At 54.4% G+C, this 115343-nt stretch carries 93 protein-coding genes and 14 pseudogenes (1 of these 107 running past the window's edge); 44 read left to right on the top strand and 63 right to left on the bottom strand.

Annotated features, from left to right (window positions below; all coding sequences use genetic code 11):
* Nucleotides 1–246, top strand: partial view of a reverse transcriptase/maturase family protein gene (locus tag JMJ04_RS44390; RefSeq protein WP_201374034.1) — the 3' portion only. 1644 nt of this gene lie to the left of the window's left edge; the window shows 246 of its 1890 coding nt (coding positions 1645–1890); its start codon lies beyond the left edge, outside the window; it ends in the stop codon at nucleotides 244–246.
* A 21-nt stretch (nucleotides 247–267) separates the two neighbouring features.
* Nucleotides 268–873 (top strand): annotated as a pseudogene (locus tag JMJ04_RS49370) (reverse transcriptase N-terminal domain-containing protein); the annotation flags it as partial.
* Between the two features lie 265 nt (nucleotides 874–1138).
* Here JMJ04_RS49370 and JMJ04_RS49365 read toward each other — a convergent pair.
* Together JMJ04_RS49365 and JMJ04_RS44380 are read right to left on the bottom strand one after the other, a co-directional pair.
* Nucleotides 1139–1540 (bottom strand): recombinase zinc beta ribbon domain-containing protein, encoded by a 402-nt coding sequence (locus tag JMJ04_RS49365; RefSeq protein ID WP_420799605.1) that lies wholly within the window; start codon nucleotides 1538–1540, stop codon nucleotides 1139–1141.
* Nucleotides 1541–1668: 128 nt separating this feature from the next.
* Nucleotides 1669–2517 (bottom strand): annotated as a pseudogene (locus JMJ04_RS44380) (recombinase family protein); the annotation flags it as partial.
* Nucleotides 2518–2871: 354 nt separating this feature from the next.
* Between JMJ04_RS44380 and JMJ04_RS44375 the strand changes: the two are divergent.
* Nucleotides 2872–3852, top strand: a complete 981-nt coding sequence (locus JMJ04_RS44375; RefSeq protein WP_268887445.1) for a group II intron reverse transcriptase — start codon at nucleotides 2872–2874, stop codon at nucleotides 3850–3852.
* Nucleotides 3853–4107: 255 nt separating this feature from the next.
* Here JMJ04_RS44375 and JMJ04_RS44370 read toward each other — a convergent pair whose 3' ends face one another.
* Nucleotides 4108–4824 (bottom strand): IS6 family transposase, encoded by a 717-nt coding sequence (locus JMJ04_RS44370; protein ID WP_201376767.1) that lies wholly within the window; start codon nucleotides 4822–4824, stop codon nucleotides 4108–4110.
* 923 nt (nucleotides 4825–5747) lie between these two features.
* Between JMJ04_RS44370 and JMJ04_RS44365 the strand changes: the two genes are divergently transcribed.
* Nucleotides 5748–6458, top strand: a complete 711-nt coding sequence (locus JMJ04_RS44365) for an IS6 family transposase (RefSeq protein WP_201376766.1) — start codon at nucleotides 5748–5750, stop codon at nucleotides 6456–6458.
* A 265-nt stretch (nucleotides 6459–6723) separates the two neighbouring features.
* The gene (locus JMJ04_RS44360; protein WP_201376765.1) at nucleotides 6724–7047 is read left to right on the top strand and encodes a hypothetical protein; all 324 of its coding nucleotides are present in this window, start codon (nucleotides 6724–6726) and stop codon (nucleotides 7045–7047) included.
* A gap of 454 nt (nucleotides 7048–7501) precedes the next feature.
* Here JMJ04_RS44360 and JMJ04_RS44355 read toward each other — a convergent pair whose 3' ends face one another.
* From JMJ04_RS44355 to JMJ04_RS44325, 7 genes are all read right to left on the bottom strand, one after another.
* Nucleotides 7502–7900 carry a response regulator gene (locus tag JMJ04_RS44355; RefSeq protein ID WP_201376764.1) on the bottom strand — a complete coding sequence of 133 codons (399 nt, stop codon included), beginning with the start codon at nucleotides 7898–7900 and terminating at the stop codon, nucleotides 7502–7504.
* Nucleotides 7901–7909: 9 nt separating this feature from the next.
* Nucleotides 7910–10840 (bottom strand): PAS domain S-box protein, encoded by a 2931-nt coding sequence (locus tag JMJ04_RS44350; RefSeq protein WP_201376867.1) that lies wholly within the window; start codon nucleotides 10838–10840, stop codon nucleotides 7910–7912.
* 255 nt (nucleotides 10841–11095) lie between these two features.
* On the bottom strand, nucleotides 11096–11254 hold the full coding sequence (locus JMJ04_RS44345) for a hypothetical protein (RefSeq protein ID WP_201376763.1): 159 nt from the start codon (nucleotides 11252–11254) through the stop codon (nucleotides 11096–11098).
* Nucleotides 11255–11518: 264 nt separating this feature from the next.
* Nucleotides 11519–11761 (bottom strand): DUF417 family protein, encoded by a 243-nt coding sequence (locus JMJ04_RS44340; RefSeq protein WP_201376762.1) that lies wholly within the window; start codon nucleotides 11759–11761, stop codon nucleotides 11519–11521.
* Between the two features lie 61 nt (nucleotides 11762–11822).
* Nucleotides 11823–12218 (bottom strand): response regulator, encoded by a 396-nt coding sequence (locus JMJ04_RS44335; protein WP_201376761.1) that lies wholly within the window; start codon nucleotides 12216–12218, stop codon nucleotides 11823–11825.
* 9 nt (nucleotides 12219–12227) lie between these two features.
* Nucleotides 12228–14501: a PAS domain-containing sensor histidine kinase gene (locus JMJ04_RS44330; protein WP_420799604.1), complete on the bottom strand. Its 2274-nt coding sequence runs from the start codon at nucleotides 14499–14501 to the stop codon at nucleotides 12228–12230.
* 524 nt (nucleotides 14502–15025) lie between these two features.
* Nucleotides 15026–15214 (bottom strand): zinc-binding dehydrogenase, encoded by a 189-nt coding sequence (locus tag JMJ04_RS44325; RefSeq protein WP_268887451.1) that lies wholly within the window; start codon nucleotides 15212–15214, stop codon nucleotides 15026–15028.
* Between the two features lie 105 nt (nucleotides 15215–15319).
* Here JMJ04_RS44325 and pdxR (JMJ04_RS44320) point away from each other — a divergent pair, with 105 nt between their 5' ends.
* Nucleotides 15320–16816: a MocR-like pyridoxine biosynthesis transcription factor PdxR gene (pdxR, locus tag JMJ04_RS44320; RefSeq protein ID WP_201376759.1), complete on the top strand. Its 1497-nt coding sequence runs from the start codon at nucleotides 15320–15322 to the stop codon at nucleotides 16814–16816.
* Between the two features lie 14 nt (nucleotides 16817–16830).
* Here pdxR (JMJ04_RS44320) and JMJ04_RS47765 read toward each other — a convergent pair.
* A pseudogene (locus JMJ04_RS47765) lies at nucleotides 16831–17166 on the bottom strand (DDE-type integrase/transposase/recombinase); the annotation flags it as partial.
* Nucleotides 17167–17848: 682 nt separating this feature from the next.
* On the opposite strand from JMJ04_RS47765, the gene JMJ04_RS44315 reads away from it, so the two are divergent.
* From JMJ04_RS44315 to JMJ04_RS44285, 7 genes are all read left to right on the top strand, one after another.
* Nucleotides 17849–20110 (top strand): FUSC family protein, encoded by a 2262-nt coding sequence (locus JMJ04_RS44315; RefSeq protein WP_201376758.1) that lies wholly within the window; start codon nucleotides 17849–17851, stop codon nucleotides 20108–20110.
* 103 nt (nucleotides 20111–20213) lie between these two features.
* The gene (locus tag JMJ04_RS44310) at nucleotides 20214–20417 is read left to right on the top strand and encodes a hypothetical protein (RefSeq protein ID WP_201376757.1); all 204 of its coding nucleotides are present in this window, start codon (nucleotides 20214–20216) and stop codon (nucleotides 20415–20417) included.
* Nucleotides 20402–20794, top strand: a complete 393-nt coding sequence (locus JMJ04_RS44305; protein ID WP_201376756.1) for a 2-deoxy-5-keto-D-gluconate 6-phosphate aldolase domain-containing protein — start codon at nucleotides 20402–20404, stop codon at nucleotides 20792–20794. The genes JMJ04_RS44310 and JMJ04_RS44305 overlap by 16 nt, the downstream gene beginning before the upstream one ends.
* A 126-nt stretch (nucleotides 20795–20920) precedes the next feature.
* The gene (locus tag JMJ04_RS44300) at nucleotides 20921–21319 is read left to right on the top strand and encodes a RidA family protein (protein WP_201376755.1); all 399 of its coding nucleotides are present in this window, start codon (nucleotides 20921–20923) and stop codon (nucleotides 21317–21319) included.
* Nucleotides 21316–21453 (top strand): RidA family protein, encoded by a 138-nt coding sequence (locus tag JMJ04_RS44295; protein WP_201376754.1) that lies wholly within the window; start codon nucleotides 21316–21318, stop codon nucleotides 21451–21453. Before JMJ04_RS44300 ends, JMJ04_RS44295 begins: the two co-directional genes overlap by 4 nt.
* Nucleotides 21454–21474: 21 nt before the next feature.
* Nucleotides 21475–21801, top strand: coding sequence for a rhodanese-like domain-containing protein (locus JMJ04_RS44290; RefSeq protein ID WP_201376753.1), 327 nt, complete (start codon nucleotides 21475–21477; stop codon nucleotides 21799–21801).
* Nucleotides 21802–22542: 741 nt separating this feature from the next.
* The gene (locus tag JMJ04_RS44285) at nucleotides 22543–23490 is read left to right on the top strand and encodes an NADP-dependent oxidoreductase (protein WP_201376752.1); all 948 of its coding nucleotides are present in this window, start codon (nucleotides 22543–22545) and stop codon (nucleotides 23488–23490) included.
* A gap of 52 nt (nucleotides 23491–23542) precedes the next feature.
* On the opposite strand, the gene JMJ04_RS47760 is transcribed toward JMJ04_RS44285, so the two are convergent.
* Nucleotides 23543–23851, bottom strand: coding sequence for a hypothetical protein (locus JMJ04_RS47760; protein WP_236039152.1), 309 nt, complete (start codon nucleotides 23849–23851; stop codon nucleotides 23543–23545).
* A gap of 101 nt (nucleotides 23852–23952) precedes the next feature.
* Between JMJ04_RS47760 and JMJ04_RS44275 the strand changes: the two are divergent.
* Nucleotides 23953–24663 (top strand): annotated as a pseudogene (locus JMJ04_RS44275) (IS6 family transposase).
* An 839-nt stretch (nucleotides 24664–25502) separates the two neighbouring features.
* Here JMJ04_RS44275 and JMJ04_RS44265 read toward each other — a convergent pair.
* Entirely contained in the window at nucleotides 25503–26441 is a 939-nt protein-coding gene (locus JMJ04_RS44265) for a zinc-binding dehydrogenase (protein ID WP_201376749.1), read from the bottom strand.
* A 280-nt stretch (nucleotides 26442–26721) separates the two neighbouring features.
* Here JMJ04_RS44265 and JMJ04_RS44260 point away from each other — a divergent pair, with 280 nt between their 5' ends.
* Both JMJ04_RS44260 and JMJ04_RS44255 read left to right on the top strand, forming a co-directional pair.
* Complete coding sequence (locus JMJ04_RS44260; protein ID WP_201376748.1) at nucleotides 26722–27636, top strand: LysR family transcriptional regulator; 915 nt, start codon at nucleotides 26722–26724, stop codon at nucleotides 27634–27636.
* 207 nt (nucleotides 27637–27843) lie between these two features.
* Entirely contained in the window at nucleotides 27844–28662 is an 819-nt protein-coding gene (locus JMJ04_RS44255; protein ID WP_201376747.1) for an IS6 family transposase, read from the top strand.
* 65 nt (nucleotides 28663–28727) lie between these two features.
* Here the strand turns inward: JMJ04_RS44255 and JMJ04_RS44250 are convergent.
* From JMJ04_RS44250 to JMJ04_RS49355, 5 genes and pseudogenes are all read right to left on the bottom strand, one after another.
* Nucleotides 28728–29057: pseudogene (locus tag JMJ04_RS44250) on the bottom strand (ISL3 family transposase); the annotation flags it as partial.
* Nucleotides 29058–29172: 115 nt separating this feature from the next.
* A complete protein-coding gene (locus tag JMJ04_RS49360) occupies nucleotides 29173–29499 on the bottom strand; it encodes a tetratricopeptide repeat protein (RefSeq protein WP_420799599.1) in 327 nt (108 codons plus the stop codon).
* On the bottom strand, nucleotides 29481–31337 hold the full coding sequence (locus JMJ04_RS44240) for a glycoside hydrolase family 15 protein (protein WP_201376745.1): 1857 nt from the start codon (nucleotides 31335–31337) through the stop codon (nucleotides 29481–29483). Before JMJ04_RS44240 ends, JMJ04_RS49360 begins: the two co-directional genes overlap by 19 nt.
* A gap of 162 nt (nucleotides 31338–31499) precedes the next feature.
* Nucleotides 31500–32217, bottom strand: a pseudogene (locus tag JMJ04_RS44235) (IS6 family transposase).
* Nucleotides 32111–32440 carry a hypothetical protein gene (locus JMJ04_RS49355; protein ID WP_420799602.1) on the bottom strand — a complete coding sequence of 110 codons (330 nt, stop codon included), beginning with the start codon at nucleotides 32438–32440 and terminating at the stop codon, nucleotides 32111–32113. The pseudogene JMJ04_RS44235 and the gene JMJ04_RS49355 overlap by 107 nt, the downstream one beginning before the upstream one ends.
* Between JMJ04_RS49355 and JMJ04_RS47755 the strand changes: the two genes are divergently transcribed.
* Entirely contained in the window at nucleotides 32381–32557 is a 177-nt protein-coding gene (locus JMJ04_RS47755) for a hypothetical protein (RefSeq protein ID WP_236039150.1), read from the top strand. The genes JMJ04_RS49355 and JMJ04_RS47755 overlap by 60 nt on opposite strands.
* Nucleotides 32558–32723: 166 nt before the next feature.
* Here the strand turns inward: JMJ04_RS47755 and JMJ04_RS44225 are convergent, their stop codons facing one another.
* Nucleotides 32724–33980 (bottom strand): MFS transporter, encoded by a 1257-nt coding sequence (locus JMJ04_RS44225; RefSeq protein ID WP_201376743.1) that lies wholly within the window; start codon nucleotides 33978–33980, stop codon nucleotides 32724–32726.
* A 275-nt stretch (nucleotides 33981–34255) separates the two neighbouring features.
* Between JMJ04_RS44225 and JMJ04_RS44215 the strand changes: the two are divergent.
* A pseudogene (locus tag JMJ04_RS44215) lies at nucleotides 34256–35799 on the top strand (DNA-3-methyladenine glycosylase 2 family protein).
* Nucleotides 35800–36085: 286 nt separating this feature from the next.
* Here JMJ04_RS44215 and JMJ04_RS44210 read toward each other — a convergent pair.
* Nucleotides 36086–36801 (bottom strand): annotated as a pseudogene (locus tag JMJ04_RS44210) (IS6 family transposase).
* A 255-nt stretch (nucleotides 36802–37056) separates the two neighbouring features.
* On the opposite strand from JMJ04_RS44210, the gene JMJ04_RS44205 reads away from it, so the two are divergent.
* The 3 genes from JMJ04_RS44205 to JMJ04_RS44195 all read left to right on the top strand — a co-directional run bounded on the left by JMJ04_RS44205 (nucleotide 37057) and on the right by JMJ04_RS44195 (nucleotide 39094).
* Nucleotides 37057–37422, top strand: coding sequence for an antibiotic biosynthesis monooxygenase family protein (locus tag JMJ04_RS44205; protein ID WP_201376741.1), 366 nt, complete (start codon nucleotides 37057–37059; stop codon nucleotides 37420–37422).
* Nucleotides 37423–37482: 60 nt separating this feature from the next.
* Nucleotides 37483–38451, top strand: coding sequence for an NADP-dependent oxidoreductase (locus JMJ04_RS44200; protein WP_201376740.1), 969 nt, complete (start codon nucleotides 37483–37485; stop codon nucleotides 38449–38451).
* 232 nt (nucleotides 38452–38683) lie between these two features.
* Entirely contained in the window at nucleotides 38684–39094 is a 411-nt protein-coding gene (locus tag JMJ04_RS44195; protein ID WP_201376739.1) for a phosphatase PAP2 family protein, read from the top strand.
* Between the two features lie 450 nt (nucleotides 39095–39544).
* Here the strand turns inward: JMJ04_RS44195 and JMJ04_RS44190 are convergent, their stop codons facing one another.
* The gene (locus JMJ04_RS44190; RefSeq protein WP_201376738.1) at nucleotides 39545–40174 is read right to left on the bottom strand and encodes a TetR/AcrR family transcriptional regulator; all 630 of its coding nucleotides are present in this window, start codon (nucleotides 40172–40174) and stop codon (nucleotides 39545–39547) included.
* Between the two features lie 187 nt (nucleotides 40175–40361).
* Between JMJ04_RS44190 and JMJ04_RS44185 the strand changes: the two genes are divergently transcribed.
* The 3 genes from JMJ04_RS44185 (at nucleotide 40362) to JMJ04_RS44175 (ending at nucleotide 42834) form a co-directional block, all read left to right on the top strand.
* Nucleotides 40362–41279 (top strand): SDR family oxidoreductase, encoded by a 918-nt coding sequence (locus JMJ04_RS44185; protein ID WP_201376737.1) that lies wholly within the window; start codon nucleotides 40362–40364, stop codon nucleotides 41277–41279.
* Between the two features lie 125 nt (nucleotides 41280–41404).
* Nucleotides 41405–42301 (top strand): oxidoreductase, encoded by an 897-nt coding sequence (locus JMJ04_RS44180; RefSeq protein ID WP_201376736.1) that lies wholly within the window; start codon nucleotides 41405–41407, stop codon nucleotides 42299–42301.
* Nucleotides 42302–42408: 107 nt separating this feature from the next.
* The gene (locus JMJ04_RS44175) at nucleotides 42409–42834 is read left to right on the top strand and encodes a nitroreductase family deazaflavin-dependent oxidoreductase (protein ID WP_201376735.1); all 426 of its coding nucleotides are present in this window, start codon (nucleotides 42409–42411) and stop codon (nucleotides 42832–42834) included.
* Nucleotides 42835–42944: 110 nt separating this feature from the next.
* Here the strand turns inward: JMJ04_RS44175 and JMJ04_RS44170 are convergent, their stop codons facing one another.
* Entirely contained in the window at nucleotides 42945–43826 is an 882-nt protein-coding gene (locus JMJ04_RS44170; protein ID WP_201376734.1) for an IS110 family transposase, read from the bottom strand.
* A 1163-nt stretch (nucleotides 43827–44989) separates the two neighbouring features.
* Here JMJ04_RS44170 and JMJ04_RS44165 point away from each other — a divergent pair.
* Both JMJ04_RS44165 and JMJ04_RS47745 read left to right on the top strand, forming a co-directional pair.
* Nucleotides 44990–45697 (top strand): annotated as a pseudogene (locus JMJ04_RS44165) (reverse transcriptase N-terminal domain-containing protein); the annotation flags it as partial.
* A 358-nt stretch (nucleotides 45698–46055) separates the two neighbouring features.
* Nucleotides 46056–47198, top strand: a pseudogene (locus tag JMJ04_RS47745) (recombinase family protein); the annotation flags it as partial.
* 498 nt (nucleotides 47199–47696) lie between these two features.
* On the opposite strand, the pseudogene JMJ04_RS49350 reads toward JMJ04_RS47745, so the two are convergent.
* Nucleotides 47697–48347: pseudogene (locus JMJ04_RS49350) on the bottom strand (reverse transcriptase/maturase family protein); the annotation flags it as partial.
* Nucleotides 48348–49630: 1283 nt separating this feature from the next.
* On the opposite strand from JMJ04_RS49350, the pseudogene JMJ04_RS44150 reads away from it, so the two are divergent.
* The 3 genes and pseudogenes from JMJ04_RS44150 to JMJ04_RS44140 all read left to right on the top strand — a co-directional run bounded on the left by JMJ04_RS44150 (nucleotide 49631) and on the right by JMJ04_RS44140 (nucleotide 53530).
* Nucleotides 49631–52179: pseudogene (locus tag JMJ04_RS44150) on the top strand (PAS domain-containing sensor histidine kinase).
* A gap of 145 nt (nucleotides 52180–52324) precedes the next feature.
* A complete protein-coding gene (locus JMJ04_RS44145; RefSeq protein ID WP_201376731.1) occupies nucleotides 52325–52549 on the top strand; it encodes a hypothetical protein in 225 nt (74 codons plus the stop codon).
* Nucleotides 52550–53215: 666 nt separating this feature from the next.
* Nucleotides 53216–53530 (top strand): RNA recognition motif domain-containing protein, encoded by a 315-nt coding sequence (locus JMJ04_RS44140; protein ID WP_007917856.1) that lies wholly within the window; start codon nucleotides 53216–53218, stop codon nucleotides 53528–53530.
* Nucleotides 53531–54945: 1415 nt separating this feature from the next.
* Here JMJ04_RS44140 and JMJ04_RS44135 read toward each other — a convergent pair.
* A complete protein-coding gene (locus tag JMJ04_RS44135; RefSeq protein ID WP_201376730.1) occupies nucleotides 54946–55203 on the bottom strand; it encodes a hypothetical protein in 258 nt (85 codons plus the stop codon).
* A 366-nt stretch (nucleotides 55204–55569) separates the two neighbouring features.
* Here JMJ04_RS44135 and JMJ04_RS44130 point away from each other — a divergent pair.
* Nucleotides 55570–55692 (top strand): annotated as a pseudogene (locus tag JMJ04_RS44130) (transposase); the annotation flags it as partial.
* A 77-nt stretch (nucleotides 55693–55769) separates the two neighbouring features.
* Here the strand turns inward: JMJ04_RS44130 and JMJ04_RS44125 are convergent.
* The gene (locus JMJ04_RS44125) at nucleotides 55770–56894 is read right to left on the bottom strand and encodes a transposase (protein ID WP_201376728.1); all 1125 of its coding nucleotides are present in this window, start codon (nucleotides 56892–56894) and stop codon (nucleotides 55770–55772) included.
* Nucleotides 56895–57298: 404 nt separating this feature from the next.
* Entirely contained in the window at nucleotides 57299–58246 is a 948-nt protein-coding gene (locus tag JMJ04_RS44120; RefSeq protein WP_201376727.1) for an LLM class F420-dependent oxidoreductase, read from the bottom strand.
* A 197-nt stretch (nucleotides 58247–58443) separates the two neighbouring features.
* Here JMJ04_RS44120 and JMJ04_RS44115 point away from each other — a divergent pair, with 197 nt between their 5' ends.
* The gene (locus tag JMJ04_RS44115) at nucleotides 58444–59292 is read left to right on the top strand and encodes a helix-turn-helix transcriptional regulator (protein WP_201376726.1); all 849 of its coding nucleotides are present in this window, start codon (nucleotides 58444–58446) and stop codon (nucleotides 59290–59292) included.
* Between the two features lie 209 nt (nucleotides 59293–59501).
* Here JMJ04_RS44115 and JMJ04_RS44110 read toward each other — a convergent pair whose 3' ends face one another.
* The 3 genes from JMJ04_RS44110 to JMJ04_RS44100 form a co-directional block, all read right to left on the bottom strand.
* The gene (locus tag JMJ04_RS44110) at nucleotides 59502–60083 is read right to left on the bottom strand and encodes a hypothetical protein (protein WP_201376725.1); all 582 of its coding nucleotides are present in this window, start codon (nucleotides 60081–60083) and stop codon (nucleotides 59502–59504) included.
* A 199-nt stretch (nucleotides 60084–60282) separates the two neighbouring features.
* A complete protein-coding gene (locus JMJ04_RS44105; protein WP_201376724.1) occupies nucleotides 60283–61281 on the bottom strand; it encodes a methyltransferase in 999 nt (332 codons plus the stop codon).
* Nucleotides 61282–61456: 175 nt separating this feature from the next.
* Nucleotides 61457–62278: a helix-turn-helix domain-containing protein gene (locus JMJ04_RS44100; protein WP_201376723.1), complete on the bottom strand. Its 822-nt coding sequence runs from the start codon at nucleotides 62276–62278 to the stop codon at nucleotides 61457–61459.
* A 791-nt stretch (nucleotides 62279–63069) separates the two neighbouring features.
* On the opposite strand from JMJ04_RS44100, the gene JMJ04_RS44095 reads away from it, so the two are divergent.
* Nucleotides 63070–63372, top strand: a complete 303-nt coding sequence (locus tag JMJ04_RS44095; protein WP_201376722.1) for an MFS transporter — start codon at nucleotides 63070–63072, stop codon at nucleotides 63370–63372.
* 110 nt (nucleotides 63373–63482) lie between these two features.
* Here JMJ04_RS44095 and JMJ04_RS44090 read toward each other — a convergent pair.
* The 4 genes and pseudogenes from JMJ04_RS44090 to JMJ04_RS44075 form a co-directional block, all read right to left on the bottom strand.
* Nucleotides 63483–63803: pseudogene (locus JMJ04_RS44090) on the bottom strand (DDE-type integrase/transposase/recombinase); the annotation flags it as partial.
* Nucleotides 63804–64062: 259 nt separating this feature from the next.
* Nucleotides 64063–64809, bottom strand: a complete 747-nt coding sequence (locus tag JMJ04_RS44085; RefSeq protein ID WP_201376721.1) for a tetratricopeptide repeat protein — start codon at nucleotides 64807–64809, stop codon at nucleotides 64063–64065.
* A complete protein-coding gene (locus JMJ04_RS44080) occupies nucleotides 64803–65843 on the bottom strand; it encodes a serine/threonine protein kinase (RefSeq protein ID WP_201376720.1) in 1041 nt (346 codons plus the stop codon). The genes JMJ04_RS44085 and JMJ04_RS44080 overlap by 7 nt, the downstream gene beginning before the upstream one ends.
* A gap of 332 nt (nucleotides 65844–66175) precedes the next feature.
* Entirely contained in the window at nucleotides 66176–66835 is a 660-nt protein-coding gene (locus JMJ04_RS44075) for a hypothetical protein (protein ID WP_201376719.1), read from the bottom strand.
* 234 nt (nucleotides 66836–67069) lie between these two features.
* On the opposite strand from JMJ04_RS44075, the gene JMJ04_RS44070 reads away from it, so the two are divergent.
* Nucleotides 67070–68314 (top strand): coiled-coil domain-containing protein, encoded by a 1245-nt coding sequence (locus tag JMJ04_RS44070; RefSeq protein ID WP_201376718.1) that lies wholly within the window; start codon nucleotides 67070–67072, stop codon nucleotides 68312–68314.
* 37 nt (nucleotides 68315–68351) lie between these two features.
* On the opposite strand, the gene JMJ04_RS44065 is transcribed toward JMJ04_RS44070, so the two are convergent.
* A complete protein-coding gene (locus JMJ04_RS44065; RefSeq protein WP_201376717.1) occupies nucleotides 68352–68750 on the bottom strand; it encodes an ankyrin repeat domain-containing protein in 399 nt (132 codons plus the stop codon).
* A gap of 57 nt (nucleotides 68751–68807) precedes the next feature.
* The gene (locus JMJ04_RS44060) at nucleotides 68808–69686 is read right to left on the bottom strand and encodes an AraC family transcriptional regulator (RefSeq protein WP_201376716.1); all 879 of its coding nucleotides are present in this window, start codon (nucleotides 69684–69686) and stop codon (nucleotides 68808–68810) included.
* Nucleotides 69687–70372: 686 nt separating this feature from the next.
* Here JMJ04_RS44060 and leuA point away from each other — a divergent pair.
* The gene (leuA, locus tag JMJ04_RS44055) at nucleotides 70373–72055 is read left to right on the top strand and encodes a 2-isopropylmalate synthase (protein WP_420799601.1); all 1683 of its coding nucleotides are present in this window, start codon (nucleotides 70373–70375) and stop codon (nucleotides 72053–72055) included.
* A gap of 16 nt (nucleotides 72056–72071) precedes the next feature.
* On the opposite strand, the gene JMJ04_RS44050 is transcribed toward leuA, so the two are convergent.
* The 6 genes from JMJ04_RS44050 to JMJ04_RS44025 all read right to left on the bottom strand — a co-directional run bounded on the left by JMJ04_RS44050 (nucleotide 72072) and on the right by JMJ04_RS44025 (nucleotide 79242).
* Nucleotides 72072–72806 carry an HAD family hydrolase gene (locus JMJ04_RS44050; protein ID WP_201376714.1) on the bottom strand — a complete coding sequence of 245 codons (735 nt, stop codon included), beginning with the start codon at nucleotides 72804–72806 and terminating at the stop codon, nucleotides 72072–72074.
* Between the two features lie 209 nt (nucleotides 72807–73015).
* Nucleotides 73016–74716 carry a DEAD/DEAH box helicase gene (locus JMJ04_RS44045; RefSeq protein ID WP_201376713.1) on the bottom strand — a complete coding sequence of 567 codons (1701 nt, stop codon included), beginning with the start codon at nucleotides 74714–74716 and terminating at the stop codon, nucleotides 73016–73018.
* A 474-nt stretch (nucleotides 74717–75190) separates the two neighbouring features.
* Nucleotides 75191–75937, bottom strand: coding sequence for a (Fe-S)-binding protein (locus tag JMJ04_RS44040; protein ID WP_201376712.1), 747 nt, complete (start codon nucleotides 75935–75937; stop codon nucleotides 75191–75193).
* Nucleotides 75938–75960: 23 nt separating this feature from the next.
* Entirely contained in the window at nucleotides 75961–77550 is a 1590-nt protein-coding gene (locus tag JMJ04_RS44035) for a lactate utilization protein B (RefSeq protein WP_201376711.1), read from the bottom strand.
* Nucleotides 77551–77604: 54 nt separating this feature from the next.
* Nucleotides 77605–78177: a LutC/YkgG family protein gene (locus JMJ04_RS44030; protein ID WP_201376710.1), complete on the bottom strand. Its 573-nt coding sequence runs from the start codon at nucleotides 78175–78177 to the stop codon at nucleotides 77605–77607.
* A gap of 30 nt (nucleotides 78178–78207) precedes the next feature.
* Nucleotides 78208–79242 (bottom strand): Gfo/Idh/MocA family protein, encoded by a 1035-nt coding sequence (locus JMJ04_RS44025; protein ID WP_201376709.1) that lies wholly within the window; start codon nucleotides 79240–79242, stop codon nucleotides 78208–78210.
* A 155-nt stretch (nucleotides 79243–79397) separates the two neighbouring features.
* Here JMJ04_RS44025 and JMJ04_RS44020 point away from each other — a divergent pair, with 155 nt between their 5' ends.
* On the top strand, nucleotides 79398–80042 hold the full coding sequence (locus JMJ04_RS44020) for a ThuA domain-containing protein (protein ID WP_201376708.1): 645 nt from the start codon (nucleotides 79398–79400) through the stop codon (nucleotides 80040–80042).
* Nucleotides 80043–80185: 143 nt separating this feature from the next.
* Nucleotides 80186–80833: a TetR/AcrR family transcriptional regulator gene (locus tag JMJ04_RS44015; protein ID WP_201376707.1), complete on the top strand. Its 648-nt coding sequence runs from the start codon at nucleotides 80186–80188 to the stop codon at nucleotides 80831–80833.
* Here JMJ04_RS44015 and JMJ04_RS44010 read toward each other — a convergent pair.
* Nucleotides 80742–81818, bottom strand: coding sequence for a zinc-dependent alcohol dehydrogenase (locus tag JMJ04_RS44010; RefSeq protein ID WP_201376706.1), 1077 nt, complete (start codon nucleotides 81816–81818; stop codon nucleotides 80742–80744). The genes JMJ04_RS44015 and JMJ04_RS44010 overlap by 92 nt on opposite strands.
* Nucleotides 81819–82111: 293 nt before the next feature.
* Here JMJ04_RS44010 and JMJ04_RS44005 point away from each other — a divergent pair, with 293 nt between their 5' ends.
* Nucleotides 82112–82936, top strand: coding sequence for a 3-keto-alpha-glucoside-1,2-lyase-like domain-containing protein (locus JMJ04_RS44005; protein ID WP_201376705.1), 825 nt, complete (start codon nucleotides 82112–82114; stop codon nucleotides 82934–82936).
* A gap of 152 nt (nucleotides 82937–83088) precedes the next feature.
* Entirely contained in the window at nucleotides 83089–83556 is a 468-nt protein-coding gene (locus tag JMJ04_RS44000) for a CBS domain-containing protein (protein ID WP_201376704.1), read from the top strand.
* A gap of 173 nt (nucleotides 83557–83729) precedes the next feature.
* On the opposite strand, the gene JMJ04_RS43995 is transcribed toward JMJ04_RS44000, so the two are convergent.
* The 16 genes from JMJ04_RS43995 to JMJ04_RS43920 all read right to left on the bottom strand — a co-directional run bounded on the left by JMJ04_RS43995 (nucleotide 83730) and on the right by JMJ04_RS43920 (nucleotide 99124).
* On the bottom strand, nucleotides 83730–84977 hold the full coding sequence (locus JMJ04_RS43995; RefSeq protein ID WP_201376703.1) for an NAD(P)/FAD-dependent oxidoreductase: 1248 nt from the start codon (nucleotides 84975–84977) through the stop codon (nucleotides 83730–83732).
* Between the two features lie 124 nt (nucleotides 84978–85101).
* On the bottom strand, nucleotides 85102–85701 hold the full coding sequence (locus JMJ04_RS43990; protein ID WP_201376702.1) for a metal-dependent hydrolase: 600 nt from the start codon (nucleotides 85699–85701) through the stop codon (nucleotides 85102–85104).
* 169 nt (nucleotides 85702–85870) lie between these two features.
* A complete protein-coding gene (locus tag JMJ04_RS43985; RefSeq protein ID WP_201376701.1) occupies nucleotides 85871–86491 on the bottom strand; it encodes a TetR/AcrR family transcriptional regulator in 621 nt (206 codons plus the stop codon).
* A gap of 146 nt (nucleotides 86492–86637) precedes the next feature.
* On the bottom strand, nucleotides 86638–87702 hold the full coding sequence (locus tag JMJ04_RS43980) for an alpha/beta hydrolase family protein (RefSeq protein WP_201376700.1): 1065 nt from the start codon (nucleotides 87700–87702) through the stop codon (nucleotides 86638–86640).
* Between the two features lie 36 nt (nucleotides 87703–87738).
* The gene (locus tag JMJ04_RS43975; protein ID WP_201376699.1) at nucleotides 87739–88461 is read right to left on the bottom strand and encodes an ABC transporter ATP-binding protein; all 723 of its coding nucleotides are present in this window, start codon (nucleotides 88459–88461) and stop codon (nucleotides 87739–87741) included.
* Between the two features lie 4 nt (nucleotides 88462–88465).
* Nucleotides 88466–89197 carry an ABC transporter ATP-binding protein gene (locus tag JMJ04_RS43970; protein WP_201376698.1) on the bottom strand — a complete coding sequence of 244 codons (732 nt, stop codon included), beginning with the start codon at nucleotides 89195–89197 and terminating at the stop codon, nucleotides 88466–88468.
* Entirely contained in the window at nucleotides 89194–90255 is a 1062-nt protein-coding gene (locus tag JMJ04_RS43965; protein WP_201376697.1) for a branched-chain amino acid ABC transporter permease, read from the bottom strand. Before JMJ04_RS43965 ends, JMJ04_RS43970 begins: the two co-directional genes overlap by 4 nt.
* Entirely contained in the window at nucleotides 90252–91130 is an 879-nt protein-coding gene (locus JMJ04_RS43960) for a branched-chain amino acid ABC transporter permease (protein WP_201376696.1), read from the bottom strand. The genes JMJ04_RS43965 and JMJ04_RS43960 overlap by 4 nt, the downstream gene beginning before the upstream one ends.
* 172 nt (nucleotides 91131–91302) lie before the next feature.
* On the bottom strand, nucleotides 91303–92553 hold the full coding sequence (locus JMJ04_RS43955; protein ID WP_201376695.1) for an amino acid ABC transporter substrate-binding protein: 1251 nt from the start codon (nucleotides 92551–92553) through the stop codon (nucleotides 91303–91305).
* 183 nt (nucleotides 92554–92736) lie between these two features.
* Nucleotides 92737–94044, bottom strand: coding sequence for a dihydrolipoamide acetyltransferase family protein (locus tag JMJ04_RS43950; protein WP_201376694.1), 1308 nt, complete (start codon nucleotides 94042–94044; stop codon nucleotides 92737–92739).
* Between the two features lie 83 nt (nucleotides 94045–94127).
* Complete coding sequence (locus JMJ04_RS43945; RefSeq protein WP_201376693.1) at nucleotides 94128–95426, bottom strand: M24 family metallopeptidase; 1299 nt, start codon at nucleotides 95424–95426, stop codon at nucleotides 94128–94130.
* 24 nt (nucleotides 95427–95450) lie between these two features.
* Nucleotides 95451–96458 (bottom strand): alpha-ketoacid dehydrogenase subunit beta, encoded by a 1008-nt coding sequence (locus tag JMJ04_RS43940; RefSeq protein ID WP_201376866.1) that lies wholly within the window; start codon nucleotides 96456–96458, stop codon nucleotides 95451–95453.
* The gene (locus JMJ04_RS43935) at nucleotides 96451–97464 is read right to left on the bottom strand and encodes a thiamine pyrophosphate-dependent dehydrogenase E1 component subunit alpha (RefSeq protein ID WP_201376692.1); all 1014 of its coding nucleotides are present in this window, start codon (nucleotides 97462–97464) and stop codon (nucleotides 96451–96453) included. Before JMJ04_RS43935 ends, JMJ04_RS43940 begins: the two co-directional genes overlap by 8 nt.
* 18 nt (nucleotides 97465–97482) lie before the next feature.
* A complete protein-coding gene (locus JMJ04_RS43930) occupies nucleotides 97483–97749 on the bottom strand; it encodes an NAD-binding protein (protein ID WP_201376691.1) in 267 nt (88 codons plus the stop codon).
* A complete protein-coding gene (locus JMJ04_RS43925; protein WP_201376690.1) occupies nucleotides 97662–98363 on the bottom strand; it encodes an NAD(P)-dependent oxidoreductase in 702 nt (233 codons plus the stop codon). Before JMJ04_RS43925 ends, JMJ04_RS43930 begins: the two co-directional genes overlap by 88 nt.
* Nucleotides 98364–98416: 53 nt before the next feature.
* Complete coding sequence (locus JMJ04_RS43920; RefSeq protein ID WP_201376689.1) at nucleotides 98417–99124, bottom strand: FadR/GntR family transcriptional regulator; 708 nt, start codon at nucleotides 99122–99124, stop codon at nucleotides 98417–98419.
* A gap of 280 nt (nucleotides 99125–99404) precedes the next feature.
* Here JMJ04_RS43920 and JMJ04_RS43915 point away from each other — a divergent pair, with 280 nt between their 5' ends.
* The 4 genes from JMJ04_RS43915 (at nucleotide 99405) to JMJ04_RS43900 (ending at nucleotide 107618) form a co-directional block, all read left to right on the top strand.
* Nucleotides 99405–101780 (top strand): xanthine dehydrogenase family protein molybdopterin-binding subunit, encoded by a 2376-nt coding sequence (locus JMJ04_RS43915; RefSeq protein ID WP_201376688.1) that lies wholly within the window; start codon nucleotides 99405–99407, stop codon nucleotides 101778–101780.
* Between the two features lie 446 nt (nucleotides 101781–102226).
* On the top strand, nucleotides 102227–103477 hold the full coding sequence (locus JMJ04_RS43910; RefSeq protein WP_201376687.1) for an MFS transporter: 1251 nt from the start codon (nucleotides 102227–102229) through the stop codon (nucleotides 103475–103477).
* A 572-nt stretch (nucleotides 103478–104049) separates the two neighbouring features.
* On the top strand, nucleotides 104050–105843 hold the full coding sequence (locus JMJ04_RS43905) for an ABC transporter ATP-binding protein (protein WP_201376686.1): 1794 nt from the start codon (nucleotides 104050–104052) through the stop codon (nucleotides 105841–105843).
* Nucleotides 105840–107618: an ABC transporter ATP-binding protein gene (locus JMJ04_RS43900; RefSeq protein ID WP_201376685.1), complete on the top strand. Its 1779-nt coding sequence runs from the start codon at nucleotides 105840–105842 to the stop codon at nucleotides 107616–107618. Before JMJ04_RS43905 ends, JMJ04_RS43900 begins: the two co-directional genes overlap by 4 nt.
* A 70-nt stretch (nucleotides 107619–107688) precedes the next feature.
* On the opposite strand, the gene infA is transcribed toward JMJ04_RS43900, so the two are convergent.
* From infA to JMJ04_RS43875, 5 genes are all read right to left on the bottom strand, one after another.
* Nucleotides 107689–107928: a translation initiation factor IF-1 gene (gene infA, locus JMJ04_RS43895; RefSeq protein WP_201376684.1), complete on the bottom strand. Its 240-nt coding sequence runs from the start codon at nucleotides 107926–107928 to the stop codon at nucleotides 107689–107691.
* Between the two features lie 21 nt (nucleotides 107929–107949).
* Nucleotides 107950–108369, bottom strand: coding sequence for a pentapeptide repeat-containing protein (locus tag JMJ04_RS43890; protein WP_236039148.1), 420 nt, complete (start codon nucleotides 108367–108369; stop codon nucleotides 107950–107952).
* Between the two features lie 569 nt (nucleotides 108370–108938).
* Nucleotides 108939–109379 (bottom strand): GNAT family N-acetyltransferase, encoded by a 441-nt coding sequence (locus JMJ04_RS43885; protein WP_201376683.1) that lies wholly within the window; start codon nucleotides 109377–109379, stop codon nucleotides 108939–108941.
* Between the two features lie 79 nt (nucleotides 109380–109458).
* Nucleotides 109459–109983, bottom strand: coding sequence for a DinB family protein (locus tag JMJ04_RS43880; protein WP_201376682.1), 525 nt, complete (start codon nucleotides 109981–109983; stop codon nucleotides 109459–109461).
* 200 nt (nucleotides 109984–110183) lie between these two features.
* Nucleotides 110184–111263 (bottom strand): SIS domain-containing protein, encoded by a 1080-nt coding sequence (locus JMJ04_RS43875; RefSeq protein ID WP_201376681.1) that lies wholly within the window; start codon nucleotides 111261–111263, stop codon nucleotides 110184–110186.
* A 145-nt stretch (nucleotides 111264–111408) separates the two neighbouring features.
* On the opposite strand from JMJ04_RS43875, the gene pdxR (JMJ04_RS43870) reads away from it, so the two are divergent.
* Nucleotides 111409–112896 carry a MocR-like pyridoxine biosynthesis transcription factor PdxR gene (gene pdxR / locus JMJ04_RS43870; RefSeq protein WP_201376680.1) on the top strand — a complete coding sequence of 496 codons (1488 nt, stop codon included), beginning with the start codon at nucleotides 111409–111411 and terminating at the stop codon, nucleotides 112894–112896.
* A 255-nt stretch (nucleotides 112897–113151) separates the two neighbouring features.
* Nucleotides 113152–115191: a prolyl oligopeptidase family serine peptidase gene (locus JMJ04_RS43865; protein ID WP_201376679.1), complete on the top strand. Its 2040-nt coding sequence runs from the start codon at nucleotides 113152–113154 to the stop codon at nucleotides 115189–115191.
* Nucleotides 115192–115343: the final 152 nt, after the last annotated feature.

The raw sequence follows: 115343 nt of genomic DNA, 5'->3' as shown, positions 1-115343 counted from the left end.
GGACAGATAGAAGTTCACCATGTCAGGAAATTGGGGAACCTCAAAGGAAAGGTCTCGTGGGAACGCCAGATGATTCAGCGTCACCGAAAAACCATGATACTCTGCGCTGAGTGTCATGACGAGCTACACGCAGGAACGTTGAGCGAGAAGAAAAAGCGAAGGGAAAACGGGAGAGCCGTCTACCCTGAAAGGGGTATGGGCGGTTCGGAGGGGAGTTCAGTGAGACCTGATGTAGCAATACATTAAGGCGCACGGTGCTTACCATACAAGGCAACTCAGGCCGGAAAATGGGGCAAGGTAAAAGCCCTGCAACGTTTGTTAACCCACTCGTTCAGCGGCAAAGCGCTTGCTGTCAGACGAGTGACGGAAAACCAAGGCAAGAGCACTCCTGGAGTAGATAAAGACATCTGGAATACTCCAGAAAAGAAGGCAAAAGCCATACAATCGCTCAAGCAACGAGGCTATCATCCTCAACCGCTGAAGCGGGTGTATATTCCAAAAAGCAACAACCAACAAAGACCCCTCTCCATTCCGTGTATGACGGATAGGGCTATGCAAGTACTTTACTTGTTGGCACTCAGCCCAATCGCCGAAACAACAGGAGATCGGAATTCGTACGGTTTCCGACCAGAGAGATCCACAGCCGATGCCATTGAACAGTGCTTTAACGTACTGAGTCACAATTACTCGGCACAGTGGGTGCTCGAAGGGGACATTAAGGCGTGCTTTGACGGAATCAGCCATGCATGGTTAGAAGCTCACATCCTGATGGAGAAGAGCATCCTCCACAAGTGGCTGAAGGCAGGCTACATCGATAAGCAGGTTTTCCACCGAACCGAAGAAGGTACCCCTCAGGGAGGTCCAATCACGCCTCCCACAATGTTGCAAAATTGAGGTTTCGTTGTGGAGAGGCGGATGGGGTGAGGGCGGTGGCGGGTTGACGCGAAACACCACACGAACCTGCTCCTGATCCACCTCTACCCGCTTGACCAGAGCCCGAATGATGTCTCGACGTGTCTGCCAGTCCGCCTCTTGCAAACCGTCCTTCACCCGCGCTGCAAAGGCATCGAGATGGCTCAAGATCAAGGTCAGTTCCCGTTGCAGTCCCTCATCGTCTTTCATCTGCTGCACGTGCTCCTCAAGCTGTGCGCAATCGCTCTCGCATTCGAGTCACTCGGGGTTCAAACTCCTCTTTGTCAATTACCCCTTCCGCATAGCTATCAATCAAGCGAGCAATCCCTCGGTGTACACGCCCCATCTGCGTCTCCATCTCAGAGCGCTCATGAGGTGCTTGCGTGTGCTGGCACAAGCGCCGTCGATACTCCTGCTCCAGCCGCTCTGGATGCTCAAGGAGACGGCAGACTTCTTGCCAGACCGCTTCATCCACCAGATCCGTTCGCACTTGTTTGTTCCAGCAGAGCCGCTCACCCCCAAATCGATAGGCATCTGAACCGATGCATCGATAATAGGCGTACTCACGAGGATGGTGTTTGCGCGCACTTGGACTGATGGGCTTGCCAGAAGTCGCGCATACCCACAACAGCCACAGACGATCAAGCCTTGCAAAAGATAACGAGCACCACGCTCAGACACACGCGCTCGCTTGCGATTTTCCTGCAATTGGTCGGCGACGGCATCAAACAAGGCTGCATCTACCAAAGGAGGAACGGGAATGTGGAACCATTGATCTGAAGGAACATCATGCACCGAATAGGCCTTCTTGGGCTGCAAGCTTCGTCCTCGTTGGGCTCGCAGACGCGGGCGAAGCGGCTCGACGGCCGTTTTCCCAAACGCAGCCTCACCTTTGTACGCCGGATTTTTGAGGATGCCCCAAATGGTCGCCCGATCCCAGATGGTTTTGCCTGTTCGGGTCCGCTCCTTGGCCGCATTCAATCTCCGCTGGACTTCCCCAATGCTGCAGCGATCTCGGCCCACCCACTGGAAGATGAGGCGGACCACGCGTGCTTCTTCCAACACGATCTCAAATCGTGCTTCACCTGCTCCATCCCAGACACTGACATAGCGGTAGCCGTAAGGAGCGCACGAGAGCACACTCACTCGACCCATCTGAGCGGCATGTCGTTTCCCTCGCCGACTGCGCTCTAAAATCTTGGCTCGTTCATATTCAGCAATCATGCCTTGAACCTGAAGCAAGAGCTGATCTTCAGGCGTTTGTCCCACTTCTCGATTGAGGAAGACGACATCCACTCCTGCCCGCAGAAACTCCTCGAGTAAGAGCACCTGATGCGCGTAGTTGCGGGCCAGACGATCGGGGCAGAGCACATACAATCGATCGATGCCGCCAGCGGCTGCGATATCACGAAGGCGCTCGAGAGCGGGGCGGATGAGGGTGGCCCCACTGTAGCCGTTGTCGACAAATTCTAACTCCGGCAAGAGCACGCACCCTTGGGCCGCAATCGCCGCCCGCAGGGCTGCCAACTGGCTTTCAATCGTTCTGGCTTCACTTTGTTGCTCGGAAGAGACGCGAGCATACAAACCGACCTGCACGATGGTCATTGAGCGCTCCTTTCTCTCTGAGAAGGTGGGAATGGTGGGACAGGGCCAAGATGCCGCTGCACAGCAGGGATGAGATGGGCATACGCTTGCTGAAGACACTCCTGTTCGAGGCGGCTGGGTTCAAACATGACATGAACCTCCAGGGTCTTCCGCTTCTTGCTCGAGGGGCGAGTGGGCTTGGGTGGTGGCTCCATCACACGTTACAGCATCCTGCGGGAAAGCACCTTCGCCAGACATCTGACACCGTAATGGGGCTCCTTTGAACCCATCACCGTAGGCAGCACGAAGGCGCTGGCGCGGGATTTCCTCCTGATATTCGAACTCTACCACTTTTTTTGCAACATTGTAGGAGGCGTGATTTCACCCGTGCTGGCAAATCTAGCCCTTGATGGACTAGAAAGCAAGCTACGAGCACTCCATCCAGGAGATCGCCAAAGCCGAAAGGCGAAGGTGAACCTGATACGGTTTGCGGATGACTTTGTGATCACAGGGAGTTCAAAGGAACTGCTAGAGCACGAAGTCAAACCTCTCGTGGAGCAATTCCTGAGGGAACGAGGGCTGAGACTCTCTGAGGAGAAAACCCTCGTGACGCCTATTGAAGACGGCTTCGACTTTCTCGGACAACATGTGCGGAAGTATCATGGCAAGTTGATTATCAAGCCAGCAAAGAAGAACGTGAAAGCGTTCTTGGAAAAAGTCCGGAAGGTCGTGAAAAACCACCAGGGAACCACAGCAGGACAGTTAATCCTGTTGCTCAATCCCCTCATTCGAGGGTGGGCAAGGTATCACCAGCACGTGGTTAGTAAGGAAATCTTTCAAGATGTGGACAATGCCATCTTTGAGATAGTATGGCAATGGGCCAGGAAAAGATACAACAACAAACCGCGACGATGGATCAAGGAGAAATATTTCCATGATCATGAAGAGCGGCATTGGGTCTTTTCGGGCATGGTGATTGGGCGAGGCGGCATGTGGGAAACGGTTCGATTGTTCCGAGCTGCCCAAACGCCCATCAAGCGGCATGTAAAAATCCAGGGAGAGGCGAATCCCTTCGATCCCGCATGGGAGGTGTATTTCGAGAAGCGTTTCGGCGTGAAAATGGAAAGCACCCTCAGGGGAAAGAGGCAATTACTTACGCTCTGGAAAAACCAGAAAGGGCTTTGTCCTCGCTGTCACCAAAGGATCACCAGACTGACAGGGTGGCACAACCACCACCAGATCTGGCGATCAAAAGGAGGCGGGGATCAGCTCGAAAATCGGGTGCTGCTCCACCCAACGTGTCATCAACAACTCCATAGCCAAGGAAATACCGAGGTGAAGCCGTGTCCTGAGTAGGGCATTTGAAAGGCTTGAGCTGCTTGAGGGGAAACTCTCACGAGCAGTTCTGAGGGGAGGGGACGATGGCAACATCGTCTCCTTACCCGACCAACAGAAAAGGGTTGTTTCGGCAGCACCTCGCTGGTGCCCTACTTCATGTGGATGCGGGGAAAGAGCGTAAGCTCCTACCTATGCATACGGAACGAAAAATAGTGCTGAGAGAAGAGGGGAAAGATATGGAGGCCAGTGAAATACTGGGGAGAGGAATGATCGTTATGCGATCAGTTTTCCTGTGGTTATCTTATTCCACGCCAGGAATCTGCCCTGTAAAATGGCACGATATTCCCTGGCACACAAGCGGTGCCTGTGCGGCTGGAAATGTCCAGTGATGGGTCCAAAAACAGAAAGAAAGCGTTGGGCCTGTCGCGCTGATTTGTAGCGTCGCATGTTCTTCTCTTGTAGCCGCGTGGGTTGGTGGGAATTTTCCGCTCGATGGTTCAAGCCTTTGTGCTGCCGATGCTGTACGCTAGGCAAGCTCTCGCGTTTCGCGGCTGCATAACTCTTCAGCTTATCAGTGAGAATGACGCGTGGAACGTATTGGAGTCCTTTCAGGAGTTTGCAGGAAAATCTCCTGGCAGCTTTTTTGTTTCGCCGGCTTTGCACAAGAATATCGAGCACATTGCCATCCTGATCTACTGCTCCCCACAGATAGTGCCTTTCTCCGCGGATCGTGAGGAAAACCTCATCCATGTACCACTTGTCGCCGCCGCGAGGACGGCTGCGACGCAATTCATTGGCATAGGATTGACCAAATATAAGACACCATTTCCGGACTGTTTCATAGGTCACGACGATTCCGCGCTGCGCTAGAAGCTCTTCTACATCGCGAAAACTCAGCGAAAAACGAAAATACAACCAGACAGCGTGACTAATGATTTCAGGGAGGAAGCGGTAGCCTTTGTAATGGGGAGCAGATGTGAGTGTATTCATGCAACGAAGTATGTCAGATATTCTGCTTTTCGTCAGCACAAAAAAGAGGGATCACTCAATCAGCAAGCTATCCCTCTTTCTTCTGTTGATGCATCCTATCACCTCTTTTCTTGCAGGTCTTCCTTTCCTCCCATGAGTGAGAACGTCCTGAGGGTTGTTCCGCCTCTGCGTCCTTCTGCCAGAGAATTGTAAGAGTCTTTTGACGTGTCACTCACGGAAGGGACCCGCTTCTTTCTTCCTCCCTTTCCTCCTCCTGTCCATTTATAGTATACCATATGTTGACAGAACTTGCTTTAAATATGCATAAAAATCAGTATTTATACATGAACGCTCTCTTTGTCGAAGACACCAGAAGGTATTGTCAAGATATCATGTGCCGAAGTGTAAATACCAGGATTAAACGGCTGATGCCCACTTCGGGGGCTTACCGCTCGTCTGCCTGGGCCAACATTGGTAAACGGTGATATAGCCCTTTCCAGAAGCGTCTTTCATTACCAAGAGTGAGTGTTGATTGTTAAATAAAATTTCGTTTTTTCGGACTCATAATTTTTTCGTCGGTATGCTGTCGATCCTCTTTGCAAGCTGATTGACAGCATATGATAACCGATGGCTCCTGCGTAAGAACCATTTTATGGTCTTTCTGACAATAATGGACTTTTTAAAAGAGCCATTCATAGCTATAATAAGGGGGCCATTTACGAGCAAGCGAGGTCTTCAAAACGTTTCAATAAGAAGAACAGACAGGAGCGTATGTCTACAACCCCCAAAAATGCTGATCTTTCATGGAGAACAAAAAAAGCAGAATTTAGTTTCAACTCAACTTCTTCGCTATAAATACAGATTATATGAATAGAACGGCTGTGTTGCAAAGAGAAAGCTGATCTGGTAGAGTGGACCTAAAGAAGGACCGAAGAGGACCTCTCATGAGAGAACAACATCTCTTCAAATGGCGCCACTTCGAAACAGCGATCATTCTGTTGTGCGTGCGCTGGTATTTAAGGTACGCTTTAAGCTACCGCGATCTGGAAGAGATGATGCGCGAGCGGGGTCTGCAGGTGGATCATACCACCATCTATCGCTGGGTCCAGCGCTACGCTCCCGAGTTGGAGAAGCGCTGCCGTCCTCATCTGAAGACCACGAGCGATTCTTGGCGCGTTGACGAGACGTATGTGAACGTCAAGGGCGTCTGGATGTACTTGTATCGCGCGGTGGACTCCCAGGGGAATACGCTCGAGTTTCATCTGAGCACTACTCGTGATACGCAAGCCGCCCAGCGCTTTTTGGGGAAGGCTTTGAATGCTTCCCACACAAGCATCCCCCGCGTGATCACGGTAGACAAAAACGCTGCCTACCCGAAAGCACTCAATGAACTGAATGCAGCAAGGGCTGTTCCGGCTTCGTGTGAACTCCGGCAGAGCAAATATCTCAATAATCTGGTCGAACAGGATCATCGGTTCATCAAACGCCTAGTCAAGCCAGGCATGGGCTTCTTTTCGTTCGAGACCGCGTGGCGAACGCTACAGGGATACGAGGTGATGCACACGATGAGAAAAGGACAAGTGCAAAAGGTGGACAAAGGAGATAGCCTCAGTCAAGCAGCGTTCATCGCAAGGCTGTTTGGGGCAGTGGCCTAAACTCAGCAAGATGGAAATACCTTTGCGTGCTTCTCTCGCTCTCATTTCTTGCAACACAACCCCTTTTGGTGATTGCCTTTCTCCCTGTGAACACACGATGTGCAGAAGAGGATGGTGTCCAGGGACACAACAGGATGCGAGCGTGGACGTGGGTGAGGATGTGTTTTCTGGAAGAGCCTACGATAGAAGATGGATGGGGCACGTCCCAGACAAGAAAAGACACGTCTGAGACGGCTTGCGAAGCGAGTGTGAAGCGTAGGGGCGTATGTTTATACCACTCAAACGCGAGGTGGCAGCAGAGAACGTCCCCAGAGAAGCCAGGAATCGCCTGGAGCTGGTGACGAAGCAAGGAGCTGAGATGACCCCAAAGCACCAGGAAATCATAGATGCGACCTTGCAGGCGATCCAGGCGCGCGAGCGGCAGTACTATCGTGTGCTCAGTCCTCCTCCTGAGGAGCCGTTCCGCACGCGGGGCGTTGAAGAACTGCGTGCGAGTTTGCTGGGCCAGAAATTGTGTTGGATTGCGGAGTATGTCGAAGGCTACCCCGCAGCGGTTCAACCAGAGCGACGAGAGCAGGAGTGGGGATGACGCACGGTTGAGATCATTGGGGGCATGCGCAGGGAGGTCTACCAGGTGGCATCCATCGTCTATGGTTCAGCGCTGGATGGAAAAACCTGGGCTTTTTCAAAGGGATGCTGAGTTTGCACTGGAGTGATGCTGAGTTTGCATTGGAGTGAAGTTGAGTTTGTACTGGAGTGTGCGGTGCATTTTGGAGGAAGCAAGCGAAAGGTGATATTTCTTGTGTCCTCCAGAAGAACGTCGCGAACTCATCAATAAGCCCTTTGCATCTACCAAACCATTGAGAGGGGGTATTGTCACTACAATAGGAAGTGTACAGGTGCTCAAAGGGGGATGCAGAAAACCAGAACAAAATGAATGCATCAAGTATGTTGTTCTGGTTTTCTGCATCCCTAGAGACTGTCATACTCATACCAGGAGAGCATGACAGTCTCTGGACCATATTTTAGAAAACCATTTCTCCTTATGGTGCAAGCAGTTCTGCGATCAGTTGTAACAGTGCCTCCAGGTCAAAGGGTTTCTGTAGTGTTCTGAGGTGATCCAGGGCACCGTTTCCTTGTGGCAAATCAGCACTCATCAGGAGGATGGGGCACTGCTTCCCCCTTTCTCGGCGACGCAGGTGGTCAGCGAGTTCCAGCCCATTCATCCCAGGGAGATGGTAGTCGAACAGAAACAATGCAGGCGTGATGGTTGAGAGCATATTCAGCGCGCTCTCGCCACTTGACGCAAGATAGCCTTGATAGGTCGTCTCATCCTGGAACGTTTCCAGCAGCAGGTTCCCAAGAACGGGATCATCTTCGACAATGAGAATACTCTTGACAATGCCACCCTCGCTGCATCCTTTTTGTTGGGAAGTCTCCATGTGCGTTCCTCATGTTCTTTGGTGGGGAAGCGTCACCTGAAAGGTCGATCCTTTTCCTGGTTCGCTTTCGACGGTGATCGTTCCCCCATGGTGTTTCACAATCTCCGCGACAATGTATAACCCCATGCCCAGGCCGGGGATTGCTTTCTGCTTGGGATCAGTGACGCGATAGAAGCGGTCAAAAATCTTGTCGCGCTGCTCGCGTGGGATGCCCAGGCCATGATCGCGTATTCGGATCGTGATCGTCTCTTCGGAAGCGGAGAGATCCACCTCGACGGTCTCTGCGCCGGGAGCATACTTGATAGCATTGCTGAGCAGGTTGGTGAAGACCTGTCCCAGCCGGTCTTGATCCCCAAGCAGGATGGCTTGCACGGTACCCCGCACCAGGATGGTATGGCTCGGGTTGGTTTGCTGCATGGTGTCGACGATCTCCCGCAGCAAGGCATCGAGATCCACCGATTCCTGCCGATACTCGAGCCTGCCCGCCTGGATTTTGGAGACATCCAGCAAGTCTTCCACCAGCCGGGTGAGTTTGTTGATCTGGGTTTGCATGCTGGAAAGCGCCGAAGCCTGGAGGCCTTGCTTCGTCAGTTGCCGGTGCAGCAAGGTAGTGTGCAGTTTCAGAGCCGTAAGTGGGTTCCTCAGTTCATGGCTGGCCATGCTGATAAAGTCATCTTTGCGTTGTTCGAGTTCCTTGCGGGCCGAGTTATCCAGCACAAAGGCGATCGCCTGGCGTGGCTGATGCTGTAAGAGGACCGCGCCCACAACCACTGGAAGGCGACTGCCGTCTTTACACACGTATTCTTTCTCATAGGGCGTCAGCGACTGCTGGGCATCAAGTTCCTGATGAGCCTCGAAGGTCCGATCCAGATACTCTGACGGCGTCATCTGCATCCAGTTCATGTTCCCGGCGCGCAGGTCTTCGCGGGTATAACCGGTCATGCGCAGATAGGTGTCGTTGGCATCCACGATCTGCTCACCTTCGATGATATTGATCCCGATAATGTTGGAGTTCATCAGGGCATTCGCGCGCTCCTGGCTTTGACGCAGGGCCTCCTCGATGCGTTTCTGGTCATCAATATCAGTGCTGGTGCCGAACCACTTGATGATCTGACCCGCTTCATCGCGGACTGGGAGCGCACGGGTTAAATACCAGCGGTACTCTCCAGTCCGTCCATCCTTAAGACGATATTCGTTCTCGTAGATTTCCCCTATTCTGAGTAATTGGTGCCGGATCGCCAGTGTCCGCTCAATGTCCTCTGGATGCACGAACTGACGCCATATATCGTCTCCTTCGAGGGTAAGATTGGCCTGCGTTACGTCGCGATAACGCTGATTCGTGTAGTCTAGACGGCCGTCGGGCCACATGGTCCACACCAGTTGCGGCACCATTTCGGCGAGCGTGCGAAAGTTCTGCTCACTGGTTTTGAGCTGCTGCTCAGCCTGTTTCTGCTCCTCGATGTCAGTGCAGGTGCCAAACCATTTGAGGATCTGACCGGTTGCATCGCGCACCGGCAGCGCGCGGGCTAAAAACCAGCGATACTCTCCAGTTCGCCCATCTCTGATACGACATTCGTTCTCAAAGAGTTCACCGGTGGCAAGGGATTGCTGCCGAAGCGCAAGCGTGTGCTCGGCATCTTCGGGATGCAGGAATTGACGCCATCCATAGTCCCGTATCTGCTCGAAATCGGCCTGCGTCAGGTCACAGTAGCGCTGATTACAGTAGTCAACACGGCCATCGGGCTGCGTTGTCCACACCAGTTGCGGCAGTGTTTCAGCCAGCACTCGCCAGTTCTGCTCACTGGCTTTGATTCTCTGTTCAGCCTGTTTCTGCTCGTCAATGTCGGTAGCAGTCCCAAACCATTTCAGGATCGTGCCCTGATCATCCCTGTGTGGCGCTCCTCTAACAAGGAACCAGCGATACTCCCCGGTCGTGCCATGGCGCAGGCGCTGTTCCGCTTCATAGGGCCTGCCGGTCTGGACGGCACACTGCCACCTCTCCAGGACACGTTGTTGGTCAAGGGGGTGGATGGCCTGGAGCCAACCATCCCCTTGAGCTTGTTCAGAAGTCATATTGGTAGAGCCACACCAGCGTTGGTTACAGTATTCACACGAGCCATCGGGGCGCATGATCCAGACGAATTGGGGGATGGTATCGATCAGGACACGGAGTCCTTCTTCGGCTCGTTTGCGCGCGGTGATATCCAGCCCGGTATAGATGAGGTACTCGACCTGTCTGTCAGCATTCAGATGCGGGGTCATCGTCACCGCAAGATCCAGATACCACCCCTCTTGTGGGCGTATCCTGGTCTCAAAGTGCACGATTTCTCTCCGACTGGCTTGTTCAATCGCTGCGCGTAATTGCTGCTGGACAGGTGGAGCATACGACCACCAGGGAGTGTCGGTGAACGGTTTCCCGATCACTTCCTCTCGCCGGAGGTGTGCGTCCTCTAAGGGGCGCTGACTGATGGCCAGGACCATCCCATCAGGGGTCAAGATCACGAGCCGGTCAGAGATAGTCTCCAGGACATCAGCGTAGAGCTGTTCGCTGAGGGGAACCATCTCCTGGCGTCGCGTTGATGTTCTCACTTCGTGGAACTGCAAGGTGAGTCCCCCCATGGTCGGAGCGAGCTGCACGTGCAGCCTGGTCAGGGTTATGGGAGACCAATACTCCACTTCGGTCGGCTCTCGGGTCTGCCTGGTCTTGAGCACTGCCTGATAGAGTGAGGGGCTCACGAGTTGTGGAGCACTGCGCCAGAAGGGGTTCCCCAGGAATTGCTCTCGTGATGCGCCGAGCATGGTCTGCGCGCTGGCATTGGCATACACAATCGTTGTGGCGTCATCGACGACAAACAACGCATCAGGAAGCGTCTCAAGCGTACTGAGGAGCGTGTCACGCGATGTGAGCAGGCCTGACTCGCTGCTTTGTGGGTTGAACATCATACTGTCTCTCTCCCTTTCATATGGCCCATGTCTCGGTGAAGAGGTTTTTCGCCTCTGACATCGAGCTGTATTGTTGTATGGTGGTTGTCGACCTACCTTCTCTTTGTGGGCAGAATTATCGAGTACAAGGGATCATCGAGCAGGGCCGTGCGAGTCCCTCATGTGCCTGCTCGGTAGAGGCTTTGTATTCTGGAGGGGTCACCTGCATCCAATTGATCTTTCGTTGATAGAGATCTTCCCGGGGATAACCGGTCATGCGTAAAAAGGCATAGTGGCCTCCACAATCACATCGTCTTCGCCAATGGTGATCCCGATACTCGTTGCGTTTATCAGTGTGCGCACCCGTTCCTGGCTCTGGCGCAGGGCCTCTTCAGTCTGTTCGGTCCACTTTAAACATCGATGTCTGTACATGTGAAATCCAATGCGGAATCGTCCCCTGCGCATCTTTGCAGGGAATCCTTCGAGCGTGGCGCACACTGCCAAACAGCTTGCCAGGCAGTTCGTGCTTGCTTGCCCCAAGCATGGTGGCGGCTCTTGTATTAACCTACTGGATCATGGCTCTCTGATCTAGAAAGATCGGCGCATCAGGAGGCGTATCCAGCGGAGCAATGAGTTTCAGGGAGAGCGCAGACGAATTGCCCGAGGGTACATCCTCATCTATAAAGCGTTAGGTAGTCAACTGCTCTCATTATTGTGTGCTTGTTTGGCTGCATCCATCGCTATGATGCTCATGGTGGCAGCAGCCAGCAAGACATCCTTTAAGAGAAACTCACCATACAGGGTGAACACGGGAAATCCGGTCACTGCTGGCGCAATCACAAAAATGGTCAGTGTTCCAGTACACAAGACCAGGCAAAGCAGGCCGACGTAACGCAGCCATACACCTGCAATGAGGGGAATGGCGGCAAGGATCACCATCCCTTACCAGAAAGGGATGATATGATCACCATCTCTTTCTGCTAAAAAACTCTTGTCCTTCTCATGCAAGAAGATGTGCGATCAATTGCAGCAGCGTCTCCAGATCAAAGGGTTTTTGCAGCGTTCTGAGATGATCCAGGGCGCCGTTTTCTTGTGGCAAATCGGCACTCATCAGGAGGATGGGTGTGTGCTCACCTCCTTCTCTCCGCTGCAACTGGTCGGCGAGTTCCAGCCCATTCATCCCAGGGAGATGATAGTCTAGGAGAAACAAATCAGGCGTGATCGTTTGCAGCATAATCAGCGCCATCTCGCCGCTCGGAGCAAGATGCCCTTGATAGATTGCCTCCTCCTGGAGCACTTCCAGCAGGAGATTGCCAAGGATGGGATCATCTTCGACAATGAGAATACTCTTGACAACTATAACATCACTACATGCTTGTGGCTGGGACGTATACATGTGCGCTCCTTATGTTCTTTTCAGGGGAAGCGTCACCTGAAAAGTCGATCCTTTTCCCATTTCGCTCTCCATCGTGATGGATCCTCCATGGTATTTCACAATCTCCGCGACAATATACAAGCCCATTCCGAGGCCTGGAAAGGCGCGCTGATGTGGAGCAACCGCCCGATAGAAGCGCTCAAAGATTTTCTCGCGCTGCTCTTGTGGAATGCCGATACCCTGATCATGCACGCTGAGCGTCACGGCCTTTTCGGATGTCTTGATATCCACCTCTATTGTGTTGGCTCCTGGGGAATATTTGATCGCGTTGCTGATCAGGTTCAGCAACATTTGCTCGAGCCGGTCCTTATCCCCGACCAGAAGCGGGGGGGACGCGGCACGATGCACGACGATGGTATGGGTCGTCTGCATCTGCTGCACGATCTCAACGACCTCCTGGAGCACGTCGTCCAGATTCACCGTTTCTTGGGCATACTCCAGGGTGCCAGCCTGAATTTTGGAGAGGTCGAGCAACTCTCCGACCAATCGGGTAACCATGTTGAGTTGTGCCTCCATCCGGGAAAGAACGGGATCCGCGTTGTCGATGCCTTGCTTTCCCAGTTGCTTTCGTAATAGTTGCGTTTGCAGCTTCAAGGACGTGAGCGGTGTCTTGAGTTCATGGCTGACCATCCCTAGAAAGTGATCTTTGCGCTGCTCCAGCTCCTTGCGGGCTGAGTTGTCCAGCACAAAGCCGATGCCCTGGAGCACCTCCCCATGAAAGGCCACTCCTCCCATGAGCACGTCCAGGCGGCTACCATCCTTACACACGAGTTCGGCTTCAAAGGGCGTGGTATCTTGCTGCACGACCAGTTCCTGGTGCGCTTGCTGGAACAGCGAGGGCTTCGAGGTTGGCAGGGTGAAACTGCCCCAGTTGATACACCGCCGGCACAGCTCGTCCCGGTTATAGCCCGTCATCCTCAGGAAGGTGTTGTTCCCTTCCACCACCACGTCGCCTTCGGCGAAAAAGATCCCGATCACGCTGGAATTCATGAGATGGTTCACGCGTTCCTGGCTCTGGTGCAAGGCGTCCTCGGTTTGTTTCTGCCTCTGAATATCGGTGCAGGTGTCAACCCATTGGACGACCTGCCTCTCCTCGTTCCGCAGCGGCACACCCCGTGATAAAAACCAGCGATAGGCGCCCGGCTGTCTCTCCCTGAGACGATATTCAAACTCATAGGGTTCCCCTGTCTCTAATGCCTGGCGCTGAAGAGCCAGGACCCGTTCTCGATCCTCAGGATGCACAAACTGAAGTGAGGCTGCTTCATCAGACGTGATGTCTGTTCGGGGGGCTGTGTGCCACATGCCCTGGATGCACAGCCGGTCAGTGGGAGGCAGGTGCTGGAACCATTCATCCTCTGGGGGTTGCTCGGCCATCTCGTGGGCGTAGTCGTGCGAGCGTCGATTACAGTAGGCGATGGAACCATCAGGCCGCCTGATCCAGACAAATTGGGGCACGGTATCGAGCACAGTACGAAGTTCCACTTCCACGTGCTTGTACCGGGTAATATCGAATCCCGTACAGATCAGATACTCGACCTGCTGATTCGCCGCACATTGGGGCGTCAGCGTCAACGCAAGGTCGATATACCTTTCTGGGTGTGGGTATATGCGGGCTTCAAAACGTACCGTCTCTCCCTGTCTGGCCTGTTCGATCGCCGCACCTAATTGCCTTTGGGCATGCGGGACAGACGACCACCAGGGAACAGCGGTGAGCGGTTTGCCAATCACCTCCTCGAGCTGGACCTGTGCGTCCGTCAAGGGACGCTGACTGATCTCCAGGATCAGTCCCTCCGGTGTCAACATCGCGACCCGCTCAGCACTGTGCTCCAGGAGATCCCGATACCGCTGTTCACTTTGGCGAAGGGCGTCCTGGCACTGCGTTGGTTCTGTGTTTTCCTGGAACAAGACCGCGAGGCCCACTCCGGTGGGCGAGATCTGTGCATGAAACCAGGTCTGGGTCACCGGGGAACGATAGTCCACGTCGGTCAGTTTCCGCGTCTGTCTGGCCTTGAGCACCGCCTGGTAGAGCGTTGTGCTCACCAGGTGAGGAGCGAGGCACCAGAAGCTGTTTCCAACAAGCGCCTCTTGTGTGGTGCCGAGCATGGTCTGCGCGCTGGCATTGGCATACACAATCGTTGTGGCGTCATCGACGACAAACAACGCATCAGGAAGCGTCTCAAGCGTGCTGAGGAGCGTGTCACGCGATGTGGGCAGGCTTGACTCGCTGCTTTGTGGATTGAACATCATACTGTCTCTCTCCCTTTCACGTCTCCCCATCCCTGGTGGCAACGATGTTTTCCCGCTTTGAACCTCAAGAAATATTATGCAATGGAGATGATCCCTCTTCTGTCACATCGGTTGGAACAAGCTATGAAAAAGTGTGTGTATGCAATACGTGCGTTTCCCGGAGAGGCCAGGAGCAATGAGCATCTGCCCCGGGCCCTTTCAGGGGCGGCTTTTATGGCTATCCGTTGCAGCGCTTATTTACAACGGAGGAGGAGATAGGATGGCGTAATGCTTCTTGGCTGAGGATCTCTTCCTGAGTCATTCTCCCCAGGTGACAACCGCGGGTATTGTCAACGTACATTTTTCTCTTGATGAGCTTTCACCACTGAACCTTCATGTGAGGTCTTTCAGAGGGCTTTCTTCCGAGAAGATTTTGGGCCGGCGCCCACTTCTCTCCAGAATTTCTGGCGATAAACTCAATAATTGCCCTTGCGTTGACAATACCTCCTCATGGTTTTTTAGGACTTGACCATAGAGGGTCTTCATCCTGGTACATTGAGCACGATTTTTCCTTGATGGTGCCGCGTCTCCAGTCGCTCATGAGCCTGCATGGCCATGGCGAGGGGAAACACCTGATCAAGGTGAACCGTCAACTGACCATGGTCCAATGATGGTCTCCTTTCTGCAATGCAGCGTTCGTGCTTTTGTCTTTTACTAACACCAAGAAGTATACTCTGATAAAGGATCTGTTCAAAGGGCCATTTTCAGGTAGAAGAAAGAGGCCATTTAAGAAAGATGTTGATTCATACAGGGGCTTTAAGGAGAGCAGATACAGTATGTCTAAAAGAGCACTACCTGGCAAAAGGCTAGAAATCTCTCTTGACCAGAACGCGTCAATTTCGTTGTACAAACAGCTTTACGAGCGATTGCGCTCGGAGATTCTCACAGGACAATTAGAGGCCGGTACGCGCCTGCCTTCGACGCGCGTGCTTTCGAGTGAACTGGGGGTATCACGCAACACCACCGCTCTTGCCTACGAGATGTTGCTACTGGAAGGATATATCGAGAGCAGGGTGGGAGATGGTACGCGGGTCGCCCATCTGCAATCAGAGCAGTCGTTTAGAGGAGATCAGCACACAACGGATAGCTCAGAAACGCCTCAAGCAGTGCTTGCCCGGCGCGGCCAATTGCTCATCAAGGAGTCTTCTTCAGAAGAATTCTTTACCGACCGGGCCAACCAAAGCACAAGCGCGTTCCGCTCCGGCCAGCCAGATGTGGCAGCCTTTCCGTACGAGGTCTGGGCCAGATTGGTCGCAAAACATACGCGCCACTCACTGCAAGCCGTCTCATGCTACCAGGACGCGCAAGGCTACGCCCCGCTGCGCGAGGCTATCGCCGCGCACATCGGTATTACACGCGGCGTCCACTGCTCGCCTGAACAGATCATCCTCACCGCTGGAGCACAGGGAGCACTCGACCTGGTCGCGCGCGCCTTGCTTGATCCTGGTGATCTGGCCTGGGTCGAAGATCCTGGGTATGAAGGAGCACGTGGAGCACTGCTGGTCGCCGGGGCAAAACTGGTCCCCGTGCCAGTAGATCGGGAGGGGATCGATGTTGAAAGCGGACGACAGCTTTGCCCAAAGGCACAGCTGGCTATCGTTACCCCTTCGCATCAGTTCCCGACAGGAGTCACCATGAGTCTCAGCCGACGGCTCGCGCTGTTAGAATGGGCGAGAGAGACCCAAGCCTGGATCATCGAGGATGATTATGATAGTGAGTATCGCTTTAGTGGACGACCGCTGGAGGCGCTGCAAGGGCTGGATAACGCCAGACGCGTGATCTATATTGGAACCTTTAGCAAAGTGCTCTTTCCCTCATTGCGCCTGGGTTATCTGGTCATCCCCACCGAGCTGCTCAAGGGCTTGATCGCAACGCGCCGCATTATCGATAGGCACCTCCCACTCCTCGAGCAATTGGCCCTGGCCGACTTTATTGCTGAGGGTCATTTTGCGCGACACTTGCGAAAAATGCGTGGGCTGTACAGAGAACGTCGGAATGCTCTCATAGAGGCACTTACACAGGAATTCGGCGAGATGTTAGATATCATCGTACCAGAAGCAGGCATGCACTTGGTCGCTTGGCTCCCTGAAGGGATGAGCGCCCAGAGAGTCGTCCAGCAAGCTTCAGCGCATGGCCTGCACCTTCTGCCTCTTTCACAACCCAGCCAGCGCCCCTTTCAACGTGACGGTCTTCTTTTTGGTTTTGCGAGCGCTTCCCCAGAAGAACTGCGCGCGGGGGTAAAAACACTAGCGCTGGCACTAGGAAAAATGTGACCTGAACGGTTCTATCAGAACTGAGCGCATAAAAGCCCACAGAAAGGGATGAAAGCCATTCGCATCAGGAGTTGCAGGGAAGCAAGTTGTTCTGTGAACAACCGTCGTTGCTCCCGAAGAGGCAGTGTTTCTCCCGTAGTGTGACGTGGGCGAAAGTAGTTACGCAATTCATCAAAAGCGCGGCAAAAACGCGCCGCTGATGCGAAAATCCCAAAGCCACGCATCAGATAGTACCGTTGTCTCACTCCTCAATGGTCTTGCTCCAACCAATTGTTGAGATATTTATTGGTCCGATGCAGTACGTCGCTGCCAAGGATCCTACGTATTGCTCGTGGGTAGGAAGTATGCCCAAATGGCCCCTTTCGTCTACCTGAAAATGGCTCTTTTGATAAGCCCATCATTGGAGTATGCTTTTCGTGTCAGGAAAAGAAAGTTTTTTCAAGAAGCAGATAAAGGAGATGTCCAGAGGGAAGCGAGCATGAATGGTCGAGTTGCAAAAAAATTGGGCTGAGAAAATGGTGCAGGTAATATGGCTCTCCCCAATGTGCTGAGCTTTACATTTTTTTGCAACACGACCGGCAAAACTGCGCAATCTGACTGTTCCTACGCTGATTATATGGGGAGCGAGCGATAATCTGTTTCCCGTGACGTGGTCACACTGGTTGGCAAACACTATCCCCGGCACAAAGCTCCGGGCGGATGTGCCCCATGCTCGGCTCTATATGCTCGCAGAACATGCCGCCGAGTTTAACGCGGAGCTACGAATACTCTGGCAAAGGTAGGTCATTTGCGTTTCTGGATGATTGCTTTTAGGCGCTTCAAAGAAGCATGAGCACCTGAGCATCGTTCTCTCTGTGATATTGGCTGGTGGCTTTCAGACAGGATCACTCTGATGAGATGTCTGAAAACCATGAGCAGGCATGTGTTTCGCGCCGATTTTCTCGCGTTTGCTTCAAAATCCGCGCAGAAGTGACCTTATATACTCATTGAATCATGGCCTTTGTCATCAATTGGTACTTGGAGCATTTTTTTATGCAAGAATATCGTTCTCATAAGCGTCGGAATACGTCATCTCTACAAGCATCCCGCCAATCCTGGTTTGAGGCTTTCACGTTATCCTGGCGTGCTGCCTTGCGTATGAATATGCCGCAAGCAATGGTTTTGAAGGCGCTCCGTGGAACTGCAGGGATCGCGCTTCCATTGGCTATGGGATTGGCTACAGGTCATATGGTGGAGGGTGCAACGGTTGCTGGCGGAACCGCGCTCTGGACGGTCATGAATATGACGAACCCTAATCATGCACGGCTCCGCGTCTTATTTTTGAGCTGTGTGAGTATGGGGGTTGGAGCTTTTATCGGTTCCGTCATCGGCACGCTCCCGATCTTGCCGATCGTGGTCGTGGGTGCCGTGGCGTTTGTAGCAGGCCTCTTAGTGGTAGCCAGTCTACCTGTCGCCATGATTGGCATGCAATCGTTGGTCGCCATCCTGTTCCTTCAGTCCTTTGCGCGTGATCCTCTGCACGCGTTCTTCCAGACGGCACTTGTCTTCACAGGAGCTTTACTTGCATTTCTGCTCGAAATGCTCCTCTCACCCTGGCGTCGTACTGGTGCTGAGCGAAAGATGTTGTCTCTGTTCTTTAAGCGCCTGGCAGAGATGGCCGGAGCGACCGATGACAATCTGGAGATGCATAACAAGATGGTACGTGCAGCGTTGGTCCAGTCCCAGGCGATCCTGCTCGATCGTGATGACCACCGCCCACGAGGAAGAGCACTTTTCGCACTCTATGGCGAGGCCGAACGGATGCGCCTGTTGCTCATTGTCTTGCATCGACTGAGACAGGAGTTACGAGAAACACCCTCCGAGTCAAAGGAAGGCATCGCCGCCCTGGAACAACTTTTGCAGGAGCTTTCAAGGAAGCTACAGAGCGTCTCCCAGCACCTTATCCTCGGACCCGGCGCTTTGCGGAGGGAAGAGGAAGCAGGGCAATTACGGTCAAACGAGAACATCGAAATGATTTTCTCCCAGGCGCAACAATGGCAGGCCACTTCGTCTGAGACGCAAGCACTCTTTCAAAACATCCTTGCCTATGTTCAGCGTGTGATCCGTCTCTTGTATAGAATCGAGTGTTTAACACAGACATGGCGCTACCCTGATCCCGTAGTTCTTGCGGAATATACCCTCCACCACCATTCAGCATGGGCCGAATTCTACAATGTGCAAGCCATCCTCAGAGCAAATTTCACGTTTCGTTCAACCGCGTTTCGCCATGCGATTCGCCTGGGGGTGACGCTGGCGCTCACAACCGCTCTCTATCATCTTCCAGGATGGCCTATCGGGGGGGGGTACTGGATATCGTTCACGGCCTTTGCTATTCTCAAGCCAGACTTTAATACAACGCTCACGCGGAGTGTGTCTCGTCTGGTGGGAACCTTGGGTGGGGTGATCCTCGCAACGGTGTTGCTCGTGACATTGAAACCGACACCAGAGATGCTTGTCCTCATTGTCGCTATTGCAGCCTATATCACCCTTGCTTCATTTTTTGTCAATTATGCACTCTATTCCGCCTGGATAACGATTGCGGCAGTGTGCTTATTTGCCCTGGTGACTCCGCATCCACTGACAAATGTCTTCGACCGTACTATCAATACGCTGATAGGCGGAGCGTTGGCGTTCGGCATGTTTTTGATCTGGCCGACTTGGGAGCATATGCAGCTCTCTCCCAATATGGTGGCGCGTGTGGAGACACTGCGAAAGCACTTTCTTGCTGTCATGGAGGCGTATATTCAGCCTGATACTTCTCATATCGAGCGCGTTGTTTCTCGCCATCGAGAAGCGAGGCTTGCTTATTCGAACGTCGAAGCCTCGCTAGAGCGCATCACACATGAGCCCTCAGCGCTTCATTTCAATACAGTTCGGGCGCAGGGGCTGCTGGAAGCGCTCAACTCGATCTCATTGAATATTCTGGCCCTTGAAGGCTATCAATTGAATGACGTTGTTCTGCCCTCTGCCATGCAAGATCAACTGAGGTTTTTTGTGAAAGAGGTAGACACAACATTACAACGCCTCTCCCAGACGCTTGCGACTGCCCAACCAGAAACCATCTCGTGCGCTGGCTTAGATGCGGCGCTGCATGCTCTGACCGAGAGTGAAACGTCGGCGCGATCGTCGCAGGAACCTTCGGCAGCCGAGCAATCTTTCCTGGTGAAGGAAGCAGAACAAATTGTTCGCACTATCGATATCATCAGCCAACTCTTGCCTACTGACGACCTGGAACGTGAGGCGGTGACAGCCTGATTTTAGCTACGACAGCAAAGAGCGACGGCAGCGACGTCTATGCCGTACTGCGTCGCTCTTTCCCGATGTATCGTTTCGCTCTGAACGAAAGGAGCCCACACATATGCTCACAGGATATACAAAGCAGCTCTCCATTTTGCCGTTTGATCATCGCAATTCATATATCAGCGGTTTGTTTGGCTGGAAAGAGCCGCTCAGCGTCGAGCAAGCGTTGAGAGTAGCTGAGAGTAAACAAATTATCTACGAGGGCTTTATAAAGGTACTTATGACACGCAGCTTCGGCTCCGTTTCATGGTCCAGGCCATAGAGGAATTGCGGCAGGCGGGCGTGGAACCGGATGTCTGGAAAATTGAAGGGTTGGATCAACGCATCGACTGTGAGCGGATAGTCGAAGTGGCGCACCGCAATGGCGGGCAGAACGTTGGCCTCATCGTGTTGGGGCGCGGAGCAAGCCAGGAGCGTATGACGCATTGGCTCCAGGCGGCCGCCAGCGTGCCGGGATTTATCGGCTTTGCCGTTGGCCGCACCAGTTGGTGGAACGCCGTCGTTGCCTTTGAGGCAAAGCGTCTCTCCCTGGACGAAGCTACAACGCAAATCGCGCAGAACTTTGAGACCTGGAGCCGGATCTTTCAAGAAGGTCGTCAGATCAGCGTGGCAGCTGATAGTAGCCAGGGAGACCATTAGTTTTTCACTCGGGATGACTCGTATGCTGATATTGTTTGAGGAAAGGTATTCTTCAAAAAACATCTTTTCTCACCTTTTCTCGCATGCATTCTCACATTGAGATGGAGATAACCAAGGAGACGAAGAATGAACACAATCCACAATATAGGGGTGGCGGCACAGATTGGTCGCTACAGTGATGGGGTAGAGGTTTCAGGCAAGGTTCGCTGGCTGCATACATCTGGAACGCCTGGCATCAGGCCTGATGGAACTGTGCCAGAGACGATTAAGGAGCAGGCCGACCAGGCCTGGAAGAATATTCTGGCCATCCTGGAATCTGCTGGCATGGGGGTATCTGATATCGTGAAGGTCAACCAATATCTGATTCACGCGGAGGATAAATCGGCCTATATTCAAGTTCGAGGCCGTTACCTGGGTGAGGTTTGTCCAGCAGGCATGTTTTCTGTGGTTACCGAATTGATTCGCCCGGAAATTCTCGTTGAACTCGAGGTCATTGCGGCAAAAACTGAAGGAGATTCATTATGAATAAAATACATAATACAGGAGTAGCAATCAAGGTTGCTCAGGTCGGTGATGGTCCAGCGGCCATGTCGTTGATTGTGTCAGGATTTATTCGTCCAGATTTTCTCGTCGAGGCTGAGGTACAGGCAGCGAAGTAAAACGGAATGGAGGAGAAACCATTGAGAATCATTGACCATCAAGAGTTGAAACAGAAAGTGGACCACCATGAATCCTTTCGCTTGGTGATGGCTCTGAGTGAGTGGCAGTACCAGACAAAGCACATTCCTGGCTCCCTCTACTTCGCCACCATCCAGGATGCGCTGACCGAGCTTCACAAAGAAGACGAGATTGTTGTCTACTGTTCCGACCGAACCTGCGTTGCCAGTGCAGCCTTCGGCAAGTTGCTTGAATACCAGGGCTATGCTCATGTGTTGCATTTTGCAGGTGGGCTGGCCGAGTGGGAGCAAGCAGGCTACCCCTTAGAAGGCCAGGATGTCAGGGCGTGATGGTGGAACGACCAGCGGTTTGTGAATACGTACCGGGCACCTTATCAGGAAAAAGCACATATAAAGCCTGAAAAGAAGGCCTGACGTGGAAGGCATGTCATTTGCGTAGTCAGCAGCGCCGCCATGATAGTGAACGCTATGCATCCCAGAACTGTCACAGGGCTATCCATACCGGGAAGCCCACAGGACAGAAGATCAGGACATAAATCACTGGCGAGCCGGATGATGCTAACGTATCAAATCCGGTTCTGAGGGAGGCCGAGGGAAAAGGATTGGGCCACAATACCTTGCCAGCGGCCTACCCTATCTCGTTGCGCATCCCGTGGGATGAGTCATTTCATCGCCAATCATTCTCCTGTTCAGTTTGCGCCGATGATTCATAATGCGAGGGAAAGTATGACGTTTTTACATGGATCGATTGCTGTTTGCACGGAGGTATCTGCCAGAAAAGGTGGAAGAGATGCATCGGATATAGCTCTGTATGTGTGGCGGTGCTTTGCTCGTTTTGCTGGCCTGGAACATAACAGCGCAGGCGGTTTCTGCCGCAAGCATGCATCTGAACAGACCGCAGGTAGCTTGTAAAGTTGTTCTCGTCTATGAATGGCCTCCCCAAGCTCGCGATCACGATCGGGACCTCTTCTGAGGGTGGGAAGAGTACACATGATACGGTCGAGGTGTTTGCGAGCGGATGTGAGGGTTCTTCAAGTTCACAAAAATCCAAGAGGAAAAAAGGAGAGAGAAATGAAAGCCATTGGCATTGTTTCTGAAAAGATTGGTGGTCCCGAGCTTTTGGAAGTGGTAGAGGTTGCGAAACCCGTACCTGCTGCTGGGGAAGTGCTCTTGCGGGTGAAAGCTGCGGCTTTAACACCGGATGAACTCACATGGTCGGAAACATGGTATATCCATGGGGATAGCGCCCAGCCACGACCACGCCCTATTATCCCCGGCCACGAGGTCTCGGGGATTGTTGAAGCAGTTGGTGGGGGAGTGACAGCGTTTCAAGTAGGCGATGAAGTCTATGGGCTTCCCCGCCCTGATCGTGATGGCGCCTGGGCTGAATATGCCATTGTCACTCCCAATCAGATTGCCCTACGACCCCGATCAGTCAGTCATGAAGAGTGTGCGGCTCTCTCCCTCTCGGCGCTCACCGCCTGGCAGGCACTCTTCAAGAAGGGGAACCTGCAAGCGGGACAGCGTATTCTCATCCACGGTGCCGCTGGTGGTGTGGGGAACTATGCCGTTCAGCTTGCTCATCTCAAAGGCGCATACGTGATCGCCGTGGCTTCTGGACAGCACCGCGAGACCCTGCTCTCTCTTGGTGCCGATGAAGTGATCGATTACACCACCACCAACTTTGCTGAAGTGGTGAGTGATATCGACTTTATCTTCGATGTAGTCGGAGCCTCGGTGATTGAAGCAAGCATCAAACTGCTCAGACCAGAGGGTACATATGTAGGAATTGCTGGTACCTCCAATCTGGTGAGTAAATATGCCGAGCAGTACCAGAAGAAGGGGGTCTGGTTCATCGTTGAAGCCAACGCCGATGATCTTACACAGCTTGCTCGCTTCACCGATGAAGGGCACCTGAAACCACTGATCGAGAAAGTGTATCCTCTAGAACAGGCTCGTCAAGCCTACGAGCGCCTCTCAGAAGGTCATCTGCGCGGAAAACTAGTTCTGAGTGTCTAGAACAGATGCAAGCTCTGTTTGGGAATTTGTGCAAAAGTTGGCTCTTGCCCAGTTAGAGAGCCTCGATCAGAATGACTATTCTTCCTGGGCAACGTCGCCCGGGTGTGCCAGGCGCCCCAGGGGTAGCGGCCACCTGCTGCTGCTTGTACTCCTCATCGAGGACACCCACCAGGCACGTGTCTTCCACCGGGCCGGGCTCGACAAATCTCACCCTTATTTTGATGAGCTTAATTTTTTTTTGCAACACTACTGGATTGGTTAGCGCGCCCCTATTGCCAGCGAAAACGTAGATGCGACCTCCCTCGACAGGTATGGAGGTCAGGCGGGTGCGAGGTTCGCCACTTTTTGCCCAGGTTGGCACGGAACTCTTCGATAATCTGACGATCCTAGTCGTTCAGGTTGTGTTGCAAAAAAGGAAGCTGATCTGGTACAGTCAAGGAAAACGAGCGAAAGAGACACGTTATGGCAGAGCAGCATCCATTCAAGTGGCGTCATTTTCAGTCCGACATCATTCTTTTGTGCGTCAGGTGGTACGTACGCTATGCTTTGAGTTACCGCGATCTGGAAGAGATGATGCTCGAACGTGGTTTGCACGTGGACCATACCACGATCTATCGCTGGGTTCAACACTATGCCCCCGAACTTGAACGGCGGTGCCGTCCCTATTTGAAGTCCACGTCGGACTCCTGGCGGGTCGATGAAACCTACGTCAAGGTCAAAAAAGAGTGGGTGTATTTGTATCGAGCAGTTGATTCACATGGGAAGACGCTCGATTTCTTCTTGAGCTCGACGAGAGATGCGCAAGCAGCCAAGCAATTCTTGCTCAAAACGCTCACCGCTTCGCATTGCAGTGAGCCACGAGTCATCAACGTCGACAAAAATGCCGCCTACCCCAAAGCATTCGCAGAATTGAAAGAGACAGGACATATCCCTGAAAGCTGTGAGCTCCGACAAGTGAAGTACCTCAATAATCTCGTTGAACAAGACCACCGGTTTATCAAACGACTGACGAAGCCTGGCATGGGCTTCTTCTCCTTCGAGACCGCTTGGTGAACCTTACAAGGCTTCGAGGTGATGAACCTGATACGCAAAGGACAACTGCGGGGCGTGGCAAAAGGGGATGTGAGAGGGCAGGTCGCACTGGTCGCCAAACTCTTTGGAGTGGTTGCTTAAACTGAACAAGGAGCGTTGCTCCATAACCTCATCTTGTCTTCTTGAAATTTCTTGCAACACAACCTCTGGGAGCGGATTACTTCGAGAAGCGGGACACGACTCGGCTGACTCGACGTTCCGTTCAGCAGCTTGAGCAGTTGGGATATACCGTGACACTCGTTCCCAAAGAGGTTGCCTAACATTTCTCCGCCCAACTCAGTTCTTCATTTTCTGAGGAAAGAGTGGGAGGGTCTCAATGGCAAGCTCGGCGTCTATCACTCGCACGCCCACAGCCACTCCTATCTCTTCATGCTCATCCCTTCCCAGGAGAAACACTCTCCGCAGTCCTATCCCCCTACGGATAGCGGCAAGGTATCCATCTTGCCGAATGTATTGCCGCCTTCGCCGGCGCACAGGAACGCTTCCCCTGACCACACACCATCTGCTTCTGCTTTCCGACCCATCTCTGGTTCATCTGGCTTCGCAATGCCTTCTTCAGCCGTACTGACGCATAGTTGTCCCTGGTAAATGCCGTACCAAGTGAGCAAATCTGGCCCTCAAATGTGAGAAATTGCCCTCAATCTTGAGCACCGGTACACACGTTTCCTGGAAAACCGCTCTTTATCTGGCTTCTTTCACTGCTATCTTGTAATTTGGAGAGAGGCTCAGGAGAGATGCTGTTGGCGCATTGATTTTCCAAGCTCAAATGGAAATGGCTTGACGGCGCGGCGTGTAGAAGCAAACACTTGGCCATGCGCCAACAGCATCTCTCCTGGACCTCTCGTCTTCGAGCATGTTCCAGAGGAAGAGATACTCTCAGCATTGAGACTCATGCAAGATTCCGGCAGCTTCAGTACTCTCTACGCCAGATGCAGAACAGCTTTGCCAGTGAATTGTCTTTGCAGCAAGCGTTGCGCGACCTCACCAATGTCGTGCCAGGAAGCCTCCACCTCGATGGGCGTCCGCAATTGCTGCTCGGCTACCAGTTGTGCGAGCCAGGCCAAGTCACGAGATGCAGCACGACGATCTAATTCTGCAAACATCACCAGCTTGTAGAGGGTAATTCCCCCAGCAACTATGAAATTTCTGACATCAATGGTGACTTCTGGAGATGCCGACCAGCCCAGCGTGACGCAGGTTGCCCCTGGTGCCAGCAGAGAGAGTGCGCTCTTCAGTGCTTTCCCACCGAGCGACTCGATAATCAAGTGGTACGGGCCATAGGCACGCGCTGGCTCAAGATCGTCCCCCACGATCACCTCATCGGCTCCCGCCTCTCGTACTACCGCCTCGAGGCGAGCATTTCGAGCCGTACCGACGACAGAGGCACCGCTGAGCCTTGCGAGCTGATGCGTGAAGAGTCCCACCCCACCTGTGGAACCGGTAATCAACACGCGCTTGTGCAGGAGCAGCCCTCCTTTCTCAAGCACCCGCAGCGCGGTGAGTCCAGCCGTAGGTAAGGTGGCCGCCTGAGCAAACGTCACGCTGGCGGGAATTTCGGCCAGTCTGTTCGTCGGAACCGCCACCTGCTCAGCCCATGCGCCTGCATTAACCAGGCCTACCACCCGGCTCCCGACCTTCGGCCCTGTCCCATTGGCAGCTTGCTTGATGACGGTTCCGGCCAGATCCCAACCGGGTCGCCTGCCCGCTTCGACCAGGATGATCGCATCTCCTCGATTCAAAGAAAAGGCCTCAACCTGAACAAGCGCTTCCGACGGGCCAGGCTGGGGCGCTTCGACCTCTTTGATGGCAAACCGTCCTGGAACATCAGGATCAACGACTATCGCACGTATTGAACTCATGTATCTCATCCCTTTCTCTGATAGCAATTTGGGAAATTCCCCCATTAGACTTAGGGTTGGGGAATCTGTAAATCCCAACATTCAAAATTCCACACGACGTGCCATAGAACTCCTGTTGTATCCTACGTTGATGCTTGTGGTTCGATGGCATCCTCCATCTCTGGTGGTGGATTGCTGCTTGCAAGGGTAAGTATAGTAGCCGCGCGCTTGACAGGGAAGAAGAAAAAAGTTACCCTGGTTATCATGGTATGAACCTGTGGTTTATACGAAGGGAAATCGTATGGAAAATGACGTATTACATACGTTCATAGAAGTCATAGATGCAGGGAGCTTTTCAAAGGCTGCCGAGAAATTATATCTCTCCTCAACGGCGCTCATGAAACAAATGAATGTCTTAGAAGCGCAGATTGGTGTGCAACTTTTAATCCGAACACATCATGGTATACGAGCCACCGATGCTGGAAGATCCTTTTATCATGATGCAAAGTTTCTGCTGCAATATTCAGAAAAAGCCATTGCACGAGCACAGCAAGCCGCCAAGACAAATCCGCACTGTATACGGATTGGAACGTCACTGCTAAACCCATGTACCATCCTTGTCGATGTATGGAACACCATCAGCGATGCCTATCCCCAGTTCAAAATGAAGATGGTTCCCTTTGATGATGATGTTGAATCCTGGCCCACGGCCTATCGAACAATTGGGAAGGATTTTGATGTCATGGTCGGGGCATATGAGAGAGCGAATGAGTCTGACTCTTTTCAGGCTCTCAAGTTGGGGGAGTATCGCTTTTGTGTCGCAGTCTCAAGGGAACATCCATTAGCCAGGAAGGAAAGGCTTTCTGTGACCGATCTCTATGGAGAGCGGTTAGTCATGATACAATCAGGCACCAGCCCGCTCATTGACGCAATACGGGGATATTTAGGAACGGAACACCAGGAAATCCAGATTACGGACGGACTCCATCAGTATGATATTGATGTATTCAACCGCTGTGAAGCAGGCTGTGCCGTTCTGCTGACGTTAGACGGATGGAAAGATGTCCACCCCTCTCTGGTCACTCTTTCTGTCGATTGGGAGTACACGATTCCATATGGGATGCTTTATCCCCGCAAACCATCAAACAGTGTGCTGCATTTTGTGAGAGCGATACAAGAAACAGCATTTTCAAACCACCTCACAAACCACAGGTGAATCGCAATACTACTCGTCAACCCTACAGTGCTACCCGCTTTCCGAGAACTCACGCAAGCCTTTCTTTTTCTCCCTCCAATTTACAAAATTCCGGTAAAAGAAGTCAGGTGGAGGGATGCGTCAGAACTGAGAACAGGACTCTAAGCGAAGTTCCACTAGCGTGTGATAGACTGATCAGCACAGAAACATTGTGAGGAGGCGTGCCCAATGAACTGCCCGTCCTGCCTGTCTGTAACGACAAGAGAACAAAACAGGAAAACCCCACTTGGCTACCGGATATTCCGTTGCCGAGGGTGCCACCATATCTTCAATGCGCGCACCAACACGCCTTTCAACTATTTGGAATATCCAACCGATCTCGTTCTGCTTGTCATTCTCTGGCGGCTGCGCTATACACTGAGTCTGCGGGATCTCGCTGAGATGTTTCTCGAGCGCGGTTGGGTCTTCACTCATGAGGCGATCCGAGACTGGGAAGCTCGTTTTGCTCCCTTGCTTGCAGAACACTTGCGTACCAGGCGGCGGGGACAAATAGGGACATCATGGTACGTAGATGAAACGTACATCAAAGTGCGAGGAAAGTGGTGGTATCTCTATCGCGCTCTCGATCGTGATGGGAATGTGGTCGGTTCACGCCTGAGTGAGAAACGCGATATGGAGGCAGCAAAGCAGTTCTTCCGCCAAGCTCTCGCAACGGTTGGTCACGCCCCGGAGCGGGTAACGACCGATGGACATGACTCCTATCCACGTGCGATTCGTGAGATGCTCGGCAGCGAGGTCATGCATCGCTGGAATGCCTACTTGAATAACCACCTGGAACAAGATCATCGTGGAATCAAACAGCGCTATTACCCAATGCGCGGATTTGGGAACTTCACATCAGCCTCTCGCTTCTGCAGGGCATTTGATGAGGTACGCCAGTTCTTTCGGTTTCGGACCACGAGAAAGCAACATGTTTCCCTCGCTGACCAACGTCATCTCTTCTGCCAACGATTAGATGCCTTGAAAACCATGTTGCTGGTCGCCTAAACAGATTCAGGTTGAAGATGAAGCTCGCCTTGTGATCTTCTGTGTTCTCAGTTCTGACACATCCAAGTGATCTGCTGGCAGAGTCGGATTGTCATTCGTGCCCAGGGTTCCACAAAGGCCGGGAGGCGCTCGGTAAAGACCTTTTGCTCACAGAGCGGATTGCGGCAGTAGAATTTCCGAACTGTGAGACAAAGTTGGACGCAGCGGCCTCCACAAGAAGCATCACGCAAGCTTCGGCGATAATGGCACTTTATGGACGAGGACACTTCACAACAGAGCGGGCAGCACGATGTAGGATGCGTTGAGGTCACCGAGATGATTAAGCTGATCTCGGTGATCTGGATGTGATCAAGCAGCATGCCTTCTGGCAGGGAAAGCAATGAAGTCTCTTCCATGACAACCTCACATTCAGCGATGGAACACCCTTCTAGTAGGTTCTTCTGGAAAGGACTATATCATTACGTATCAAATTTTCGTTCTCAACAAGCAAGCACTATGCCCCAAATCCGGTCAAGAGGCGCAAGCGTCCAGGGCTTCCGTGAGACGCCCCAGAGCAGGAAGAGTCTCACTCTTGATCAGCCAAGCTTCAGCATTGTTTGAATCAAGCTCTAATGCCCGGTCTATCGACGCGAGTGCCTCTGTAGGCTGCCCCAGTATTTGTAGCGCTAACGCTTTGTATCTCCAGCGATCGTGTACTGCATTGGATGTTCTATCAAGGAGAAGCGCTTGATCCAGCATCTTCACTGCTTCTTCGTATCGTCCGCTCTGAAGCAAGGAGATTCCTTTGTTTCCCAAAGCGATGGGTAGTGTTGCATTGTCTACTCTCGCCAATACCATCCTTTTCGCGTATTCAACGTCTCGTCCAGCGCATAGCAGGCTGTAATCAGTGCCAGATGAGAAAAAGCCTGTGGGAAGTTTCCCACGGCATTTATGCCGGAACTGATTTCTTCAGCATACAACCCCACATGATTGCTCATTGATAACAGCTTTTCCAGGCGCATGCGCGCCTCCTCCAATTTATTTATACGCACCAGGTTTTCTATCATCCAAAAGCAACAAGCGGTGAATGCTCCTTCAGGACTCCGCCCCAGGCCATCATCTGCTGCAGTTTTCTGATCATAACGCCGTACGGTTGTTGTTCCGACTGTAAGCTCTTCCTTAATGCGCTCTATTGTCGCCACAACTCGTGGCTCATGTGGCCCTGTAAAGTGTTTTAAGAGCAGTAACAGAGCGCTTGCGTCCACTGCATCGCTGCCATAGTACTGCGTGAAACAGTTTCTCTGCTCATTCCAGCCCTCTTGCATAATCTGTTCATAGCTTTCTGCTCTGATTTGTTCCCAGGTGGAGAGTGGTGCGGGCCACCCCCAGTCTCTTGCTATACGCAAAGCACGGTCAAACGCAACCCAACACATCAGGCGTGAATGCAGAAATGGTTTTTCTCCTCCTCTTACTTCCCAGATACCGTTGTCCGGTTCTTTCCAGTGCTTGCTGAGCCACTTCAGCAAGCGGCAGAGGTTTTGCCACAGGTTGTAGGAGATCGCATCATAGTTATTGTAAATATAAATGGCATCCATCAACTCACCGTAGATGTCCAGTTGTTTTTGCGTGTAGGCTCCATTGCCAATGCGCACTGGGCGGCTGCCTCGATACCCTGCAAGATGATCGAGCGTTGATTCCTTCAAATCCTGCTCTCCAGTAATGCCATACATCGGTTGCGGCGTTCCATTCTCCTTCAACTCATGGCAGCGTTCGTTTAGCCAACCAGTGAAAGCCTCCCCCTCTTCTGTAAAGCCCAGTTTTAGCAAGCTGTCAAGCGTAAACGCTGCGTCTCGTAGCCAGGTATAGCGGTAATCCCAGTTGCGACTTCCACCAAGTGTTTCAGGCAAACTGGTGGTCGGAGAGGCAACAATCGCACCAGTTGGTGCATAGGTAAGCAGCTTCAGCACCAGCGCCGAACGCTGTACCATTTCGCGCCAGCGTCCCTGGTAGGTGCAGTTCGAAAGCCAGCGATACCAGTAGTGTAGCGTTTCGTACAACAGGTCCTGGTATGCTGCTTCCGTGAGTGGACCAGGCAAATACTCCAGTTCGCGGTCGCTAATGAGTTGAAAATGAGCGGATTCTCCTCTTTGCAATGTGAAGGTGGCTGTTACTCCTCCTTTCTCGTCCCTCTCGAGAGGAACTGGTGAGGTCAAATAGAGGTCGAACTCGTGGCTGTGAAAAATCGCTCCCCCTGCAACTAATTCAACGTGATGTGGGTCTCTTGCATAGTTAAATGCGGGTCGGCAGGTCAATTTGATTGGCAACGTGCCGACTGCACCGGCAATAGAACGTACAAGATTATGTCGATACTGGTCTGCATGCTTCTTTTTGATAGGCATGAAGTCTGTCAGTTCCCCTCCGCCGTAATCGCTAATAAAGCGTGTCAGTACGACGTTCGTTTCCGGCAGGTAAATTTGGAGGTACTTAGTATTTGCATAATCAGACGTGAGACGGAACATCCCCCCCTTATCAGCATCCAGAATCGCTCCGAAAATGCTTGGCGAGTCAAAGCGCGGCAGGCAGTACCAGTCTATAGTTCCATCAATACCAACCAGTGCGACGGTATGCAGGTTGCCAATAATAGCATGATCTTCAATCGGTAGGTAATCTCCCTCAAGATTTGAAGCATATTTCATGGCTATATTCCTTTCTCGATCCTTTTATACGGGGGAGGTTACAGGACAGGCGATGCTCTCTGCTAACGATATTGTCAACTTATTAGCTGGGATAAAACATATTGATGAGCTATAACAAAGTGAGACGTTGAAAGGGGAGGAGAGGTGGGGATGTCTCTGTGGTTATGCGACGAGTTTCACCCCGGTCACCTCATTGCATTCCTGGAATCGGTCCCGTAACATGGGGCGATATTCTCCGGCACGCAAATAGTGGCGTCGCAGCTGGAAATGCCCAGCAATAGGGCTGAAGGTGGAGAGGAAGCGTTGGGCCGGTGCAGGCTGATGTGAACCGCCTCATCTTCTTTTCACGCAGTCGTGTGGGTTGATGCGAGGTCTCCGCTCGATTGTTCAGCCCTTTGTGCTGACGGTGCTCCACCCCAGGCAGGATTTCGCGTTTCGCCGCCCCATAACTCTTCAGCTTATCAGTGATGATGACTCGCGGAACATATTGGAGCCCTTTGAGCAGCTTGCGAAAAAATCTTTTCGCCGCTTTCTTATCGCGGTGGCTCTGGACCAGAATGTCGAGCACGTTGCCATCCTGATCCACGGCTCGCCATAAATAGTGTCTCTTTCTGCGGATTGTGAGAAATACCTCATCCATCTGCCACTTCTCGCCACAACGAGGACGGCGACGCCGCAATTCATTGGCATACGTTTGGCCGAATGTGAGGCACCACTGCCGAACTGTTTCATAGGTCACGACGATCCCACGCTGTGCCAGAAGTTCCTCAACATCACGGAAACTGAGCGAGAAGCGAAAATACAGCCAAACTGCGTGGCTGATAATGACGGGCGGGAAACGAAAACCTTTGTAATTGGGAGAAATACGGTTTGTTTTCATAAAGGCATTCTAACATAGTGTTCAGCTCTATCGCCAAGTTGACAATACCCTCTCGCAAGCGTTTCGTCGCCCTTCGTCTCTTCCCACAAACGGTATCTAGCTCGGTAAAATGTTTCTGGCAGGTGAAGCATCTGAAGCGTCTTTTGTACAAGATCAATTCGACTTGATGGTCTCGCAGAGCCACATCGCGCTTCTTTCTCGCTCGCGTATCGTGGATCTTCACGCACGTTTTTTGGCAATGTGGGCAGATTGCCTGGGCGGTGGTGGCGATTACCTCGACTCGAATGGTCCCATTCTCCTGCCATTCTTGCTTGAGAACATGCATTTCTGGCAGATCTAACGGCACGACTATTCCCTCTCCTCTGAGGGCTTCTTTTGTGGTATGCTGCTGCGTTAGCAAGACTTGTTTCCCTTGAAGTCGCTGTTTATGGGATCAGCATATCAAAACCCAAAAACGGTACTTTCAGCTTTGGATGTGTTGATCCCCAGAACGCTCTCGTGAACGGTCAGAGCTTTCCTTCCTCTGCCTCCAAGGATGGTCTTGCTGGCGAACGAAGCTGCTTGATGGCAGACCCAAACATGCCAGGAAGCCCTACCAGGGCTGCCGAGAAGCCTATCATCGCTGGTATCCCTAAAACCGGAAACAGCACCCCGGCCCCTCCGCTAGCCAGTGGACCAGTGCTTTGCATCAATGTGCGTAAGAGAGCGAAGGTACGTCCGCGTAGCCGCTCAGGAATAATCTGCATTCGCAGCGCCTGTGCCCAGATGGTGAGTGGTGCGCTGAAAAAACCAAGAAAGGTCAGTCCAGCTATGGTTCCTCCGATCCCTGGTGAGAGAAGCAAGAGGACGAGAGATACGCCTGAGAGGACTTGTGCCAGGCAAATCAACAGGCCCAGGGAGAGAGGTAACACGAGACTGCCTGCTAGAATGGAACCAATGACCTCACCGCCTGCCAGCACACCCAGTAACAGGCCGTACAGGTCAGGCCCACCTTGTATCGTCTGAACTGAAAAGAGCGGAAGCCACACCGAGAGAAAGCCTTCTCCTACATTAAACAACATAAACATCAGGGTTGTAGAGAGAAGCACCTGGTTTTGCAACAGGAGGGAGACGGCATCACGGAACCGGTAGGTTGCATCAGCCGCCTGCGCTCGTGTGTTGTGCTCGACTTTGACATTCACTCTCGTCAAGGCCAGAGCAAAGACCACGTAGGAGAGTGCATCAATCACGACCACCGAAGGCGCGCCGAATCTGGCAATCAGTAAGCCCGCGACTGGTGGGCCAATCACGCCACTTAACGTATAGCTCAGGGTTTCCAACGCATTCGCGGTCGCTAATTGAGACTGGGAGACGAGGCCAGGAATGAGAGAAGGTCCGCCGGCCAATGAGATCATCATGAAACATCCGTATACACCTGCAACCAGGTAGATGTGCCAGAGGGCAAGATGACCGGAGAAGTAGAGAACGGGAATTGAGGCAACAACAACCCCTCGAAACACATTATCGGTCAGCATGACTATCCGCCGGTCAAAGCGGTCTAAAAGCGCCCCGGCAAATAATCCACCAACTACTACCGGGCCGGTATAACAGAGGAGCAATATGCCAATCGCCCGGGGTGAGTCAGTTGATTGATACACAAACCAGATCAGTGCGATCCGGGTCATAGCATCCCCAACCGCCGAGAAGGTAAAACCAAACCAAAACCTGCTAAAAGACTCGTTTTGGAAAAGAGTACGATAGTTTTCCACTTGCCATCGTGACATAGAAGAACCTCCAGAGATTGTGTTATTGGTGATCCTGTGGCCTCAAGCCGCTCTCCTGGAGGGCCATTAGCCGATCAGCCCCCTTAGTTTACATGGAACACTGAGGAAGAGCTGGCAACTTTCAGCCATGTTCACTTTTCAAACGCACCTCTCGACCAGATCTCAGTAGGGGTAACTTTTGCGCACGAAGAAACCACCTGCTTTCTCCATGGGTTGCGCACAAGCATGTCCGAAACGTGCTAGTTTCTTCACTGCTCCTGGGGTACCATACCAGTATGGAAACACCACACCTCATCGCTGACTTCGATCTCTGTTATAAAGCTATGCGCAGTCGTGATACTCGCTTTGATGGACAGTTTTTCGTAGCAGTGATCACAACTGGGATCTATTGTCGGCCCATTTGCCCGGCACCGATGCCCGCAGCCCAGCATGTCCGCTTCTATTCCTGCGCAGCTGCGGCAGAGGCCGCCGGGTTTCGAGCGTGTCGTCGATGTCACCCTGAAGCCAGTCCGGGCTCTCCCGAATGGAACCTGCGGGCAGACCTGGTTGCACGAGCGTTGCACCTGATCGCTGAGGGCGTGGTGGATGGGGAGGGCGTTCCCGGACTGGCACGGCACCTTGCGGTGAGCGAGCGCCATTTGCATCGAGAACTGCTGGCTACAGTAGGCGTTGGTCCGCTCGCTTTGGCGCGGACCCGCCGCGCTCAGACCGCACGCCTGTTGATAGATCAAACCGATCTGTCGCTGACAACCATAGCCTTTACAGCCGGGTTCTCCAGTATCCGACAATTTAACGAGACCATGCAGGCTGCGTTTGGATGTCCGCCCTCATCTTTTCGTCGCAAGGTTTTCCCTCCCCAGAGCGGCGAAGGAAAGCTCACGTTGCGTTTGTCGTATCGCCCCCCTTTGAGAGCGCGACCCTGTTGGCCTATCTGGGGAGCAGGGCGCTGCCGGGAGTCGAGGAAGTCACCAACGGATGCTACCGACGAACCATTGTGCTTCCACAATCCCACGGGATCATTGAATTGGAGCCGAAAGAAGCAGCCAATGTGGTCTTGCTTCGCCTCCAACTCTCTGATTTGAGCGATCTGAGTCTGCTTGTGCAGCGATGTCGGCAGTTCTTTGATCTAGATGCCGACCCCGCGATGATCGCTGAGGTGTTAGGAACGGACTCTCTCCTGGCCCCGCTGGTCAATGCTCGTCCCGGATTGCGCCTTCCTGGAGCCATAGATGGATTTGAACTTGCTGCCCGTGCGATTATCGATCAGTGGATGCCGGTCGTCAGTGCCCAAACCGTGTCAAGGTGGCTGGTAAGGGGGCTTGGGGTACCTCTAGACAAGCCAGTTGGAACGCTCTCATACTTCTTTCCATCTCCACAACTTGTGTCAGCAGCCAACTTGCAAGAGATCGGTCTCCCCGGAAAGTTGGCGAATGCTCTGCAAGCACTTGCTCGTGAGGTCGTTGAGGAGAAGTTGGTCCTATCCCGAGACGCGGACCGCGAGCAAACCGTGACCCGGCTGCTGCGTCTTCCGGGGATGGAGCCATGGACAGTCTCCTCCATTGCCATGCAAACCCTGGGCGACCCGGATGCGTATCCACCTGGCGATCTCGGTCTCCAACGTGCATTCGCACATCACGGGCTACCTGTAGATACACGTACCCTCAAGAGACACGCTGAGGCATGGCGCCCATGGCGTGCGTATGCACTTCACCATTTGTGGGCGAACCTTCCACCTTTTCAATCAGACGAGCGAGCTGCGCAACAATGCCAGTCTTCCTCTTTTCCCCTTGTTGCAGATGCTCTGCCAGGAGACTCTTAGTCTCATAATGGTGCTGATTTGCACAACAGAGAGGAAGGCGACCGTTACCCGCCAGGGGTTAGCTCATTCAAACCGTAGTGTGCCGCTCTCGCCTTTGTATGTGTTGCCCCCTTTCTGTTCTTACCCGCTTCAACGAAAGGCAAGCCTCTTCCTCCCTTTCTTTGATCCATTTTTCTTCAAATTCCTCCGGAAGATATTGTCAACTTATTCGCAGGGATAAAATATATTGATGAGTTAGAACGAAGTGGGGCGTTGCAGTGCGGGGAAGGTGGGAATGTCTCTGGGATTATGCGGCCAGTTTCACCCCAGTCACCTCATTCCATTGCTGGAATCGGTCCTGTAACAGGGTACGATATTCTCCGGCACGCAAACGGTGGCGTCGCGGCTGGAAATGCCCAGCAATGGGACCAAAGGCGGAGAGAAAGCGTTGGGCGTGTTTGGACGATTTGAAGCGCCGCATCTTCTTTTCCCGCAGTCGAGTGGGTTGGTGGGAGTTCTCCGCTCGATTGTTCAGTCCTTTGTGCTGCCGATGCTCCACGCTTGGCAAGATCTCGCGTTTTGCTGCGCCATAGCTCTTCAGTTTATCGGTGATGATCACGCGTGGAACATAGAGTAGCCCCTTGAGCAGCTTACGAAAGAATCGTTTGGCCGCCTTTTGTTGCGTCGGCTCTGCACCAGGATATCCAGTACATTTCCGTTTTGATCCACTGCTCGCCGCAAATAGTGTCTTTTGCCACGAATCGTGAGAAACGCCTCGTCCAAATGCCACTTGTCGCCACAACGAGAATGGCAATGTCGCAATGCATTGGCGTACGTTTGCCCAAATTTCAGGCACCACTGACGTATCGTTTCATAGGTGACGACAATCCCGCGCTGGGCAAGCAGTTCCTCGACATCACGAAAACGAAGCGAAAAGCGAAAATAGAGCCATACCGCATGGCTGATGATTTCAGGTGGGAAACGGAATCCCTGGTAATTGGGAGCAATGGGGTTCGTTTTCATGAAGCTATTTTAGCACAGTGTTCAGCTACTCTATCAAGTTGACAATACCTAAAAATTGTATCCATGGGGTTAAGAACGATCCCACCGATTGTCGTGTGAATACGTTGCACGTTCTTTTGGCGCTCCTCACGCGGATTCTGACCTTTTGTACAGGAATCCTTCCTCCCTCTGGACAGTGACGACAAAACACGCGCTCCCCTATACTGAAGCGGCGATGGAAAGAAGCCGTTCTTATAAAGAAAGGAACCCAAGACGATGCAAGCTTTCACGTTCATCAATGCATTTGAGATACCAGAAGGTCAAGAAGAAGTATTTCGCAAGGAGTGGCCTGAAGTGGTAGAGCGCCTGAGATATGCGGAGGGCCTTCTCTCCGTCCGACTGTACGAGGCAGACTCGGAAGTTGAAGAACACTTGCTGCGCGTACCGGGCATTTCCGCCAGACTTCGGGAGCGCCCCGATTCCAAGGCGAGCTTTCGCTTCATCGTGGTTGCTGAGTGGGCATCAGTAGCGCACTATGAAGCAGTAGTCCGGTCGCCTAGCCAGGGGAAGCCGCTCTTATCTTTCCCCTCTCATCCAGCCTATTACCACATTGTCTCCGAATATACCGGGCCACATGTTTGAGCCTGAGCCTACACAGGAGACGGAACATGTTCATCAGAGAGAGAAAAGAGGGTTACATTCATGCCAAAACAGATGATTCAGGCTATACGTGTCCATCAGTACGGAGGTCCAGAACAACTTAAACTGGAGCAGATTCCCTGTCCAGAACCACAGGTGGGTGAGGTGCTTATTCGAGTGCATGCAGCAGGCGTCTTGCCAGCAGAGTGGAAATTCCGTCAGGGCTTCTTTCAAGCTTTTCGCCCAGCCATCTTTCCTTCTATCCCCGGCTCTGCTGTGGCTGGCGTAATAGAAGAGATTGGCCCTGGTGTGACCAGCTTCCAGATCGGACAGGCGGTCTTTGGTCGAAGCACGCATGGGACCTACGCTGAGTATACTACGACTGAAGTGGAGCCCCCAGCCCTTCAACCGGAAACGTTCAGCCTGTTAGCCCTCAAGCCAGAGGAGCTCAGTTTTGATGAAGCAGCCACAATCTCAGGCGGAGCCACGATTGCCTGGACTGCGCTCTTTGAGGATGGAGCCTTGCAAGCGGGTCAACGCGTCCTGATCCAGGGAGCCGCCGGTGGTGTTGGCTCCTTCGCGGTTCAGTTCGCCAGATGGAAAGGCGCACAGGTGATCGGCACGACCTCAAAAGCCAATATGGACTTTGTGCATGCTCTCGGTGCAGAAACCGTGATTGATTATACCTCAACCCCATTTGAGCAGGTGGTGCATGACGTGGATCTGGTCCTGGACACGATAGGAGGAGAGACCCAGATGCGTTCCATGCAAGTGGTCAAACCTGGTGGAAGGCTGGTTACTCTCCTTGAACAGCCAGCGCAAGACGTGGCGCAGGAGCGTGGCATTCACGCAAAGCAAAACGCGACAATTCCTACCAGCGGCCTCTTGCGAACGATTGCTCAGTTGATTGGTGAGGGACACGTCAAACCAACTCTTGCGCGAACCTTCTCTTTGCAAGAGGCGAGCCTGGCTCATGAGTTGAGCCAGAGTGGTCATGGGCGTGGGCGCATTGTGCTGCATATTGCCGACTAACCTGCCGGACAGCTTCCATCTTTCTCAGCCGCAGGGGCCCAAAGCAGGGGAGGTATAAAGCAGGAAAGCGCTGTGATAGCTTGCCTCTGCTGGTAAATGACGTCCGAAGCGGGCAGGTTTTGCCCTCCGACGTAAGCACTTGCCCTCCCATGTGAGCACTGGGACACATTTTCCTGGAAAAGCCGCTCCTCGTCAGACTTTTCTCAGCGACATCTTGTCAATTGGAGGGAGAATGAGAAGTCAAGCTGTGGTTCTCAATCAGGTGGCAAAATTGGTCTTTCATCGCCCACGTCCAACGGTTGCCTGGGCATTGGTACAGGAAGATGGCTATAGTTTTCCAAGTGGTCATGCCATGATGAGTCTCGTTTTCTACGGGATGATGGCCTATTTCCTTTTTCATCTATTGCGCCGTTTTCCCTGGCTGCGAATCATCGTCGTCGTGGTGATGCTCTTGCTCGTGGGAGGTATTGGTCTCTCGCGGATCTACTTGGGGGCACATTATCCCAGCGATATTGTGGCCGGGTTTCTTGCCAGCGGCATCTGGCTCGTTACCGTCATTGGCGTCACGGAGATTGCGAGGAGACTCTCTCGCTTCATCCAGGCTCCCCCTCGTGGTCTGAAAGTCAGGATGCCTTTCTCTTGAATGGAAATAGAGTATAGGAAAGGAAAGACCATGTCTCCTTCACGTATGTCCCCCGCTCCCGATTCCACGCTCCGATTGAGTGATGGACGACGATTGAGCTATCGAAAGGTCGGCAAGAGTCATGGATTTCCCATCTTCCATTTTCTTTGAGGTTTCACTCCAAAATGGACACGTTGAATGAGCCTTGAGAGGTATTTTAGCCGAAATGCGCCTTCTGTGAAGTGGTTCCCATTGATCTCCAGCAGTTTCTGGACAGTGGCGTTTCCCTGGTTGAATGCCCCGATTGTACCTGGTAAATGACTTGAAATATGGTTACTTTTTGCCCTCAAACATGCACAAGTGCCCTGAATTGTGAGCAGCACAGCCATTAGCCGTCTGAGAACCCGCCTGAGAAGCGTATGTCAGTGCGACATACTTGTAAATTCGGATACAGAAGGAAGAAATGCTCCCTCAAGGAGAAACCTCATACCCGCGTGCAAAGAGATAGCCATAAAACGCAAAGCGGTAAAACCAGGTTGCCATTTGTCTGGGCGTGTAGCGCTTTTCGCTCTCCAACCACCAGACGATAGTGCCAACCAGAACATGTGAAAGTTGCATGATAGGCAGCTCAGGGGGCGTGGCTGGATAAATCGGCTGACTGGGTTCCACCTGGTGTTTCCACCGTCTCTCCTTCTCAAGCATGAGCTTGATGGTGTGCTCACGCATCCTGGCTGCAAACCACGGACTGCCGTTTTTCCCCAACATCGCTCGGTACAGCCTGGCATGTTCAGCGACATGCTCAAATAACTGGCTCCAGATCCCTACTAGATTCTCCTCCTTTTCACCAGGATCAATGTCTTTGTGGAGGGGTTTCATATCCTCCACCAGGTGATTGGCTGCTTCTTCAAAGATCTTGACTACCAGATCGTACTTATCCTGATAATGGCGGTAGAACGTAGCTCGGTTGATCATAGCCCGTTCAGCAATGTCGCCCACCGTGATGGCATCGAACCCTTTCTCGGTAATCAGTTCAATCATCGCTTCTTGCAAGAATTTATGGGTGCGCTGGATACGTAAGTCGGTCTGTTCTTCGTGCGACATTTTTCCCTCCGTGTTGCATAAGTAACAAAAGATAAGCATTGATGCTTGCCCCGTGGTGCCGTCCAGACTACACTGTCTATTGTAACAAGTTGTTGCGAAGGCATCAACTTGTCGCCATGAAAGATCAGAACATGGGGGTGGCTACACCATCGAACCTCCTACTTTACATTTACTGGAGGAATTTCTCATGAAAGTTTTCGTTACTGGCGCGTCAGGATTCATCGGCTCCGCCGTCGTCCGCGATTTGATCGAGTCAGGGCACCAGGTCCTCGGCCTGGCTCGTTCCGATGCTGCCGCTGCAAAAATCGCCTCTGCCAGTGCGGAGGTGCATCGCGGTTCCCTCGATGATCTTGACAGCCTGCGCAGCGGAGCGGCCTCGTCCGACGGCGTCATCCACCTCGGGTTTGTCCACAACTTCTCGGACTACGAGGGCTCCGCGCGAACGGATCTACGCGCCGTCCAGACAATCGGAGCAGCGCTCGAAGGCTCCGGCAAGCCGTTCGTGATCACCTCGGGAACATTGATGCTCGCGTTCTTCCTCCCGCAGGGGCATCTCGGGACAGAGAAGGACGTGGCCGACGCCGGGTCGGTCGCGTCCAGGCCCAGGGTCGCGTCGGAGAATGCGGTGCTCGCGCTGGCTGAGCGCGGCGTGCGCTCATCGGTCGTGCGACTGTCTCCGTCGGTTCACGACAAAAGAAGAGGTGGCTTCGCGGAGGTCCTGGTCTCTATCGCCCGAGAGAAGGGCGTCTCCGGCTACGTCGGCGACGGGTCTAACCGCTGGCCCGCTGTACACCAGCTCGATGCCGCTCGCCTGTTCCGCCTGGCTTTGGAGAAGGCCCCGGCGGGATCAATGCTGCACAGGGTCGCGGAGGAGGGTGTGCCGATTCGCACCATCGCCGAGGTGATCGGTCGGCATCTCGATGTCCCGGTGGTCTCCATCTCTCCTGAGGATGCGGGCAAGCACTTCAGCTGGCTCGGACTCTTCTCCTCAACGGACAACGTAACGTCGAGCGCGCTGACCCGCGAGCTGCTGGGGTGGCAGCCAGTACACCCCACGCTGATCCAGGACCTCGAAGAAGGGCACTACTTCCATCACGAGAGATGATGTCCAGGCTGGTTGGGTATGATCACCCCATGTTTTGTCTACCGTAACAACTTGTTACGGTAGACAAAACATGGGGTGATCATACCATCGAACTCCCTACTCTACATCTACTGGAGGAATTTCTTATGAGTACTTTCAGTGTCGCTGACATTCCTGACATGACCGGCAAAACGGTGATCGTGACCGGCGCCAGCAGCGGCATCGGGCTAGCTACGGCACGTGCGCTGGCAGGGGCCGGCGCACGCGTTGTGTTCGCGGTGCGCAATATCGAAAAGGGCAAGGCGGCTGCGGCTATCACAACTGGCGTGACCGAGGTCCGCGAACTCGACCTCGCCAGCCTGGACTCCGTGCGAGCGTTCGCCGCCGGTTGGGATGGCGGGATCGAGTTGCTAATCAACAACGCGGGCGTGGGGGGACCGGAGCTTTCCCGCACCGCCGATGGATTCGAGATGCAGTTCGGCACCAACCATCTCGGTCACTTCGCCCTGACGAACCTGCTCCTTGAGCACATCACCGGACGGGTCGTGACCGTTGCCTCGCAGGCTGAGCGGTCCGGTCGCATCGACTTTGACGACCTCAACTGGGAGCGCAAACCTTACCGATCATTTGGCGCTTACGCGCAATCGAAACTGGCGAACCTGCTGTTCACTGCGGAGCTGCAGCGTCGGCTGAACGCCGCAGGGTCGGGAGTGCGGGCGACCGCGGCGCATCCCGGCTTCGTCGCAACGAACATCTACAACCATGCTGGCCGCCGCCCGTCCGGTCTGTCCGCGATCATGATCCGGTTGCTGGCGCAGGACGCCGATATGGGCGCGCTGCCTACCCTGTACGCCGCTGTCGTCGACATCCCTGGCAACAGCTTCGCCGGGCCCCGCCATTTCGCACACATGCGCGGCGCTCCGCAGCTCATCGGACGCTCTGCCACCGCGCAGGACGCCAATCTGGCACATCGCCTCTGGGCTGTTTCCGAGCAACTCACCGGGACCCGCTACCCACTCCAGCCTGTCCCTGAGCGGATCTGACCCTGTAGCGGGCCGATGCCGAAAACACGAGTCAAAAGACTGGTATATTCACCTCTCATAAGGGAGGCCCAGGATACGTATACAATGCTATCGCAAGGAGGATGCGCATGACTGAGATACATGACTTGAATGACTGGGATCGCCAGATCATCGAAAAGTTCCGTGCCAGCGGGGGCAACGTTGGTGGTCAATTCACTAACGCTCCCTTACTACTACTGACGACGACGGGGGCAAAAAGTGGCGAACCTCGTACCCGCCCACTGGTATACTTGTCCGAAGGCGGTCGCATCTACGTGTTCGCCGGAAACAGGGGCGCGCCAACCAATCCTGCCTGGTATCACAATCTGGTCGCACACCCCGATGTGACTGTCGAGCTTGGCACTGAGAAGTTCGAGGCTAGAGCCATCGTCGTCGATAGCGAGGAGGGGGAGCGACTCGGGCGCATCCAGGTACAGAAGATACCGGCTCTCGCTAAACTTGCCGCGACGATCACACGCCAGGTCCCCGTTGTTCTGCTGGAACGCAAAAAGTAAAGGGAGCGCACAACAGAGAAAGTAAGGGCCCTTCCACACGGCTTTCCATACCGTGGAAAGGGCCTGCCATGAGTCATGATGAGGGAGAAACTCCCCTTCATTTGGTCGCCTCAGCCACACGGGCTACAACTGGCAAGGAAGCCCCAGAAGAGAACGAACATGAGCCTTTCTTTTTCTCCTCCCAAGAAACCATGCGTCGCAGCCGCACCACCCGGCATGGAACTGAGGATGAGACGACAAAACGCTCTTGCTATCCGGGAGTTCCAGAGGAATGTACAAGATGTCGATGGAAAAGTCAGATGGGGAGGGGATTTCCCAGGCAGGCTGGCTGTCGCAATGGCATGAGGAGTCGGGAACTTTTCTCGAAAAGCGAGAGCTGTTTCGCGGTTGGGATCGTGGAAAATCTGAACCAGTTCAGGGAACAACTCGTCACAAATGGCGGTTAACTTGTTTCTCAACTGGGTTGATTGATGCGAGAGTTCATAGCGGTGCTGGATCAATCCTCTGAGTTGAGAGGCGGCTTTCGTGGGCGGGAGAGCCCGACGCACGAGCTGCATTTTATCCTCAACCTGGGCACCCAGTTCCAGTTGCGTGTAGAGCCGATTTGCCAGGCCTAGCGCATCTCGTTTATCCGTCTTAACCATGCCTTTGGGGCGCTCCTGCACATGGATGCGGTACACCGTGATATCCAGTTCGAGCAGATACTGTTCGAGCAAGCGATGGTAATGGCCCGTGTGCTCCAGAAGTACAGTTACTTGCTCGATAGGGACCAGCTCGCGAAGACGATCGACAAGGGCCTGGAATCCCTCTCGCGATTGGTCAAAAGCAAAGGTTGGACAACCCTCAAACCGCTCATGACGCTTGAGTAACGTACGTGAGAGGAAACCCGCGACGTGCCGAAACTTCCCGACATCAATCCCTACGTAAAGGGTCTCATGAGGAAGCAACGGGACGGCAGCGAGATCTGGACGTGTAGAAGACCTCCTGGCCATAAAACAGTTCCTTCACTGTATGAATGTGGTTGCACAAACATTGGGTGGGTGAGGGAGGCCAGGAGCCGCGAATGCGCCCTGCCCAGTTACATCCAAAAGGTCAGCCTGGGCATCCTCAAAGGGTTCTCAGACGGCCAATGGCTGTGCTGCTCACAATTTAGGGCACTTGTGCATGTTTGAGGCAAAAAGTGACTACATTTCAAGTCATTTACCAGTACCAGCACCAGCTCACTCACACCACACAAGGGCATCCTGCAATTCAAACCTCACAAGCGGCGCAAAACGCGCTCGACGTCAACAGAACCGCGATGGACTAGACGCGAAATGATCTGGGCAGTGATGAACGAGTAGCACCTTTTTCGACCCGAATGCGGCTCCAATTTACAAAATGGCGATAAATGAATCCAGATGGAAAGCGGCTTCATCATTGTCTTCCTGACCGATTCCTATGTTTCACGCTAATTTCCTATGTTTCACCTCAAAAATGGCTCTTGTTCATTTTCGGTGGGAAAGCTCATCAACAATTGAAAAGAAAGAGCTTGGGTGGCTTCTGCAGTGATCTTTTGCTGTGCTTTTCCACCAAAAGTGAGCCAGACCGTGCGAATCGTTTCCTCGAAACAGGTGAAATCACCTGGAGATGAGAGGAAGGAGAACATCCTTTACAACTTGAGAATCGACGTTGGGCGCAATTCCCAACCTCGTGTGAACTGAGAAATGCATTTTCCCCAGGGTAGCGACTGACCATCAATCCCTGAAGCGGGAGAAGAACCGAGTCCATTCAGAACCCACCTGAACCACACTTGGGAGCAGGTCGTCATGGCTAGCGCAAGTGAAGATCCGGTGAGGCATCGTTATCACTACCAAGCTTACGTGGGTTATCAGCTTGCCCAAAATGGGAAAGGATAGGGGCCTGGCATACGATCTGATGACCAGGGTTCACCCCCACAAAACCCGGTGCAGAGGACCAGCCTACCGCGACACAAAACGATTCTCAGGAACGAGAGAACCAGCCATCTCCTCTCAACTTTGATTGAGAAGGTGTCAACCGCATGGAATGGCTGGAGGGATTCCACAAGAAGCAAAGGCTGAGGGTAATACCTCAGATAGGCTGACGTGTGGACGAGCGTTTGGATGATAGAGGTACAAGTAGGAGTACACATGTTATGAACACGGAACAACACCCGATGTATGAATGGAATACTTTGCCGTGGCGTACCATCGAACGGTCGGTATTCAAGCTCCAAAAGCGCATCTATCAAGCTTCACAAAAGAATGACCATGTCCTTGTACACAAGCTTCAACGACTTTTGATCAGCTCCTGGTCCGCCAAATGTCTTGCTGTGCGACGGGTCACCCAGGATAATCAGGGTAAGAAAACCGCCGGAATTGATGGGATCAAATCCTTGTCCCCTCAACAACGAATGCATCTTATCCAGAACCTGCGGGTGGATCTCAAAACGCAACCAGTGCGAAGGGTGTGGATTCCCAAACCCAATGCGCCAACGGAAAAGCGTGGACTAGGCATTCCAACGCTGTTCAACCGGGCAGCTCAAATGCTGCTCAAACTGGCCCTTGAGCCTGAATGGGAGGCCAAATTTGAGCCGAACAGCTATGGCTTTCGACCAGGACGTTCCTGCCAGGATGCGATTGACGCCATTTACATCAACATTAACCAGAAGCCCAAATATGTGTTGGATGCGGACATCGAAAAATGTTTTGATCGCATCAATCACTCTGCCCTCCTGGCAAAACTCCAGACCTTCCCACTCCTGCGACGAGTCGTCAAGACCTGGCTCAAAGCGGGGGTTATCGAAAATGGAGCCTGGTTCCCGACTAAAGAAGGAACCCCGCAAGGAGGGGTCTGCACGCCTCCTACAATGTGGCAAAAAAAGTGGTAGAGTTCGAGTACCAGGAGGAAATCCCGCATCACCGCCTTTGCGCAGCCTATGGAGATGGTTTTAAAGGCGCACCCTTACGGTGTCAGATGTCTGGCGAAGGCGTACTCCCGCTGGATGCTGGAACACGCAATGGACAAGTCACCCAAGCCCTCGCGATCTCTGTGCAAGAAGTCCCCTGTAGTAGAGGTTCATGCCATGTTTGAACCCAGCCGTCTCGCTCAGCAATGTCTTCAAGACGCCTATGCTTGTCTCATCCCAACCGTGCGCCGCCGCCTGAACGCAACTTCCCCTACGAGCCAACCAGAGCAGCCTCTACAGAAAGGAATGCCCAATGAAGCCGACCCAAGTGGCCTTGTACGCCCGTGTCTCCTCCGAACAACAGAATGAAGCGCGAACGATTGAAAGCCAGGTGGCTGATCTGCGAACCCGTATCGCGGCAACTGGAGTGGCTCTGCCTGCAGAACTGGAGTTTGTGGACAATGGTTACAGTGGGGCGACCCTTATTCGCCCAGCGCTGGAACGTTTGCGTGATGTCGCAGCTGCTGGGGACATTGATCAGGTCTATATGCATTGCCCTGATCGGCTCGCACGCAACTACGCGCACCAGGTCCTCTTGCTAGAAGAATTCGGGCGCTCAGGAGTCGAGGTGATTTTCCTCAATCGTGAAGTGGGACAGACACTGGAAGATCAGCTCCTCCTCCAAGTTCAGGGGATGATCGCCGAGTATGAGCGAGAGAAGATTTTAGAGCGGAGTCGGCGAGGCAAGCGACATGGGGCGCAAGTCGGGAAGATCAGTGTACTTGGAGGAGCCCCTTACGGATATCGCTATGTCACCAAACAAGAGGGGGATGGCGAGGCTCACTTTGAGATCGTATGGGAAGAGGCCCGCGTAGTGCACCAGGTCTTCGAGTGGGTCGGGCGAGATCGCTGCTCCATTGGAGAGGTTCGCCGCCGTCTGGAAGCAGACAAGGAGAGGACCCGAACCGGCAAAACAACTTGGGACCGTGCAACCATTGGCGGTATGCTCCACAATCCGGCCTACAAGGGCGAGGCGGCCTTTGGCAAAACGGTGATTGAGCCACTGCGACCTCGCCTGAGAGCGCAACGGGGAAGTAGTTTGCAACCCAAGCACGCTTACTCCCATCGCGATCTTCCCTCCGATCAGTGGATGAGCATTCCTGTACCTGCTCTGGTCGATGCTGCGCTGTTTGATGCGGTAGCCGAACAATTGCAAGAAAACCGCGAGCGGGCTCGTGTTCCTCAGCGAGGTGCCAAGTATCTGTTGCAGGGCTTGATTGTCTGTGCCTGTTGTGGGTATGCTTACTACGGCAAAGGGATTAGTCCGAGCGGACGCAAATATCATGAGCGTTCCTACACCTATTACCGCTGCATCGGCGCTGATGCCTATCGCTTTGGTGGAGTGCGGCTTTGCTGGAACAAGCAACTGCGCACCGATCTGGCTGATGAAGCCGTTTGGGAGGAAGTCTGTCGACTCCTGGAACATCCAGAGCGGCTCGAACAGGAATATCGGCGACGCCTCGTCCAGCAAGAAAAAACACCAAATGAGTTGAGTCATCTTGAAGCATGTATGGGGCGACTGCGCCAAGGGATCGCCAGGTTGATTGACAGCTATGCCGACGGACTGATCGACAAAGGGGAGTTTGAACCCAGGATTGCACGTATGCGAGAACGTTTAAAGCAAATCGAAGAGCAAGCCCAACAGATCAAAGATGAAGCCAGCCTGGAGCACGAACTGACGCTCATCCTGGGTCGTCTGGACGAGTTTGCTGCACGGATGAAAACTGGGCTGCGTGATGCTGATTGGCAGACGCGTCGGGAGATCATTCGGGCACTCGTCAAGCGCGTTGAGATCGATCAGGAACAGGTAAGGATGATATTCCGGGTGAACCCTCCTCCTCAAGCACCACAGCTTCCCTCAGAAAAAGATTCTCAAAGTTTGCAACATTGTAGGGGGCGTGATGATCGAACCTTGCGGTGCTCCGCTGAGCGTGCGTTTCCAGGTCCAATCTTCCAAATATCCAGCTTTGAGCAATCCGCGTATGAGTTGGAGAAACCGACCATCGTGGATATGTTCTGCGAGCGTTTCAAGCACAATATCATGCGACAAACTGTCGAAGCATGCGGAAATATCGCCTTCCAGGAACCACGTCGTTCCTGCCCAGGTTTCATAGATTTCCTGTAACGCGGTATGACATCCTCGTTGTGGACGAAAACCGTGAGAGTGATCGCTAAACTGGACATCAAAGTAGCTGTCCAGGATCAGCCTGATGACCTCCTGGAGCAGTTTATCGCTCCAGGTGGGCAGTCCGAGGGCGCGTTTCTTCGTCGAGTGTTTCTTCTCGATGTAGACTCGCCGGACAGGAGTCCATCGATAGCGTTCCATTCGCAGCACTGCGATGATGGCATCGATTTTTGTCAGACTCATGCCGTCAACGGTTTCTTCCGTTAAGCCTTTGGTTGTCGCACCATCGTTGCGGTAGAGTTTTCCGTAGGCGATGAGGTACAACTCACGGTTAAAGGGTTGACGATAGACGCGCTCTAACGGCAATCCCTTTTGACCACGTTCCCGAACGAGTTCCAAGTAAACCCTGGCATCTTGCATTTCGCATATCTCGTTTCTCGTGGGACTCAGTATTTCCTGTCTTCCTTCGCCCTATGGTTGGCTTTCCCAACCTTCCCGGCAGGTCGTGACTCCTGCGACTAGTATGAAGACTCTGTGACCGTGAACCTCGCGGTTTTTAGGTCATCCCATGTTCCGTTCGCACACTACGTGTAGTCAGGTTAGGTGTCCCGTTCGATACCTTTATTGAGTTCACTACTCAACGCTCTAGAATGGGAGAGTGCTTATGACATCCATCACATCGCAAGCGCATTCTGAAACCATTGCTGGTTGGTCGCCGATTGGACCGCTGGTATCTGGGATGGGAAGCAGTCTAGCCTTCACCATACTGACAGGTCTTGCGGAACGTCGAGTGTTTCCACTTCCCTCCGCTTTCAGGACATGCTATGGTCCCCGTTGCCTTTCGGCTCAAGGTCAGTCCCGTGACCTCCGGCATTTCTCTCCAATGCCGACCCGTTGCGGGAATAGCGTGTTACGTGACATGGCGCACGTGAGTATCTGCCCAATGTATTGTCAACTCAAGGACAATTGTTGCGTTTATCGCCAGAAATTCTGGAGAAAAGTGGGCGCCGGCCCAAAATCTTCTCGGAAGAAAGCCCGCTGAAAGACCTCACATGAAGGTTCAGTGATGAAAGCTCATCAAGAGAAAAATGTACGTTAACAATACCCGCGGTTGTCGCCTGGGGAGAATGACTCAGGAAGAGGTCCTCAGCCAAGAAGCATTACGCCATCCTATCTCCTCCTGCTTTCTCTCTACCGAACAGGAAATCAGCGCAGCCCTTGAGCAGGCCTAACGTGCGGGAGCGCTCAGCGAGACCATCGACACGACCGATGTGGCGACAACGCTCGTCGCCATCGTGCAAGGAGGATAGGTCTTGGCACGAGCGTTACAAGATCCACAGCAGATGGACAAGGCTCTACGCGGTGCCCTGGCTCTGCTCGAGAGCATCGAAGGGAGATAACATCATGCCGACAGAACCATCCTTCACCATTTGTTTTCTTGGAGAGGCTGTTTTCCGTTGTAAATAAGCGCTGCAACGGATAGTCATAAAAGCCGCCCCTGAAAGGGCCCGAGGCAGATGCTCATTGCTCCTGGCCTCTCCGGGGAAAGCACGTATTGCATACACACACTTTTTCATCGCTTGTTCCAACCGATGTGACAGAAGAGGGATCATCTCCATTGCATGATATTTCTTGAGATTCAAAGCGGGAAAACATCTTTGCCACCAGGGATGGGGATACGTGAAAGGGAGACAGGCAGCATAATGTTCAATCCACAAAGCAGCGTCTCAAGCATGCTCACATCGCGTGAAACGCTCCTCAGCACGCTTGAGACGCTTCCTGATGCGTTGTTTGTCGTCGATGACGCCACAACGATTGTGTATGCCAATGCGAGCGCGCAGACCATGCTCGGCGCATCACGAGAGCAATTCCTGGGGAACCCCTTCTGGCGCAGTGCTCCACAACTCGTGAGCCCCTCACTCTATCAGGCAGTGCTCAAGACCAGGCAGACCCAAGAGCCGACCGAAGTGGAGTATTGGTCTCCCATAACCCTGACCAGGCTGCACGTGCAGCTCGCTCCGACCATTGGGGGACTCACCTTGCAGTTCCACGAAGTGAGAGCACTAGCCCGACGCCAGGAGATGGTTCCCCTCAGCGAACAGCTCTACGCTGATATCCTGGAGACTATCTCTGACCGGCTCGTGATCTTGACCCCTGATGGGATGGTCCTGGCCATCAGTCAGCGCCCCTTAGAGGACGCACACCTCCGGCGAGAGGAAGTGGTCGGTAAACCGTTCACCGACACTCCCTGGTGGTCGTATGCTCCACCTGTCCAGCAGCAATTACGCGCAGCGATTGAACAAGCCAGTCGGAGAGAAATCGTGCACTTTGAGACCAGGATACGCCCACAAGAGGGGTGGTATCTGGATCTTGCGGTGACGATGACCCCACATCTGAATGCTGACAGACAGGTCGAGTACCTCATCTATGCAGGGCTGGATATCACCGCGCGCAAACGAGCCGAAGAAGGACTCCGTGTCCTGATCGATACCATTCCCCAATTCGTCTGGATGATGCGCCCCGATGGCTCTGCTGAATACCATAACCGGTGCTGGTATGACTATACCAGCATGACCCCCGAACAAGACGGGTGGATCCAGTGTCTGCATCCCGATGATCGACAACGCGCCCTGGGCGCATGGCAGACCTCTATCCAAACAGGTGCTCCCTATGAAGTGGAACAGCGCCTGCGCAATGGGATCACCGGAGACTATCGCTGGTTCCTTGCCAGAGGCGTGCCATGCAAAGATGCCTGAGGCCAGATCGTCAAGTGGTTTGGCACCTGTACTGACATTGATGACCGGAAACGGGCTGAGCAGCGGCTCAAAGAATGCCGGGAGAGCCGGCGTGTGTTGGCCGAAACGGTGCCGCAGCTCATCTGGATGACATGGCCAGATGGATCTGTAGAGTACTGGAGTCAACGGTGGTATGACTATACAGGTGCCTCCCCGAGCAAACATTGGGCGATGGATGGTGTCAGTTCTTGCACCCACATGATTATGGGCACACCCTCACGGTCTGGCGTCATGTGCTCGCAACGAGTGAATCCTATGAGATCGAATATCGTTTGAAGGACAGCAATGCAGGGAGCTATCGCTGGTTCTTAGCCCGCGGCATGCCGGTGCGCGATGAAACAGGCCAGATCCTCAAGTGGTTTGGCACCTGCACCGACATTGACTATCAGAAACGCATCGAGGAAGCCTTGCGTCAGAGTCAGGAGCGCGCAAGCACCCTGATGAACTCTAGCATTATCGGGATTCATATCCTTGAAGGTGAGCAGATGGTGGACGCGAACGACACCTTTCTGCGCATGACTGGCTATACACGAGAAGACTTGCGTGAAGGTCGCATGAATGTGAGACATATGACGCCTCCGGACTATTTGGCTCGTACCCAGCAGGCCCATCAGGAACTTGCACGGCATCGGTCGATAATACCCTATGAGAAAGAGTATGTCTGTAAAGATGGCAGTCGCCTTCCGGTGGTCGTGGGCGCCGTCGCCTTACAGCATCACCCATTCCAAGCGATCGGCTTTGTGCTGGATAATTCGGCCCGCAAGGAGTTGGAGCGGAGCAAGGATGACTTTATAAATATGGCCAGCCATGAACTGAGGAACCCGCTCGCCGCCTTAAAGATGCAGACCCAACTGGTGCGAAAACGACTGGAAAGGCAATCCCATCACGAGGCTGTCACAGCGCTTTCCAGGGCAGAGGGGCCCATCAAGCAACTGGAACGCCTGATCGGAGAGTTACTGGATGTCTCCAAAATCCAGGCGGGCAGGCTGGAGTATCGGCAGGAGACGGTCGATCTTGATGCGTTGCTTCATGAGGTGGCCGACACCATGCAGCAGCTCAGTACGACGCATACCATTGTGGTGCGCGGTGCGGCCCCGCGCTTACTCGTCGGAGACAAAGACCGGCTCGGACAGGTCTTTACCAACCTGATCAGCAATGCCATCAAGTATTCTCCCGGCGCCGAGACGGTCGAGATGGACCTCGACGCCTCCCCAGAGACGGTTACCATCAGTGTGCATGATCATGGACTGGGCATCCCACGAGAACAGCGCGACAAAATCTTTGAGCGCTTCTATCGGGCCACTGGTCCCAAGCAGAGAGCGATCCCCGGCCTAGGCATGGGGCTCTACATTGTGGCGGAAATCGTCAAGCGCCATGGGGGAACCATCACCGTGGACAGTGAAGTCGGAAAAGGCTCGACCTTTACGGTGACCCTTCCCAAGAAGAGGGATGCCTGACCAGGGAACGAACTCCACGCACGTCAGTTGAGATGATGATAGTGGCAGAAGCTGGTGCAGCACGGATGCTCACCGCCATCACCGACCGGCTTCCTGTGGACTCCCTCGCTCGTCACGAGCCGCAGGATTCAGGTGGTTTGTCTGCGTGATGCGCAGACAAACCGTCTCGCTCGTTTGCATCCTCGCCTTCCCTGGCCCTTCTGGTACCGCGTGCCTCAAACGCTCATGCGGCAAGACCTCAACATCTGCCAAAGGACTCTCGAAAGGACTCTCGCCAACCATCGACAACTGGAGGACGAGCCTGGAGGAGATCACTCAGCCGCCTAACTCTCAGCTTTTGGAGCAGGAACGGGCAGAGCAATATCACTGAGGCTCTTAATATCGGCAGGGTTCTCAGGGATCATCGGTCCTGCCTTGTATGCCTCTGCAAGCAAGAATACTGTATACTACTCGTGAGAGGGGATTCACACACACATCCTCTGACCACGCTCACACTCACGCTGGGAGATACTCATGACCGTGGACCACACCCTACACATGCAGCTGCCCGATGGCCGCTGCATCGACTTGACCCCAGAGCAGACCTTGGACGCGCGTTGCCTGGCTCTCTCCCTCTCTGCCCGATCTGCCAGAGGCGCTCGCGACCTGGCTCACGTACCAGCAATTTCCTCCATCCCTCGACCTTCCGCCGCTCGAACCGTATTGCGTCGTCGAGCACTCCCCCCTCGACGGACGCTATCACATTGTGGGCTTTGGCCTCGATCTCCCCTCTGAGTCATGAACACGACGCCTTCAGACCAACCATACCTGTGTTTGCCACATGTGCTATGACAATGGCAGGAGCGTATGTTGGTCGGGAAACCACACAGCGTGATGCGATCTCACGATTTCAAAACCGTCTCGTATCAGGGAATAGACTATCCCTCTCCGTTGTTCTTGATAACGTATGGCATTAGAAAGAATTGGATCGCTCCTGTGAGAGTTGGTTTCACGAGCATCAATTGTCGAGAGATGTCAGCACAGGAGCAGAATTAAGATGAGAATTTACGTTGGGGGCCTCCCCTACCAGTCAACCGAGCAGGATCTGATCCAGCTTTTTGAGCAGATCGGCCAGGTTACCTCCGCCACAGTCATCACCGATCGTGAGACTGGGCGCAGCAAGGGCTTCGGCTTTGTTGAAATGAGCAGCGATGACGAGACCCGCGCGGCTATTGAGCAGCTGAACGGCTCAACCCTGGGCGACCGCACCATTACGGTCAACGAGGCGCGCGAGCGTCGCGCTCCCGGTGGGGGTGGCTACCAGAGCCGCGGTCGCAGCTCAAATGGTGGTGGTTATCGCGACCGCTACTAGTCTCTTCTAGCGAGAAAAGAAGCGAAGAGCATTCTCCCCCGTCGCGGGGAGGATGCTCTTCACTTCTTTTTGGCGGAAAAGGATCCTTCGCAAGTGAATGGGTTCACCCTGCTTCTCATAACCATTCACACTTCCTCCCTCTTTCCCGTACGCATTTTCTACACACGAAATGAGAAAAGCGTTTACCTGGCGCAACACACATTTCCCGATGGCCTGATGCTGGCCATATTTGCTGCCAGCATCAGGCTATGATACCCCCTCACAGCCATACAACGGAGAGACGCAAATCAAAGCATCCGTTGGATAACACACACATTACTGACTGCAGAGCTCCACACAAAACCAACTACTACACCTCACTTTGCCTCTCTAGAGGAAACAGCTCGACATGCAGCGTTCCCGATCTCATCCCCTGGGGCAACCAGAGCGATGATAACTCCACCTGGGCAACAAGCTGAATCATCAAAAGAGCGTATGAGCCCCAATCATATGAGTCGGTGTCCCCTCTGCCCTCGAAAGACCCAGTACACCGCCATCCGCTCCAGGCCTCGGGGAAAATCAATCCGAGAAAAAAAGAGCGAGTCATTGCGACTCGCTCTTTCGACTAAACCATGGATAATGGATAGAACCCCAAATACGTGTGGGGAATGAGCAAGAGTATAAAACACTTCAAAGCGCTTGTATACCACACTAGTACCAATCAAGCTTTTTCATCTCCAGCAGCATCCTCCCACCAACGTCCAGAGAACCAGTCCAATTCTCGCGCCAGCACATCACCACGTCCCTGATCCACTCCTCCACCCTTTTCAGATCTCCAGCACAGTCGAGAACCTCGCTTGCCTCTGCATACCCATTCACCCCACATGGCACACCCACGCGTCCCGGTGGTTCTCCCTTTCCAGGAAAACGCGGAGCCTTGCGCCTCCCCTGCCAGAGAGTTCCCTCAAATTCGTTGCGATATCGTACGCATTTACATACCAGACAGCGCAAGGGACACCATCCTCGGGGCAGCGGGGGGAACGCTCTTCTTGGCGACCTTTTCGGCTGCTGCTCCTGTGCTAGCAAACGCCACAAATACTCTTAAAGGTCTAATTACTTTCTGCACCCTTAAGCGTTTATAGAGATGTATTTGACTTTGAAAACAGGAAGGTTGCTGCGAGGGCACCATGCGCAGCAACCTTCCTGTTTTACTTTTTGGACATGCATTCATTGCTATATATGACAGTTTCTACAGGCTTTATTTGCTATTTTAAAGTTTAGGTACAATATGCGATAGAAGTAGTAAGTTTGTGCTTATTTACTCACGCTGCTCTGGAATATGTCTTGAACCAGGAGAGCCATACCCATGCTATGACTCTGGAGTCCAGGGTAACGGATTCCATTGTGAGAAGCCATCTTCACGAAAGGTGCTTCTGTCACTCCTGGGCGGTCTCTCTCCTCGTATAAAGCAGAGCCTCTTGCTGGTGAAGCTGTTCTTCCAGATGCTGCACGGTTTCCTCTTCACGCTGCAACACCTGCTCCTGGCGTTGGACCTCCTTCGGCTGCTGCTGGAAAGCCGCCAGTTGGCGCTGGACCTGTGTCTCCTGGCATTTGAGCACCTGCTCCTGGTACTCAAGGGCCACCTGCCTATACACTTGCTTCACCTGGCGAGATATTCCTGTGCGCCTTCGCATCGTTTTGCTCCTTTCTCAAGGCAGATCTGAGTTCTCCTCGATGCTTCTAGTACGTCTCACCGCGGAGAGATGATACTCTGCCGCAGTGTTTTGAACGTAAGAATGAACGTAGTTTTCCGTACGGCTAATACTCGGGCCCCAAAAGCAATGCGTAAACAGGCAGAGTCAAAACGAAGGTTACTATATTTTTGCACTTTTTAGCTGAGCCGTTTTAGACTGCAAACAGCTCAAACAACGTCTCAGGGCAAGCGCCGGAAAGGAACTGGTCATGGAGCCACGCAAGCAAACCGCGACGATGAGCCTTCCCCGATTTGGTAGAGTCCCTAAAGCTGAGATATACTCTCACAAATCGGGAAAGGGATAAGCATGGCAAAGGTCCAAAAAGTTTACACGCGAGAATTCAAAGAGCAGGCAGTGCACCTGGCCCAGACCAGTGGGAAGCCAATTGCGCAGGTAGCAAGAGAACTGGGCATCTCAGACACCTCCATTCAGGTTTCTAACATCTGAGTTTTAAACTCAACAAGGGCAAAGCGATTGAAGCAAGCCTTCTCGAAAGCGGAAGATGATTACGATTGGTGTGGAAGTTGAATGAGCTTTCTGGGGCGGATGCCAGGTTTGAGAGAGCGATAGTGCCCCTCCTGGTGTTTTCGGTGGATGGCGAGATCATAGAGCATCGGCAGTGGCGGAGCCTCTCCTGGAGGCACCTGGCTCAGCGCCTCGTAATCCGTTTTGAGCAGTGCAAAAATCATCGTCGCCATTTGCCCGGCGATCCGCCCAATCACGCGTATCTTCCCACGGTAGTCCTTTGTGCGCTCGTCATAGGTCGCCAGACGTGGGAGCAAGCGTTGATAAATGCGCGCCCATTCACACTCAAGGGTCGTTGCACGTGCTGCCATAAGAAAGAGCATCTGCTTCATCGGGCGCACCCCTCTGTTGCTTAGTTTTGTTTTATCAAAGGAGACACCCGTCTGAGACCGCTTAGGAGCCCATCCGAAGTATGATTTGAGTTCACAGGCTTTCTCGAAATTGGCAATATTGCCCACCGTAGCAATGATAGTGCCTGCCTCGATGGATCCGATCGGTGGGATCGAAAGCAAGATTTGTCCTTCTCGCGAGCTGGTCACCACCTCTGAGATCCTTGTCTGCAGAACTCCCAGGTGCTCCTGGACGATCCTCAGCTCCTTCATTAAGAGCCCTTGCTCGATCAGAAGTCCCTGTTGCCTGTCCTTGTCTTGAATCCCAATCGTCTCTCTGGCAAGTTGCTGAAGTTTGAGCAACTGAGCATCAGATGGAAAGCTTCTCGGTCGAAGTGCTTGTAGATCTACCATGCTGGTTGTGGCAATGGCATGGGGCGTTGGGAATTTCTCTCGATACGCGAGAGCTATCTCGCGGTTCGGGTCGCGGAAAATCTGGGTCAGTTCAGGGAAACGTTGATCACAAATGGAGGTCAGCTTGTTTCTTAACTGCGTGGATTGATGGGAGAGTTCATAGCGATGTTGGATGAGTCCCTTGAGTTGCGAGGCTGCTTTTGTTGGAGGATGAGCGCGACGCACAAGTTGCATTTTGTCCTCGACCTGGGCACCGAGTTCTAGTTGGGTGTAAAGCCTATTCGCCAGGCTGAGGGCATCCCGCTTATCGGTTTTGAGCATGCCTTTGGGGCGTTCTTGTACATGAATCCTGTGATTTGACAATCGCTTTGTCCTCGCCAGTGACACATATACTGTCCACCAGCTGGCTCTAATCCTTGCTTGACGTCCCTCACAAAATCAGGCCAATCTTCGTTTTGACGCATATCTGTGCGTGTAGCGCTTTCTTTGACCCATAAGGTGTCCTGTGGTCCATTTCTCGAACACATGGCTCATTTTCACAGAAAATGACGGACTACTGGTCGTGGATATGGGTCAAAACGGACAGGATATGGGTCAAATTTTGGTTTCTGTTACCAGCAGCTAGTGTAAATCTTGGAATATTCTGTGGGAGAAAATTCGATAATTCCGTGGGTGGCCGACTCACTTTTTGAGGCAACAGTCACTCGCAGAATTGGACGGATTCCGCCCATAGAATTCCAAGATGTTCACCAGAGATGCGCAAGGCGTCAAATGAAAGCTTTCGCGAAGAGGCGCAACGAGTCCAGGTTCAGGGCATCGGGGAATAAGAGGAGCACCTCCTGGACACCGGCGGCCTCCAATGCGGCCAGACCCTCGCGAAAGGTCGCGGGGCTGCCGAGAAGCGTGGTAATGCCCACCTGTCTGAGGAACCCCAAAAAGACCTCCGGGATTTTCGCCATGGCCTGTTCATGGGTTTCTCCAATGGAACAGAAGGCCGATGCGATGCGATGGATGCTTTCGTAATCGCGCCCGACGTCTTCGCAGTGCTGCTTGAGGATGGCAAGCTTGTACTGAATCGTCGCTACATCGCCCCCGATATGGCAGGCATCGCCATATTGCGCGACCAGTTTGAGCGTGACTTGCTCTCCGCCCCCAGCGATCAGCAGAGGAATATGGTTTTTTTGCACGCCTTTGGGCTGATTGATCGCGCCACGTACCTGGTAATATTCGCCTTCAAAGACTGCCTCTTCCTCGCTCCACATGCTGAGCATGACCTGGGCAGCTTCGCGTAGATGACGCAGACGAGCAGGAGCAGAGGCCCCGTCATAGCCATAGGCGCGATCCTGGCGCTCGTTCCACCCACCGGCACCGATGCCCAAAGTGAGCCGCCCATGCGAGAGCACATCGACCGTGCTCGCCATCTTCGCCAGCAGCGCCGGGTTCCGATACGTCGGGCATGTGATCAGCGTACCAATGCGCACGCGCTTCGTATCTCGTGCCAGTGCCGAGATGGTCGCCCAGCACTCGAACGTCTTCTCCTGCACTGGCTGCGGAAAGGTATGGAACTGATCGCTCAGCCAAACAGTGGCGAAACCGAGCTCATCGGCGGTCTGAGCCACACGCGTCATGGCCTCGTAGGCCTCAACCGGGTCTTTGATGCTTGCCAGTTCCATCATCCCGCCTTGTGGCAGGGACACACCAAATTGCAGAGACATGAATACCTACCTCATTTCTGGGAACTATGGAAAAAAGAAGCGTGTTCTTTCTTTCAGGACTTGAGTCATCTTCACGCCACCAGGTGCAGATGCCATCTTGACGCGGATGCTCCTCTTGAGTATAGTATGTCTCTGATACCAGGACCAGTGTTTCGTGATCATAGGTCTGAGACCACCAGGTTAAGAGGAAAGCTGAAATGCACAAGAGCGAACGGAACCTTGCCCTCGCCGATTTTTTACGCAAGCGGCGTGCGAGCCTTTCTCCGACCGAGGTGGGATTGCCACCCGGGAGCCGTCGTCGCACGCCGGGGCTGCGTCGCGAGGAAGTCGCACAACTAGCCAATATTGGCACCTCCTGGTATGTCTGGTTGGAGCAGGGACGCGATGTGCATCCCTCACGGCAGGTGATGGAAAGCCTGGCTCAAGCACTCAGGCTCACAGCGAATGAACGGCGACATCTGTTTTTGCTCGCGGGGCAACCGCTGCCAGCGCCTGTCCTCCCGTCGGAGGAGTGTGTCAGTCCAACACTGCAGCAGATGTTGGATGATCTCAACCCGACCCCCGCCTGTGTCATCGGACGGCGGTGGGACTACCTGGCGTGGAACAAGGCTGCCGATGGCGTCTTTGCCATTTCGGAAGAATCCCCTCCCTATGCACGCAATGTCGTCTGGCACTTCTTTACGAATCCGACGATGCGGGAGTACTTCCCTCACTGGGAACACATGGCACGAGGCCTCTTAGCAGAATTTCGTACCACTAGCACTCGCTATCCTGGTGATGTATGGTTTGAGGAACTGATTGAGGACCTGAAGCAGGCTAGCCCTGAATTTTGTCGCTGGTGGCCCCATCATGATGCGAGTAACTTGGTAGATAGCGGTAAAATCATCGCGCACCCGGCACTGGGACACCTGGAGTTTAGGCATCTCACCTTACACGTTTTCAACGATCCCGACATCAGGGTCACGGTCTATATTCCAGATGCACAGACACGCGCAAAACTGCAACGCTTTCGGACAACAGAGGAAAGCGTCCACAGGGAGGCATGAAGAGCATTCTCAGCCGGAAAGGCTGCAATTCGCGTGTCGGCAAAGTACCCAGTTTGTCAACCACGGAATTCCATGAGAGAGATCTGTCTCCTTCAGTGGGTCATTCTTCTCTCAAAAAACGAAGAGGTCGCCCACATACTTGTCAAATTTTGACCCATGGAATTCCGTGATGTATAGCTAGCTCTGTTCCTCGCAGCGCACGAGTCGGCCTACTTCGCCTTTTTCTGAACAAGAACCCACTGTGTCCCCTGTTCCATCCAGCGGGTGACATTGCGCACGGCCCGCGCCTTTCGTGGGGGGTGCGACGTGATCACGACAAATGAGCCTTTGGGCTTTGCTTTGCTCACCGAACTGCAGGTTGGACATTGCACTTCCTGGCCCGTTGATTCCAGCCACTGAGCTGCCCCAAGCTCAATCGGTCCTGAGAAGGAACACCGCGAGGGTGCTTGCTCACCCTCAGCGGTTCCTACCTGATCTCGGCGAGGCGCTGGCTCACCTGGACGGCTTTTTGGCTTGTGCGTATCTTGCTTCCCTGTTCCGTCTGCCCCTCTTCTGCCTAGTTGTGGTCGTGGCTCTTGTTGAGATGCCGCTCCACTCTGGACAAACGTTGGCAGGCTCGCCAGTTCCGACAGATAGCTGTTTTGCTCTCCGGCGTACTGGAATTCGGCTTCCCCACTTCTCGCTTCAGCGCGCATGCGCTCCCATTTGGCATCTGGCAGAACCGACTTTTCCAGGTGGGCACAGGTGAGTTCCGTGCTTGCTTCCTGCAACGCTCGGTACAAGGCTCGCACCAGCCATTGTTTCAATATCCCGTGTCAAAAATACCATAACCTCGCCGAAACGGGGAGATATGGGTCAGAAGAGAAAAATGGCGAAGATATGTGTCAAATTTTGATCATATTTTCAGAGAAGAACGCCATCACTTTCGGCGATGGCGCTCCGTTTTCATTCTTGCTTCTCAAGCGATTATCCAGTGGGATGGCAATGGCATCACATTGGATGGCACTCGACAGCAAAGCGACCAGATGGGAGCTGCCCGACAGCCTGAACCTTGAGCCCAGCCTGGTGGGCGAGCTCTCGAAACTCGTTGAGCGTGCGGTCCTTGCCTCCAAGTAAGACTATCTCCGGTGTGAGAAGAGAATTCACACTGCCATCTGGCAACACCCCGCCCAGGATCATCAGGCGGCCGCCCGGGCGTGCTGCCTCGGCACAACGGCTCAAGATGAGCTGTGCTTCTCGGTCGGGCCAATCGTTGAGAATAGACTTCAGGAGATAGAGATCCGCCCCGGCCGGCAGCGGGTCGAAGAAGCTTTGCCCAACCGTTCGGACACGTTCACTCACGTCAGCCTCCTGCAAGACCGAGCCTGCGCGGGCCACCGTCCCAGGGAAATCGACCAGGGTGCCCTGGATCTGAGGGTGGGCACGTAAGATCTCCGCAAGCAAGGCTCCCGTTCCACCGCCGACATCCACCACCGTCTTGACCTCCTCCCAGTCTCCCGTGAGGAGCACCTCCGGGTTGGGCGTGCCGTGACCTGCCGACCCCATCAGCGCGTCAAAGCTCGCCGCGACGTCCGGATGCGCTTGCAGGTCCTCCCAGAAAGGCAGGCCGAAAATCTCATGGTAGGCGGGAGCGCCTGTCCGAACTGCGCTGAGAAGGCTGCCCCAGGCATAGGCTATGCGACCGCCGATCCCGCCCAGATCAAGGAAGACGGGATCGAGCAATCCCTGGGCTGCTTCATTCAACGCGAATTGACCGGGTGTTGGCTCGACAAAGACGCCCTTGTACACCAGGTGCCTGAGCACCCTCTGCAGGAAGTCGGCATTGCACTCTGCCTTCTCGGCAAGGGTCTTGATAGCGGTGATGCCAGCGGCGATATGGTCGGCGATCCGCAAGGTTGCCACCACATGGATACACCAGGGGGTGCACAGATCGCTCAGCGCGCTCAGATTGGTGCTTTCCGCTGGTGTCTGGTCATCTGTCTCTGTCATCTCTTGTTCCTCCTTCTCGGTTTCTTGCCTTCTCCCGTACATCGCGACCTGATCTGGATCTCTGTTGAGAGATCGTCTTGATCACCATCGCGAAGCGCGAGAAGCATTGAGCTAGTGGCATGGCACCTATGCTATCGCAGGAAAAGTGACCTGTCTTGTAAAAATTTGTCCCGGGTCAGGGAAGAGGAACATGGTTGTGATGTTCACTTCGCTGCGCCAGGTAGACGCTCGGACTCATCCCAGTAAACGCCTGAAAGTCGTGGATGAAATGTGCCTGGTCGAAATACCCGCAGGAGAGTGCCAGATCTGTCCATTGGACGGGTGGCCTTTTTGGGGTCCGTCGTAGCGCCTCCTGAAAGCGCTGCAGGCGACAGAACACTTTCGGCGTGAGTCCGACCGCTTCCTCGAACAGGGAGATGAAGCGCTTGGGACTCACGCCAAGGTGTGCGGTCACCTCCGAGATGGGGCGTCCCTTTAGTTCGGCCTGGAACGAAGCCAGCGCGAACGTGACGGCAGAAGGTCGTGTCTGTTCCCAGGCTATCCTCCCCAGGAGAAAGCGTTCGAGGATCTGCACCCTGTCAGCGTTCGCCTGGGCTCTTAGTAGGCACTCGCGCAACTCAAGGGCGGCAGGTCCGAAGACGTGAGAAAGGTCCACCGCCTGGTTGGTCAACTCGGCGGCAGGCATCGGCAGAAACGGGCGCGCACCACCTGGCTTGAAGCAGACGCTGATGGTGTTAACCAAGGTGGCCGTATCAATGACAGCCACCTGCGAAAAGGCACCGTGGAGTACGCCGCCATGAAAGCTCTCAAACTGGCCGCCATGTCGTGGAGTGGAGACGGCAAGCGTGTCATGGCCCAGATTGATCACCATCGCCATCCGGCCATTGGGAAGACAGCGTTCCCTGGTGGGAAGCTCTGCCTCCCCTTCCGAAATGCTGAAAGCCTCAACGTACGCCGCAAGCAGAGGTGAGGGGAGAAAACGGGACGAGACAGCCACGAGTTACCTCCAATCGATGGAAACTACTCTCGCCATTCTCGCGGCTATGGCAAGCGCAATGAGAGGAACTCACCACCCGACGATATGCGATCGGAAAGGGATATTGTTCCAGTGTATACCTCATTCTCTGATCAAAAACAAGGTGTTGGCGCATTTGATTGCCATTTTGACTCAATTATCCGCCCAAAAAGAGGTGTTCAACAAAGATTCTGGCCCGATTTTCGCTAATTTTTGTACGCAGCTTCTTACGGCGGGTTTATGGGTCAATTTGGCTTTTGGGCGAAGTTATTAGTAAATGACAGGTGGACCCGAAGAGTGAGCAGGGAGCGCCCGGCACCTGGAGAAACCTGTTCACACCTGGCTTCTTCCCTCGCCATTTTGTAAATAATGGCTCCATTCGGGCAGAAAGAGTGAGAGATGATCCCAAGCCTGAGCCCATTTTGATCGGCATCGGATGAAATGGGGAAAGAAGAGAGGAATGACATCCTTCCTCCAGTTCAATCATCGCGGAAGGAACATTACAGGTTCACTGGCTTGCGCGTCCGAACCAAGGCGCTGAAACAACGTCCATCGACCTCGTTCCGTTCTTCGGTTGAGAGAGTCGCAATGGACGCCGTAGTTCCGCTTGCTGCAATCTCATCGAGTGAAGAGCGTCGTGCCACCTCACTGTCAATAGCAACACATCCGGCTACCCTTAAATCGTAGGCGAAGCCCTCCTTGACGAGGGTACTTCATCAGTACGTGTGAAAATCGTACCTATGCAGCAAAAGCTAGCTCAAGGTGATCCACAAATGCCTATCCAGCTTTTGCTTATTGCCCTGCGCCATCGTAACTATCGACTGTTCTTTTTTGGTCAAATGATTTCACAGGTCGGGACCTGGATGCAAACAACCGTGCAGGCGTGGTTGGTCTTGCAACTGACACATAGCGCGTTGCTGCTTGGAGTAGTGAGCTTGCTCCAATACTTGCCAGCGATGATTTTCTCATTCTACGGTGGGGTACTTGCTGATCGCGTCCCCAAACACAGGCTGCTGCTCGTGACACAATCTATTTCACTTGTTCAGTCAGCCGCCATGTGGCTTCTGGTGAGGTGATAACGGGAGTGGTCCAAGGGTATTGTCAACTTGACGGAGAAATAGAAGCGCTTTTTAGGAAGAAGGGGAAGAGCAGAAAAGAAGCGGAGGTTTGGAGAGGATGGTTGGTGTTAGGTGGCAGTTTTCCCCCTGGTTACCTCGTTCCAGACCAGAAACCGATCCTGCATGAGAGCATGGTAATCTTCTGCTGTGAAACGGTGCCGTTTGGGCCGAAAGTGATCCAGGATCGGTCCAAATGCTGAGAGGAAGCGTTGGGCCTGTCCAGGGGATGGAAACCGCCGCATGGTTCGCTCGCGTTGTCGGGTAGGTTGATGTGAGTTTTCGGCCCGATTGTTCAAGCCCTTGTGTTGGCGATGCTCGACGCGATGCTCGACGCTGGGCATGTTCTCTCTTTTTGCGGGGGCGTAGCTGGCCAGTTTGTCGGTAACGATCAAGGACCTTCCTCTTGCAGCACTTGGAGGATCAGTGCCCATTTCCCCTCTCTGCACCATCGGTAATAGCGCTCGGCCACGCTGGACCACCTCCACCACCAGAAAAACTCGCACCAGGGTCGGGATCTCATAGCCTTCCGGCTCGCGACCGCGCCCTTTCACCTACCCCTCAAAAACACCGTATACGGCCCTTCACGCAAAATTCTCCGGTTTTGAGGAGCCTAAAAATGTTTTTGGGAAAATATTTTTAGGCTCCTTGCTATCTACCTCGTTCACGGAGCTGATTGAGCACACGTTCTATTTTAGAACGAGCGTATGGATGCTTTGGATTGAGCCGTAAAGTCTGCTCATAGGCGATGAGGGCCTGCTCATAGTCTCCTAACTGATAGAGCGCATTCCCTTTGTTATAATAGGCTGAAGTTTTATTAGGATCGTGGTGGAGAGCTTGCTCATAGGCGATGAGGGCCTGCTCATAGTCTCCTAGATCGTAGAAATTGATCCCTTTATTGTTATACGCCCTCGCGTCCTTAGGATTGAGGCGAAGAACCTGGTCATAGGTAGCATTGGCTTCTTCGAAGCGTCGCAACTGGCTGAGGGCGTTCCCTTTGTTGAAATACGCGTCAATTTTGTTGGGTTTGAGGCGGAGGGTTTGATCAAAGGCCGTGAGAGCCTCTTCGTAACGTCCTAATTTGTTTAGAGTGTTCCCCTTGTTGAAATAGGCCGATGAGAAGTTGGGATTGAGGTAGAGAGACTGATCATAAGCCATGATTGCCTGCTCGAAGCGCCCTAACTCATTCAACATGCTCCCCTTGGCGAAATACACATCAGCCTGATTGGGCTTGAGGTGGAGAGACTGACCAAAGGCCGTGAGGGCCTCTTCGAAGCGTCCTAACTTATCAAGCGCGTTCCCCTTGTTGAAATACACATCAGCCTGATTGGGATTGAGGTAGAGAGACTGATCATAAGCCATGATCGCCTGCTCGAAGCGCCCTAACTTGTTCAACATGCTCCCTTGGCGAAATACGCCTCTGCAAAGTTGGGGTCAAGACGAATGGCTTCCTCATAGGCTTCGAGGGCCTCTTCGTAACGTGCATTTTTAAAGTGTTCAAATCCTTGCTGTTTGTAATCCCTCGCGCTCATCTGAGAAACTTGTGTGGAAGGATGCGCCTGCTGTCCTCCTGGAACCACCGTTGGGAGATCTTGCAAAGGAGAGCAGAGAGCCTCGAGAAAAGTCGCAACATCTGGATAACGCTGGTCGCGCGTCTTGGCAAGCGCCTTGAGAAGCGCGAACTCGCATTCAGGGGGGAGCGCAGCGTTGTACACGTGGGGCGCGGTGGGTTGGACGTTGATATGATGATATTGGAAGGCTGCAATGCTTGGCGCCTCCAGGTCAAAAAGGCGATGTCCCGTGAGCAATTCATAGGCGATACACGCTAGGGCATACTGATCACTCCTGGGACCGACATAGCCCTGGTACTGCTCAGGGGCCATATAGGCGGGGGTACCGCTCAATTCTCCAATGTTTCGGGTGCTGCTAGTCTCCAGTACGACCGCGATACCAAAGTCAGCCAGCAGGGCCTCACCACGCGAGTTGAAGAGGATGTTTGCGGGCTTGAGGTCGCGATGCATCACCGCGTGCTGGTGGGCATAGGCGAGACCCTGACCCATCTGCGAGATCCACTGCAACGATTCGTGAAGAGGGAAAGGACGCTCAGCCTGAGCACGAATCCGCTCGCTAAGCGACCCGCCTGTGGCGAATTCGGTCGACAGATAGGGCTGACCCTCATAGATACCAGCGTCAATGATCGGCAGAATGAAGGGATGTCGCAACTTGCGCAGTAATTTGGCCTCTTGCAAAAAGCCCTCACGCTCCTGCGGGGATGTCAGGTGCATATGGAGCAACTTGAGGGCGACCGGCGGATCATCATCAAAGATAGTGTGCTGAGCTCGAAAGACGCTCCCGAAGCTACCGCTCTGGACCTTGGCAAGCAGTGTGTAGTTCCCTATTTGGCGACCAATAAATGAGCTATCGTGAGGCATCGTAAGAACACCTTTACATGCACTATAGATGTTTTTTTGGGACGCAAATGTGTCTTTATTATAGTCGAAGCCTCCCACATCTCGCAACTGCGAGGCGGTTTGCAGCTTTCCTCGCCTCTCCCCCTCTCCTCGCCTTCTGCTCCATCCCTCTTCTCCTCTTCTTTCCCATAAAAAACGCTTCCCTCTTGGAGGAAGCACCTCTTTGACTCCTTCTGCAACAACATCTTCCCATCATGCAACACCTCTCGCCACATACACCACCTCACAACTCCCTCTCTCCTCCCCATGGCCTACGATTCTTTCACATTTTCTGCCAATTGCACTCAGGTTTACTATCCTTCCTCCCACTCATAACAAGTCCCAAGAATACGCGCGCCCAACGTCTCCCAGGGCTGTGGTTCCAGAACTGGCAAACTCCAGCGCATTGCCTCATGCGCGAGCCACTGCCCATAGAGCCATTTTGCCCTGGCCTCTGTGCGCAATTCCTCCTCACTCATGCCAGCAGTTCCCCTCCCCCGCTGCGTTATATTGATAGAAAGCTGCTTTTCGTCGGGTTCTTGGAGAAAAACCGCCTGGAGTCGCCCCCTGCTCTTATACTGGTGCATCAATGGATTTTCTAGTAATGATGGAAGAATGCCGTCTCCCTCCAGGATCAAGGGGGCGTCAATTTCGATATGGTTGGCAATCACAATTTCCAGGGCGGGGCGCAGTGTTTCTCCGACCGCGATCAGGGCCTGGCTGAGTGCTTCTGGTGAGCCGCGCCAGATCCCTGGCCGGGTGAAGAAGTACAGTGCATCGGTGTGGGCCTGTTTAGGGAAGGAGATGCGGCTATTTTGCAAGGCCAGGCGTAGATCGTCAACCTGGAGCCAGGATATTGCCAGTTGCGCCGCAAGCTGCCTGGCAATGCTGCTCTTACCTGTTCCAGATGAACCACCTATTAGGAGGACGCGCCAGCGCTGTTGCGGCTCTTGCCTTCGTTGAGAGGTAGACATATACTTGTATACTCCATAGCTTGAAGAACTAAAAGTACCAGCGTATCCGCCTTCTCAGCCATGCAATCGAGGGCTTCGCCAATATCACAGATATACTGTATACTGCAAGAGGATTGGAGCAGGTATGGAGGCGAAACTACAATCTTGCACGCGTACGATGGCCTCTTGTGACTGTATTTCTACTTCGAGCTTCTTTGTGCGAAATGTGTTTTCCTATCTGAAGGATATAGACAAGTGACACACGATATGTTAGAGCATCCTGCTTTCGATACACAGGAACGCTATGTCGATGAACTGGTTGACGAGCACGACTACTGGCTCTCGCTTACTGATGCGGTGCGTGTGACACGCCGCCAGGATGTGACCATCCGTCGCTGGGTTAAGAGCGGTTTACTGCCCGTCCGTCGACAGAATGTTGGCCTCAATCAGCGTACACGCCAGGTGCGAGCCAGCGACCTGGCTCAGTTGACGCCTATCATCGATAACTCCGCGGTCATTACTAGCGAACAGGCTCAGTTAAACCTGACGAATATCCCCGGCGAGCAAGCGGCGCTTCGTGAATCGCACCAGCGCATTTTACAACAGCTTGAGGAGCTTCACCAGGAATTGGAGGCACAGGGTAAACAACACTCTCAGGCTCTGGCGGAACAAGTTCAGCAACAGCAACAGGCATTGAGTCTCTTTCATGACCAGGTAGAACAGCGCCTGGATACCCAGCAAGAAGAGATGCTGGGCCAGCTTGAAGAGCAGGCCCAGACACTGCGCCATGTCTTAGACAGCCAGAAGCAGCAGTTTGAACAGGTCCAGCAGCGTATCTCAGAGCAGACCCAGCGCCTGGACACCCAGGAGCAGCTCATAACCCAACTTCGGGAGACAGTGGAACAGTACCAGGCAACCTCCGCTCAGGCTCAACAGGAGCTAACGCAGCAACAACAGGAAGTCTTCCGTTTCCTGGAGGAACAACATACCCTGTTCACCGAGCTCACCATACAGCATAAGCAACTTGAGGAGCGTACGGGACAGCTTGACGAGGTGGTGCAAACGCTCTCCACCCAGATTATCTGGCAGGGAGAACTGGTTCAGCAACAATATCAGAATCTGACCACAAGCTTGGCAACCTGGAGTGAGCAAGCCGATACCTGGCAGCAAGAGACCGCGACGCGCCTGGCAGAACTGCAAAACGAGCTTCAGCAAGCAGCGCGCGCCCACGAGGACGCTCTGCAACAGCGGCAACAGGCCTTCGATGAAAGTGTTGCTTTGCTCCGCGAACAGGTCGTGGTCAGCCACCTTGAACTCGAACGTATTGTACAGGAGTTGACCGGGCGCTACGAGAAAGAGACAAAGCAGCACACGATGGAACAGCAGCACCTTCAGGAGACGCTGAATCAGCAACAGGCCGTCATCGCGAGCCTGAGTGTACGCCTACAGCACCTGGAGGCACGCGTATGTCTGCAAGACAGACAGGAAGACCAGGAGTAAGACCCGACGCATGCTTTCGCAGCGTCGGGCAAGGATGCTATTGTAAAAGAGATTGCAGGAACGTAAGAACGGGAGCCGCTTCTTCTCCTCCTGCTTTGGCATGATCCAGGAGCGAGATACCATGTGGGCCTTTCTCCTGGGCCATATCAGGGAAGGCCTGCAAGAGGGTTTGCACAATCTCTACCTGCCCAAGCATGGCCGCCGCGAAGATATCTATGCGCGCGTCATGCTTGAGCAGGTAGAGGGCAATATCTCTCCTGCCCATGTGGGACGCAGCTCCAAGGGCTGTCTCCCAGTCGCCTCCGCCCCAATCCCAGGCTGCGTTCAACAATGCAGGTTCTTGCGCCAAGAGTTCCTGGACGCGCTGCAAATCACCATGTGCGTTCGCGACAAACTCATGCACCATCTCCGTGGACAATGCGGGCCTCTTCTCCATGCGTGCTTCTCCAATCATTTTCGATCTATTGATACCAATCAGGGTGAGGCTAGTATCTCATAACGAAGAGGCAGCGTGCTTCTCCAAAATCACCTTTTTTGCCTGGCGATAGGCGGATGGGGAGCAGCCCAGGCGCTGGCGGAAGAGCCAGCTAAAAGACCCCAGGCTCTCAAAGCCCAGGGAGAAACAAATGTCAGTCACCTGGCGGTCGGTGTGGAGAAGCAGGTGCTGGGCACGCTCCAGGCGAACACCGATGAGGTATTGGTGTGGTGTCCGCTGGAAGACCTGTTTAAAGGTGCGCAGAAAATGCGTGGGGGAGAGGTTGGCGACCGTGGCCAGTTCTGTAATCTCCAGGGGACGATCAAAAAAGGCGTGCATATACTCTCTGGCTAGGTAGAGGCGGCGATACAACTCCTCTCGCGTTGCCGAGCGGGCGGCAGGCAACGCCTCCATCTCCTTATAGACATTCATATGGACCTGGAGTAAGCTCACGGCCAGGTCGTACATCGCCTCGGCCAGGTCTATGGATACAAACTCATGATCTGAGGATGTAAGCCGCAAACGTGCCAGAGCAGAGGCTATTTGCGGATCACGGGTGTGCGTACGTTCAAAGAAGTGGAGTTTGCGATCAAGAGGCCAGGTTGGCTCATCAAGGAGCGTTTTCATGGGAGTAACCAGGCCACGTTGAGCATCTTCCAAAAAACCTGGCTCAAAAAACACACACAACGACTCGACTGGTTGCTCCGCCTCGATGGCAATCGTATATGGCTGATCCTGATTGACAAGCAAATAACACGTATCATCGACGGCATAGTAGCCTTGCCCGAGCGTGTATAGCGCGCGCCCTGCGTAAAAGGATTTTAGTGATACATTCCCCTGCCCCTCCCAATAATACTCCCGCGCCTGTTCGTGCAAAAGGACACCAGGGAACGCCATAGAGTTACCCCCAGTCTGCCAGATACGCTTGACTATTAGCGAACAAATGTCCCAAACACTCCTCATTATAGCACATCTATCCTCAGTGCTCTTTTTTTATTGACAAATGCTTGTGCTGGTGTTACAGTTAAAGCAAGAAAACAGACAGCGAAGGATTCTACTTTGCACATGACAGATGCTACACAACAATTAAAAGTACATGAGCTTACACTCCCTGGACTTGGCCTCCTCCTTATGCGGGTCGTCCAGGGTCATATGGTTCATCTGTCGTAAGTGGTTGCTTTAACCACTCCGTAGAATCAATCATATCCCAGGGCCGTGGACGACCAGAAGATTAAAGCGTCCACGGCTTTTTTGTTGTTGTACAAAGAGACGTAAAAACAGCCGTGATGCATATTATCACGGCTGTTTTTTTAGGCAGAGATCAGGTGAGTCAATGACGACTTACTGGTAATTCAAGGATGTTCTCCCTGCCTCCTAAGATCTTATTCCGAAACCCAACCCCCATTCGGGGGCAAGCGGTGGCGCGGCAAGCGTGCTCAGGTTTTCGGAGAAGAAGTAAACTTTTTTTGATGAGAAGCAAGTGCGCAAGCACGACACAATGTTTCATTTGGAGGCATACGATGATTTCGGATCAGATGCGTAACACACAGGCAACCAAAACCGCCGTCAACCGTCACGGGGGGATGCAGCAGGGTTCCGTCACGAAGTACCGCGCATTCCCTCCAATTGAACTACCCGAGCGTCAGTGGCCCTCACGCTCCATCACCACCGCTCCCACCTGGTGTAGCGTTGATCTACGCGATGGCAACCAGGCCCTACCCATTCCAATGAGCGTTGAAGAGAAGCTGAAACTGTTTGATCTCCTGGTCTCGGTTGGCTTTAAGGAGATTGAGGTTGGCTTCCCCTCCGCCTCGCAGATCGAATTCGACTTTATCCGCCGGCTAGTAGATGAAAATCGCATTCCCGATGATGTAACGGTGCAGGTGATCACCCAGGCGCGCGAGGATTTGATTCGCCGCACCTTTGAGTCTATCCAGGGCATGAAAAAGGTCATTATCCACCTGTATAACTCCACCTCGCCCGCCCAGCGCCGCCTGGTCTTTGGCCTGGATAAAGCTGGTATTATCGATATCGCCACCCGTGGGACACAGCTCATCAAGGATCTCGTACCCACCATTCCAGAGACGCAGGTGATCTTCCAATACTCACCCGAGAGCTTCGCGCTCACCGAGATCGACTTCTCGCTGGAGATCTGTGAGGCTGTGGTGGATATCTGGCAACCCACGCCCGAAGCCAAAATCATCTTGAACCTGCCCGAGACGGTGCAGATTGCAACTCCCAATATCTATGCTGACCAGATTGAGTGGTTTTGCCGCCATATGCGTCACCGTGAGAGCGCTATCATCAGCCTGCATACCCATAATGATCGCGGTACTGGCGTCGCGACAACCGAGCTAGGCTTGATGGCTGGTGCGGAGCGCGTCGAGGGGACCCTCTTTGGCAATGGTGAGCGTACCGGCAACGTGGACATTATTACGGTTGCGCTCAATATGTACATGCAAGGCATCAACCCTCTCTTGAATTTTGGCGACATCGACGCGATTCGCGCGGTGTATGAGGAATGTACGCGCATGCAGGTTCCCGTACGCCATCCCTACTCTGGCGAACTGGTCTTCACAGCCTTCTCCGGCTCTCACCAGGACGCGATCCAGAAAGGCATGGCGGCCTGGGATGGTGCCCCCGATGCCGTGTGGGAGGTTCCTTATCTGCCCATCGATCCCAAGGATATCGGACGTACCTACGAAGCCATTATCCGCATTAACTCGCAGTCGGGCAAGGGCGGCGTGGCCTATGTGATGGAGAACGAGTTTGGCTTCCAGTTGCCCAAGGCCATGCGTGTCGAGTTTGGCAAGATTATTAACGCCATCGCCGATGTCCGTGGCGATGAGTTGACGCCCCAGCAGATCTATGATGCCTTCGAGCACGAGTATCTCCAGCGCACCAGCCCCTTCTCGCTCGAGGCCTTCCACGCGGAAAAGGCTGGGGCAAGTTCTCCCGACGAGGTAGTATGCCGCGCACGTGTGATCTTGAACGGCGAACTCTACGAGTTGAGCGGAAGCGGCAATGGACCCATCGATGCCTTTGTCCGTGCTTTGAACCAGGCTTCACTGGCCAACTTCACTGTACGCTCCTATACTGAGCACTCGCTCAATCATGGATCGGATGCTCGCGCTGTCGCCTACCTCCAGATCGAGACCCCTTCTGGGCGTACCTTCTTCGGTGCCGCCATCGCAACCAATATCGAGCAGGCTTCGATCAAGGCCGTCCTCAATGCCGTGAACCGCGTACAGGCAACGATGGGCTAGCTATTCAGCCGAAGAACTAGCTAGTGAGCTGACTTACCAGTTGTGGCAATGCGGCCAAATTATTGAGGCAAATTGTTCCATCGGGCGCCTCCTGTTCAGGAGTGATGAGCACAGTCATCGCGCCGAGGTCTCTAGCCCAGGCAAGAACGCGTGGAGTGTCGTCAACGATCAAGACATCGCGGGGCGCAATGCCAGCGTTGGCGAAGAGGCGTTCGTAGTATTCTGGCGTCTCTTTGAGGATGCCGAGCAGGTCGGCGCCGTAGAGTCGCCCGAAGTAATCGCGCACGCCCATACCCGTCAGGTAGCCATGGAGGTGAAGCGAGGATTCGCCTGACGCGGTATGCAGCGTGTATCCTTGAGCGTGTAGCTCGTGAAGGGCCTCGATCACGCCGGGAAAGGTGGCGCGCACCCGAGGGGTAATGTAGGTCTCGGCCTGGCAGGCCAGTTCGAGACACGCTTCCTCTGATGGGACCGCCACATTCGCGAGCTGGCACATACCGCCCAGCCAGTCGCACCAGTAGGTGCGCTCAAAGCTGGCATAATCGGTTGCAGCTTGTATTCGCGCCTGCCAGTTTTCCGGCCCAAAGATATCCATCATCAAGACGCGGTTGGCTTCAGCCCAGGCGGCAGGTGTGCCTCCGAGTCGGGGCGCGAAAAATTCACCTACCAGGCGTTGCCACTGTGGACCACGTAGGCGATTATCATTCATCACACCGCCATCGTCCAACAAAATAATGGGTTTTGCTGCCATAGTTGCATCCTTTGCTGTACTACAGTAGAGCTCTGCAAAGAAGCCTATGGTAGCATAGATAGATAAGGGCTTTCAAGAGGTCGTTGAAAAAAGGGGAGAGATCACACCAGCAAGGAGTCGATGAGCAAACGCATCGAACTGGAGCAAGACGAGTGAGCTGAGAAAAATTCTCAGCTCACTCGCTCGCTTTTCGCTCTATGCTAGAAGATTTACCGGCTAGAGATGCGGTCCCGTGTGCGGCGGGCATCGCGGGCAGCGCCCCCGGATGTGCGTTTCCCAGAGCGTGTATCAAAGGAGGAAAACGCGGGCTTCCTGCCTTTGCCCTCACCTTTGCCAAAGTTCGAGGGCTTTCCTGTGCCTCTCTTGTATTCTCGGGTCTTATCTGTGGATGGTTTCTCAAACGTCGCTGCGCGGCGCTCCTGTCTGCGAGCAGGAAGCTCAGGCTCAATAAAGAGTTCCGCGCGCCTGGCGCGTGCGTGTGCCTGTCCCTCGGTCTCTACAAACACTTCTGTATGCCGGACACGTGAGCGTGCAGGGCGCTCGGCGTCGGCAAAGGTGTCATTGCTGCGCTCTGGCCTACGCACGGAGAACTCATTACGCGTCCGCTCATAGGGGCGTTTCCTCGTATAGGCTCCCTGCGTCTCCTGGAATCTGGAGCGCTCCCGCCTAGGACGCTCATTCAACGTCACCACTTGAGTGTCCTCGTCTTCCAGCAAGGCCTGCTCGCTATCGCGCTCCAGGTCGCGTGCCTGTTTTTCCTCTGACATTACCATAGGCCGGGCCAGGGCGGCCTCATCATTCAGGACCATTTTTTGCACGGCAACGGGCTGCCCGAAGCTACGTGACATACGTCGCCATTTGCTCATATCCGAGGGCGCGAGAAGTGTGACGGCCTTGCCATAGCGTCCCATGCGTCCCGTACGACCAATGCGGTGCGTAAAGAGTTCGTCGGAGTCGGGAAGCTCATAGTTGATAACCTGGGTAATGCCACGAATATCAAGTCCACGCGCGGCAACGTCGGTCGCGAGCAGCATCTGCACCTGGCCTCGGCGGAATGCCATCAATACATCTTCGCGGGCGCGCTGGCTCTTATCGCCATGGAAGGTCCCAACGGCAAAACCAAGATTACTGAGCTGTTCCCCCAGTCGTTCGACGCCCATCTTGGTACGGCCAAAGATCAGGCTGATCTCGCCCTGGGTGGAGGCCAGAAGTGTGCAGAGTGCCTCTACTTTCTTGCCCCGTGGCACCTGGTAAACAACCTGTTCAATCGTGCTTTGCACTCCTGCCTCTGGGGTAATCGTTACCTTGACGGGGTCTTTGAGAAACTTCTCCTGCAACTTCGCGATCCAGGTAGGCATAGTAGCTGAAAAGAGTGCCATCTGACGATCCTCAGGTGAGGTTTCCAGGATCTGCTCAATCTCGGGTCCAAAGCCGCTATCGAGCATCTGGTCGGCCTCGTCGAGCACACAGATGCGGATGTCGCGCAGGACCAGGTTGCCTTGCTCCAGGTGATCTTTGATACGCCCAGGGGTGCCAATGATAATCTGCGCACCATAGCGGAGGGCGGAAATCTGTTTCTCATAGCGTCGCCCACCCACCAGCAGGGCCGTTGTCAGGCGCCGGGGCGCGGCAAATGTGCTGAGAACTGAATTGACCTGCACAGCCAGTTCGCGTGTGGGAACCAGCACAAGCGCCTGCGCGACGCGTCTATTTTTTGCCAGGCGTTCGATCAGGGGAATACCATAGGCAAGCGTCTTGCCGGAGCCAGTCGCGGACTGCCCTATTACATCCTTACCAGCCAGCAGGGCTGGAATCGCCTCGGCCTGAATAGGGGTCTGCTCTGTAATCTGCATGGATGCCAGCACCGCACGTGTTGCGGGCTGCAAAGGAAGGTCTTGAAAAGAAGGCATGTTTTATCCTTTCGGCCACTACGAAATTGCGTAGTGTACTCACTCAGGTCATGAAAAAAATGTTGTGAGAGGTCCCCACCCCGGCAGGAGGATCTACCTCCTGTGCCTTCCCCTGAGCCTGGTAATGCTCCACTTCGTGGGTGTTTCTAAACTCCCTGAAGTCACGGTGTCTTTAAAACGTACCAGGAGCGAGCCGTAGGATACAAAAGCAGGGCTGCTTGCTGATATCAAATCGAACGTGTGTGCAGGAAGAAAAATCTAAAGAGGATTGCGGAGAACTCTTCTGCGTCCTTGCTGGGGAACAGGATATACGAGTGGCCTGTCCCATCGCTATAGCCCTTGCAGTGTACCTCTTCTATCCTTATTCGTCAAGTCCGACAGCACATTCGTCCCAGTGCGAGAGCTGATTTATAAACAAAGGGGGCACACATGCAGGGGTGAGAGCAGGCTAGCCTGTTCTCACCCCTGCATGTGTTACTCTTCTTGCAAACGCTCGGCGACGACCTCGGCCAGGTGTAGGACGCGCAGACGTTTCCCCTTGGCGTCTGCCCCGCAGCGCAGGTGCATCAGGCAACCGGGGTTATCGGCGATGAGGATTGCAGCCCCCGTCTCTTCCGCATTCTGCAGTTTGTTGTTTAAGAGGCGTTCGGCAACCTCGGGTTGCTCAATTGAAGTCGTGCCGCCAAAGCCACAGCAGACATCTGACTGGGCCATCTCACGCAGGTCAACGTGCAGGAGATCCTGCAAGACGTGGCGTGCCTCAGAACGCAAGCCCAAACAGTTACACGATTGGCAGGAGTCATGATAGGTCACAACGACTTCGCTCGCCTTCTCCTCGCGTACTGGGAGTTGCACGCCGCTGGGGATGACGACGCGATCCATGAAGCCTGCGAAGTCGATGACGCGATCCGCCAGGGCCTGGGTCCGTTTGAGCCAGGTTGTCTCGTGAAAGTCCTCGAAGAGGCGCAGGTAATCCTGAATGATGGTCACGACACAACTGGTCGAGCCACTAAGTATATAGTCGGCTCCGCTCTCCTCCAGCGATTGCTCCAGCGTGGCAATGGTCTGCTTGGCCATACGTAGTCCATTGTGCCGGTCGCCGGAGTTCAGCGCGGGCAGGCCACAACAGTTCTGCTGTTGGGGGAATACAACGTGCACGCCGATGCTCTCCAGGACCTTGATCACGGCCTCCCCCATTTCAGGATAGAGGCGATCGGTCATACACCCCGCAAAGTAAGCCACCGTCACATGCAACTGACCCTGAGTAGCAAGGGGCTTGTCATGACTATAAGACTTGCTGCGCGCCTTGACCCGGTCACGCAGGGGCGTGACGCCAGGGCTGGAAGGCTGCGCCAGCGCGCCTGGTCCGCGACCCCCTTGAGGAAGGGCAGCTTGCCCAGAGGGCCAAAGTAGCGCGAGCGCACAAAATGGCTACCCCAGGTCAGGGGCAACTGGCCCCAGCTCCCCAGGCGTGCTCCCAGGTTAAAGAGCCAGGGGCGCGCCATGGCCTCGAAGATGATCCTCTTTATCGGATGCAGGCCCTTTTTCTCTACCACACGATGGCGCACATCCAGAATGAGGCTAGGCAAGGGAATTTCAACCGGGCAGACGGTTTCGCAGGCATTGCAGCTCACACAGAGGCTCTGTGGACCCGCCCCCGCCTCCAGGCCATGATGGAACGGGGTGACAACCAGGCCAATCGCGCCGCTGTAGATATGGCCAAAGGCATGTCCTCCTACCTGCTGGTACGGTGGACAAATATTAGCGCAGGCGGCACAACGTATACAGCGCAGGGCATCTTTAAAGTGTGGGTCTGCGCGCATCTCGCTGCGTCCATTGTCCAGCAAGACGATATGCATTTCCTGGTTGGGAGCCGAGGGGCCGGTGATAAAGGTTGAATAGCTGGTCATAGCCTGCCCGGTCGCGCTTCTGGCCAGCAGGCGCAGCTGGGTCATGGCGTCGGCGAAGGTCTCCAGGAGTTTATCGCAGCCCGCGATGACGACATGGACCGGCGGGAGCGAGGTCACCAGGCGCCCATTGCCCTCGTTGGTCGTCATCATCACGGTTCCGTTCTCCGCGATGAGGGCGTTAGCGCCACTCACCCCCATGCCCGCGGTCAGGAAGGACTTGCGATGCTCAGTGCGAATAACGGCGACCTGCTCACCCACATCTTCGCGTGAGATCTCGCGCCCGGTGGCCCTGGTTAAGGTCTCGCCTACCTGCTGGCGCGTTTTATGGATGATGGGCATAACCATGTGGGAGGGACGTTCGTGGTCGAGTTGCGCGACCCACTCCCCCAGGTCAGTCTCGATAGCCGTGATGCCTCGCTCTTCCAGATAGGCATTGAGTTCGATCTCCTCACTGGCCATGGTCTTAGCTTTGACGACCAGTTCAATGCCTTTACGCTGGCAGAGTTCGTAAATATAGCGGTTGGCGTCCTCGGCGGTGCGCGCCTGGTACACGATGGCGCCTGCGGCCTCGGCCTGGCTTGTAAAGCGTGCGAGCAGTTCTTCCTGGTGCTCGATGGCGTCGTCCTTGGCCTGGCGCAATTGTGTCCGCAGGTTCGCGAAACTAAACGCATCGCCATAGGCCTCTTGCTCTTGTTGGAAGACTTGCAGACGCGAGGCGCGCCAGTTAGGGGCAAAGCGCTTGAGCGCGCCCTGCAAGTTGGTGTCATGTAGGGCATGGGTCAGGCGCGCTTCAAATGGCTGGTGCTCGTGAGTTGTGTTGGCCTGCTCCTCGGTCACGACCTGTTGCGGTGTGAGCGTCCCTGTCAGCGCGGCCTGCGCGGGCTGAAGGGTATCATGTTGAGAAGACGATTGTGGCTGCTCCATAAAAAACGCTACTCCGATCTGTGACCACCCACATCATTGTGGTAAAGACAATCGTTAGTTGCTCTCAACGAACAAAACACAAAATACTCTCGGCCCCTGAACACCTATTGTGAGGGTGCGCTCGATATCGGCTGTGCGACTGGGGCCGGTGACCAGGGTCATATGATGTTGCTGCCCGGTTCCAGGCGTGGAGAGCTGGCGCAGACGCTCGCCCGCGCTCTCCAGCATGGGATAAAGCTCTCGTGCTTGCACCAAGACAAAATGGGCGATGGTCAACATGGTCACGGCACGCGCCGCCAGGTTGTTCTCGGCAACCAGCACCGAACCAGTCTCGGCAATGGCCAGGTGGGCGTCTGAGAGCCCGGCGGGCGCGTCGGCAATCTCGCGAGGTCCCTCCGCCTCTTCGAGGGTGATCCCTCGCGCTTCTAACAGAGACAGGAGCGCTCCCCATGGCTCACGTTGTGCAAAGCCTGGAGGAAGTATGATGAGCTTCTCAGTCAGCGCGGGATGCTCCGCGATCAGGCGGGCGGCCTCTTCGAGAGAGCCTGCATAGTGTGATTCGCCGCCTGCCGCGCGTAGGCGACGTTCAAATTGGCTGTAGAGAACTTGTTGCGCTTGAATCTGCATGCGTTCCTCTTCTTTGACTACCTTCTTGCGCTACCAGGAAACGGCGACGCGCTTGCCGCTTTCAGCGCTTTCAATGGCGGCAAACACCATCGCCAGGCTTTTTATGTTATCTGTGCCATTGGTCTGGGGCGCTCGTCCCTCGCGTACACAGGCGATAAAATCCCTGATCGCGCTGGAATGTCCTTGGGTCCACTCTGTGCGCTCTACCAGATCTGGCTCAACGTCGCAAAAGGTGGAGAGGAAACCTCCTGTCTCCTGTACCTGCTGGACCCGTATGTCCTCTCCTCCATTCCAGGTTATGCTTCCACGCTGGGCAATCAAACGCCAGTCGCTCTCCCAGGTGGTCGCCAGGCCCTCCGCGCACCAGCTCCCGCGATAGGTATACATCAATCCGCCTGTCATCTCGAAAATAGCAATTGCCGAGGCGTCATGATCGTACCAGGAGCCAGCAGGATTCCACTCATGGCAGTAGACGGAGACAGGATCGGCCCTGGTCAAGAAGCGCGCCGCGTCAAAGGTATGGATGGCCATATCCAGGAGCAGGACATGGCGCATATGGTCGCGAAAGCCCCCGAAATGCGCGCCAATATAGAAATCGCTATTGACCGTAGTGAGCGCTCCCAACTCGCCCGAAGCCAGAACGTGGTGTACGCGCAGGATATTCGCATCATAGCGCCGGTTCTGCATAACCGCGAAATATCTATCAACGCGTTGCGCGGCCGCCACCAGGGTGCGCGACGCCTCCAGTGAGGCGGCCAGTGGCTTCTCACTCAGCACATGACAGCCTGCCTCTAGCGCCTGTAGGCTTGTTTGCAGATGAGCCTCTGGGATAGTGCAATTAAAGACAATATCGGGGCGTGTGCGCTCCAGGATCTCGCCCAGATCCGTACCAATCATGACCTGTGTCAACTGCAATTCGCGTGCCCTGGTATGCGCGGCCTCCTCATAAATATCGACCAGTCCCACGACCTCGACGTCAGCAAGCTCGGTCGCGGTCTGGAGCCAGGCACGACTCATGGCGCCACATCCAACCAGCACAATGCGCAACATATCTTTCTGCTCCATAACGATTCCTTTCTTCCCTTTTGCTTGCAATTATATCCTCTCTGCAGGTTGCTTGCCCAGGGGTTCTCGGGACATAATAGCAGTAACACGTCAATATGTGGAGACTCTGATCTGTCCCAGATCAGGGTCCGGACCATAAAGAAAGGACTTCTTTTATGAAATCAGCATTACTTGTCTGGGGCGGATGGGAAGGCCATGAGCCAGAGAAGGGCGCGGCCCTCTTCGCACCCTTCCTGCGTGAGCAGGGCTACGAGGTCGAGGTCTCCGATACGCTCGACGCCTATTTAGACGAAGCCAAAATGCAGCGGCTTGATCTCATTGTGCCTATCTGGACTATGGGCACGATTACCCCCGAACAGGAACGGGGCCTGTTGCGTGCCGTCCAGAGTGGCGTTGGCATCGCGGGCTGGCATGGCTGCATGGCCGATTCCTTCCGCAACAGCACAGAGTATCAATTTATGGTTGGTGGCCAGTGGGTCGCGCATCCCGGCAATATCATTGACTATGAAGTCAACATCACTCACCATGAGGACCCCATTACCGCCGGTTTGCAAGATTTTCACATGCATTCTGAACAGTACTATATGCACATTGATCCCATCAATGAAGTCCTGGCCACAACCACCTTTAGCGGCGAGCATGCCCCCTGGATCGCGGGCAGCATCGTGCCGGTGGTCTGGAAGAAACGCTGGGGCCAGGGACGCGTCTTCTACTCCTCGCTAGGACATGTCGTCAGTGATTTTGAGGTACCCGAGGTTCTCGAAATCATGAAACGCGGCATGCTCTGGGCCAGCCGCTAAAGCGGTGGTGCGCTATTGACGTACGCGCCTACGCCTCCGGGCCAGATTGTAGACACCCAGCGTAAGCGCGTACGTCAGTAGCGCACCCAGGCCTTTTTCTGATACAATCACCCTGTAGCCGAAGAGGAAGAGAGGTGTTACCTATGCCAGTCGAAGGGCGCTCGATGCGCGAAAATATTCTCGCCGCTGCGGTCCAACTCTTTGCCGAGTATGGATATCACGCCGCGCCCCTGCGCGATATTGCTCGCCTGGCGGGAATTCAGGCGGCCAGTATTTATCATCACTATCCCAATAAGCAATCGCTGCTGGTTGAGATTATGGAGACGTATATGAAGCGTCTGAATAGCCAGCTAGAGACGCTCCTGCGTACCTATGATGATCCCCGTGAGCGCTTGCGTGAGGCCATCGCCAATCATATCCGCCTGCATACCAGCAACAAGGCCGAATTCTTTATCATTGATACCGAACTTCGCTCCCTGGAGGGCGAGCAGCGGGCGCACATTGTCGAGCTACGCGATATCTATGATCGCCTGCTTCAGGGTATGCTCCAGGATGGGATGGAGCGCGGTGTCTTTCGTCCAAGCGATACCAAAGTTACATCCTATGCTGTTATCGCCATGTGTACACAGGTCTCGTCCTGGTTTCACCCTGGAGGACGCCTGAGCGTGCAACAGGTTATTGATATTTACTACCAGATCATCAGTCAGGGCTTACTGCTCCATCCAGAAGGGACGCGAAGGCCGGAGGAATCAGTGCATATTTTACCCCCTTCTTCTGCGTTAGGAGACTGATAGCCTCCAGGGCCGCATGCAGGGGCAGGCGCCGGGTCACCAGGGCCTCCACATCTATCTGACGTTCAGCAATCAGGTGCAGTGCCTGAGCGTAGTAGCTTGGGGTATGATGAAAGACGCCCTTGATGGTAAGCTCGCTATAGTGCAGGGGACGCGTTTCCAGGGTCACCTGGGTGCCCGAGGCGCAGCCCCCAAAGAGGTTGACTAGGCCGCCGGGGCATGCCAGCTGGGCCGCCTGTTGCCAGGTCTCGGGCGTGCCAATGGCTTCGATGACCACGTCTGCACCTCGCCGCTTCTCTGTCTGGTCGCGTACCACTTCGTACTGCTCTTGCGGCGTCATGCCAGTGACATCAATCACACATGAGGCGCCAAAATAGGTTCCCAGGCGTAGGCGCTCCTCACCCCGGCCCGTGAGTACAACTCGCGCGCCACGCAGCGTCGCGGCGGCGGTGAGCAGGAGGCCAAGTGGACCTGAACCTAATACAATGACAGTATCTCCCGCGTGAATATCGCTGGCTCCAACGCCGTGGAGAGCACAGGCGAGGGGTTCAGCCAGGGCCGCCGCGATAAATGAAGTATCCGTTGGGAGAGGATAGAGGTTATGCTCGACTATGCGCGCGGGCACCAGCAGGTATTCGGCGTAGGTGCCATTGAGGAGTAGCAGGTCTTCGCAGAGGCTATAGCGGCCACGCTTACAATAGAAACACTGGTAGCAGGGGGCCGAGTTGGCCACCGCGACGGCGTCACCTTCACGCACCTTTGTCACACCGACGCCTGTTGCGGCGACTGTGCCAGAGACTTCGTGTCCAAAGCTGGCTGGCGTCTGGCGAAAGAGCAGGGGATGTCCCCGGCGAAAGGTTTTGAGATCGGTACCACAGGTCGTGGCTGCCGCGACCTGGAGCAGGACCTCGCCTGGCCCTGGCTGCGGAATGGGACGCTCCTCCAGGCGTAGATCGCCCGGCGCGTAAAACATGGCTGCCAACATAGCTGTATCGCTCGACTTTCTTTGGCTCTTGATGAGAGGTGTATGTTTCTATCATATGGCGCCAGCACCTTCCATCTCAAGGGGGGAAGTGCATACGAAAAAATTACTACTAGCCAAAAATACGAAACAATCTGCGCTACAATACGTCTTTATATATGCACGTTGAGAGAATTCCATGGACTGGAGCCAGTCCCCCCACCTGGCAAAGAGGCAAGCTACAAGATTGATGGAAAAGGAGTCGCGCAGTTTCCGGCGCGCAGGTTGTGAGTATGCCCTTACAGAGAGAGAGAGACATGATAGGCGAAGAAACTCAACAAGAGCAGACAGCGCACTCCAACACACGACGCAGACACATGTTCACTATCGCGGGTCTGATGGGTATCGTGTGCCTGGCCCTGTTGCTTACCGTAGGTGACCTGTATCTCTTTCCCGCAGGCAATCATACCCAGAGCGCGCCAACTCCGACCCCGACGCCCTCCCCCTCACAGGCCCAACTCACTGCCACCGCGATAGCGTCACGCCATTTATTTATCGATGATTTTACAGATAAAAACACCTACAAAGACTGGTTCACAGGTTCGACACAGGACTATGAGCGGCAAATTGGGCAACAGGGTTTGAGCCTGACCGCGCTCAATCACAAGGTCCTCATTGAAAGCCTGCCCCCCAGCCGCAATTTTGATGACTTCCAATTGACCACCGAGTTTACGTTTCAACAGGGGGACGCCGACGACAGCATCGGCATTTATTTGCGTGGTGATGGAAATCTAGATCATGATTATCGCATTGACATTCATGGGAATACCACCTATAGCATCGTCAAGGAATCCTGGGACACCAAAACCCAGAGCGCCCACAACGATTACCTGGTTCCAGACAAGGTAAGCCCTCACCTGCACCCCATGGGAAGCAAAAACACATTGACCGTCTCATTGCAAGGCTCTTCCCTTTCCCTGATACTCAATGGCAGCCAGGTGGAGCAGATTGAAGATGCAAGCTATACCAAGGGGCAGATCGCGCTCTTCGTCCACAACGGCGCGACCTCGTCACAGGCGCGCGCCCTCTTTAGCAAGGTCGTCGTGGATCCCCTGCCCCCTCTCCCAACCCCCACTCCCTAAGAGGTGCTCACGCCGCCAAACGCCCTGAAGAGCACAAGGCACGCGTCGGGCAAGAACCCATCACCGCAGGCGCGAAAAAACTCAGCGGCATGTTACAATAGAAACAAGAGATGGCTGTTTCGCGATGGGTTACCAGAAGGAGACAAACATCGATGAAGGTTCGCAATGTAATGACTAAGGATGTCATTGTGGTCAATGAAGACCAGACAATGCAACAGGCAGCTCACCTTTTGTCTGAATACAAAATCAGTGGGATGCCTGTGGTGAACAGCGACAACGTTATCGTAGGAATCGTTACGGAGTTTGATGTTATTGCCAGAAAAGGGCAACTGGTGCGCGATATCATGACGCGAAGCGTCATTACCGTCAGTGAGGAGACCGAGTTGGAGGAGGTCAGTCGTATTCTCGTCCATGAGCGCATTCGTCGCCTCCTGGTCGTGAGTCGAGGGCGGTTGGTGGGCATTATCAGTCGTGCTGACCTGGTCAAGGCCGTCGCAGCCCACTGGTTCTGCTCCATCTGTGGCGAGGTCATGCGCGCGCTTGAGCCACCCACAACCTGTATGCGCTGTGGCGCCCAGGCCTATACCAGCATGACCGAACCAGTAGCACCCGGCTTTTAACGATTTCGAACGGCTTCGAAAAACCGAAGCTCACACGTTTCATCACGCCTTCATCGCGTCATAGCCACAAGCTATTGTTTACTATCAAACACATTCGTATTCAATGTACATAGAACGCATCTGTGGCGAAGGCTTTCGCCACAGATGCTCTTTTTTTAATCCCATACCTTTGCTCAGGAGAGAAGTGTCGAGCGCTTCAGGCGGAAGGGCTCAAGCGCGGCGGCACGCCGTGGCTGACCAAGCGACTCCGCCAGGAGTTGGCCTACGCGCATGGCAAAAGGCATACCATGCCCTGTAAAGCCACCTACACCCCAGACACTGGGCAGAGCCGGCTCTTGATCAATAATGGGGATGTAATCCGGGGTAAAGGCCATCGTTCCACCCCAGCGCTGCGCTACGCGCAGGTGAGCCAGGTCGGGGAAGAGTGTGGGGATAACATGCTCAAGGGCGCTCTGCACCTCGGGCGAAGTCGTCTGCTCGCGCACGTCTACATCACGTCCAGGCGCTACGGCCCGACAGCCTCCGATGACGATAGAGCCATCCAGGGTCTGCTGCCCATATTCCTCGCTTGGCGTGAGCGCGGCAAAGATGCCTGATTCAAAAATGCGCTGGGAAACCGGCTCATAGGCCAGCATCTGCCCGCGAACCGGTGTAATCAAGGGACGGAATGCGGGTAAGAGATCGCCCACCCAGGCGTTGGTCGCCACGACCACCTGCCGGGTACGTATGCTTCCCTGGGCCGCCCGTATCACGACGTCCTCACCCTCGCTCGCCAACTGCCCAACCTCGGCCTGCAGGAAGCGCGCCCCGCGGCGTTGTGCCGCTCGCGCCAGTTCATGCACCAGGCGCGCCGAATGCACCAGCCCGCCCTGCGCCCACAAGGTCCCGCCCAAAATACGCTCTCCCAGGCGTGTGTGGATACGTTCCTGCACCTCCTGGCGCGTCAATACCTGTACCTCGTAGCCATCGGCCTCCTTGGAGGCGGCGGCGTGTGCCAGACGCTCCAGTTCCTGTTCGCTCAATGCCAGCCCGATATGGCCAGTTTCGCGGTACTGGCAATCAAACTGCTCTTCGGCTATGACCTGGCGCAAGATCGCCTGGTTCTCCAGGGTGAGGCGTAAGATCGCCTGCGCGACCTGGGCGCCATGGCGCTTGATGGCGGAGGGATAGCCTTCCGCGAGGCCGATGGCGACAATACCCCCATTGCGACCCGTTGCGCCGTAAGCCAGGTGCGCGCGCTCCAGCAACACTGGCGCCCTGCCTGCCCTTGCCAGCCAGTAGCTGAGCGCGACGCCCACGATGCCGCCTCCAATAATTACGATATCAGCCTCAGCAGGAAGCTGACTCTCAAGTGGCAGCGCCTCGACAGTTTGCTGCCAGTACGAAATAGATGTTGGTTTGGGGTCCGCTGGGGTTTGCAAGCGGCCTACTCCTTCCTCATGAGCGCAAGCGGCTCTGACTCATTAACAGTCATCACGCCACAAGCATATGGCACTAGCGTCCCCGAGTCAAGGGAATACGTGACCCCTCCAGAGCATCTCAAACTTATCCAATTCCCAGGACGTTCGTTACCAGCGAAAGAACCAGAAGGAGACAGGTTACGCTTCCGGCAATAATGGCCCAGGTACGGCTCCTCTGTTGCTGGTCAGCGTCCACACTCCTGGCTCGAGCGAGAGCGGATTGGAAGTAAAGGGCGCCACCGATGACGATGAGCACGAATTCCAGGCCTGAACTGATATAGGGGAACTGCCAGAGGCCAAAGCCCAGACGCGGCAGATTGCCCACGTTCCCCGGTAGGATAGGCAAGTCGGCACGGTGAACGAGGAGATCAAGTAACCAGTGACTAAATACGACCGCGCCAATAACCAGTCCGCCATTTCGACTCCATAGTCGCCAGGCAATCACGCCAGCGCAGATCGCGATCAAGAGAGCTCCAACAAGTGAGTGGGTGTAGTCAGCATGGATAATGACTTCGCCATACCCACCTTTGGTTCCAACTACCGGTTGCAGCGTCTCAACATTTGTAAGCAACAGTGGCACAAATAAAATGTCCAGCAGTTGCGTACTCAACATAAGTGCCCAGAGTGGAAGTTGTGGTTGCTTCGATTTTACGGCCGCTGCCAGCCCAAAGTGTCCAGCAAACATATTTACAGCTCCTTCTTTGTTTTATTTGAACGAATGCGACTATCTAGCCAACCACAAAGAATCGTGAATAAGAGTACGAAGATAATAAAACTCATAAACTTATCGCTCCTTGATCAGGCTTTTTCTATCTTCCTTGCCTGCTTCTCTTCTGGAGCAAGCAGACGAAAAGCTATGGCTTCTCTGGAAGGACAATAGGTTCAGCAAAGATGATGCCAAAGCAGGCCTCCAGTACTTGCTGGACCTTCTCTCCCAGACTCACAGTACCAAAAGCGTGGCGATCAATAACTGCTCGGCTGATGAGGCCTACGGCCATGCTCATTAAGGCTACATCGGCAATCTGTCGCACCGGATAGCCTTGAGCGCGAAGAACCTTGATCAACTGCACGAAAATCTGGGTAGAGTCCAGGTCTGTATAGCTTTCCTGCCCACGCACAAGAATTTCCTGTTGAATACGCAGGAAGCAGAAAGCATACTCCCGTGGATTGATCATTCCCCACTCGATAAAAGCGCGTCCGACAGCTACGAAGCGCCGAAAAGGCTCATTCTCTATACCAGCAATGGCCTGCCTGATAAAATCCTGTTGGCGCACTTGAATCTGTTGTAGGAGCGCGCGTGCGACCTCTTCTTTGCTCTGAAAGTGCGTATAGAGGCTGGCCTTAGATTTGAAGCCCGCCGCCTGGCGTATATCCTCAATCGAGGTGCCATCGTATCCGCGTTCACTGAACAATTCAAGCGCGACTCGCAAGATGCGCTGGCGACTCTCTACGCCCTTCTCAATCCCTTTTCCCACTGTGCTCTCCTGCTGGCGTATACTAAAAAAATGAACGTACGTACGTTCATTTTTTTAGTATACGCCAGCATAGGCCTGCTGTCAAGGAATTTGTGGCCTACTTTTAAGTCCTGAAGCATGGGTATGATAGGATTCCATCACATCTGCTAACTTAGTCGCTCTCGCATCCAGTCCGCCTGCTGTGGGCGATGCTTATAGGGGATATTGTTGCAGACGTGATTCCCATCCGCAAAGAACCAGAGTTCGGCGTTTGCTCCGGCCTCGGCCGCAATACGCTTTCCATGTTCTGGAGAAACTAGCCCATCCTGCCCTCCCTGAATGACGAGCAATGGACCTTGCACGCGTTCCGCAACTCCTTGCAGGGAGAACTGTTCCAGTCTTTTGACTGCCTCTTCCTCACTTGTGGCCTTGAGACGAAAAACCATGGTATCGCGACTGAGCTGTGGGCGTCCGCGAAAGTTCTCAAGCTGATTGTAGGCACCACAATTTTCAATTGTGGCCTTGATGCGCTTTTCAAAGGCCGCGGCCCGCACAACGTAATGGCCTCCAAAACTTACTCCCATCAAGCCCACGCGCCTGGCGTCTACATCCGGGTGACGCTCCAGGTAGTCAATCGCATAGCGAATGGGTACCTCATAGTCATGACGCATAGCGTGCTCAAACTCCATCTCGCCCTGACCAGGGCCGTCAATGGCGAGAACTGCCATTCCGCGTCGCAGGAAGTCCTCGCCGTAAACATGCAATTCCTCTTTTACTGAGTCTAGACCTGGTACCAGGATGACAACCGGGGGGCGAGGCGTATGCCAGGGTTTGCGCAAAATGCCATACATGGTGCCGCCCCCCTCATAGGGAATGGAGACCCGCTCGCCGGGAAAGAGAAAGTATGGTAATGCGCGCTGATAGTCACGCACCACATGCTCGTGGGCATTTCGCAGTTGTCGCGGATCCTGGACAAAGAGATACTTACCAAAGTGATAGCACATGGCCGCTCGGAAATAGTGCTCACCCGCAGTCTCATAGTATCCGCTGGCTTCAGCGTCGGCACCCAATTGTTCGTGTATGGCGCCGCAGTCAGCCCATGTCTGACACCATGCATCCCATCTCTCAATACTGTTCGTGACCCGTGTGAAATCATTGACGTCAATGCCATTAGCAACAAAGCGAGGTGCCCAGTTTGTAATGGCACTTTGAACACGTGCGTCTCTCTCCATCTCACGCTCCTTTATGCGATTGCTTGCTCCGTCTGCTCAGGTATTCGAAAGAGTTCCGCCCAGGTACAAGCGCGCGATCTCGGGATTGTTCAGGACTTCGGTGTGTGTTCCCGTCAAACGCACTTGCCCGTTTTCCAGCACAATACCCTGATCCGCTAGGCTCAGGCCAGTGCGTGCATTCTGTTCCACAAGCACAATTGTCCTGCCGGTGCTCTGCAAGAGGCGAATTGTCTCAATGACGTGTTTGAAGGTATGGGGATCGAGACCCATTGATGGCTCATCTAGCAGGATTACGCGCGGATCAAGCATCAGGCAGCGCGCGAACTCAACGAGGCGTTGCTGCCCTCCCGATAAGCTCCCAGCCTTCTCACGTGCCCGCAGTTTGACGAGTGGAAACAACGCTTGAATTTCTTGCAGGCGACTCCTGATGAGCCGAGCATCCTTGAGCAGGTAGGCCCCAAGTTCGATGTTTTCATGCACGGTCATGCTGGGAAAGAGGCTATGGCTTTGCGGAACCTGCACGATACCTAGAGCCAGGATCTGGCGTGGCGAGAGGCCTACAAGCGAGCGCCCATCGAAGGAGATAGCGCCTTTCCGTGGCCTCAACAGGCCACTAAGTACCCGCAAGACCGTCGATTTTCCTGCGCCATTTGGCCCGACGATACAGGTCGTGGTTCCTTGCGCTATGGCTATGTCAACCCCTTTGAGAATGTCGCCTCCATCGTAACCAGCATAGACATCACGAAGTTGTAGTAGCATCTCCTTAGTCTCCTAGGTAGGCTTGTAGGACGCCGGGATTGGCTCGCACCTCTGCTGGCGTTCCTTCGGCAATGCTGGTTCCACGATGCATGACCGTGACCCGGTGGCATAATTCCATCACAAACTCCATATTGTGCTCGACGATCAGAAAAGTCACCCCTCGTTGATTGAGGGTACGAATACGGTCGGCCAGGTAATTGACCATGGTGGGATTGACTCCTCCTGCTGGCTCATCCAGGAGAATCACCTGCGGCTCAGCAATCAGGATAAAGGCGAACTCCAGTAATTTTCGCTGCCCAAAGGACAGATTGCCCGCGGGCAGATCCTTGAACGTGTGCAAGCCCACAAACTCCAGCAGTTCGAGCGCGCGTTGCCGCTCATGGGATGCGCTCCACCAGCGAAACATCCCCCTGAGATCTGTGCGTTGCACGGCCACGTGCATGTTTTCGAGTACCGTGAGACGCGGAAAGATACGCGTCAATTGAAAGGTGCGCCCTATCCCCAGGCGAAAGATTGTGTCAGGCGCTTTATTTGTGATATCCTGGGCCTGGAAACGTACCTGCCCACTATCAGCCCGCTCGTAGCCAGTAATAATATTAAACAGCGTGGTCTTGCCCGAGCCATTGGGACCAATCAGTCCGGTAATCGTCCCCTGCGCCACCGAGAGCGAGCACGTGTCCAGGGCCTGAATGCCACCAAAGGCTTTGTGCACATCCTGGATTTCTAAGCAATTCATAGATTGGCTCCCTCTTTCGTTTCCACCTCCGGGCTTCCATCTTCCCCTGCTGTAGACCTATGGCTCACCCTGCTCATCGTGCGATCTCGTTCCTGCGCTCGCATAGCCTGAAATCTGCTCCACCGCGCCTGTAGCGAGGGGACAATGCCCTGGGGTAAAAGCAGGATCACCACCAGGAAGAGTGCGCCATAGACGATTAGATAGTAGCCGTTTTGCCCGTACGCCAACGCAAAATATTGCTGTGTTGGTTCCAGGATCAAGGCCCCCAGGAGTGGACCCGTAATGGTGCCCAGCCCCCCGAGAAAAGCCATCAAGGCGATGGCAATATCGAACAAGGGATCAAAGGCCGTCGCGGGATAGACCGCTTCGACAAAATACGCCCAGATGGCGCCCGCCATCCCAACGATCAACGCGGCAAGCGCAAAGGCGAGCAGCTTGGATATTCCAGTCTTTACTCCAAGGCCAAGCGCGCGATCCTCGTCATCGCGAATTGCCAGCAGACCCAGCCCATATTTTGAGTGGCGTACGCCCCAGGAGACCGTCAGCGTTAACAGAAGCAGCGCCAGTGTCACATAGTAAAAGGGAATATTAAAGAAATCACCGCCCCAATCGAGAGGAATGGGGAGGCTGAGACCCGTAGAGCCTTTCGTAAGCCAGGAGAGGTTATAGGCCAGTAACTGGATGATAAAAAACATGGCGATCGTGATCACCACAAAGGTATGGCGCCGTACCCGTAGTGCAATCCAGCCCAGGGGGATGGCAATCAATGCCGCGATGAGCCCTGCCAGGGGGACCAGGAGAAAGGGTGCGTAACCACCAGCAATATGCCAATCCTGGCAGAGGATAGCCAGCGCATAGGCACCCAGGCCAAAGTAGGCGGCATGACCCAGGGCAACATAGCCCGTATACCCGGCGAGAATATTCCACCCACTGGTTGCGACCGCGAAGATGAGCGTGAAGACCGCGATTGTGGTCACGGTAGGATCAGAGAAGAGAAGTGGGAAGGCGCAGGCAAAGACCAGGAGTATTCCTCCTCCCGCAAACGTGGCGATCCTCATTGTTTTCTTCCTTCCCTCTGTCCAAACAATCCCTGGGGGCGCAGCACCAGGATGAATACCAATAGAAGAAAGAAGACGATATTGGCCCAAACCGGAGACCAGGTGACGGCGGTGACGTCCTCGATCACCAGCATGCCGACAGAGGCCGCAAGAGCACCGGTTAAACTTCCCATCCCTCCAAAGATAATAATCGCGAGCAGGCGCGAGATCAGGTCATAGGCGCTCCCGGCATTGAAAGTATTGGTCGCGCCAAAGGCCATGCCCCCGGCGGCAGCTAGCGAGATCCCAATGCCAAAGGTAATCATCGAAACACGCTCGACATCAATGCCAATCAGTTCAGCCGCTGTCCGGTTCTCCATGGCCGCGCGCATACTGCGTCCAAAGCGCGTACGATAGAGCAGCAGATAGAGTGCTCCCAGCAGCAGCACCGCCAGTAGGAAACCAAACACATAAATGTAGGAGAGGTAGAAGTTGACTATACGAAACGACGCCGTTACATACCAGGCGTGTAACTGGATATAGTCCGCTGAGAAGAGCAGGTTGAGGATACCTTCGATGATGAGGGCAATGCCAAACGTTACCAGGATAGACAACATGGTGCGATCCCGCCTGATCGGGCGAATAAAGAGCCACTCAAGCACGATGCCCAGGAGAAACAGACAGGGCATCGTGATGAGGAGGCCCAGGAATAAATCGATGTGTAGTTGTTGCTCCAAAACATAGCTCAGGTACGCTCCCAGGATCACAAGCGCCCCCTGCCCGATATTGATAATATCCATCACGCCAAATACCAATGTCAGCCCCGATGCCATTAAGGCATACACGCCACCCGTTAAAATTCCCGTAATGATGGCCTCTATAATAATGCCGACCATACAGCCTCCTTCTATGGGCTGGAAGATGGGTAATCCCTCCCCGGTTAGCACAAGCGTTATCAGGGGTTAAAGCATCTGTGGAGATGAGCGCGCCTGCCATCTTCCGAGTACTGAACAGATGGCAGGCGCCACTCCTACCAGACGCCTCGTTACGTCTGGCAGAAACAGCATACTAGGGCCAGTTCGGTTTAGGGTAGACAGGTTTCGCCGTGGCAATGCTGGCCGGATAGACACGCTGCACGGAACCACCCTGCCACTGGAAGGTAAAGCCCTTGCCATCGACGTTCTCGCCTACGTCGTTGAACTTTACATCCCCTTGCAGCGTCTGGAAGGTGTTGCCCGCGTGCAATGTGGCGAGCAATTGCTTATTGTCGATACTATGAGCCTTGTTCACGGCTTGTGCCAGGACCTGCCCTGCCGCGTAAGCCTCCGCCGTATCGGCGCTGATCTGGTCAGCTGTCCCGCCATATTTAGCGATATAGTCTTGGACCATCTGCGCGTTTTGATAGGTCGTCAGCCCTGGAGCCCAGGCATTGGGAAAGAAGATGCCTTCCGCAACAGAGCTACCTCCTATGGGGCCGGTAAATTGCGCTCCCTGGTCAGGTCCCGCGGAGGCAATAATAGCCTTAGGGTTAAAGTGCTGCTGCTTGAAGGCCTGCACATACGCGGTCGCGTCGGGGAGCATCGAGCCTAACACGACGAGTTGCGCATTAGAGGCGATAATCTTCTGCGCTATGGGGGTGAAGTCGGTGGTTTCTGCCGGGTACACCTGGTACGAAACGGTTTTTACGCCCCCCTGTTCCAGTAGCTGGCGTGCCCGGTCGATCATGGGCTGTGTAAAGGGATCGTCTTCCGTCGCATAGGCCACCGTCTGTGGGCGCTGGTCAGCTGGCAGCGAGAGGATATATTCGACAAAGCTATCCATCTGATTCACAATAGGGGCGGTTACATCAAAAATATTATGTAAGCCCTGGGTAAAGACTGAGGGACCGCCACCAGAACCTTCCAGCATGGCATAGCCATAGCGATTTGCTACCACGGATGCTGGCTTGGTTAAGAGCGTTGAATAGGGGCCGAAGACAAGGTCGTCATGGTTATTGGTAATCAGCTTCTGATAGTTGGTAACAACCTGGGTTGTATTGCTCCCATCAGAGAGAAAATCCAGCTTTACCTGGCGCCCGAGCAGCCCACCATTTTTATTCACGGTATCAGCCCATAGCTGATAGCCTTGCTCTGTCGCCTTGCCATCGGCGGAGAAGTCGCCTGAGAGCGAGACAGAGACGCCGATTTTGATGAACGCCTGAGACTGGGTATTCGTGGCTGTATTATTCTGTGTGCAGGCGCTGCACATCAGCAACACTACCATCAAGAGCGCCAGCAGCGGAAGCCTGTTGCGTTGCCAGAAAGTGTGTCGTCCTACCACGGGTGTTCTCCTTAGTACTGCACAATAATCGTCAAAAGATTGCCAGGGGATGCTAGCGCCTGGCCTGACATCGTGGGAGGTATCATGCGCAATTGGGATGTGCTATGAATGACAAGTGGTGCCTTGTATGTTCGCTTGCTTTCCCTCCTTTCATGCCTCGCGAGCCTTACTGTGTGGGAAACATTACTGCAATAGCCCTAGCGGCTCCTCAATGAGATCCGCGAGCAGCGACAAAAATTTTGCTCCCAACGCGCCATCGACGGCGCGATGGTCGCATGAGAGAGTCAGCATCATCGTAGGTTGAACCATGGGTTGTTTCTGCACAGGCACCACACGTTCCGCTATACGGCCCACTGCCAGAATTGCAACCTGTGGCGGCTGAATAATGGCGTTAAATGCGTCGATGTTGTACATCCCCAGGTTGCTGATCGTAAATGTTGCTTCACGCAGGTCTTCTGGTCGCAGTTTTCTGGCCAGGGCCCTGGCTACCAGGTCTCTGCGTCGCCGGGTAATCTCTTGCAGACTCAATCTATCTGCCTGGTGAATGACGGGCACAACCAGACCATGCTCGGTAGCCACGGCCAGACCTATATGGATAGCTTGCTCTAGATGCAACGTTCCTTCGCGCCATGAGGCATTGAGCCGTGGAGAGGTTCGTAGTGCCAGCGCCACAATTTTTACCAGCAGATCGGTGTAGCTTGTCTGCTCGGCTGCGTGCTTGCGTCTATGTTGATACCAGGTCTCTAAGCGACTGGCATTGACCTCGCGCACCAGGTAGAAATGAGGCACGCTCGTCCAGCTCTGGGTTGTGCGCTCAGCCATGATGCGCCAGATGGTGCTCAATGGCTGATCTTGCTTTTCATGTACTGCCGCAGCTTGAGGCATAAATACGACATCTGCCGCCAGTACGGCCCCTCCTGGTCCACTCCCTTTGATCTGCGCGAGATCTTTTCCCTGCTCTGCCGCTAATCGTCGTGCTTTGGGCGAGGCCATCGTTAAACGCGGTGTCGTCTGGGCTATTGGAGTGGTGGGTTGCTGCTTATGGGCTCCCTGCTGATTGCGCAAATAGGTCATGACGTCCGCCTTTTGAATGCGTTTGCCCTCGGCCTGAACAAGACTCAGATCCAGGTTGTGCTCAGCGGCGATGCGCGACGCCAGGGGGCTGGCTGGCAAGGATGGCTGGCGCGTGTGGTCTCCTGGGGAAGATCGCGAGATGTTTGTCGCCTCCCCGGCACTGGCTGCCTTTTCGCCTGGAGCAAGGATCGTGGCAATGACCTGCCCTACCGGAACCTCCTCGCCAGGCTCGGCTACGATCTGGTCGAGCACGCCATCGGCGGGAGCTTCGATCTCGACCGTGGCTTTGTCGGTCTCGATTTCTACCAGGGGTTCTCCCTTTGTGACCTGCTCGCCACTAGCTTTGAGCCAGGTAATGATCTTCCCCGTGTCTTGCGACATTCCCAATGCTGGCAGGATAACTTGTGTCGTCACCATGGACCTCCTAGAAAGCGGGGGAAGCGAGGGCTTTATAGCCACAGACACACCCTTTTCTTCTCACAAGACATCGCATGTGTTCACTACTTCAGCTGGGTATTGAGATTGGACTGGGTTTCACGTATAGCAGCGAGGGGACCTGTCGCAGTATAGTAGTGCGCTCCAGCCACCAGCAATTGTTCAGCGGGGAAACGCGTAATGACCTCGCAGCCACCGTGGGTCACTACCAGTTGTTCTTCGATGCGCGCCGCGGACCAGCCATCTGAAGCGGGCCAGAAGGTTTCCAGGGCAAAAACCATCCCTTCCTCAATGGCCTCGGGATGTTCAAGCGAGACCAGGCGGCTGAAAATAGGCTTCTCCCAGATCGAGAGTCCGACGCCATGCCCATATTGGAGTGCGAATGCGGCCTCTTCGTTGGGGAAACCAAACTCCTCGGCTTTGGGCCAGAGTTTGACAATATCAGCTGTGGTAACACCCGGCTTGATGGCATTGATGGCTCGATCCAGGATCTCCCGACACCGTTTATAGGCATCGACCTGGGCCTGGGAGGCGCTCCCCACGACAAAGGTGCGGTAGTAACAGGTGCGATACCCGTTGTAGCTATGCAAGATGTCAAAGTAGGCTGGATCGCCCGGTCTCAAGGCGCGATCCGTATAGACGTGCGGGTGAGGGCTGCATCGCTCGCCCGAGATGGCATTGACCCCCTCGACATGCTCCGAACCCAGATCATAGAGCACTTTGCTGACCAATCCAACACACTCATTCTCGCGGATCCCCGGTTTTAGCGCTCGATAGAGCTCGTCATACGCCGCATCGACCATCATACAAGCTGTCGCCAGGAGCGTAATCTCATCCTCTGTCTTGATTAAGCGCGCCTGTTGCAGTAATTGCTGTCCATCGACCACCTGAATACCCTCGGCCTGCAAGGCGAAGAGCACCGGCAATTCGACCACATCTACTCCCAATGGCTCGTGGAGGAGCCCACGTTCCTCTAGCTCGATGCGAATTTTGCGCGCCACATCTTCAGCGCGGCCAGACTCTGGCGACATAGCACCGCGTTGTGTGGAGATACCCGCGCGCGAACGCTCACTTAGCCACGGCGCATACAGTTGGTGATGGCGCGCGGCTGAGCCAAAGTCCCACATGATCGGCTCATCGTCCTGGGGTAAAAGAGAGAAACGGGCCAGCTTATCCATGGCCCAGGTGCCAATGTGGGTTGCCGTAATATAGCGAATGTTATTCATATCGAAGCAGAGGAGCGCCCCCATCTCCGATGCTTTCAGCAGATGTTTGATCCGCGCAAGGCGCGTGGTGCGTAAGCGCTCAAAATTCGCGCGCTCCTCCCAGTCTACGCCCATCAAGCCATAGGTTTTGATCGCCATATCTCTCTCCTTCGTTGGAAATGTCTAGACACGACCACATAACGTTTTGGCTACATCTACCACCGTAGCAGCGGTAGGGACTGTGAGATCTTCCAGGACGGGAGAAAAGGGTACTGGCACATTCATAGCACCCATGCGCCTGACCGGGGCATCCAGGTAGTAGAACGCGCCCTCGGCAATGACTGCGGCAAGTTCCGCGGTGACGCCATAGCGTTCGTATCCTTCGTCGACTACAATCACACGACTAGTCTTTCTGGCTGACTCGATCAAGGTCGCGCTATCCAGGGGAACAGTAGTACGCGGATCAACCACCTCCGCACTTAACCCCAGTGTCTCAAGCTTCTCCGCCGCCTCAAGCGCAACCTGTACCATGCTACTGGTCGCGACCAGGGTAATATCGGTTCCGGCGCGTTTGATATCCGCCACCCCAAAGGGAATGGTATAGTCGCCTTCGGGTACCGGGCCTTTCAACTGATACATCATCTTATCTTCGAAGAAGATGACGGGGTTCTCATCGCGAATGGCCGTCTTGAGTAGCCCCTTCGCGTCATATGGCGTGGATGGCAGGGCCACCTTTAAACCAGGAATATGACTCACCCAGGCGTGCAAACTCTGACTATGCTGAGCCGCGGTGCGACGGGTCGCCCCCAGGGTCGTGCGCACCACCAGGGGAACCTTGAGCTTCCCACCGGACATATAGTGAACCTTGGCCGCCTGGTTCACGATCTGGTCAAGGGCGAGGGTAATAAAGTCGCCAAACATAATGTCGATAATGGGGCGCATGCCTGTCATTGCGCCACCGACTCCCACGCCTGTAATCCCAGCCTCCGAGATGGGGGTATCGATGACACGCGCGGGGCCAAACTCCTCAACGAGGCCAGAGAGGACTTTGAATGGCGTCCCGGCTTCGGCCACGTCTTCGCCCATGATGAAGACACGCGGGTCTCGACGCATCTCCTCGGCCAGGGCCTCGCGAATCGCCTGCCCAAGCGTGGTCTCCTGGACCTCCTGGTTGGCTGTGGTGCTAAGCATAGACATCTTGTTCCACCTCGCCTGGCTGGGGAAAAGGTGCAGAGAGTGCGAAGCGCTCACCTTCCGCAACCTCGGTTCTCACGCGTTGTTCGATCTGCGTAAACGTTTCATGCCCCGCGAAGCCCTCTGTGCTCAACCATTCGGCGAGGAGCTTGAGGGGGTCGCGGTGTTGTATCCAGTGCTCCTCCTCTTCTTTCGCTCGGTAGTAGGAGCGCTGAATATCGCCGACATGGTGTCCAAAGTAGCGATAGGTATCACACAGGAGGAAGGCAGGCCCCTCGCCCTGGCGCGCTCGCTCAACCACACGGTGCGCGGCTGCGTAGACAACGCGCACATCCTGCCCATCAATCTCTTCAGTCAAAAGACCAAAGGCCCTGGCCCGGTGCGCCATCTCGCCTGCTGTGGTTTCAGCATTGTGTGTGTATTCGTTGTACTGGTTGTTTTCACAGACATAGACCACGGGCAGCTTCCATAAGGACGCCATATTCATGACTTCGTAGAGAAGTCCCTGCCCAAGCGCACCGTCGCCAAAGAAGCAGGCCGCGACCCGGTCGCTCCCCCGCATCTTGCTGGACATCGCGGCACCCGTGGCAATGCCGGCACTTCCACCGACAATGGCATTGGCGCCCAGGTTCCCTGTATCCTGGTCGGCGATATGCATGGACCCGCCCTTGCCCCGGCAATAGCCCGCTTCTTTACCCAGCAGTTCCGCAAACATGCGATCTACTCTGGCCCCCTTGGCGAGACAATGACCATGCCCCCGATGTGTACTGGTGATGTAGTCATCGCGTCGTAAGGCCTGACAGACACCGACCGCTATCGCCTCCTCTCCACTATAGAGGTGCGCCAGGCCAGGCATCCTGGCGGTGCGATAGAGCTCATTGACGTGCTCTTCAAAGACGCGAATTTTGAGCATCTGTTCATACATAGCCAGCCAACGAGCCTGCTCCTCATCTCCTTGCGTGTACTCTGGATGGGCGGAATTGGATGCTTCTGGCTGTAACATGGCGTTCTCCCGCAGCTATTACAGATCGATGCCGGACATACGAGCCAAAACCTTGTAGACGATGGCGAAGTCATGCTTGGCCAGGCCCTGGGCGCGGGCCGCCGTCAGTAACTGATTGCTGAGGGCAACACTGGGAAGCGCCACATCGAGTTGTCGCCCCAGTTCTTCCGCCAACAGCATATCTTTCTGCATCATGTTCACATCAAACCAGGCCTCTTCAGGCATGTTGAGGATAAAGGGAGTGCGATACTTGAGTGAGGGAGAGGCAACGACGCTATTGAGCATGACCTCAAGCGCCGTCTCCAGGGGATGCCTCCCTTGACGGCTAAGAGTAAGCCTTCATAGAAGCCCTCTATTTGCACCTGCAAATTCAGGTTAATAGCGATTTTCATCAAGACCGCCAGGCCATTTTCGCCAACATAGTTGACGGTTGGTCCGATATCCTGCAAGATCGGCAGCACCTGCTCAAAAATAGCTTTTTCGCCCCCAACCATCAGCGAGAGTTTCCCTTGCTCAAGCGTAATGACACTCCCAGACACGGGTGAGTCGAGCATATGCGCTTCCTTTGCGGTCACCTGGGTGGCCAGGTGGCGCGAAGCCGAGGGGCTGACCGTACTCATATCAATGTAGATTTTTCCAGCGCTCAGGCCGGACAGAATGCCATCGGGGCCATGAAATACCTGGTGTAACGCGTCGGTATTGGTGACCATGGTAAAGAGAATGTCTGCCGCCTCAGCCACCACACGCGGAGAGCCCTCCCAGCGCATGCCAGCATCGAGAAGCCATTGTGCCTTCGACCGAGTGCGATTATACCCTATCACCGTATGCCCGGCATCCAGAAGCCGTTTTGTGACACGGCCTCCCATTGCCCCTAGCCCGATAAAGCCAAGATGAGCCATAACGTCCTCCAAGTGCAAACAAACAGCGTAAACTGGATCATACAAGACAGCTACTACGCAGGATGAGCAGGACCAGCACTATCCTCGCGCACCTGGCGTAAATGCTCCCGCATGGCCGCACGCGCGGCCTCTGCATCACGCCTGATGACGCTTTCAAAGATACGCTTATGATGGATTTGACCGCGTTGTGGGCCTCCCGCAACGGAGAATATCTGTTTGCGTTGTTCACTCAGCAGGTTCACAATTGAATTGGTCAGGAGGAGGATTAAAATATTTTGTGTGGCCTGTGCTAAGGCCTCGTGGAAACGATTGTCTGCGACAATAAACGCGTTGGCATCATGCATATGTGCATCCATGACTGCTATCGCTTCACGCATGGCTGTAATCTCTGTCTCTGTGGCACGCTCCGCGGCGATTGCAGCAATCTCCGTCTCCAGGATTTCGCGTACCTCCAAAAGATTCTCTGACCCTCCCATCTCCCCCAACTTCAACTTCATGACCAACCCAAGTGAGCTCTGGAGCGCGGTATGCGCGCCGTCAATGACAATTGTTCCACGCCCCGGTCGCGTGTCCACCAGCCCTTTCTGGGCCAGAATTTTCATGGCTTCACGCACAGCGGTTCGGCTGACATGAAACTGTTTCGCCAGGTCAACCTCTGTTGGTAGCCGGTCTCCGTTGCGCAATTCGCCATTGAGAATGCGCTGCTCAATTTGTTCAGCAATCTGCTTGAAAACCTTAGCCGTTTGAATTGGCTCATACATAAGTGCTATATTTCCTGAAAAGTCCCTATAAATACATGTTATCCAAATCTACAGGGATAGGATGATATAATCATCATACTAACTATATAAATAAAAGTCAATACTAAACAGCATCATATATTTTTTGTATCCAATAAGAATATATTATTACAACCATATCTATTCTAAGCAACCAAAGGATATTCTCTTTCTACAGTTCAATTATTATTTTGTGCTGAGTGATATAAAAATCTCCCTGATAATGACAGAAGCTACTACCCACTAGGAAAGAGAGGGCGCTATGCAGAAACCTTTTCAACCATTTCATGCGGGGCGCCGCAGAGAGGATTACACGGCGCTAACAGGCAACGCCCACTATGTTGATGACCTTAGATCACCTGTAGGACGCCCTCCGGCGCTACACATGCTGGTGGTACGTAGTCCCTACGCTCATGCCAGGATCGTGCGCATCCATTTGGATGAAGCTCGCTCATTGATTGGGGTCGTGGGTGTCTTTACGGGCGCTGAACTGGTGGGCGCGCTACCCACATTGCCTACCGGCCCAATGCCGGGTGTCTTCGATCCCGGGCGACATCCATTGGCGGTAGAGCGAGCGCGCTACGTTGGCGACCCTGTTGCCGTTATCCTGGCTGAGACCCTGCCCATCGCAGAGGATGCGCGCGACCTCATTGATGTGGAGTACGAGGTGCTGCCAGCCGTGGTTGATCTAGAGCAAGCCATGGAGGCGGAGGCGCCTCTCCTCTACGAGGATCTTGGATCAAATGTGGCCTTTGTGCATCACCTGCGTGGTGGGGAGAGCGAGGCAGCCTTTGCACGAGCCGATCATGTCCTACGCCTGCGCCTGGAGAATCAGCGGCTCGCGCCCAGTTCTCTTGAGTCGCGGGCTTGTATGTTTGACTTTGACCCGGACAGTGGACAACTTTCAGCCTGGGTTTCGTCGCAAGCAATTTTTCGTGTCCGCGAGACACTGGCCATGTTCCTGGGGCTGGATATCGGGAAGATTCTCGTACACAATGCCGAGGTTGGGGGAGCCTTTGGGGCCAAGAATGTCTTTCTGGGTGAGGAAGTGGTTGCCGCCTACCTGGCGATGACACACAAGCGCCCGGTCAAATGGATTGAGCAACGTGATGAGAACTTGCAGGCTCAGTCTCAGGGGCGTGGACAGATACACGATATTGAGGCCGCCTTTCAGACAGATGGAATATTACTTGGCTTGAAACTGCGTTCCCTGGCCGACCTGGGCGCCTTTCTCGTTGCGACGACAACGATGGTGCCTACACGTGTTCCACTCATGTTATGCGGACCATACCGGGTACAGGCGATTGAGAGCGAAGTCATTGGCGTATTTACAAATAAAGCCACCACTGCTCCCTACCGGGGTGCAGGCCGACCCGAGGCGACCTATATTGTGGAACGTGTCATGGATCGCATTGCACACGAACTGGATATCGATCCTGCGGAGGTGCGCCGTCGTAATTTTATCGCACCCCAGGATTTTCCGTATCGCACAGTCACAGGTGTGGTCTATGATAGTGGCAACTACCAGGCCACCCTTGAGCGTGTCCTGGAATTGGGCGATTACCCAGGCTGGCGCGCCAGGCAACGAGCGTCTCGAGCCAGTGCACATTCCAGGCTGTTGGGTATCGGCCTCGCCTCCTTTATCGAACTGTCGGGCGATAGCGTGACTCCTCCCGCCCATATGCCACGCGAAGCCGCAACTGTACGCATCAGGCGCAATGGTACCATCCTGGTACAATGCGGCGTGGCCCATAATGGTCAGGGTCACTTCACTACCCTTGCCCATATCGCGGCTACTGTCTTCCAGTTGCCAGATGAGCAGGTAGAGGTACGTATGAATAATAGTAGCCTGCCTGGCTATAGTGTGGGGACCTTTGGGAGTCGCATCACTCAGGTAACTGGCTCGGCCGTTCTACTGGCTGCGGAAGCCGTTAGAGACAAAGCGCTTCACTATGCCGCGTGTCTCCTAGAGGTTTCCACAGCCGACATGGTACTGGAGCAGGGACGTATCAGTGTTCGTGGGACACCTACACGAGCTATACCCCTTGGAGACCTGGCGCGCCAAGTTGAGGAACAGCCTGAACTGATCGAGCGTGAAGTCGCCAATCCCGCAAACGGAACGCCAATTGAGGGACTGGCGGCGTGGCGTGAGTATAGTCCCGCTGGTGCGGCCTATGCTTCGGGGGCGCATCTCGCTGTCGTGGAGATTGATCCTGATACTGGTGAGATACAGATACTCAACTATGTTGCCGTCGATGATTGTGGGCGTATTCTCCAGCATGAGCTGGCGGAGGCACAGGTCCATGGCTCTCTAGCCCAGGGTATTGGGCAGGCATTATACGAAGAAGTTGTCTATGATGAGGATGGACAGCTTCTCAGCGGTACACTCATGAATTACGCCTTGCCCCTTGCGCATATGCTCCCTGCCTTTATCACCGATTTCGTCGAGACGCCCTCACCGTTTAATCCCCTGGGGGCTAAGGGCGTGGCTGAGTCAGGTTGTATTGGTGCGCCACCAGCTATCGTCAATGCCGTGCTAGATGCACTCTTCCCTCTTGGTATTACCACCATTGACATGCCGCTTACACCAGAGAAAATCTGGGCATTGCTCCATATCAGGCGCCAGAGAGACGTATAAGTCCCGCCTTTCAGCAGTGAAGCTTGTTTGACTGCCAGGCAGAGATATGCTATCATTCGGCTTATCTCAATGCACAACTCCAGTAGCAAAGTAAAGAAAGGGATATTGATGGTTAGCGCGACGATACAGCCCACCAGCGCGTGGTGCTTTCGCTCTCGTTACGCGTGTGTTAACGCGTTTCGTGTCGCCCAAGGCCTCACTATGCCCTTTTTCAGGGGGTCATTGACGCGAAGCTGGAGAGAAAAAAGCTAGCCAGAACGTCAAATGCACAAGCCGTGGGTGACACATACAGATCTCGCCCACGGCTTTTCTTTTCCACTCCATTTCTCGACGAGAAAAAGGCCGGGGTGAGCCATATGTCTTTGCCCACGGCCTTTTTCTACATAGGGGACACACCCTGTATGGATGCCTCTCTACCCTACATCGTGAGAATGGAGTTTTTTTACATGCTATCTCAGAAAGAGAACGCGACCTCTACGCAGTCTCTCTGGCGCAATCGTGACTACCTGCTCTTGCTGAGTGGTCAACTTGTTTCGTTTGTTGGCGATCAGCAACAATTTATCGCGCTCCCGCTGCTGATCTTAGCCCTCACTGGTTCGGCGCTCCAGGCTGGTATCGCCGTAAGCTTGAGCACAATAGCAATGCTGGTGGTCGGTCCCATCGCGGGCGTGCTTGTGGACACCTGGGACCGTAAACGCGTCATGCTGCTCTGCGACGCCGGGCGCATGCTCTTGATCCTGAGTATTCCCCTGGCCTTCTGGTTCCATGTGCTGACCATGCTCCACATCTATATCATGGTGACGCTGGCAGGCGTGCTCGGAACCCTGTTTAGCGTCGCGAACGCGGCCTCGTTGCCCAACGTGGTAACACAGGAGCAGCTTCCTGCCGCTCTTTCCCAGTCCCAGGCGGCGTACTCGGGGATACGCACCTTTGGCTCGCTCCTTGGGGGGACTCTCTATAGCCTGGGGAGCGCCTTCCCCTTCCTGGCGAATGCCCTTTCCTTTGGCGTGTCGGTCTTTTCATTGCGCCTCATGCGCGGAAATTTCCAGAGCAGTCAACAAGAGGGGGTGCGGCTTCCATGGCACCAGTCCCTCACCGAGGGCTTTTCCTGGTTGTGGCAACAGCCCTTGCTCAGGTTTCTCACCCTCGTCAACGGCGCGGACAGCCTGCGCTATGGCGCCGGGTACCTGGTAATCCTTATCCTGGCGCAGGAGCTTCATACCTCCCCTGGCGGGATCGGGGCCATCTTCACAGCGGCAGCGATTGGAGCGGTGATCGGGAATCTCGCCAGCAACTGGGTACGTCGGCGCTTCTCCTTCGGCACCATCGCGATCAGTATGCTCTGGCTCGAAGCCTTGATGTTTCCTCTCTACGCGATTGCCCCAAATGCCATCGTGATGGGCTGTATCGCCGCTGCGGAAGAACTGGTTGCCCCCATCTATTCTATCGCGCTTGACACCTACCGCCTCACGGCGACCCCCGATACCATGCGGGGCCGCATGAGCAGCACAGTGCAATTGATGACCCGGGGCGCGCAATCTCTGGGCGCCATTCTCGGTGGATTGCTCATTCAAAGCATGGGTGCCAAGGTGAGCGCGCTGCTCCTGGGAAGCTGGCTGATCCTCCTAGCCATCGCCACCACCTTGAATAAGCGAGTTCGCCAGGCCTCGCTACCTGTGCCTGACGCGGCTCAGTAGGAATACAAACAGAGGTGATGCGCAGTCGCGCATCACCTCTGCCTATGGCTGAGTACTTGCACAGCGCCGATAGTGATCGCTCCCTTGCAGAAAAACATCGCTATAATGGGTGAGTGTTTTGATCCACCGCTCAATTTCGGCTTGACATTCGGGTAAGCATGGGTTATTATGAGCTTATCTTATTTTTGGAGGTCCAATCTACCATGCACTTAATCACAGCTAAGGTGTTGCTAAACGAAGTGAGCTGTGTCTACAACTAGGTAAGGTCGTCTCTCCGCGAGTCATTGCGATGATTGTGCGCTTCAATATACGGCCATACCCTTCTTCGAGAAGCTACAGATAGTTTTCCGCTCTTCTGTAGACGTTCTTTTCACGCTTCAGAATCGGCCCACTTCGCCTCAGAGGGCTACTTTTGCTTGCCTGCGTATCGTACGCGGTTACACATTGTCTCCCCTTCAGCATCACCGCTTCCCCACCACACATAGCCTTACCTTGTCGTAGGCTATGCTCTTATGCTGCACACGTGTACCGTGTGTCCTCATGTTCCGCAATAGACAAAGGAAGAAACAAGTTTGATATACGTTCAGTTAAGACGCTACTGGCGCTTCCTGACCACTTACCTCTTTCATGCTCTCAATCGTTACTGGCGGCTGTTGGCCCGCTATCTGCGCCCCCAGTGGCCGCGCATGGCCCTGCTGGCTCTGATCCTGGTTGGCACCATTTCTGTACAGGTGATGACACCGCTGGTCGCAAGCTACTTTATCGATCAGGCCACCTCTGGCGGGGATCTGCATAATCTGATCATTCTAGCACTGTTGACCATGGTCCTGGCGCTGGCGGGGCAGGGCCTGGCTGTCGCCGAAACCTACGTGGCCGAAAATGTGAGTTGGACGGCCACCAACACATTGCGCGCCGACCTGGTGGCTCACCTACTCCGGCTAGATGCCTCTTTTCACACGGCCCATACGCCGGGCGAGTTAATCGAGCGCGTGGATGGCGATGTCGCCACCCTGGCTCGCTTCTTCTCCCGCTTTGTGGTGTATGTGCTCGGCAACGCCGTCTTGCTGATAGGCGTCCTCGGGCTACTCTATCACGTGGACTGGCGGGTAGGCCTGGGAATGAGCGTCTTTGTCGTACTGGCCCTGACGGGTATGCTGCGCATCCGCGCCGCTGCCACACCTTCCTGGGCGGCGGAGCGCCAGGCCAGCGCTGATTTCTATGGTTTCCTGGGTGAATACCTGGCTGGCCTGCAAGATATCCGCTCCAGCGGAGCGGGCGCGTTTGTCCTGCGCCGCTGCGCCGAGGTGATGCGCTCGTGGCTGGCCATCACACGTAAGGCACAGATGTGGGGCTATGGCCTGGGCGCTACCAGCCAGGGGTTGTTTGCCCTCGGCACGGCGGCCGCGCTCGCCCTAAGTGCCATGCTGTTTACATCTAGCACACTGACCATTGGCGCGGTCTACTTGATCTTTCAGTGTACCGAGATGCTGCGCCAGCCGACCGAACAGATCCGTAACGAAGTACAGGATCTGCAACAGGCAGACGCCAGTATGGCACGTGTCGAGGCGCTCCTGAATACCAGGCCACGCGTGATCGATGGCCCTGGCGTGGCATTACCGCCAGGACCGCTGGCGGTGGAATTCGAGAATGTTTCATTTAGTTATGCGGAGGATGCGCCAGTCCTGCGTGGCGTTAACATATCATTGGCGCCAGGCCGTGTGCTGGGCGTGGTGGGACGCACGGGTAGCGGGAAAACAACGCTGACACGGCTCCTCCTGCGCTTCTACGATCCTGTGGCGGGTGCAGTGCGCCTGGGAGGAGTGGACCTGCGGGAAGTTCATCTCTCGGCATTGCGCTCGCGCATTGGTCTGGTCACGCAGGAAGTAAACATTTTCCATGCCAGCGTACGCGACAACCTGACGCTCTTCAATGACAGCATACCTGATGAGCGTATTCGCGCCGCGCTGGATACCCTGGGTTTGGGGAACTGGCTACGGGAACTGCCGTGTGGGCTGGATACCCAGCTCTTGCCCGATGGGGCAGGGCTCTCCGCCGGGCAGTCCCAGGTGCTGGCATGCGCCCGTATCTTGCTGCTCGATCCAGACCTAGTCATCCTGGACGAGGCCTCCTCGCGTCTGGACCCGGCCACGGATCGGCTGGTACATACAGCACTGGGGCGGTTACTTGAAGGCCGTACCGGCATCATCGTGGCTCACCGGCTGGCCACTATCGCATATGCTCACGACGTCCTGGTCCTGGAGGATGGGCAGGTGCGCGAATACGGGCCACGGCTGGCTCTTGCTGCCGACCCCACTTCACGCTTTGCCGATTTGTTGAGCGTTGCCACTGAGGAGGTCTATCAATGAAACAACTTCCAACCTGGCGCTACCTGCTGCAAATGGTCCGCTATCGGCCCTGGCTCTACCTGCTGCACGCGATCTTGTGGGGGACGTTCAGCCTGTCATGGCTCCTGGCAGGGCTGGTAGCCCGCGCCTTCTTCGATACCCTCACCGGTCAGGCGCACTTGCCTGGTGGGGTGGCGGGACTGATCATGCTGCTAGTCGTGATCGCCTTGTGCCGCGTGGCCTTGTGGCTCACCGCTGGTTTCGTTGAAATTATGATGCGTTTCATGATGAGTGGGCTCCTACGCCGCAACCTATTGCGCCACATTCTGAAGCGGCCAGGAGCCAGAGCGCTCCCCTACTCCATCGGCGAAACCATTAGCCGCTTTCGCGACGATGCCTATCAGGGCGAGGATGGCGTGGACTGGAGCGACGAGATTACAGGTCAGGGTCTGCTCGCCGTCGTGGCCTTCCTGGTGCTCCTGCACATTGATGCTCGTATGACTTTGATTACCATCCTGCCTCTCGTGGTCGTGACGCTCATCGCCCGGCGGGCGAGCAATACGTTGGGTCGCTATCGCGAGGCCAGTAGTCAGGCTACCAGCCAGGTCACTGGCGCCATCGGCGATATCCTGGCAGCGGTGCAGACGGTGCAGGCCACCGGCGCCGAAGAGCGAATCCTGGCTCGCTTCCGTCGACTGAATGAGCAGCGCCGGACAGCGATGCTAGCCGATCGCCTGGCGACGCAGGTTCTGGACGCTATCACGGAGAATACGGTGAGCCTGGGGACGGCCCTCATCATGTTGCTAGCCGCTGGCAGTCTGCGCAGTGGTAGCATGACGGTGGGCGACTTTGCTCTGTTTGTCTTGTACATGAGCTTTATCGCCGATTTCACCTCCGGGCTAGGAAAGTTCCTGGCTCACTACCAGCAGACCGGGGTTGCCTTCGCTCGCATGGGAGCTTTATTGGGGGATGCTCCGCCATCAGCTCTGGTAGAGCATACGCCGTTGCACTTGCGCGGACCTTTACCCGAGGTCCCGCCTCCAGTGCGTAGTGTGACTGATCGGTTATTCCTCGTGGAGGCACAGGGGCTGACCTATCGCCACCCGAAGTCGGGGCGAGGCATCGACGCGGTGGACCTACGCCTGAACCATGGCACGCTGACAGTGGTAACGGGGCGCGTCGGCGCGGGCAAGACAACGCTTCTCCAGACACTCCTGGGTCTGCTACCCAGCGAGGCAGGCGAGATACGTTGGAACGGCGACGTCGTGGACGACGCTGCCTCCTTCTTTGTGCCGCCCCGCGCGGCATACACGGCGCAGGTACCACGCCTGTTCAGCGAGACGCTCAGGCAGAACATCCTTCTAGGGCTACCAGACGACTCTGCGGTCCTGACCGCTGCCGTGCGGGGAGCTGTTTTAGAGCGCGATGTGCAGGCACTGGAGGAAGGTTTGGAGACACCAGTGGGTACTCGCGGCGTCAAGCTCTCGGGGGGACAGATGCAGCGCACGGCAGCGGCGCGTATGCTGGTGCGCGGAGCCGAGTTGCTGGTAATCGACGACCTCTCCAGCGCGCTGGACGTCGAAACCGAACGCACTCTCTGGGAACGCATCTTTGAGCGCGAAGATACGACCTGCCTGGTCGTCACACACCGGCGCGCCACCCTGCAACGTGCCGATCACATCATCCTGCTCAAGGATGGCCATGTCGACGCTGAAGGAAGACTGGACGAGTTGCTCGCAACCAGTGAGGAGATGAGGAGGCTCTGGCAAGAAGACGATGGGAAGGTATATGAATAACAAATAGGGACTAAGGAACCTGGCCAGGCTTTCAGAAAAATCCGAAAGCCTGGCCAGGTTCGGTTGTGTTTTAGCGGGGACCACGACCTTCGTTGATGCGCCAGGTGATCCGGCCTCGTGTCAGGTCGTAGGGCGAGAGCGCAACTCGCACCTTATCACCCGCCACAAGACGTATATTTGACAGCCGCAAACGTCCGGCAGGCACTGCCAGTACATGATGCTGCTCATCGATTTGGATTTTAAACATGGCGTTGGGAAACACTTCAACCACTTCCCCAACGACCAGAATGTCATCTCTCTCTTTTGCCATACTATCCTTCCTTTGCCATGCTCAGTTCAGCACAGTCTCTTCAAGAACCGCCTTTTGCAGATTCGTCTCGCTGAGGTCCGCGTCGCGCAGGTTTGCTCGATACAGCAACGTCCCATTGAGGTCTGCCCCACACAGGTTCGCGCGACAAAGATGGGTGCCACTCAAGTCCGCGCCGCTGAGATTGGCTTGGCTGAGATTGGCTCTGATCAAGTTGGCCCGATAGAGATCGGCCCAGGTGAAGTCTACGCCGCTGAGATCTACTCCGCTCAAGTCGGCATTGCTCAAGCAAGCCCAGGCTAAATCGGAGCCGCTGAGATCAGGCCGAATATCCGAATGCTCTTGCCTCCATTGATTCCAGGTGTGGACATTCTGTTTGAGCAGGTCAAGATGTTGCTGATTCGCCAATTGGTTTACCTCCAAATGTGTCTCTGTTACACGCATGATGATCCATCCCATTCAGCTTGATTGGAATGTAACTCCTCTCCAGGCGAGCGGGCAAAAAACACGTTCACTCCCTTCAAATCGAGAATGTCTTCAAGCGTTCGTTCGATCCGAAGAAAAGGTGTGGCTCGCACGGAGTAAGAATGATCAGAAAGAGCACAGCGAGGTGGAACAGCAAAAGAGGAAGATTGATAGTGGCTCTGTTACACGATACCCTGCTGGGTGTGCAAGGCCAGGAGGCACATCGTGTATTGCTGCCCATGCTCTGAAACATGTGCTAACACAATTTGTCTCCTTTCCTAATTGGCTGAATGAGCATCCAGCCTGAAATAATACAAAGGCATCATTGGCTGAACAGGTAACTAGAGTATAGCAGCCATCAGCAAAATTTACAAGAGTTACTCCATGTGCATACGACCAGCCAGTAGGAAAGGTGTGCTTAGTATGTGCCATGCTCTTTAAAGAGGGCTCAGCTTATCTGTCTTGATTTTAAAGGATGTTGCCGCCTAGCATGAAGCGTAGGGTCCATGCCAACATAGACCCTACAAGGTAGCGCCTGTAAGGCTGCACTAACGCGGCAATTCGATCTGATACCGGATGAAGCCACGGTTCTCGGCCATCTTATCGTATAGATACCGTGCCGTGGTGTTGGATTCATGGGTAGTCCAGTATACACGGCAACAGCCATGAGCCCCAGCCCAATCGATGACAGCGGCGATCAACGCGCGAGCCACGCCTTTGCCGCGCGCATCCGAGGCGGTGAAGAGATCCTGTAAATAGCAGACATCTGGTCCCGACGTGCTGGGATGGACGAGGAAATGAGTAATACCGACAAGCCTGCCATCCAGCTTGGCACCGAAGGCGTGCAGGCTCGTATCTGCCTGGAATTCGCGCCACGCCCGGTCGTACATCTCGGGCGACTCAACCCGCTGATAGAAGTCGATATAGGCGCGGAATAGGACTTCCCAGGCAGCTCTATCGGAGGGCATGAGCTTATCAATACTGATCATGTAGTACTCTCCTGATTTATGAACAAAGGGAATCAAGCCCCAATAGGTAAGTGGGATCGCGAAAAGCTAGCGATCCCACTTACCTATTGGGAGCAACAATCTCGTGATCCTGGAAGAAGGCACGCCAGGGGCCACATCCAAGCATGAAGGGTTGTATAAGCGCTCGTTCCGCCTGGATAGTGTGATTCAAATCGTGAGCCGCCCATGTATGAAGGAACTGTGCCAGGGTGACCGTACCAAACTTCGGATGCTGGACAGTCCGCTCCAGATCCTCATCCTTCACTTGCTGAATCAGGACAAGACTTTCTTGACGATGCTGTGCAAACGCAATAGCAAGCTGTTCAAGTGTCTGTGCAGCAAGATCTGGGTGTGGCTCGTTGGGATCGAAATCGCTGAAGTCCTGGCCCGTCAGGAGAGCGCGGAAGCGCACAGGAAAGAGCGCACGTTCCGCATCCACCAAATGCTGTAAGCAACTGCGTGCCGACCACTCCCCTGCGGCTGGCGGATGTATCAGCAGATCATTGGGAAGTGTGCTGACCAATTGCTGCCAGCGCTCTGGAGTAGTAGAGAGGACCGCGTGTACACGCTCTAACATAGTATTCATGAGAACCTCCTTTACTTCCTTTGAGTTTTTTTGCCGTTTCTCTGAGTACCTCTTTGGCATCCTCCACCAATTCCATCTTTTTGCTCCTGGAGCTTTTTTGCTTCAGTATATCATGCCTTCTGAGGAACAGTGGAACGCCTTCACTCCCTGCGTGTGCATTCGTTCCGCTGTTTTTCAAACAAAAGCCGACAGCAACTCTTCTACAACTGTACGAGTTTCATTGCTTGGGCGAAGTGGGGATCTTCCAGGCGAAACCCATCGGGATTGGTACCGCGTGCCAGCGCCAGGTGGTAACTAAAGAGTTGGAGCGGGATCAGGCAGGTAATCGCAGTGAATGGCTCAGGGGCACGTGGGATAGTGCCTACAGCCGCCGCATCCTGCTGGATACTGATAGCCGTACCATCGCTGACCACGATGAAGGGGGCACCAACCGCCTTAATCATGGTGGCAAGTTCGAGGACACGGGCCTGGGCTGAACCGCCAGGGGCGATGAGAATGAAGAGGTCTTCCGGTTCGACGCACTGGAATGGACCGTGCAGCATGACCTCAACCGGCATACCTTCGGCCTGGAGATACGAGGTCTCCTTGATCTTGAGCGCGATCTCCAGGGCCGTGATGCCAGACGGCCCGCCTCCTACGATCCAGATACGGCGGTGCTTCAGATGAGCGCTTGCCACCTCCGCCATCCGCGCATCTGCCTCCAGGCAGGTTCGCAAGATGGTGGGGAACTCTTCTTGCAGGAAGGTGGGCGCGTGGGGCTGCTGCTCGAGTGCTTCAGCCAGGCAAGACAGCGCGGCGATGGCGCCAGTGTAGCTAACCGTGTGAGCCGAAGATTTATCCTGCTCGGTGGTCTTGAGAGTGATGTCGGCATACTGCATGGTGCTGGGAGCGCCCTCGCCCGTGATAAGCAGCGTATAACAACCGGCTTCTCTGGCACGTTTAATGGCCTCCAGGCTGTAGCGTTTGCCACCGCGATGACTGATGACGATCACACAATCCCTGGCACTCAGGTTGGGGCCGTAGAGGGCGAAATCGAACGCGTGCATCGTCTGGATGGGTACCGCTACACCATAATACCTGAACAGGTGATAGCCTACTTCGGCTGCGTGGAACGAGGTTCCGATGGCGACAATGAAGATGCGCTGAGCTTGCGCGAGCCTGGGAGCAATCTGCCCAGTCAGAGGACGAATACGCTGGATAATCGAAGCCCAAGCCTGGGGTTGGGCCATCACTGCGTCATACATGTGAAAGGGATGCTGGGTGCGAGATTCGGCTGCCATGGGATGATCCTTTCTCTTGTCAGGAATACTCCTGATGTTGGTAAGAGTATGGTATCCTGAGATTGATCTCCCCACCAGGGCCATTTTGTGCTAAAGTGAGAGGACCAATGCAGCATCTCCGCATACCACTAGGAAGGGAACGGCCTTGACACAATCTGCCTCCATTGTCGCTTCTCTCTGTCTTGTATTAGATCGACAGTTGCCGACACCGCTCTTTCGCCAGCTCTACTCCGGCCTGCGCGAGGCCATCCTATCCGGGCATCTTGAAGGTGGGACACGCCTGCCGCCGACGCGCGAACTGGCTGAAGAATTAGAGGTTTCGCGCAATACGGTGGTGAATGCTTTTGAGCAGTTGATCGCCGAAGGCTACCTGGAAGGCAAGGTTGGGGCAGGCACCTACGTGACCTCTATACTGCCGGAAGATGTCTTCAAGACGAACATCGACGTGAGAAATGCCTCTAGTGGGGTACCCATGTCTGGCGCGGCCATTTCGCGCTGGGGAGCTTCTCTTACGGCCAAATCGGTCGTGCCGATCCGCTATGCCCGCAATCCTCGTGCTTTCCAGCCAGGTGTGCCTGCAATCGATAGGTTTCCCTTTGATCTCTGGGCGAAGTTGACGGCCCGCTGTTGGCGCCATCCGGCGCGTGAGTTGCTCTCCTATGGCGATCCGCATGGCTACTGGCCCTTGCGTGAGGCGATCGCGGGCTACCTCAAGGCGTCCAGGGGTATGAAATGTGAACCTGAGCAAGTGATCATCATGGCGGGTTCCCAGCAGGCGCTGGATCTGACGGCCAGGGTGCTGCTGGATCCTGGTGATGCCATGTGGATCGAAGACCCTGGCTATCTAGGTGCGCGGCATGTCTTTGCTGGTCTGGGTGTACGCCTGGTACCCGTTGAGGTCGATAAGGATGGCTTGAATGTGGAGGAGGGTATACGGCGTTGCCCTGACGTACGCCTGGCCTATGTGACACCCTCGCACCAGTATCCGCTGGGGGTTACGATGAGTCTGGCTCGACGGCTGGCACTGCTTGAGTGGGCGACACGTACAGGAGCCTGGGTGTTAGAGGATGACTATGACAGCGAGTATCGCTATGAAGGACGGCCCCTGGCTGCTCTGCAGGGCTTAGACAATACGGGCCGGGTCATCTACATGGGCACCTTTAGCAAAGTGCTGCTGCCCGCGCTGCGCCTGGGTTACCTGGTTGTTCCACCTGCGCTCGTAGACACCTTCGTGCAGGCCCGCTCGATCGCCGATCGGCACTCCCCGTCGCTGGACCAGATGATCCTGACTGAGTTCATGAACGAGGGGCACTTCGCACGCCATATCCGGCGCATGAAGCACCTCTATGTCGAGCGCCAAGCGGTATTGATCGAAGCAGCCCGCCAGAAGCTAGACGGCCTGCTGCAGATCCAGCCCTCCACAACCGGCTTACACGTCGTGGGCTGGCTGCCACCACGCCGGGACGATCGTCTCGCCAGCCAGCATATTCAATGCCAGGGAGTCGATACTCCGCCGCTTTCGGCCTACCACATTGCTCCTCCGCAACGTAGCGGCTTGGTCCTCGGCTATGCGGGCGTGGAACCGCAAGCCATACGCACGGCCGTCGAGCACATAGCAAGAGCGCTTAGCTGAGATCCACTTAGGCGTTTAACCCATTCCCTCTTCTTCGTGCCCAAAAAGAAGCAAAATTCCTGGCTCAGCCGGAAGCATAATATGGTATCCTTTTCAGTGTTAGGAAGCGTTGGATGGAACGCGAGACACAGGCGTAGGGAACTCGTGGTAGGGTGTATACCTGCCTTGTTTCAGCGAGACCAAAGAGGCAACAAGTGCCCAATACACGCATAATTCGATGTCGCGAATGCGCTTTTCATGTAAAGGAGTACAACTTTGCAACCAGCTACTCGTCGTGAAGATACTGTTGAAGATTATCATGGAACCCTTGTCGCCGATCCGTATCGGTGGCTAGAGGAGGTATCGACTCAGGAAACACAGGCCTGGGTTCAGGAGCAGCACAGCGCTACCCGCACATACCTGGATGCCATTCCGGATAGAGGCCAGATCAAGCAGCGCTACCGTGAACTCTTTAATTATCCTCGCTACTCAACTCCTTATAAGAAGGGAGAGAGATACTTCTTCTCCAAGAACACGGGGTTGCAGAATCAAAATGTGCTCTATACGCAACCTGCTTTGGGCGCGAATATGCAGGCCGTGCTTGATCCCAATACCCTCAGCGCGGATGGCACAATCGCCCTCACCAATCAAGCGATGAGTGAGGATGGAAAGTTACTGGCGTATGGAACGTCAAAGAGTGGTAGTGACTGGCAGGAAATTCGCATTCGCCGTGTGGACGATGGTCGCGATTATGATGAAGTGATTCGATACTGTAAGTTCGCCTCGATCGCCTGGAGACATGATAGCACGGGCTTCTACTACAATCGATTGCCAGAGCCGGGGACAGTACCTGAAGAGGATCAGGCCAACTATAGTAAAGTCTACTGGCACAAGGTTGGTACCCAGCAAGAAGAAGATCAACTCGTCTTTGAACGGCCAGAAGCCAAGGAGTTAAGCTTTTCACCGTTCATCTCAAACGATGGGGTCTATCTGCTTCTCAACGTGTGGTGTGGAACTGACCCGAAGAACCGCATCTATTACCGAGAGGTAACGAGCGATGAGCCCTTCATACGCTTGCTAGACGAAGCCGATGCAAGCTACAACTTTGTGGGAAACGATGGAGCGATATTTTACTTCCAAACAAACCTGGATGCACCTCGAGGAAGAATCATCGCAATTGATACAACAAAGTCAGAACGTACACAATGGCGTGAAATCGTATCTGAACAGAGTGACGTGATGGATTTTACGTTGATCGTCAATCAGCAGTTTGTGCTCGGTTATATGCATGATGCGCACCACCAGGTGAAGCTCTACAACAAAACAGGCACATTCTTACGTGAAATCGAGCTTCCCACCCTCGGCTCAATCATGGGTGTAAGTGGCGAGCCAGATGACGATGAACTCTTTTTAAGCTTTACCTCGTTTCTCTACCCATCAACCGTCTTTCGTTATGACTTTGAACGTCATGAATTAAAACCGTTGTGGGAGACACCACATACATTTGATCCATCTGGATATGAGACCCGGCAGGTCTTTTTCACCTCAAAGGATGGCACGCGTGTCCCCATGTTCCTTACCCACAAGAAGGGGCTCGTGCTCAATAGCACTAATCCCGTTCTGATCTACGGCTATGGTGGTTTTGATATCAGTTTGACGCCCAGCTTTGGCATCACCCCACTGCTCTGGATTGAGCGTGGAGGGATATACGCGGTAGTAAACCTGCGCGGTGGCAACGAGTACGGCGAAGAGTGGCACAAGGCTGGAATGCTTGAGAAGAAGCAGAACGTTTTCGATGATTTCATCGCGGCTGCTGAGTGGCTGATTGAGAACAAATATAGCAATCCTACCCGCATCGCTATTGAAGGCGGGAGCAATGGAGGGCTCCTTGTCGCCGCGAGCATGGTCCAGCGCCCTGAGTTGTATGGAGCGGTCATCTGCCGCGTGCCAGTCATTGATATGTTGCGCTACCACAAGTTCACGGTCGGGCGCTACTGGATCTCAGAGTATGGTGATGCTGAGCACAACCCAGAGCATTTTAAATTCATGTACGCGTACTCGCCATTGCACAACGTGAAGGAAGGGGTCGAATATCCTCCGACCTTGATCATGACAGCGGATACGGATGATCGCGTTATCCCTGCCCACGCCTGGAAGTTTGCCGCGACACTCCAACACGCATACCAGGGAAAGAATCCGATCTTGCTGCGCTTTGAGCTGAAGGCTGGACATGGAATGGGGAAACCAACCGCGAAGATTATTGAAGAGGAGAGTGATATACTGGTCTTCTTATTCCAGACCTTTTCCATGCAATAGGGTTGCTACCCGTTGCAGAAAATCTGCAGTGAAACTCCGCCGGCGGTTAAAAACCGTGCGGCTTCTTGCGGTTGTATGAGTAATAACATGCGAGAACCGTTTGCAAGCGCCACTACTCCAGTTGATTCAGCGTGTCCAGTAGATCATACAGC

Source organism: Ktedonobacter robiniae (assembly GCF_016587375.1).
Lineage (GTDB): Bacteria > Chloroflexota > Ktedonobacteria > Ktedonobacterales > Ktedonobacteraceae > Ktedonobacter > Ktedonobacter robiniae.
This window is presented reverse-complemented; position numbering and strand designations above follow the sequence as displayed.

What these genes read in the sequence shown, in the direction of transcription:
- JMJ04_RS44370 (WP_201376767.1), bottom strand. Translation starts at nt 4,824, where the DNA reads ATGAATACACTCACATCTGCTCCCCATTACAAAGGCTACCGCTTCCTC.
- JMJ04_RS44365 (WP_201376766.1), top strand. Translation starts at nt 5,748, where the DNA reads ATGAGAGAACAACATCTCTTCAAATGGCGCCACTTCGAAACAGCGATC.
- JMJ04_RS44360 (WP_201376765.1), top strand. Translation starts at nt 6,724, where the DNA reads ATGTTTATACCACTCAAACGCGAGGTGGCAGCAGAGAACGTCCCCAGA.
- JMJ04_RS44355 (WP_201376764.1), bottom strand. Translation starts at nt 7,900, where the DNA reads ATGGAGACTTCCCAACAAAAAGGATGCAGCGAGGGTGGCATTGTCAAG.
- JMJ04_RS44350 (WP_201376867.1), bottom strand. Translation starts at nt 10,840, where the DNA reads ATGTTCAACCCACAAAGCAGCGAGTCAGGCCTGCTCACATCGCGTGAC.
- JMJ04_RS44345 (WP_201376763.1), bottom strand. Translation starts at nt 11,254, where the DNA reads ATGTACAGACATCGATGTTTAAAGTGGACCGAACAGACTGAAGAGGCC.
- JMJ04_RS44340 (WP_201376762.1), bottom strand. Translation starts at nt 11,761, where the DNA reads ATGGTGATCCTTGCCGCCATTCCCCTCATTGCAGGTGTATGGCTGCGT.
- JMJ04_RS44335 (WP_201376761.1), bottom strand. Translation starts at nt 12,218, where the DNA reads ATGTATACGTCCCAGCCACAAGCATGTAGTGATGTTATAGTTGTCAAG.
- JMJ04_RS44330 (WP_420799604.1), bottom strand. Translation starts at nt 14,501, where the DNA reads ATGTTCAATCCACAAAGCAGCGAGTCAAGCCTGCCCACATCGCGTGAC.
- pdxR (WP_201376759.1), top strand. Translation starts at nt 15,320, where the DNA reads ATGTCTAAAAGAGCACTACCTGGCAAAAGGCTAGAAATCTCTCTTGAC.
- JMJ04_RS44315 (WP_201376758.1), top strand. Translation starts at nt 17,849, where the DNA reads ATGCAAGAATATCGTTCTCATAAGCGTCGGAATACGTCATCTCTACAA.
- JMJ04_RS44310 (WP_201376757.1), top strand. Translation starts at nt 20,214, where the DNA reads ATGCTCACAGGATATACAAAGCAGCTCTCCATTTTGCCGTTTGATCAT.
- JMJ04_RS44305 (WP_201376756.1), top strand. Translation starts at nt 20,402, where the DNA reads ATGGTCCAGGCCATAGAGGAATTGCGGCAGGCGGGCGTGGAACCGGAT.
- JMJ04_RS44300 (WP_201376755.1), top strand. Translation starts at nt 20,921, where the DNA reads ATGAACACAATCCACAATATAGGGGTGGCGGCACAGATTGGTCGCTAC.
- JMJ04_RS44295 (WP_201376754.1), top strand. Translation starts at nt 21,316, where the DNA reads ATGAATAAAATACATAATACAGGAGTAGCAATCAAGGTTGCTCAGGTC.
- JMJ04_RS44285 (WP_201376752.1), top strand. Translation starts at nt 22,543, where the DNA reads ATGAAAGCCATTGGCATTGTTTCTGAAAAGATTGGTGGTCCCGAGCTT.
- JMJ04_RS44265 (WP_201376749.1), bottom strand. Translation starts at nt 26,441, where the DNA reads ATGAGTTCAATACGTGCGATAGTCGTTGATCCTGATGTTCCAGGACGG.
- JMJ04_RS44260 (WP_201376748.1), top strand. Translation starts at nt 26,722, where the DNA reads ATGGAAAATGACGTATTACATACGTTCATAGAAGTCATAGATGCAGGG.
- JMJ04_RS44255 (WP_201376747.1), top strand. Translation starts at nt 27,844, where the DNA reads ATGAACTGCCCGTCCTGCCTGTCTGTAACGACAAGAGAACAAAACAGG.
- JMJ04_RS49360 (WP_420799599.1), bottom strand. Translation starts at nt 29,499, where the DNA reads ATGGTATTGGCGAGAGTAGACAATGCAACACTACCCATCGCTTTGGGA.
- JMJ04_RS44240 (WP_201376745.1), bottom strand. Translation starts at nt 31,337, where the DNA reads ATGAAATATGCTTCAAATCTTGAGGGAGATTACCTACCGATTGAAGAT.
- JMJ04_RS44225 (WP_201376743.1), bottom strand. Translation starts at nt 33,980, where the DNA reads ATGTCACGATGGCAAGTGGAAAACTATCGTACTCTTTTCCAAAACGAG.
- JMJ04_RS44205 (WP_201376741.1), top strand. Translation starts at nt 37,057, where the DNA reads ATGCAAGCTTTCACGTTCATCAATGCATTTGAGATACCAGAAGGTCAA.
- JMJ04_RS44200 (WP_201376740.1), top strand. Translation starts at nt 37,483, where the DNA reads ATGCCAAAACAGATGATTCAGGCTATACGTGTCCATCAGTACGGAGGT.
- JMJ04_RS44195 (WP_201376739.1), top strand. Translation starts at nt 38,684, where the DNA reads ATGAGAAGTCAAGCTGTGGTTCTCAATCAGGTGGCAAAATTGGTCTTT.
- JMJ04_RS44190 (WP_201376738.1), bottom strand. Translation starts at nt 40,174, where the DNA reads ATGTCGCACGAAGAACAGACCGACTTACGTATCCAGCGCACCCATAAA.
- JMJ04_RS44185 (WP_201376737.1), top strand. Translation starts at nt 40,362, where the DNA reads ATGAAAGTTTTCGTTACTGGCGCGTCAGGATTCATCGGCTCCGCCGTC.
- JMJ04_RS44180 (WP_201376736.1), top strand. Translation starts at nt 41,405, where the DNA reads ATGAGTACTTTCAGTGTCGCTGACATTCCTGACATGACCGGCAAAACG.
- JMJ04_RS44175 (WP_201376735.1), top strand. Translation starts at nt 42,409, where the DNA reads ATGACTGAGATACATGACTTGAATGACTGGGATCGCCAGATCATCGAA.
- JMJ04_RS44170 (WP_201376734.1), bottom strand. Translation starts at nt 43,826, where the DNA reads ATGGCCAGGAGGTCTTCTACACGTCCAGATCTCGCTGCCGTCCCGTTG.
- JMJ04_RS44140 (WP_007917856.1), top strand. Translation starts at nt 53,216, where the DNA reads ATGAGAATTTACGTTGGGGGCCTCCCCTACCAGTCAACCGAGCAGGAT.
- JMJ04_RS44135 (WP_201376730.1), bottom strand. Translation starts at nt 55,203, where the DNA reads ATGCGAAGGCGCACAGGAATATCTCGCCAGGTGAAGCAAGTGTATAGG.
- JMJ04_RS44120 (WP_201376727.1), bottom strand. Translation starts at nt 58,246, where the DNA reads ATGTCTCTGCAATTTGGTGTGTCCCTGCCACAAGGCGGGATGATGGAA.
- JMJ04_RS44115 (WP_201376726.1), top strand. Translation starts at nt 58,444, where the DNA reads ATGCACAAGAGCGAACGGAACCTTGCCCTCGCCGATTTTTTACGCAAG.
- JMJ04_RS44105 (WP_201376724.1), bottom strand. Translation starts at nt 61,281, where the DNA reads ATGACAGAGACAGATGACCAGACACCAGCGGAAAGCACCAATCTGAGC.
- JMJ04_RS44095 (WP_201376722.1), top strand. Translation starts at nt 63,070, where the DNA reads ATGCCTATCCAGCTTTTGCTTATTGCCCTGCGCCATCGTAACTATCGA.
- JMJ04_RS44085 (WP_201376721.1), bottom strand. Translation starts at nt 64,809, where the DNA reads ATGTTGAACAAGTTAGGGCGCTTCGAGCAGGCGATCATGGCTTATGAT.
- JMJ04_RS44080 (WP_201376720.1), bottom strand. Translation starts at nt 65,843, where the DNA reads ATGCCTCACGATAGCTCATTTATTGGTCGCCAAATAGGGAACTACACA.
- JMJ04_RS44075 (WP_201376719.1), bottom strand. Translation starts at nt 66,835, where the DNA reads ATGTCTACCTCTCAACGAAGGCAAGAGCCGCAACAGCGCTGGCGCGTC.
- JMJ04_RS44065 (WP_201376717.1), bottom strand. Translation starts at nt 68,750, where the DNA reads ATGGAGAAGAGGCCCGCATTGTCCACGGAGATGGTGCATGAGTTTGTC.
- JMJ04_RS44060 (WP_201376716.1), bottom strand. Translation starts at nt 69,686, where the DNA reads ATGGCGTTCCCTGGTGTCCTTTTGCACGAACAGGCGCGGGAGTATTAT.
- leuA (WP_420799601.1), top strand. Translation starts at nt 70,373, where the DNA reads ATGCAGCAGGGTTCCGTCACGAAGTACCGCGCATTCCCTCCAATTGAA.
- JMJ04_RS44050 (WP_201376714.1), bottom strand. Translation starts at nt 72,806, where the DNA reads ATGGCAGCAAAACCCATTATTTTGTTGGACGATGGCGGTGTGATGAAT.
- JMJ04_RS44045 (WP_201376713.1), bottom strand. Translation starts at nt 74,716, where the DNA reads ATGCCTTCTTTTCAAGACCTTCCTTTGCAGCCCGCAACACGTGCGGTG.
- JMJ04_RS44040 (WP_201376712.1), bottom strand. Translation starts at nt 75,937, where the DNA reads ATGACCGATCGCCTCTATCCTGAAATGGGGGAGGCCGTGATCAAGGTC.
- JMJ04_RS44035 (WP_201376711.1), bottom strand. Translation starts at nt 77,550, where the DNA reads ATGGAGCAGCCACAATCGTCTTCTCAACATGATACCCTTCAGCCCGCG.
- JMJ04_RS44030 (WP_201376710.1), bottom strand. Translation starts at nt 78,177, where the DNA reads ATGCAGATTCAAGCGCAACAAGTTCTCTACAGCCAATTTGAACGTCGC.
- JMJ04_RS44025 (WP_201376709.1), bottom strand. Translation starts at nt 79,242, where the DNA reads ATGGAGCAGAAAGATATGTTGCGCATTGTGCTGGTTGGATGTGGCGCC.
- JMJ04_RS44020 (WP_201376708.1), top strand. Translation starts at nt 79,398, where the DNA reads ATGAAATCAGCATTACTTGTCTGGGGCGGATGGGAAGGCCATGAGCCA.
- JMJ04_RS44015 (WP_201376707.1), top strand. Translation starts at nt 80,186, where the DNA reads ATGCCAGTCGAAGGGCGCTCGATGCGCGAAAATATTCTCGCCGCTGCG.
- JMJ04_RS44010 (WP_201376706.1), bottom strand. Translation starts at nt 81,818, where the DNA reads ATGTTGGCAGCCATGTTTTACGCGCCGGGCGATCTACGCCTGGAGGAG.
- JMJ04_RS44005 (WP_201376705.1), top strand. Translation starts at nt 82,112, where the DNA reads ATGATAGGCGAAGAAACTCAACAAGAGCAGACAGCGCACTCCAACACA.
- JMJ04_RS44000 (WP_201376704.1), top strand. Translation starts at nt 83,089, where the DNA reads ATGAAGGTTCGCAATGTAATGACTAAGGATGTCATTGTGGTCAATGAA.
- JMJ04_RS43990 (WP_201376702.1), bottom strand. Translation starts at nt 85,701, where the DNA reads ATGTTTGCTGGACACTTTGGGCTGGCAGCGGCCGTAAAATCGAAGCAA.
- JMJ04_RS43980 (WP_201376700.1), bottom strand. Translation starts at nt 87,702, where the DNA reads ATGGAGAGAGACGCACGTGTTCAAAGTGCCATTACAAACTGGGCACCT.
- JMJ04_RS43975 (WP_201376699.1), bottom strand. Translation starts at nt 88,461, where the DNA reads ATGCTACTACAACTTCGTGATGTCTATGCTGGTTACGATGGAGGCGAC.
- JMJ04_RS43970 (WP_201376698.1), bottom strand. Translation starts at nt 89,197, where the DNA reads ATGAATTGCTTAGAAATCCAGGATGTGCACAAAGCCTTTGGTGGCATT.
- JMJ04_RS43965 (WP_201376697.1), bottom strand. Translation starts at nt 90,255, where the DNA reads ATGAGGATCGCCACGTTTGCGGGAGGAGGAATACTCCTGGTCTTTGCC.
- JMJ04_RS43960 (WP_201376696.1), bottom strand. Translation starts at nt 91,130, where the DNA reads ATGGTCGGCATTATTATAGAGGCCATCATTACGGGAATTTTAACGGGT.
- JMJ04_RS43950 (WP_201376694.1), bottom strand. Translation starts at nt 94,044, where the DNA reads ATGGTGACGACACAAGTTATCCTGCCAGCATTGGGAATGTCGCAAGAC.
- JMJ04_RS43945 (WP_201376693.1), bottom strand. Translation starts at nt 95,426, where the DNA reads ATGGCGATCAAAACCTATGGCTTGATGGGCGTAGACTGGGAGGAGCGC.
- JMJ04_RS43940 (WP_201376866.1), bottom strand. Translation starts at nt 96,458, where the DNA reads ATGCTTAGCACCACAGCCAACCAGGAGGTCCAGGAGACCACGCTTGGG.
- JMJ04_RS43935 (WP_201376692.1), bottom strand. Translation starts at nt 97,464, where the DNA reads ATGTTACAGCCAGAAGCATCCAATTCCGCCCATCCAGAGTACACGCAA.
- JMJ04_RS43930 (WP_201376691.1), bottom strand. Translation starts at nt 97,749, where the DNA reads ATGCTCAATAGCGTCGTTGCCTCTCCCTCACTCAAGTATCGCACTCCC.
- JMJ04_RS43925 (WP_201376690.1), bottom strand. Translation starts at nt 98,363, where the DNA reads ATGGCTCATCTTGGCTTTATCGGGCTAGGGGCAATGGGAGGCCGTGTC.
- JMJ04_RS43920 (WP_201376689.1), bottom strand. Translation starts at nt 99,124, where the DNA reads ATGTATGAGCCAATTCAAACGGCTAAGGTTTTCAAGCAGATTGCTGAA.
- JMJ04_RS43915 (WP_201376688.1), top strand. Translation starts at nt 99,405, where the DNA reads ATGCAGAAACCTTTTCAACCATTTCATGCGGGGCGCCGCAGAGAGGAT.
- JMJ04_RS43910 (WP_201376687.1), top strand. Translation starts at nt 102,227, where the DNA reads ATGCTATCTCAGAAAGAGAACGCGACCTCTACGCAGTCTCTCTGGCGC.
- JMJ04_RS43900 (WP_201376685.1), top strand. Translation starts at nt 105,840, where the DNA reads ATGAAACAACTTCCAACCTGGCGCTACCTGCTGCAAATGGTCCGCTAT.
- infA (WP_201376684.1), bottom strand. Translation starts at nt 107,928, where the DNA reads ATGGCAAAAGAGAGAGATGACATTCTGGTCGTTGGGGAAGTGGTTGAA.
- JMJ04_RS43890 (WP_236039148.1), bottom strand. Translation starts at nt 108,369, where the DNA reads ATGCGTGTAACAGAGACACATTTGGAGGTAAACCAATTGGCGAATCAG.
- JMJ04_RS43885 (WP_201376683.1), bottom strand. Translation starts at nt 109,379, where the DNA reads ATGATCAGTATTGATAAGCTCATGCCCTCCGATAGAGCTGCCTGGGAA.
- JMJ04_RS43880 (WP_201376682.1), bottom strand. Translation starts at nt 109,983, where the DNA reads ATGAATACTATGTTAGAGCGTGTACACGCGGTCCTCTCTACTACTCCA.
- JMJ04_RS43875 (WP_201376681.1), bottom strand. Translation starts at nt 111,263, where the DNA reads ATGGCAGCCGAATCTCGCACCCAGCATCCCTTTCACATGTATGACGCA.